Below are 110486 nucleotides of genomic sequence, written 5' to 3' on the forward strand. Positions count from 1 at the left end.
GCGTTGATCTCGATGACGCCCTCAGGGATCTCGCCGTTGTTGAGCGCGTTGAAGACCAGCCACTCGCGACGCTTGCGCCGGTTGCGGACGCTGGTCGCGAAGGACTCCGGGTTGGTCCAGTGGGCGAACTCGTCGCCGTCGAGGTACTTCAGCTCCACGACCGGGCCCTGCGGCAGCGCGAACTGCCGGATCTGGTCCGGCGTTGTGCGGATCTCCCACTCGGGCGCCTTGGAGTAGACGAAGTCGGGCGTCATCGGGAAGCCCCACTCCTCGATGTTGCGCAGCCCGAGGTCGAGGAAGGCTCTCCGATCGGACTGGATGTAGAGGCCGTGGCGCGGGAAGCGGATGACGGCGTCGGCCGTGCCGACCTGCCGGGAGAGGTCGGCCATCGACACCTCGCCCTCGGTGGTGAGGACCATGTCCCCGTCCCACTTCCACGAGTAGCGGGTGCGGACGTGCGAGAAGCACCAGTTGTAGAAGTAGGCCAGCGAGTGGACGCTGCGCTCGGCAACGGCCGGGTGCTCGGCACCGGCGCGGGCGACGTCGAAGGGGTACTCCTTCAGCGTGAACTTCTCGCTCATCCCGTGCTCGGCCGCGACGGCGAGCGCCGCCTCGCCCGTGCCGTCGGTGGACTTGTTGTCCACCAGCAGCACGTGGTCGCACGCCCGCAGCAGCGGCGGCAGCACGAACCTCATCGAGTCCGCTTCGTTCTTCACACGGAGTACGGCGGTCGCCCCGCGTTTCAGCGGAGCGACGTTCCACGGCCACACGATGTCGAAGTCGGTGTGCCCCTCGATGTTCGTCAGCCCGTGGCCGGCGCCGACCGGGACGCTCACTTGTCCTCCGCCGGCTCCGTCGCGCGCTCGCGCCCCAGTGCCTTGCGCACCCCTCGGCGTACGGACGGCGGGATCTTGGCGCGGACGTCGTGCGGGATCTTGTCGGCCAGACCGGTCGGCGCGGGCGCCTCGGTGTCCGCGACGCTGCGGGCGCCGCTGATGCGGGCGGCCACGACGGACGACTTGCTGATCGCCTCGGCCTCCTCGTAGAGGTCGGTGTAGGCGTCGCGGAGCTCGTCGAGCGTCGCGTGGACGGCCGCCACGTCGCCGTCGGGGTCGGCGAGCTTGTTGAGCTCCTCCCACGTCTGCGCGGTCAGCTCGTGCAGCCGCGGCGGGAGCGCGAGGTCGTCGAGCGACGACGTGACGCGGCGCAGCGTCGGGTCGATGAAGCGGTGCACCTCGCGGATCAGGTCGCTGCGCGTGTGCACGATCGACTGCAGGTCCAAGGTGTTGCCGACGTGCATCGTGGTCTTCACCCAGTCGGTCAGCAGGTCCTCGTAGCGCACGAACACCCGCGCCGTACCAGCCTCGTCGCGGGTCGCGCGCTCCGTGTGGAGCAGCATGTTCACCCAGCTCGCGGCGAGGTGGGCGGAGCCGAGCTTGTTGGCGTAGTACTTCTGCTTGCTGCCCACGACCTCGGCCGGCGGGCGCAGCATCGTCACGAAGACGGGCTTGGCGCCGGTGCGGATCGCGGCGACGCGCCACAGGCCGAGGAACCAGCTCAGGCGCGGGTCCTTCACCACCAGCTCGGGGTGTACGGCGAAGTGCGGCTCGAGCCACTCCGCGACCCTGATCCGGGCGGGCTCGCGGGTGGAGATCCGGCCCGTCTCGAACCACGCGCTGGGGCGCGAGTCACTCAGCTGGACCGCGGCCTCCTTGAGCAGGCGGTCGTGGAAGTCGACGACCCACTGCGGCTCGGAGAAGCCGCGCGGGTTGGACGCGTCCGCGGGCACCTCGGGCAGCGGCACGTGCATCCCGAGCTTGCTGGCGATGCCGGCCATCGTGGAGGTGCCACTGCGGCCGGCGCCCGCGACGAAGAGCACCTTCCGGGGGACGCCGTCAGGGTTCATCTCGTCGATCGCACGGGCCTGAGCAGTCACGGCGGGGAGCCTACTAGGGTGCGCTGGCATGGGGTTCCTGCGGCGTTCACGTGATCCGTTGATCTCGGTCGTGGTCCCCGCCTTCGGCGTCGAGACCTACCTGCCCGCCTGTCTCGACTCGCTGCTCGCGCAGACCCGGACGACGTGGGAGGCCATCGTCGTCGACGACGGCTCGCCGGACCGGTCCGGTGAGATCGCCGACGCCTATGCGCTTCGCGATCCGCGGATCAAGGTCGTGCACGTCGAGAACGGCGGCCTCGGATCGGCCCGCAACGTCGGCGCCGCCCACGCCGATTCCGACTTCCTCACCTTCCTCGACTCCGACGACGTGCTGCCGCCGACCGCGCTGACCACCCTCATGGGCACGCTGATCGAGTCGGGGTCGGACTTCGTCACCGGGTCGATCGTCCGGTGGGAGAGCGACGGACTCCACGAGCCGCCGTGGATGAGGCGGCTGCACCCCCGCGCCACCGGCCTGCGGATTGCGGACCGGCCTGAGATCCTCGGCGACGTCTTCGCCCGGAACAAGATCTTCACCCGGTCCTTCTGGGACGCCACCGGCCTCTCGGCCGGAGGGCATCCGCTACGAGGACCAGCCGACGACCACCCGCGCCTTCATGGCCGGCACCTTCGACGTCCTCCCCGACATCGTCTACCACTGGCGGATCCACGACGACGGCTCCTCGATCACCCAGCAACGCTCATCGGTCCGAGACCTCACCGACCGGTGGAAGACCAAGCGGATGTCGTACACCGCAGTGCGCGCCGGCGACGACGCGACTGTCGAGTCCGTGTTCGTCGACCGGGTGCTCGCCGGCGACCTGTGGCGCTACTTCCCGGAGGTCCCCGGCTGCTCGGACGAGTGGTGGGCGCTGCTCCGCGACGGCGTGCGGGAGTTCTGGGGACAGCGCTCGCTGGCGCACTCCGGCCTGCCGCCGGTGCACCGACTGGCCGGCTGGCTGGTCGAGCAGGACCGGCGCGAGGACGCGGCCGCGCTGATGACCCGGGCCGCCGCTCTCACCGGGCCCGCGCCACAGACGACGGACGCGGCGGGCCGACACATCGACATACCCAGCGAGGTGCTGGACCTGTCGACCGTCGACGCCGCCGCGCTCGCGCTGCGACCGCACGAGCTGCGCTGACCCGTCAGAGCAGGCCCTGCTCCTCCGGGGAACGACTTCGCGACGTCCTCGGGCTTCTCGCGGTCGACGGCGATCCGGCCGTTGAGCTCAGTGAGCCCCTCGGTCGTCAGCGCCGCCATCAGCGGGTTGAGGATGTCGGCGACGTCGGGGTGCTCGGCCGGAAGTCGGCGCCGATGGCCGGCACGAGGTTCTGCGCGGGCTGGATCTGCTTGTCGTCCTCGAGGACCACCGGGCCCCGGGACTCGAGCGTGCCGTCGGTGGTGCTGGTCTCGCCGAGCTCGGACTCGCCGTCGAGGACCGACTGGTAGGTCTGGTCGCTGGCGTAGCCGAGGGGCAGGACCTCGGTGACGTCGATGCCGTACTCGTCGGAGAGGCCACCCTCGCAGTCGAGGCGGCCCTCGCAGTCGGGAGCCGCGGCGAGCGTGACCGACACGCCCTCGAGGTCGGAGAGCGTCGTGACGCCCTCGGCCTCGCTGTATTCCCGGGTCACGAAGAAGGCGTTGGTGTCGGTCGCCGGTGAGATGTCGAGCAGCGTGATGCCCGCGGCCTCGAGCAGGTCGGCGCCGTCGGCGGCGAGCTCGTCTCCGTCACCGGCCTCGAACGGCTTGGCGTCGCCGCCGTTGGCCCGGGTGTTGAGGAAGTTGACGATGCCGCCGACGTACTCGGGCACGATGTCGACGCTGTCGGGGAAGGTCGGCATGTAGGCGTCGCGCGAGTCGACCAGCTTTGTCTCGACGGTGTAGCCGGCGTCCTCGAGCAGCTGCTCGTACATCGAGGCGACCGGGGGTGGCCTCCGGGAAGTTCTGACCGGCGATCGTGACGGGACCCCGGTCGGCGGCAGACGATCCGGCGGGGTCGGATGCGTCGTCGGAGGCAAGGTCGTCCCCGGCACAGCCGGCGGCGAGGAAGAGGGTGCCGGCGGTGAGGACCGCGGCGAGAGTGCGTCGTACGAGCATGGGATTCCTTCTGTGTCCCGCGGCGGGATGCCACGCGTGTCCGGATGCTGCAGTCAGCCGACGGCGTCGACTGGTTCGTCAACGGTAGAGGCTGCCACCGACATTCCCACCTCACGATTCGATGACGGTCCACCCCTGCGCATGGGATCCGCGAGCCGCTGCACCGGGGCGGCCGGGGAGCTCCAGCGCGAGCGCGACCACGGCGACCACGATCGCGCCGGCGATGCCCTTGCCGTAGTTGGAGCGGAAGAAGCCGTCGGTGATCACTCGCCCCAAGCCGGGGCCGGCCACCAGCGCCGCGATGGTCGCGGTGGCCCACACCTGCACGAGCGCCAGCCGGACGCCCGACATCACCAGCGGCATCGCCAGCGGCAGCTCGACCCGGAAGAACTGCTGCGGCCCGGTCATGCCCATGCCGCGCGCCGACTCGCGCACGTCGGGCGGCACCTCTCGCACCGCGACGTAGGCGTTGGTGATGATCGGCGGCAGCGCGAAGAGGGTGAGGGCGATCAGCGTCGCCGGGCCGGCGCGGCCGTAGGGCCCGAACGACGGCGTGCCGGGCCAGTCCGCGACCACGAGCAGCGCAAGCAGCGCAAACGTCGGCACCGCCCGACCCACGTTGGACACGTTGATCGCGAGGAAGCCGCCCCGCCCGATGTGCCCGAGCCACAGCGCGATCGGCAGGCCGATGACCACGGCCATCGCCAGCGCCGTGACGGTCAGCAGCAGCTGCTGGCTCAGCAGGTTGGCCATGCCGCCGTCGCCGGTCCAGTTGTCGCCGTCGCGCAGGTAGCGCCGGGCCTCCGCCGGGACGTTCATGCCCGCACCCCCCTCGTCCACGGCGTCATCACGCGTTGTACGGCGACGAGCGCGACGTCGAGGAGGACCGCGAGCAGCACACAGATGACCGACGCGGTGAGCAGCTCGGCCCGGAAGTTGGTGCTGACGCCGTCCTTGATCAGGTTGCCGAGACCGCCGTACGCTGACGAGGGAGCCGACCGTCGTGAGCGCCACCGTCGACACGGTCGCGACGCGGAGGCCGGCCATGACGACGGGCAGGGCGAGCGGCAGCTCGATGCCGAAGAGCAGCTTGCGCCGGCTGTAGCCCGGGCCGGTGGCCGACTCGACCACGTCGTCGGGCACCGAGCGGAAGCCCTCGAGCAGGGCGCGCACCCGGATCGTCAGGGCGTACAGCGCGAGCCCCAGCACGACCGTGGTCGCGGTCAGGCCGGTGAACGGCACCATCAGCGGGAAGAGGGCCAGCGAGGGGATCGTGTAGATGCCGGTGGTGACGCCGAGGATCATCGACTCGAGCCTCGGCAGGCGGCGCGCGAGCAACGCCAGCGGGAAGGCGATGACGAGTCCCACGACCACGGAGACAACGGTGATCCAGATGTGCTGGACGGTGGCCTCGACGATCTCGGACTGCCGGTCGACGAGGTAGTCGGAGCAGATCCACTCGTTGACTCGGCGCGTGTAGCAACTCGGACCTTCGGCGCTCGCCACCCCGGCGGCGGCCGTCTCCACGAGTAGGGTCACCGCATGGACGCTACCGCCTCGAGCGACGGTTCCGATTCACCCGACGTGATGATCCGACTCCGGGGGCGTGGGCAAGACCTACCCCCGACGGCACCGTCGCCGTGCACGAGCTGGACTCGGACGTCCGCCGGGGCGAGATGGTCTGCCCGGTCGGTCCGTCGGGCTGTGGCAAGTCGACCACGCTGAAGATGATCAACCGGCTGATCGAGCCGACGACCGGGCGGATCATCCTCGACGGCACCGACGTCACCGAGACCGATCCGGTGCAGCTGCGACGCGGCATCGGCTACGTCATCCAGCAGATCGGGCTCTTCCCGCACCAGAAGATCATCAACAACGTGATGACCGTCCCGCTCCTGTACGGCGAGTCGAAGGCCACCGCCCGCGAGCGGGCGCGCGAGCTGATGACGACGGTCGGGCTCGACCCCGACCACTACGCCGATCGCTACCCGCACCAGCTCTCGGGTGGCCAGCGCCAGCGCGTCGGCGTGGCCCGCGCGCTGGCCGCCAACCCGCCGGTGCTGCTGATGGACGAGCCCTTCGGCGCCGTCGACCCGGTCGTGCGTACCAAGCTCCGGGACGAGTTCCTGAGGCTCCAGCGCGACCTCGGCAAGACCGTCGTGCTGGTCACCCACGACATCGACGAGGCCGTGCGCATGGGCGATCGCGTCGCGGTCTTCGCCGTCGGCGGCCGGCTCGCGCAGTACGCCACCCCGATGGAGCTGCTGGCCCGCCCGGCCGACGACTTCGTGGCCGACTTCGTGGGCTCGACGCGCGGCCTGCGCCGGCTCACGGTCACCCCACTGCGCGAGGAGCACCTCGAGTCGCTCGACGGCGTCAACGGCGGTCAGCTCGGAGCGGCCATCGACATCGACTCCTCCCTCGAGGAGGCCCTCGCCGCGCTGCTGCGCGACGACAAGCCGATGATCGGGGTCAAGCGCGGCTCCCAGTTCGTCGGGGTGCTGACGCCCAACGGGGGTGCACCGGGCGTTGCGGGAGTCGTTGCGCTGACTTTCCCGAGTCGAGTGCTGAAGTGGCTGTATCCACGGTGCAGCCAATCACTCGACTTCAGCTGACGGGCACGTCCTTGTGCCACGACTCGGTGGTGTACTTCGTGCCCCAGCCCATGGCGACGTACAGGCCGTCGGCGCCGGTCGGTGAGTCTGCGTCGACCTCGAGCCCGACGCGATCGCGTCCACGGGCGGCCGCGTCGGCGATGATCGTGTGCAGCAGGCCCTTGGCGACACCACGGCCGCGCGCCGTCTCGAGCACGCCGAGGTAGGAGACGTAGGAGCCGTCCGGCCCCTTGCTCGACTCGCTCACGGTGCCGACCAGTGCGCCGGCCGGCTGACCGTCCACGAGGGCCAGCCACCAGTGGTCCCAGCGGTGGCCCGGGTCCTCGCGCAGCCGGTGGATGAACTCGTGGAAGGTCTCCTCGGCCGAGTTGAAGTGGTCGGTGAACGCGCCCTCGAGCACGTCGTGGACCGCCCGGAGGTCGGCCTCGTCGGGCATCCCGCCGGCCTCTCGGCGTACGAGCCGGAAGTCGACGCCGTCGGCGCTCCACGCGTCGGGATCGGGCACGAGCTGGACCTCCTCGGCGATCACCGAGCGGCTCATCTGCCACCACGTGCGGACCCGCTCGAAGCCGGCGTCGGCCAGCCGGGCGTGCTGACGCTCGTCGTCCCGGAAGGCGCCGGTGTCGATCTGCTGCACGGTGAGTCCGCGCTCGGCGCCGACCCGGCGGGCCTGCGCGACCGCCCACTCGAAGAGGACGTCGGAGCAGGCGCGGGCGATCGTGTCGGTCAGCGTCCGGTCGACGATGTGGACGTAGAGCATCCGGCCCTCGGCGCGGTCGTGCACGCTTCCCCGGGCCCGGATGTCGCCGGTGTGGTCGCGGACGACGAGGTTCTCTCGCATCTCCGGGCCGTGCACCTCGACCGGGACGTCGTCCTCGGAGCCGCTGGCCCACCCCCGGCCGGCGCGCTCGTGGGCGCGGAGCAGCTCGGTCAACCTCTCCACATCGGCCCGGTCGGCCCCGTCGACGGTGCCCGCGTTCCACCCGCGTGGCAGGCCGGGATCCTCGGGGAGAACTTCAGCGGGGTCACTCTCGAACCGATTGTCCTCTGGGATCACATCGATCGATTGTGCCCTAGCGGGATGTCACCATCCCGGCGCCGGGGTAGTTAAGTGCGATTCGGTGGTGATCCCGGGGCGGAACACAAACTCGCACTTGACTACGCCGCAACACGAGTGCGGCGGCCGTTCGCCTCAGGCGGAGTTGGCGCGCTTGCTGTTGGCGGCGACCTGCCGGGAGTGCAGCTCGGCCTTGAGCACGTCGAGCTCGGCCTCCAGCTCGGAGACCAGCACGATCGCCTCGGCGGCGCGCTCCTCGGAGGAGCTCAGCGAGCGGGAGAGGCTGGCGATCGAGCCCTCGTTCTCGCGCTGCGTGCGCTCGGCCGGGTCGGCGCGTCGCGCCTCGGCGTTGAGCTTGCGGGTCTGGTCGGCCACGTGGCGCTGGGCGGTGCTGAGCGCGACCTCGAGGCCGGCGATGACCTCTTCACGCGCGGTGATCTTGCGGCGCATGTCGAGGGCGAAGTTCATGTTCTCGGCCGTACGGCGTTCAGTCAGCGCGGCATAGGCCTTGGCCTGCGCAGCGGATCACGAGCCGCCTCGACGCGCGGCGGCGAGCTCGGAGTGCGTGATCTTCGTGGCGGCAGCGCCCGGGAGGACGCCGGTCACGGCAGCGACGGTGATCAGCAGGGCAGAGCCGGACACGACGGCGCCCACCACCAGCACGGCGGAGAGCACCAGCAGTGCGACCGCCACGGTCAGGCGGGTGCTGCGCTGGCGACGGCGCGCAGACGTGCGTGACGGGTGTGACTGCTGGGGCTGAGGGGAAGACATGGGGTCAGGCTAGGCCCCGTTGTCCTCCCCGGGGACGCGACACGCTCGTTCGAGCGCGAGAGAGGCGAGCATCATGAGCAGGCCACCGATGGCAGCGACCGCGCATCTGAGCAGCCGTTGGTCGGCCAGCTCGGATGCGTCACCCAGCCGGGTGACGGCATATCCGGCGTAGCCACCGGCCGCCAGCGCCCCCACCGGGGCACAGGCCCGGGCCAGCACCGGGGCGGTTGACGGCGCGGTTGTCGGGCAGCCGCTCGTGCCGCACCCGGATCGTCTGCCACGTGTGCCCGGGCGACATAGGCCGGGACCGCGGCCACGAAGACCCGGGGCCAGCGCCTGCACCCGGGTGACGAACGGCGCGGTCCCGGTCAGCCGCACCATGGCCGGTCGCAGCAACCAGCCGGCGAACAGGCCGATCACAGCCGCGACGGCCAACGACGCACCCGTGGTGGGGCGAAGGTGACCCTCCGGCGGGACCGGGGGCTGCGTCACTGGACCTCGAGCACCAGATCGTCGACCTTGGTGATGCCCGAGGCGTCGAGCGCGGAGAGCAGCTCGGCGATCGGACCGCGGTCGGGGAACACCGCGTCGGGCTCGAGGTCGTGCCGGGGCTGCAGCACGAAGGCACGCTCGTGGGCGCGCGGGTGCGGCAGGCGAAGGAAGTCGTCGTCGGCCCGGCGATCGCCCACGACGATCAGGTCGACGTCGAGCGTGCGCGGGGCGTTGCGGACCTCGCTGCGCTCGCGATCGAAGGCGTCCTCGACGGCCAGCGCGCGCTCCATGAGGCGAGCGGCCGGCAGGGTGGTGTCGGCCGGGACGATGGCGTTGAGGAACTTGGGCGAGTCCTCGTCGGGCGAGTCGACCGCGTCCGTCTCATAGACCGGCGAGACGCCGGTGACGAAGAAGTCAGGGGTGTCCGCAAGGGCGTCGACCGCACCTTGCAGGGCGGCGAAGCGCTCTCCGAGATTGGACCCGAGAGCGACGACCACCCGGCGGATCGGGTGCATCTCCCCGGTGAGGGAGTCGGCATCCACGATGTTGGGGTTGGGGGTCTCGGTCATTTTGGCCCTCGTTGTCTAGGGGTTGTGTCTGGTGATCGTGAGCGTGACATCTGCGAACGTCGCCTCGATCGGCGCGTCCGGCTTGTGGATCGTCACGCGGGCCCATTCAACACGACGGTCCGTGAGGCACACGTCCGAGATGCGCTGGGCCACCGTCTCGATGAGATCCACGGGATCGGACTCGACGGCGGCTTTGACCCGCGCCACGAGGCTTCCGTAGTCGACCGTGTCCTGCAAGTCGTCGGACGCCGCCGCGGACACGGTGTCGAGGCCCGTGGTCAGATCGATCACGAAGGTCTGGCCCTCGCGCCGCTCGAATTCGAAGACTCCGTGGTGGGCGAAGCACTCGACTCCGGTGATGGTCAGCTCGTCGGTCACGAGACCTCACCCTGCCCGACGCCACCGACAGCCCGGTCACCGGCCACCATCGCGTCCACGACGGCCAGCGCATCGCAGGTCGCGCGGACGTCGTGCACGCGCAGGCAGTCGACACCGTGCTGCGCAAGCAGGGCGACGAGGGCGACGTGCGCGAACTCCCGCTCCCCCACGTCGCGCGGGTGCCCGTCGACGGCGAGCAGGCCGCCCAGGGAACGACTTGCGGCTCGCCCCGACCAGCAGCGGACGGCCCAGCGACTCGATCGCGGTCAGCCCGCGCAGCAGCTCCCAGTTCTGTTCTGCGGTCTTGGCGAAGCCGAGCCCCGGGTCGAGGAGCACCCGCTCCGGCTCGATCCCCGCGGCCATGACCGCGTCGAGGCGCGCGCCCGAGCTCGCGGCGTACGGACTGGACGACGCCGTCGGGGCCGTAGTCAGTGAAGTCCGCCATGGTGGTCGAGTGCGCCCGCCAGTGCATCGCGACGTACGTCGCACTGCTGCCGGCCACGACGGAGAGGATGTCCGGGTCGGCCAGCCCGCCGGAGACGTCGTTGACGATCTGCGCGCCGGCCGCCAGCGCCGCGGCGGCCACCTCCGCGCGCATGGTGTCGACGGAGACGACCGCGCCGAGCGCCACCAGCGCGGTGATCACCGGGATGACGCGATCGAGCTCCTCGCTGACCACCGGCCGGGTCGCACCCGGCCGGGTGGACTCGCCGCCGATGTCGAGCAGGTCGGCGCCGTCGGCCGAGAGCTGGCGGCCGTGCTCGATGGCACGGTCGGCGTCGGCGTACAGGCCCCCGTCGGAGAAGGAGTCGGGCGTGACGTTGACGATCCCCATCACGCGGGGACGGGTCATCGGCGTGAGTTGATCAGCGCCATTGCTTCGGCGCGGGTGGCCCGGTCGCTGAGCATCGTGCCGCGCACCGCGCTCGTGATCGTGCGGGCGCCGGCCTTACGGACCCCGCGCATGGTCATGCAGAGGTGCTCGGCCTCGATCACCACGATCACGCCGCGGGCGTCGAGGATATCCATCAGCGCATCGGCGACCTGCGTCGTGAGGCGCTCCCGGACCTGCGGGCGCTTGGCATAGACGTCGACCAGCCGGGCGAGCTTGGACAGACCGGTGATCTTGCCGGTGTCGGCCGGGATGTAGCCGACATGGGCGACGCCGGTGAACGGCACCGTGGTGGTGCTCGCACATCGACCACAGCTCGATGTCGCGCACCAGCACCATCTCGTCGTGCCCGATGTCGAAGGTCGTGGTGAGCACGTCCTCGGGCCGCTGGCGCAGCCCCCGGGTCAGCTCGGCATAGGCCCGGGCGACCCGCGCCGGAGTCTCCAGCAGCCCCTCACGCTCCGGATCCTCCCCGATCGCGGCGAGCAGCTCACGGACGGCCGCCTCCGCCCGGGCGTGGTCGTAGTCGGGGATGTCGCGTTCGGCGAGGCTGATCGGGTCGGTCATCGTGGTCCGTTCAGGCCGGGGGTTCGGGTGACGAGCCGTCGGCCGGGACATCTCCGTGCGTGTCGCCGCCGGGGCCGGGCGGGGTGAGGATCACGCCGCCCTCCTTCTGGGCGAGCGCGCCGGCAGCGGCCCGGTCACGGATCTCCTGCGGGATCTCGACCGGAGGGATCGCGCTGGGCGTGCGCGCGTCGGAGCCGGTCCACGCCGGACGATCGGGGTGCAGTCGCAGCGGGATGAAGATCTCCGCGATCTGGGCCTTGTCGAGCGTCTCCTTGTCGAGCAGCTCGAGCACCAGCGAGTCGAGCACGTCACGGTTGAGCTCGAGCAGGTCGTAGGCCTCCCCGGTGCGCGGTGGACAGAAGCTTCTTGACCTCCTCGTCGATGATCGCGGCGACCTCTTCGGAGTAGTTGCGCTGGTGGCCCATGTCGCGTCCCAGGGAACGGCTCGGAGTTGCTGTCACCGAGCTTGATCGCACCGAGCCGGTCGCTCATGCCGTACTGCGTGACCATCGCGCGGGCGAGGTTGGTCGCCTTCTCGATGTCGTTGCCGGCACCGCTGGTGACGTCGTGGAAGATCAGCGCCTCCGCCGCCATGCCGCCGAGCATGTAGGCCGGGCTGTCGAGCATCGCGCTGCGCGTCTGGCTGTACTTGTCCTCGTCGGGCAGCACCATCGTGTAGCCCAGCGCGCGACCCCGCGGCAGGATCGTCACCTTGTGCACCGGGTCGGTGCCGGGCAGCGCCGCGGCGACGAGGGCGTGGCCGCCCTCGTGGTAGGCCGTGATCAGCTTTTCCTTCTCGTTCATCAGGCGCGCACGGCGCTGCAGGGCCCACGATCACCCGGTCGATGGCCTCGTCGAGGCTCTTGTCGGTGATCAGCTTCTCGTTCTGGCGCGCGGTGAGCAGCGCGGCCTCGTTGAGGACGTTGGCCGGGTCGGCACCGGTGAAGCCGGGGGTACGGCGAGCGACGCTGAGCAGGTCGATGTCGGCCGCCATCGGCTTGCCACGCGAGTGCACCTTCAGGACCCGGTGGCGACCGTTGAGGTCGGGGGCGTCGACGCCGATCTGGCGGTCGAAGCGGCCCGGGCGCAGCAGCGCCGGGTCGAGCACGTCGGGACGGTTGGTCGCGGCGATCAGGATCACGCCGCCGCGGACGTCGAAGCCGTCCATCTCGACCAGCAGCTGGTTGAGGGTCTGCTCGCGCTCGTCGTGACCGCCGCCCATGCCGGCACCGCGGTGGCGACCGACGGCATCGATCTCGTCGATGAAGACGATGGCGGGGGCATTCTCCTTCGCCTGCTCGAACAGGTCGCGGACGCGGCTGGCGCCGACGCCGACGAACATCTCGACGAAGTCGGAGCCGGAGATGGAGTAGAACGGCACGGCCGCCTCGCCCGCGACGGCGCGGGCCAGCAGCGTCTTGCCGGTGCCGGGCGGGCCGTACAGCAGGACGCCCTTGGGGATCTTGGCGCCGACGGCCCGGAACTTGGCTGGCTCCCGGAGGAACTCCTTGATCTCGCCGAGCTCCTCGATCGCCTCTTCACAGCCGGCGACGTCGGCGAACGTCGTCTTCGGCATGTCCTTGGTGATCAGCTTGGCCTTGGACTTGGCGAACTGCATGACGCCCCGGCCGCCACCCCGGGCCCGGTTCATCAAGAAGATGAAGAGCAGCACGATCAGCGCGAACGGGAGCAAGGTCACCAGCAGCGAGCTGAGGATGCTGGGCTGGGGGTACTCGGAGTTGGAGTCCTCGATCGTGCCCGCGTCGATCTGCTCGTCGACCGCCGCGAGCAGGCTCTCCTGCTGGCCGTCGATGTAGTGGGTGACGACCTTGTCGTTGTCCTTGCGGGTGCCGTCGTCGAGGGTGGCCCGGATCTCTCGGTCCATCCCGTCGAACTCGATCTCCTTGACGGAGCCGTCCCGGATCCGGGAGCTGAGCTCGGAGGTCTTGACCTCGTCGTACCCGCCGTTGGGTGCGAGGTACTGGATGGCCAGCAGGACGCCGAACATGGCCAGCACCATCCACAGCCGGGGGCCCTTGAATATGCGCTTCACTTGCATCTTTCGCCGGAGGATCAGTTCTGTGTCGGTCGTGCGAGTCGTGCTTGTGCAGGCATTGTTTCAGGCGGGGTGAAAGGGGGTGTCGTTCAGGACGTCTCAGGAGTAGACGTGCGGTGCCAGCGTGCCGATGTCGCGCAGGTTGCGATAGGCCTCGCGGTAGTCCGGGCCGTAGCCCACGACGAACACGTTGGGGATGTCCCAACCGACGTACTTCGGCTCCACCGGCATGCTCAACGCCTCCGGCTTGCGGAGCAGGGTCGCGATCTCGACGCTCGCGGGTCCGCGGCTGCCGAGGCTGTTCACCAGCCAGCTGAGCGTCAGTCCGGTGTCGATGATCTCGTCGACGATCAGCACGTGGCGACCGGTGATGTCGGTGTCGAGGTCCTTGAGGATCCGCACCACACCACTGGACTTGGTGCCCGAGCCGTAGGAGCTGATCGCCATCCAGTCCATCTCGACGTGGCGCGGCAGCGCCCGCGACAGGTCGGCCATCACCATCACCGCACCACGCAGGACACCGACCATGAGCAGGTCATGGCCCTCGTAGTCCGCCGCGATCTGGACGGCCATCTCGCCCAGCCGCTCCCGGATCTGCGCTTCGGTGAACAACACGTTGACGAGGTCGCTCTGCACGTGGGCTGACTCCATGGCGCCAGCGTAGATGCAGACCGGCCCGGTGTGGCCACGGGTCCGCTCCGCCGTACGGCGCTCAGGCTCGCTCTCGAGCCTCCCGATGGATTTCCACTCCTACGAGTGGAAGTTCATCCGGGGTCGAGCGTGGGGGTGCCGATCCCGGCCTGCATTTTCACTCGAGCGAGTGGAATTCCATCGGTGGGTACGCCGACGCGCGAGCGCCGCAGCCGTCAGGCCGCGGCAGCCTGACCCGGGAAGTGCGGGCGCCAGTCGTCGCTCGGCCGTTCGGGCAGGCCGGGCAGGCCGCGCGCGGCCAGCAGACGGAACACCCGGTTGACGGTCTCCTCCGGCCGCTTGTAGACACCGGCGGCCACCACCACGAGGATGCGCCAGTCGTCGTCATCGATGGCCTCGCGACGCTCGAGGTCGCTCTCCCACTGCTCGATGCGTTCGACGTGGTGTCGTCCGTCGTACTCCACGACGACGCGCACCTCCGGCCAGCTCAGGTCGTAGCGCCGGATCTCCATCCCGTCCTCGTCGCGGATGCTGACGTTGACCACGGGCTCGGGCAGGCCGGCCAGCACGACCAGCATCCGCAGCCGCGACTCCATGGGCGAGTCGACGCGGGCGCGGACGAAGCGAGCCGCCTGTCGCGCCAGCAGTCCGGCCCGGCCCGGCGCCTTCTTCGCGGCTCGCTTGAGCTGGCTGATGCGGACGCCCTGACGCCGCACCATCCAGTCCCCCGCGACGACGAGCTCGACCGGGGGCAGTTCCTCGGCGAGCTCGACGAACAGGTCCGTCAGCACCGACACCCGAACACCCCGGACCACGGCGACATCCGCCCCCGCGCGGTGATGAGTCGTGACGCCGCGTCGTCTCAGGCGGTGGGTGTCGAGGGGCACTGTCACGTGCTCGCCCGGCCGCGTCGCGACAGGGACTCGCCACACCCGGGCAGCCGAAGCATGCGAGGCGAAGGCATCGTCGAAGTAGCAGGCCAGCGCCGCCTTGACCCGCAGCAGCGCGGAGTCCGGCACCTCCGCCGACACGATGATCCCGTGGAGCAGCCTTCGAAAGGCCGGCGAGTCGACGTACGCCCCGGAATGTCCGGCAAGGAGGGCACGGAACCGGGGGAACGGTTCGCGGGGGTCGAAGGGACGGCTGCGGTGCATGCCACCAGCGTGCCGCTGATCGACCGGTCGCTGCAGAAGTTATCCACAGGCGCGGCCCTCCGCGGCTCTTGACCTCCAACGGTCCCCGGATGGATTTCCACTCGTGCGAGTGGAAGTCCATCGGGGGCTGAGCGTGACAGCGCCGATCGGGTCCTGAACTTCCACTCGTGCGAGTGGAAGTTCAGGAGGGGTGGGTCGAGGGGTCGCCCGACGGGTCGCCCGACGAGGGCGCTCGCTCGAGGACGAGCAGCGCTTCGCGGCGTACGGCGCGGAGGTGGCCGGGCAGGTCGATCCACTTCTGGCCCCGCCAGTCCGTGAGGAGGGCGTCGACGGCGAGGACGTGCTCGTGGAACAGCTCCCCGGGAGGAGCACCGGCCGCGACCGCGGCGAGCCGGATGACCCGGCGCCGCAGGGCCGGCGGCTCGGCGCCGAGCAGCGGGACCGAGAGGCCGTGCGGACCAGCCACGCGGGCCAGCGCCGAGTCGGCGAGCGAGTCGAGCAGCGCCATGTCGTCGCGGAGCTGGTCGGCGGTGCGGGCGAGCGTGCGGGCAACGCCGGGGCCGAGCTCGTCCTCGAGGAGCGGCAGGATCGTTCGCCGTACGCGCACTCGGGTGAAAGTGGGATCGACGTTGTGCGGGTCGTCCCACACAGTCAGGCCCTCGACCTGACAGGCGGTCACGGTGTCGTCGCGGCGTACGTCGAGGAGCGGGCGCGCGAAGCCTTCGAACCCGCGCCGCATGCCAGCGAGGGAGCGACCGCCCGAACCACGGGTGAGACCGAGCAGGACCGTCTCGGCCCGGTCATCGAGGGTGTGGCCGAGCAGGACGACCGACGCGGAGAGCCGCGAAGCAACCTCCGAGAGCACCGCATAGCGCGCCTGCCGGGCGGCGGCCTCGGGCCCGACCCCCGTCGCGTCGACGGTGACCGTCGCGGTCATCGTCTCGTCGGCGCCCATGGCCGCCATCTGCTCGACGACCCGCTGGGCCTGAAGAGCGGAGCCGGGTTGCAGCCCGTGGTCGACGGTCACACCGACGACCCGCAAGGACCTCTTGTGCCCCTCGAAGAGAGAAGCGGAGAGCAGCGCGATCGAGTCGGCGCCTCCGCTGCACGCCACCACCACGGTCGCGCCGGGGTCGAGCGGATCCAGCACGGCGCGCACGCCTCGGCGTACGACCGCGAGGGACGGATGCAGGGTCACAGCACTCGGGTGATCCGGGCGTCGGGGTCGCCGATCTCGGACTTCGAGGGGAGGTTCTCGGGGCCGGCCCAGACGGCGTTGAACTGCTCCATGCCGACCTTGTCGACGACGTGGTTCACGAACTTCGCGCCGTCGCGGTACTGCGCCATCTTGGCGTCGAGGCCGAGCAGCCGGCGCAGGATGCGGTCGAGGGTGCCGATGCCCTTGCGACGCTCGTTGAAGGACTTGCGGATCTTGTCGACGGACGGGATCACGGTGGGACCGACGCCGTCCATCACGACGTCGGCGTGACCCTCGAGCAGCGACATCACGCCGGTGATCCGGTCGAGGATCTCGCGCTGCTCGGGCGTGCTCATCATGTCCATCAGGCTGCCGCCACCACTGCGGACGGCCTCGGAGACGCGGCGGACGGCGTCCTCGGCGAGGCGGGTCGGCTCGACGCTGTCGGTCAGCGCCATCATCTCTGAGAACAGGTGGTCGCGCATCCACGGCACGGCGGTGAACTGCACGCGGTGCGTCTCCTCGTGCAAGCAGACCCACAGCCGGAAGTCGCTCGGGTCGGCGCCGAGCTCGCGCTCGACGTGGACGATGTTGGGCGCGACGAGCAGGAGCCGACCGGAGGGATCGTGGAACGGGTCGAACTGCCCCAGGACCTTGGTGCCGAGGAAGCCGAGCAGCAGCCCGACCTCGGCGCCCGTGACGCGCGAGCCGATCGCCAGCGACAGGCCGGACGGCGTGCCCTTCTTGGCGGACAGCTTGGCCACCATCGGCTCGATGATCTTGGCGAACCCGTCGGCGTTGGCCTGCACCCAGCCGCGGCGGTCGACGACCGGGACGGGGGCGGTGTGCTCGGCCGCGACGAGGCCGGTGAACTCGCGCACGAGACCCGTCGAGCGGTCGGCGCCGGCGCGCAGCTCCGCGACCGCGGCGGCCGCATCGGCGCTCGTCACCTCGGGGCCGTCCCCGGCCACCTTGGAGCCGAGGTTCACGGCGAAGTCCCAGTCGACGAGTCCAGTCATGGCGGCAAACCTAGCCGGAGCCGCAACGGCAGGCGGCGAGGTCCGCGGCGAGATTGTCGAGCGCGACCTCGACGTCGACCTCGCTGCGCCTTGCCGGTCTTGTCCACGGCGAGCACGAACACCATCTGCGTGCCGTCCCGCCCCGTCACGAGTCCCGCGAGCGAGCTGACGCCGGAAAGCGTGCCCGTCTTGGCGCGTACGTCGCCGAGCGCGACCTCGTCCGCTTCGGCGAACCGGTTGGCCAGTGAACCCGTGAAGCCGGCCACCGGCAGACCGGTGATCAAGGTGCGCAGCGCGGGCTGGTCGGCGCGCCGCGACCCGGAGGACCTGCAGCATGGTCGCCGGGGAGAGCCGGTTGAAGCGCGAGAGCCCGGAGCCGTCGTGGACGGCGTCCGACCCGGTCTCGACACCCAGCGACTGGAGCGTGCTCAGCACACCCGCGGCACCGCCGGCGAAGGAACCGTCGCCGCTGACCGCCGGGCCGACGTGGTGGGCCGGGACCTCGGCCGTCTCGTTGTCACTGACGTCGAGGAGACGCTCGACGACCCGGGAGACCGGCGCGCCCCGGACGCTCGCGAGCTCGGCGGCTGCGGGCGTCGCGACCCCGCGGGTCGGCTCGCCGACGACCTTCACGCCCTGCTTCCTCAACGCACTGGCGAAGGCCTCCGCGGCGGTCAGGGACGGGTCGTCGGACTTGCCGTAGCCGGTCGGCGAGGCACCGCGGTCGACCCAGAGCGCGGTGATCGGGGTGACGATGTCGTCGGGGACGTAGTCGGCGCGCCACTTGGGGTTGTTCGTGGGACCGGAGAAGAGCGAGTCGTCGTAGACCACCCGGATCCGCTTGCGGACGGTGAGTGCGTCCGCTGTCGCCCGGGCGAGGGTGACGATGTCGGCCCGCTCGGGATACGTGGTCGTGGCTTCCTCGGGCGTCAGCGGCTTGCTGGACAGGTAGGGGTCGCCGCCCCCGACGAGCACCACCTCGCGCGGGCTGGCGCCCGCGACGACCCGGGTCGTGAACCCGGCTTCGGGGCCGAGCGCGGCCAGCGCCGCGGTGCTGGTCAGCAGCTTGGTGATGGAGGCCGGCAGGAACTGGTCGTCGTCGTGGGTCCACACCGGCCCGTCGCCGCCGAGGTCGCCGACCGCGGCGACCACGTGCTTGCCCAGCGTCTTGTCGCGCAGGCCCGTGGCCGGGGGCCGCCTCGACGGCGGCCGGGTCCACACGCCCCAGCGGCGTGACGGGGTCGGCGACCGGGGCCGGCTCCTGCCGGGCGGGGAACTCCGGGCCGGCCGGAGGAGCGACCGCGGCCGGGTCGCTGGTCGGGTCGTCGCCGTACCAACCGAGGTAGCGGGGACCCCAGTCGAAGCGGTAGGCGGCGACGGCGCAGCCCGGGATGGCCGGGACGAGCAGGGTGGAGAGCCAGTGGCGTCCGTCACGTCCCACTCGATTTACCCCTGTTCCTTTGGCCCTTTTGTGCCATTGTGCGCGACACTGACCCCCGAGCCGGGCCCGGGTCCACCCCAGAGTGCCCGATCCGACCAGCTCCGGAGTCGCCGGGGCGCCGATTGACCCGGAGGCACTGGTGTTCGAGTTTGACGTGGTGATCGAGATCCCCAAGGGCTCTCGCAACAAGTACGAGATCGACCACGAGAGCGGCAAGATCTACCTCGACCGGATGCTCTTCACCTCGACGGCCTACCCCGAGGACTACGGCTTCATCGAGAACACGCTCGGTCTCGACGGCGACCCTCTCGACGCGCTCGTCATCCTCCGTGGTCCCGACCTTCCCGGGCTGCCACATCAAGGTCCGCGCGATCGGCATGTTCCGCATGACCGACGAGGCCGGCGGCGACGACAAGGTGCTCTGCGTCCCGACGCACGACCCCCGCATGTCGCACCTCAAGGACATCAACGACGTCTCGGAGTTCGACCGCCTCGAGATCCAGCACTTCTTCGAGGTCTACAAGGACCTTGAGCCCGGCAAGTCCGTCGAGGGCGCCAACTGGGTCGGCCGCGAAGAGGCCGAGGCCGAGGTGCACGCCTCCTTCGAGCGGCTGAAGGCTGCCGGCGGCCACTGAGCTTGACGCCCGCTTGCAACGCCGGGTCAGTGCTTGTCACCACCCTGATATTTCAGGGGTGGAACAGCTACTGACCCGGCGTTACATATTTGCTCAGCGGGTCAGCACGTGCCGGGTCGCGTCGAGATTCACCAGCTTGTGCGGGTTGCGCACGATGTAGGCGCCGGTCACCGGGTCGCCCTCGAACGTGAACGTCGCGACCGCCTCCAGCTCGCCGTCGAGCTCGAGCCGCAGCGCCGGGGCGCCGTTGACCGAGACGATCTCGGCATGGGTCGAGGCCCGGTAGACGCCGACCGGGAAGCGCAGCACCTTGTCGACGCCGAGGATCGGTCGCAGGGCCGCCTGCTTGAACCCGCCGCCGTCGGTGATCAGCACGATGTCGGGCGCCATCGCGTCCATCAGGGCTCGGAGGTCGCCGCCGTTGACGGCATCGATGAAGCGGTCCAGCACGGCCCGGTGCGCCTGCACCGCGACCTGCTCGCGTGGCCTCCTTGCCTCGACGTGCGACCTCGCGCGGTGGGCGATCTGGCGCACCGCCGGCTCCGACTTGTCGACCGCCGCCGCGATCTCGGGGTAGGGGACGTCGAAGACCTCCCGCAGCACGAAGACCGCCCGCTCCACCGGCGGTAGCGTCTCGAGCACGAGCAGCATCGCGGTCGAGACGCTGTCGGCGAGCTCGACGTCGTCGGCCACGTCGGGGGCGGTCAGCAGCGGCTCGGGCAGCCACGGACCGACGTACTCCTCCCGACGCCGCGCGTTGCCACGCAGCTTGTTCAGCGAGAGTCGCGTCGTGATCCGCACGAGGTAGGCGCGGTCGTCGAGCACGTCGTCGGTCACCTCGGCCCACCGCAGCCAGACCTCCTGCAGCACGTCCTCGGAGTCGGCCGCCGAGCCGAGCATCTCGTAGGCGACGGTGAAGAGGAGGTTGCGGTGGGCGGCGAAGGCGTCAGTCCGGCTCACGCGTTCGAGGGTACGGCGAGGGGCAGCTCGCACACGTCGCTGTAGCCCCGGCTCGCGAGACCCATGGCCGAGTTGAAGCGCGAGCGTTCGTTCTCGATGGCGACCATCATCGCCAGCTCGACGACCGCGGCGTGGCCGAGCTGCTCGTCGAGGCTGGCGACCATCTCGTCGGTGACGGTCGGCGGGGTCGCGGTCATCGCCTCCGAGTAGGCCATCACCTCCCGCTCGAGATCGGAGAAGGCCTCCGACTCGCGCCAGCGCGGCACCTCGCGGACCTTGGCGAGGTCGAGGCCGTCCTCACGCGCCATGAAGTAGCCGAAGTCCATGCACCACGAGCAGCCGATCACGCCGGCGCTCGCCATCACGGCGTAGGTCTTCAGGTGGGGATCGAGGGCGTCCCACTTGGCGACCTTGCGCTCGAAGCCGAAGACGCCGTTCATGACCTTCCTGTTGTGCCACAGGACGTAGGCGTTGTCGGGCATCTGGCCCCACATCCCGGCGGCGACGCGACGCATCACGGCGCCGTACGCACCATCGATGGTGGCCTTGGGGATCCGGAAGCTGCTGGGCATGGTGATCACTCCTTGATCGGTGACTGGCTCGTTCGACATGGAGACACCACCCGCGTCAGATCTGTGACACCTGTTCCTTGATCGCCCGGAAATAGCCCATGCCGCCGCTCATCTCGAGTCGTACGGCGCCCGCGCCGGCCTCCGCCAGCCAGCGGCGTGCGTCGTCGGAGCTGCACATCGGACCGAGGATGTGCGCGGCCCGACCGGCGGCGTGGATGAGCTCAGTAGCGTCGCGCCGGGCCGTGGAAGTCGTCGGTGAACAGCGAGCTCCCGGTGATCACGGCGCCGGGCCTGAGCACGCGCACCATCTCGCGGATCGCCGGGCGTGGGTCGGGGAAGACGTGCAGGCCGGTGAGGGAGACGACGAGGTCGAACGACTCGTCCTCGAACGGCAGCGCACCCACGTCCGCGATGGCGGTCGTGACTCGGCCCTCGACCCCGCGCCGTCGCGCGACGTCCAGCGCGCGGTCGAGCATCGCCTGCGAGATGTCGGCCGCGACGTAGTCGACGTTTCCGCCCGGTCGCAGACCACGCAGCGCCACCCCGCCGCCGACCGGCACGTCGAGCACGCGGGCGCCGTCCGGCAGCTCGGCGATCTCCCGCGCGGCGGCGTACAGGCGGGTGATGTCGCTACCGAGGCCGAGCCGCCACAGGGGCTTGCCGATTGCCGGGTGCTCGACCATCAGCGGGTAGAACTTGGCCCAGAGCGGGTCCTCGTCCCACGCGCCGATGAGGGGGAGCTTCATCCGTCGTAGCCCACGTGAGCGGTCCACTCGTTGTCGGAGCGGACGGTCGCCGCGTGCAGCGCTGCAGAGACCGCGGGCGGCGCGAACCGACCCTCCTTCGCCAGCGATCCATTGATCTGTACGGCGACGGCGCGGATGCCGCGCTCGGACAGCGTGGCGTCGAGGCTGGTGACGAGATTGCGGACCGCGGCCTTCTGGACGCCGAGGCTGGGCGCGGCCGGCGACGGCTTGTCGGCGGCCATGCTGCCCGTGACGAGCACCCGCGAACCGGGCGCCATCGCGCCGACGGCGGCCCGGACGGCAGGTAGCAGCGGCGCGACGCCGAGGGCGAGGTCCTCGAAGAGCTGGTCGGGCGTGAGGTGCAGGACGTCGGCCTCGCGCCGGGCGCTGGGGTTGAAGTGGAGGACGTCGATGCGGCCGTGGCGCTCGATGACGCCCTCGATGAGAGCCGTGACCTCGGAAGGATTGGTCAGGTCGGCACCGATCCCCTCGGCGGTCGCTCCCGCCGATCGGAGGTCGGCAACCAGCGGTTCCATCTGCTCGGCCGTCTGGCCCACGAGCACAACCGCGTGGCCGGTGTCGGCGAAACGGCGCGCCGTGGCGAGCCCGAGCCCGGGGCCGGCTCCCGGGACGACGTACACGCTCACGACAGGATCTCCCGGGAGCGCAGCATCTCCTCCGGCACGCCGAACGCGTCGACCGGGTCGACGGCGAGGGGGCGGAGCTTGCGGCACAGGTCGTTGATCTCGCGGCTGATCGCCTTCGAGCGGGCGGTGGAGAGGCGGCCGTGCTCGATGAACCACGCGCGGTCAGACTCGATCGTGGTCAGCGCGTGCAGGTCGCAGAGCAGGTTGAGCGCGACCTTCTGGTCGCCGTCGGGCAGTGCGCGGATCTTGAGGATGAAGGCGTCGAGCACCATCCGCTCGACGTGTGCGCGGGCCGCACCGATCACGTGGTCCCGGACGCGCGAGAAGACCTCGCCCGGGTTCATCCCGTTGTCGATGCCGCGCTTGAGGCGCCGGGCCACGCCGCCGAGCATGTGCTCCTCGCGGAAGCGCAGCATCGCGCGCTGGTAGTTGGGGTCGAGGAGACCGGCCTCCCTGGTCCCACTGGTCGCCGCCGGGCAGCGCGTCCTTGATCCGCTGGAAGAGCTTGTGCGCGCTGGTCTTCTCGATCACCGTCTCCACCGCGAGGCCGGCGACGAACCTGACCATCCCGAACTGGTCCATGTCGGAGAACTCGCTGGAGTAGTCGGTCAGCAGGCCCTTCGCGACCAGCTGGAGCAGCACGTGGTTGTCGCCCTCGAACGTCGTGAAGACGTCGGTGTCGGCCTTCAACGCGGTGAAGCGGTTCTGGCTGAGGTAGCCCGCGCCCCCGCACGCCTCCCGGCACTCCCGGATCGTCGAGGTCGCGTGCCGGGTGCCCAGCGCCTTGAGCCCCGCCGCCCGCGACTCGAGCTTGCGCCGCGACTGCTCGTCGTCCGCGACGCCCATGAAGACGTCGTGCAGCTGGCCGGCGACGTACTCCTGCGTGAAGTGCAGCGCGTAGGTGCGCGCGATCAGGGGGAACAGCCGCCGCTGGTGCATGCCGTAGTCGAGGAGCAGCTGCTCCCGGTCGGGGTCGGCGGCCTCGAGACTGGCGACGCCGGGCGCCGTAGCGGGTCGCGATCGTGAGGGCGACCTTCGCCGCGTTGATGCCGGCGCCGCCGACGCACACCCGCCCCTGTACGAGGGTGCCGAGCATCGTGAAGAAGCGCTTGTTGGGGTTCTCGATCGGGCTGACGTAGTCGCCCGCCTCGGTCACGTCGGCGAACTGGTTGAGGAGGCTGGTGCGCGGGATGCGCACCCCGTCGAACCAGATGCGGCCGTTGTCGACGCCGTTGAGGCCCATCTTGTGGCCGCAGTCCTCGATCCGCACGCCGGGCAGGACTTCGCCGTCTGCCCGGACGGGTACGACGAAGGCGTGCACACCGCGGCCCTCGCCGCCGACCTCGAGCTGGGCGAAGACGACCGCCAGCTCGGCGTGCGCGGCGGCGTTGCCGATGTAGTCCTTGCGGCTCGCGTCGTCGGGCGTCGTGATGACGAACTCCCGGGTCTCGACGTCGTACGTCGCCGTGGTCCCGAGCGCCCGGACGTTGGACCCGTGCCCCGTCTCGGTCATCGCGAAGCAGCCCATCAACCTGCCGGTGATCAGGTCTGCCGGGTAGGCGTCGTGGTGCGCCTTCGTGCCGAGCTGGAGGATCGCGCCGCCGAAGAGGCCGAACTGCACGCCCACCTTGACCAGCACGCTGAGGTCACCCAGCGCGAGGGTCTCGAAGGCGGCCACCGAGGCTCCGACGTCGCCGCCACCGCCGTACGACTCGGGGAAGCCCATGCCGGTCTGGCCGGTGCCCGCCATCTCGACCACGATGTCGCGGACGCGGTCGCGGAACTCGGCGGTGCCCATCTCCTCGGCGTCGAGGAGGACCTGCTGGTGCTCGGCGAGGTTGCTGCGGACGAGCGCTCGCACGTCGGCGTACTTCCCGTCGAGCAGCGTGGTCAGCGCCGCCACGTCGACGACGGGCTGCACATAACCTTCCGTCTTCGGCTCCTCGGTCACGTTCTCGACAGCGTCGCTCGTGGTCATGTCCCACAAGGTAGCGTCGCGCGCGTGAACCGTCCCGAGCCCGAGGCCGACTTCGGACGCATGGCCTACAACTTCTCGATCGTCGGTGTCCAGAAGAGCGGCACCTCGACGCTGTCCGGGACGATCAGCCAGCACCGCCTCGTGTGCCGGCCGCCGCGCAAGGAAGCGCACTTCTTCAACAACGAGGACTACGACTGGGCACACCCCGACTACGAGCGCGACTACACCGCGCCGCGTCGGGCGAAGATCCACACGATGGTCGGCGACTCGACCCCGGTCTACCTGTTCTGGCCCAATGCGCTGGAGCGGATGCGTGCCTACAACCCCGACCTGCCGCTGATCGCCGTCTTCCGCGATCCCATCGAGCGGCTGTTCTCGCACTGGACGATGCTGCGCACCCGACACCCGGACTGGCCGGACTGGCCGGTGTTCCTGACCGAGTTCCGCCCGACGTCACTGCCCACATCGGTGCCATCCGACGTGAAGCCGATGCGCTACAAGCACATGTCCGGCATCGCGCGGGGCTACTACGGCGCCCAGCTTGCTCACGGCTTCTCCGTCTTCCCACGCGAGCAGTGGCTGCTGCTGGAGTTCCGGGCGATGCTCGCCTCGTTCAACCCGTCCGTGGACCGCGCGACCGACCACCTCGGGCTGCCACGCTTCGGGGAGCACCCGCCGTTGCGCAACCGCTATGCCGGGGCTTCGGTCGTGACCGGCACCGCGCCGACGGCATCCGACCTCGCGTCGCTCGCTGAGCTGTACGCCGACGACCCGGCTGTCTTCGACCAGCTCTCCGGCCTCGACACCTCTGCTTGGCCGACCACCCGGATCCCGGCCGGGACGCTCGATCCGGGCGAGCTCGCGGCCGAGCTGGCCACGAAGGTCGCTCCGCTCACTGCGTGATCGCGCTTCGCCGTACACACTCGTCGGACGAAGGGTGAGTCAGCCACATTCCACGTGCTCGGAATGTGGCTGACTCACTGCCCTGTGAGCGCCATCGGGGGCTGGCGTCAGGGGCGGGCGAAGAAGTTCGGAGTGGTCCAGGGAGTACATCGACTCCTGCACGACCGGGCGACCGGTGCGCGGAGCGTGGATCATCTGGCCGTCGCCGATGTAGAGCGCGACGTGGTAGATCGAGGACGACTTCGAGCTCGACCCCCAGAAGAGCAGGTCGCCGGGGACCAGCTGGGCGGACGTGATCGGCGTGGAGCCGGTGTACTGCGCGACTGAGTAGTGCGGCAGCGACTTGCCACCCGCCGCCCACGCGCCGGCGGTCAGGCCCGAGCAGTCCCACGAGTCGGGGCCGGCAGCGCCCCACTTGTAGGGGTCGCCGATCTGGGCGGTGGCGAAGGCGATCGCGGCCGCGGGGTCGCCGGTGGTCGCGGGCGGCGCGGTGGTCGGGGTGGCCGTGGGTGTGGCGGTCGGAGTCGCCGTCGCTGTCGGGGTTGTGGTCGGCGCCGTCGTGGGGGCCGTCGTCGGCGTGGCGGACGGGGTGGCGGTCGCCGTCGGGGTCGGAGTCGGGGCCTTCGTGGGCGTCGGAGTGGGAGTCGGCGTCGGGGTCGCCTTCTCAGCGTCCTTCTTCGCCTTCTCCGCGGCCTCCCGGGCTGCCTTCTCCGCGGCTGCCTGCTCAGCCGCCTGCTGCGCGGCTTCGACGGCCGCCCGGGCGACTGCTTCCTCGGCGGCCTTCTGGGCGGCCGCAGCGGCGGCCTCGGCGGCCTTCTGCTCGAGCGCCGACTGACGCTTCTCGGCCGGGGGCGTAGCTGATGCCCCGGAGGTCGGCGAGCTCCTCGATCAGGTCTGTCTTCGTACGCGCGATGGACTCCGCCTCGGCACCGGCCTGTTCCTCGGCCGCAGCGGCCGTGTTGCGAGCGGCAGCCGCGTCGGCCTCAAGCTCCTCCGCCTTGGCGAGAGCCGACTCGGCCTGCTGGTCAGCGACGCCCGCCAGTGTGGAGGCCGACTCGAAGGAGTCGTGCTTGCTGTCGAGCGCGCGCTCGGTGGTCTGCATGGTGGCGGTGGTGTCGAGGACGGACTGGATCCCGTCGGCCTCGACGAGGGCGGCGAAGCCCTGCAGCTCGGGGTTGTACTGGTAGCTGTCGACCAGCGCATCGGCGTAGACCCGGCGGCTCTGCTCGAGGTCGGCGCGAGCGGCGGCGGCCGCCTCGTTGGCGCTCGCGGCGGCGGCGCGCGCCTCGTCGGCGGCCCAGCGGGCACCGTTGTAGGCCTCGGCGGCCTGCGACGCGGAGACTGCGGAGGACCGCAGCCGATCGTTGGCGACGGCCGGGTCGGCGCGTACAGGCGGACACGTCGCGCGCGGCATCGGCGGCGTTCGCCTCGGCTGAGGCGACGTCCTCCGCCGAGGGCAGGTCGTCGTCGGCGGCCGCCGCGGCGCCGACACCGACGCCGGCGACGAGCAGGGTCAGGCTCAGCGTCGAGGCGACGATCCAGCGGATCGGCGTTCGACGCGATGTGGGCGCAGACAGGGCTCGCACGGTGTATTCCCCTTGGCGGTAGATGGCCATGGGTGACTTCCCTTTCACCCATGACACTTGCGGCACGTTAGTGCTCACCAGTCACAAAGGGAACAACTTTCCCAAAAATCACTCAAGTCGTCGGCGTGTCGACTTGCGAACTACAACAATGTAGTTCTCGACGCATCGCTGATGTAACCGGCGTTTACAACAACTGGACGGCCGACGCGCGGGCCGTTCAGATCGTGTAAACGCCGGTTACATGCGTGGAGGCCGACCCCCACGCTCAGTCCGCGTCGACCGGGACCTTCGAGGTCGTGGACGTCGGGTGCGAGGCGAGTCCCCCGCGGTCGAACTTCTGGCCACTGGCCGAGCCGCCGAGCCAGAAGGAGACCAGCGCGATCGCGACGCCGGCGATGTCGTCGGCGATGTAGTGCCAGCCGAAGTAGAGCGTGGCGACGACGGTGATGGCGAAGTTGACCCAGAAGACGATGTGAACGAGCCGGCTGCGCAGGGTGTACTGCACCATCAGCGCCACCAGCAGGGTGATCGCGACGTGCAGGCTGGCGAAGCCCGCGACCGACTGGACGGCGCCCTCGATGCCGTCGCGGATCACGCCCTTGCGCGCGTAGTAGAGCGAGTCCATCAGGGCCCCGGAGCCGGTGCCGGGCAGGTCCTTGTAGAGGTAGGAGTACTGGAAGCCCGGGCCCAGTGTCGGTAGCGCGTAGTACGAAGCAGTTCCGAGCGTCCACGCGAGACATTGGGAGGTGGCGAACCAGTAGCCGAAGGTGATGTTGCGCGACCACACGAGCCGGGCGGCGAGCGCGAGTGGGACCAGCGGCAGGAACCAGAGGTAGATCGACGACAGCACGTGCGCGCTGGGACCGGTGCCGAAGATGGCGTGCAGCACCGTGGCCGGCTCGTGCCCGAGGAAGAGTGCGCGGTCCATCAGGTGGAGCTCGCGGTCGTACTTCTCCTCGCCCATGATGAAGGGCAGGAAGGACTTGAGGTTTCGATAGCTGACATAGGTGATGTAGAAGCACACCGGGCCCATGACGACCAGCGTCATCCGCTCGCGCGTCCAGTGGTCGCGCACGCGGTCCTTGACGATGCCCGGCATCAGTGCGGGGTTCAGTCGTGACACCCACAGGGTCCGCGGCAGCATGTCGAGCAGGAAGGCACCCGGGACGAGCAGGGGCAGACGTGCCCATGACGGTCCGAGGAAGCCTTCGGGGTCGACGAGCCTGCGGTCGAGGGTGATCGCGGCAACGACCGCGAGCACACCCATGACGGTCGCGGTCCCCACGAGGAGGGCATAGGCCGGGCGATACACGAGGGGCAGTCTAGGCAGGGGGCTGCACGAGGTCAGATTCGTGGGATGGCCGCAACACGCGTCGGATCGACCCGCAAACGCACCTTCTCGCCCGGTCCCCAGTGGCTGTCGCGGGGAGCGACCGCATCGACGAGACCAACGTCACCGACGTCGACGACCAGCCGGACCAGCTCGGGAGTCGCGCGCGCCGACTCCACGGATCCGAGGAGGGGGCCGTGCTCGTCGGCGACGAGCGCCGATCGGCGTACGGCGATGCCGGCAACCGCCTCGTCACGGCTCGCGGCGAGGGCGCCAGCCTGCCCGGATCCGCGCACGGCGGCGAGCACGGTCACCGCGGCCGTCCCCGTCAGCACCCGCGCGTAGCCCGGGAAGAGCGCCGTCTCGGTGTCGACCGGCGCTGCCCACACGTCCGCGATCGGTCCGGCTCGGACGACCCGCCCGGCGCGCATGACCGCGAGCCGGTCGGCGACCCGGAAGGCCTCCTCGTGGTCGTGGGTGACCATCAGCGCGGTGGTGCCCGCGGCGTGCAGGATCTCGCGCAGGTCGACGGCGAGGCGCTCGCGCAGGCCGGCGTCGAGGGCGGACAGGGGTTCATCGAGGAGCAGCAGGCGCGGCTCCACGGCCAGCGCGCGGGCCAGCGCGACCCGCTGGCGCTCGCCGCCCGACAAGGTGGCGGGCAGGCGGTCGCCGTACCCCTCGAGCCCGACCGGGGCCGGGGAGCTCGGCCACGCGTTGGTCCGACGGGTGACGTCGCAGCCGCAGCGCGTAGCCGACGTTGCGGGCGACCGTCATGTGCCCGAAGAGCTGGCCGTCTCGGGAACATCAGCGCGAAGCCGCGCTTGTGCGTCGGGAGCCGGTCCACGCTGACACCGTCGTAGGCGATGCTGCCGGCGGTGAGGGGTTCGAGCCCGGCGACCGCGCGCAGGAGGGTGGACTTGCCGCAGCCGGAGGGGCCGAGCACGGCCGGGATCGAGCCCTCGGGGACTTCGAGGGAGACGTCGTCGACGGCGACGACGCCGTCGTAGGCGACCGAGAGGTCCTTGATCGTGAGCATCGTCAGAAGGCTCCCACGCTCGGGACTCGAAGTCGTTCGACGGCGAGCATGACCACGGCGGTGGCGGTCGCGAGCACGACGGAGGCGGCCAGCGCCATCCCGTAGTTGAGCTCGCCGGGGTGGCCGATCAACCGGAAGATCACCACCGGCACCGTCGGGTGCTCGTCACGCGCCGGGAACGACGTGGCGCCGAACTCGCCCAGCGACGCGGCGAACGCGAAGCCGCTCGCGGCGAGCAGCGGCTTCCACACCACCGGCAGGTCGACGGTCAACAGCGCTCGCCACGGCGAGGCACCCAGCGAGGCGGCGGCCTGACGCTGGCGGTCGTCGATCCCGGCGAGCACGGGGACGAGGGTGCGGACGACGAGGGGCAGCGCCACCGGGGCCTGTGCGATCGGCACCAGCAGCGGGGAGTCGCGCAGGTCGAGCGGCGGCTGGTCGAGGGTGATCAGGAAGCCGAACCCGAGCGTGACCGCGCTGACCCCGAGCGGCAGCATGAAGAAGCCGTCGAGGACACCGCGGACTCGTCGCTCACCGCGGGTCTGCGAACGACGGGTCACGAGCACCGCGACGGCCGGGCCCATGCCGAGCGCCATCCGGGTGGCGTCGACGGCGGTGCGGATCGAGGTGACGAGCGCGTCGGTCACCGGCACCAGCAGCGCGTCGTTGGACCCGACGCCGCCCAGCGCGCGGTAGTTGACCAGCGACCAGCCGGCGTCGCTCCGGAAGGAGCCCAGCACGAGCGTGGCGATCGGGGCGGCGACCATCGCGAGGACGAGCACGGTCACCGGGGAGGGCGGGCGCGTCGCCGGATCGGATCCGCCGGGGCCGCGCCGTCGTGCGGAGAGACGTCGCATCCTGCGTCGCCCGGAGCCGGGCCGCCAACCCCAGCAGCGCGACCACGACCACGAGCTGCAGCACCGAGAGCGCGGCTGCCGCCTGCAGGTCGAAGAGCGTCGTCGTCAGGAGGTAGATCTCCGTTTCCACGGTCGCGTAGCGCACGCCACCCGGGGTCAGCACGATGCCGAAGGCGGTGGCGCAGAAGAGGAAGACGACGCTCGCCGCACTCACGATCGCCGGACGCAGGGCCGGCAACGTGACCGTCCACCACACTGGACCGGGGGTCGCGCCGAGGGCGGCTGCCGCCTCTGCCGGGCGGGTGTCGAGCGACTCCCACGCCGCCCCGACCGCGCGGACCACGACCGCCACGTTGAAGAACACGAGCCCGGCGATGATCGCGACCGGCGTGCCGTCGAGGCCGAGGAACCCGAGCGGTCCGGCCTCGCCGAGCAGCAGCCGGAACGCGACGCCGACCACGACGGTCGGCAGCACGAACGGCACCAGCAGCGCGGCCCGGATGAGTCTGCGTCCGGGCAGCGCGAGCCGGTGCAGCACGAAGGCAACCGGCAGCCCGAGGACCACGGCCAGCGCGGTCGCCGTACCGGCGGACCAGACCGTGAACCACGCGACCCGCACCACGCGAGGTCGCGTCAGCACCTCGACGACGCCGCCCGGGTCGAAGACGCCGTCCGAGAAGAACCCGCGCGCCACCATGCCGCTCACGGGCAGCACGAAGAAGACGCCCACGACCAGGGACCGGCCCGGTCGCGAGCAGCGCGAGGGTCAGCCAGCGACGCACACGTTCACCTGCCTTGGTTTCGACACGCTCGCTGCGCTCGCTGCTCAACCAGCGGCGGCGTGCTCATCGCGTGATGACGTCGGTCCACTCCGAGAGCCACTGCTCACGGTTGGCGGCGATGTCGGCCGGCGGGACCGACAGCGGCGCGGTCGGCTGCACGGCGTACGTCGCCCAGTCGGCCGGCACCTCGACGTCGTCGCTCACGGGGAAGACGTACATCGCGGTCGGCAACGCGGCACTGGACCTCGTCGGAGAGCAGCCAGTCGATGACGGCCTGCGCACCCGCGGGGTTGGCAGCGCCCTCGAGGACGCCGGCGTATTCTGACTGGCGGAAGCAGGTGTCGAGCAGCGCCGCGGTGGAGGACTTGCCGTCGGCGACGGTGAAGGCCGGCGAGGAGTCGTAGGACACGACGATCGGGCGCACGCCCTTGCCGCCGCCCCCGGTGAAGTCGCCGTAGTAGGCGTCCTCCCAGCCGTCGACGACCTTCGTGTCGTTGGCGAGCAGGTCCTCCCAGTAGGAGGGCCACTCGTCGCCGTACTCCGCGATCGTGGCCGGGAAGAACGCCATGCCCGGGCTGCTGGTGGACGCACCGGGCGTGACGAAGAGGCCGGAGTAGGTCGGGTCGGCGAGGTCGGCGAGCGTGGCCGGCGGCGTGACGCCCAACTTCCCGAACCAGGTCGTGTCGATGTTGACGCACACGTGGCCGACGTCGATCGGGGGTGAGCTTGTCGGCACCTTCGTCCAGCGCAAAGTCCGAGGCGCCGGGCGGAAGCGTCGGCTCGTAGGTCGCGAACACGCCCTCGCCGAGCGGACGGGACGCGAAGGTGTTGTCGACGCCGAAAGCGAGGTCGCCGGTCGGGTTGTCCTTGGTCAGCGAGAGCTTGGCGGTCAGCGTGCCGGCGTCGCCCGCGGCCCGGGTCACGAGGTCGATGCCGGACTCGGCCTCGAAGGACTTGATCAGCTTCTTGGGCAGGCTGAACGACTCGTGCGTGACGAGCACGACCTCGCCGCCGACCTCACCCGCGGCCGTCGGGCTCGACTCCGAGGCGGTGGGCTCGGGATCGTCCCCGCCCATCGTGCTGCACCCCGCGAGGGCCGGGAGGAGGGCGGACGACAACGTGATGGAACGCAACATTCGGTTGACTCCCTATCGCCGGTGCTAACCGGATCAGGTTCAGAGGGTCTGCAGGTGTCCCTGCACTCTCAGCACTGGTGTGCTCCCCTGTCTTCGCCGCCATCGTACGCCGCGGAGCCAGTGAGCCGAGGTCGGGTCCACCGCTAGATTGCGGGTCATGCCGAGCCGCCGCCACGAGTTCCCGGCCACCGTCATCCCCAAGCTGCGCAAGGCGCGCGAGCTCGACACCGAGCCCCACGAGCGTGCCCGGGTCGAGCGCTGGCACGCGGGCCCGGACCGTTCGCTGCCGTCGAGGTCGGTGCGTCGCTTCGAGCACCGCTTCAGCGTGGTCACCGAGGATCTCGGCTTCCCGTCCTACACGATCACGCCGCGTCACCGGGACGTGACCCGGACGATCTACTACGTCCACGGCGGCGCCTTCATGGCGCCGATCGGCGTGTCCACGTGCGCTACGCGACGCGGCTGGCAACGACGCTCGGCGCCCGCGTCGTGATGCCTGACTACCCGCTCGCGCCGGAGCACAGCTGGCGCGACTCGCACGAGGCGCTCGTCGAGCACGCCGCGCGATGGGCGAAGGAGCCCGGCGGCATCGTCGTGGCCGGCGACTCCGCCGGCGGCGGCATCGCGCTGGCGCTCGCGGTCGCGCTGCGCGATCGCGGACTGCCGCAACCCACCCACCTCGTGCTGCACGCACCCCGGGTCGACCTCACCGAGAGCACGCCCGACACCGCGGTCGTGGCGTTGCAGGATCCGTGGCTCAAGATCACCAAGCTCAGGGCGTACGCCGAGTGGTGGGCCGGCTCCCCTGACGACTGGCCCGTCCCGAGGTGTCCCCCGCGCTGACCGACCTCTCCGGGCTGCCGCCGGCGATCATGCTCTACGGCACCCGCGACCTCCTCGCGCCCGGCTGCCGGTTGCTGGCCGCCCGCGCCGCCGAGGCCGACTGGGACCTGACCACCGTCGAGGAGCCCGGGCTCATCCACGTCTACGGCCTGTTGCCCGCCATCCCCGAGTCCCGCCGAGCCTTCCGCCGGGTCGTGGGGTTCCCGGCCCGTCAGGCCTTGTAGATCACGACCCCGTCGGTCTCGCCGCGGGACAGGTCACCGCGGGCGACGAGCAGCTCCGGTGGGCGCGCGTCTCGAGGGTGGCCAGCGCAGTGTTGAAGACGTCGAGATCCTTGAGCTTGTGCTCGTGCCGCGTCCACGGCAACACGCTCGCCACGTCGTACGCCGTCTGCGACCCGCCCTCGATCGCCGCGACCGACAGCGCGAGCCGCACCTCGTGATGTGCCAGCAGCTCGTCGACGCGGGCGTGGGAGCTCGGAGCGACCGGACCGTGCGCAGGCAGCAGGGTCAGGTCGGGCAGCCCGCGGACCTTGGTCAGCGAGGCCATGAAGTCGCCGAGCGGCTGCTCGGCGAGCGCGGGCTCGAAACCGATCGACGGGGTGATGGTGGGCAGCACGTGGTCGCCGGCGAAGAGGAGCCCGGCGGGCTTGTCGGCGAAGACGTAGTGGCCCCGGGTGTGGCCGGGCGTGTGCACGGCGTCGATGGTGCGGTCGCCGACGGTGAGCTCCATGTCGGCATCCAGCCACGTGTCGGGGGTACTCCCACATCGTCAGGTCGGGGGTGGAGTTCTTCGTGAACTCGCCCCACTCGTGGGCGATCTGCGGCGCCCCGGCGGCCCGGAACATCGCGATGTGCGGGTCCTCGCCGAACCGGTCCACGTCGTGGATGAGGTCGAGGGTCGGCTTGTCGCCGAGGCCCAGCGAGACGTGCGAGCCGAGACTCGCGGCGCACGGTCACCGCCTGCGTGTAGTGGTCGCGGTGCACGTGGGTGACCGGGAAGCGGGTGATCTCGCGGACGTCGCGGCCGATGTCACGCAGCGACTTCTCGAGCAGGGTGCGCGACACCTCGATCGCCCAGCCGCCGTCGACCGGGGTCAGCCCGTCGTCGGTCTCGATCGCATAGACGTTGATCGCGCGCAGCCCGTCCATCGGCAGCGGCAGCGGGATCCGGTGCACGCCCGGTGCGACCGGCCGGGCGCCGGGCTCGGTCCAGTGGGTCCCGGAGTCGGGCGAGATCGCGTTGGCGGTGCTGGTCGAGGTCACCGCGTCACTCTAGGTCGGGCAGTCCGAGGTCGAGGTTGGGTGCCCGGATCCCGCCGTCGACCTCGAGCATCTTGCCGGTGACGTAGGCACTCGCTGGTGACGCGAGGTAGAGCACCGCGGCGGCGATGTCGGCCGGTTCGCCGATCCGGCCCAACGGCGTACGCGTCTCCATCTGCTCCCTGAGCTCGGGCAGCTCCACGACCGGGTCCAGCGCGCTGGTCATGATCGAGCCGACGAAGACCCCGTTGACGCGGATCCGCGGCGCGAGGTCGGCCGCGGTCAGTCGCGTCCAGTGGGCCAGCGCCGCCTTCGCGGTGCCGTAGGCGACGTACCCCCGACCCGCCGTGCGACCGAGCATCGAGGAGACGGTGACGACCGACTTCTCGCCGTCGCCCTGCAGGAGATGGGGCAAGGCGGCCCCCGGTCAGTGCGTGCGCGGTGGAGACGTTGAAGTGGAACGCGTCCTCCATCGCCTGCACGTTGGTCTTCAGGAATTCGCGAGGCATCGCGCCGCCGACGTTGTTGACGACCGTGTCGAGCCGGCCGAGCTCGTCGACGGCGGCCTGCACCCGGGCGCGCGGCTGCGGCGGTGTCCGACAGATCGGCGGGTACGGCGATGGCCCGGCGCCCGCACGCGCGGACCTGCTCCGCGACGGTCTCGAGCTGGTCGGCGCTCCTCGCCGAGATCACCACGTCCGCGCCGGCCTGCGCCAGCGACCGCCGTTGCGGCGCCGAGCCCGCGGCCCGCGCCGGTGACGATCGCGACGTGGTCGGTGAGGGTGAAGCGGTCGAGGATGGAGCGGGTCACGAGACCACCAGCCCGCGGCCCGTCACCAGCGGCAGGTCGAGCGCCGTGACGAGTCCGTTCTTCGCGGCGACGACGGCCGGGACGGAGTTCACCGGGCGCTGCGCGGTGACGATCATCCCGCTGACGTTGTGGTCGCCGTGCTCGCCGTGGTGGCTGAACTCGATCTTCAGGTGCGGCTCGCCGGACACCACCACGCGGTAGCAACCACCGCCCTCCGCCGGGGTCTCCCACTCAGGCACTGGTCCTCCGCGGTGCGGGTGATGTGCTCGAGCACCACCCGCGGCACGCCGTCGACGGTGCCGATGAGCTCGAACCGGACGGCGCCCATCGTGCCCTTCTTGACGTCGACGCTGACGGTGCTGACGTCGCGCTCGGCCGGACGACGGTCGACCTTCTCGACCAGCGGCTCGTCGAGCAGCAGGTCGAGGCCGGCCGCGATCTGCCGTACGACCCCTCCCCACGCCATGCTCAGCACGCCCGGCTGCCACAGCATCTTCTCGGCGTCGACCGCGTCACCGAAGCCGAAGATGTCGCGCATGACGACAGGCTGGTAGTAGGTGGAGTAGTCGGCGATCTCGAGCACGCGCACCTCGTCGATGCGCTGGCTCAGGCTGGTGAGCTGCAGGGGCAGGACGTCGTTGGCCCAGCCCGGATCGATGCCGTTGACGTGCAGGCTGGCGGGAGCGCGGTCGATCCGCTCGATCATCTCGGGCGGCAGGATGCCGTGCGGGAACTGCAGCAGCACCGGCCCGGAGCTGACCACGTTGATGCCGGCCTCGACGAAGGCGCTGAGGTCCTCGATCGCGTCGAACGTCCGGTCGTCAGTCATCGCGCAGTGCACGATGCAGTCGGGCCGCTTGGCCAGCTCGGCATCACGGTCGTTGCTTGCGATGACGCCCAGATCACGATCCAGTCCGGCCAGTCGACCGGCATCCCGGCCGGCCTTGTCGGGGTTGCTCACCCACACGCCGACGAGCTCCGGGGCAGGGTGCCGGTCGATGCCGGCGATCGCGTGCCGCCCGACGGTGCCGGTGGACCAGACGACGACGCGCAGCTTCTCAGTCATGCCCACAAACTAGAACACGTTTCACCGCGTGGGTAGGTCGCAGCCACCGGGAGGTTGCCGGTGGTTACCAAAAGACCCGATTTCGCGGACATCAGGGGCGAGGTAGGTAACTGGTTACCTACCCCGCTGGCGAGGCCCTCGGATCGAGCGAATTTGGTATCCACCTGGATACCAAGATCAACGAGCGAGGCCCGCCCACTGCGAGTAGGAACGCACGGACGGCGTCACCACCCCGTCGACCCCGAGCGACGCCAGCGCCTCCCACTGGGCCGGCGAGTCGGCGTAGCCACCGACGACCGGGATGCCCTTGCGATCCAGCCGTTTGACCCGCGACCTCGTGAGCGCCGAGGCGGGGGCGTTGTAGCCCTCGACGCGGCCCGGGGACGCGCGCACCTTGCGCCAGCCGCTGACGATCAGCTGGGTGTCGAGCTTCGGCTTGAGCCGGTGGACGCGCTCGAGCACGGTCAGGCGCAGCGACGAAATGGCGACCTGCTCGAAGACGGCCGAGTCCTTGAGCAGGTTGACGACCTCGCGGATCTGGGCGATCGACCAGTTGCTGCCCTTGAGCTCGATCATCAGCGAGGCACCGGTGGACTCGGCCCACTTCAGCAGCTCGCCGGCCGTGAGGATCGGCTGGCGCGACGTGTCCTCGCGACACTGACGCAGCAGGTCGCGCAGCGTCCACGACCCGATCGGGCCGGTGCAGTTGGTGGTGCGGCCGACGCCGCTGTCGTGGAGGACGACGAGCTTGTCGTCCTTGGTACGGCGAAGGTCGGTCTCGATCGCGGTCGCGCCGTCCGACAAGGCGCGCCCGAAGGCCGGCAGCGTGTTCTCGCCGAGGGTCCGGTCGGCGCCCCCCGGTGGGCGGTGATCGTGAAGTCGGGGTCGGCGAAGGCCGGCACCGAGAGGGGGTCAGCAGGAGGGCAAGGGCAAGCGCGCGGCGTACGAACACGGCAGAATCATGCCTGCCGCGCGGCCTCCGCCGCACGAGCCACCCACTTCGGCTCATCGCCGTAGCGCTGCGGCTTGATCAGCAGCCCCACCGCCGAGTCCTCGATCAGCTGCACCAGCCGGCTCTCGCGGGTCTCCTCGCGCTTCGCGCTGGCGACCCAGTTCTCGGCGATCTTGCGGTAGGAGGGCGTGGCGATCTCCCAGAACGCCGCGGCCGCGGGGTTCGCCATCAGCCGCTCGCGTTGCGAGAGTCCGACAGCAGGCCGCCGGCCTCGTAGGCATAGATCCCGCTGCGCTCGGGCGTCCTCTTCTCGTACGCCGCCGGGCCGGCGGGTCGCATGCGCCCCTCGGCGACGAGGCGCTCGACGTGCGCGATGTTGACGGCGCTCCAGATGCTGCTCGCCTTGCGCGGCGTCCAGCGCTGGCGCACCGCGTCCTCGTCGATCCGCTGGGCGACGCTGTCGATCCAGCCGAAGCACAGTGCCTCCGGGACCGCGTCGTGCCACGTCAGACCGCGGTCAGGGACGTGCTTCTTCTTGAGCCCCATCCAGAGCTCGGTGGCCGTCTCGTGGTTGTCCTCGAGCCACTCGCGGAACTCGGCGGCCGACGCGAAGAACGTCGCCGGCCGGTCCGGAGTGCCACCGGGAGTCCCGACCATGGCGGACGACTCAGGCGCGCCGTGACGCCGTGACGCGCGGCGCGTGTGCGAGGTCCGCGTTGGCGAGCAGGCCCCTGGACGGCACCGACGGTGCGGACCACCTCGCTCGCCTCGACCTTGTCCGCGTGGGTGTAGAGCGCGTGGTCGCCGATGGTCATGATGAGCACAGATCCGCGACGGTAGTCGAGTCGCACGGCCGTCTCTCGCAGCGACTCCACGAGCGCGCCGAGCACGGCCAGCACGCGGACGCCGACCTCCTGCAGGACCTCGGGATCGCTGGGCCCCATCGTCTCGTCGTGCACGAGTCCGACCGGGTGACCCTCGGCGGTGATGACCGCCGCCCAGTCGCTGGCGAGACCGACGGTGACGCGATCCGGGGCGCGGTCGATCGCGTCCTTGGCGTTGGTGATGGAGACCGCGACCAGCTCCGGTCGCTTCGTTCCCTGCATCTCGACCTCGGCCGTGATGCTCAGCTCAGGCGATTCACCCGAGACCCGGGCCGCAATGGCGAGATTGCTCAAGGTGCTGAGCCGCTCCAGACCGCCGAGCTCGAGCAGGTCGCCGATCTGGGCGCCCATCCGACAGGCATAGCGAAGCGTCGACGCGAGGTTGCCCCCGTCGCCGTCATCGCCCTCGACCGTGCCATCGGGCAACACGGCGAACCGCAACCGGTCCCGCTCGAACGACTCCATCAACATGCTCTCCCGAATCGCAAGTCCATCGCTGCATTGCCTCCCAGCAGCCCGAATCTATCCTCTGACGAGGCTCAGTGGGCATTTGGCAACGTCAACGGACGAAGCGACGAGGGCTCAGGAGGCAGCGCGCGGCGACGAGGTTGAGCGCGATGTCGACGATCATGTCCTCCCCGGCCGCCGACGAGCCCGCGGCGACCGACCTCGAGCAGCAGCTCGCGCGAGTCGACGCCGTAGCGCTCGGCCGCGGTCTCGGTGTGCCGCAGGAACGAGCCGTAGACGCCGGCGTACCCGAGGGTCAGCGTCTCCCGGTCGACCCGGACGGGCCGGTCCTGCAGCGGGCGGACCGGGTCCTCGGCGGCGTCCTGCAGCGCGAAGAGGTCGCAGCCGTGGTCCCAGCCGTTGAGGTCTGCGACCGCGATGAAGGGCTCGATCGGGCAGTTGCCGGCGCCGGCGCCGAGTCCGGTGAGGGACGCGTCGACGCGGGTGACGCCCTCCTCGACGGCGACCATCGAGTTGGCCACGGACAGCGAAAGGTTCTCGTGCGCGTGGATGCCGATCTCGGTCGCCGGGTCGAGCACGTCGCGGTAGGCGCGCATCCGCTCGCGTACCCCGTCCATCATCAGGCGACCGCCCGAGTCCGTGACGTAGACGCAGTGTGCGCCGTACGACTCCATCAGCTTGGCCTGACCTGCCAGCGTCGCGGCGTCGGCCATGTGGCTCATCATCAGGAAGCCGGAGACGTCCATGCCGAGCTCGCGGGCCGTCGCGATGTGCTGGGCCGAGACGTCGGCCTCCGTGCAGTGGGTGGCGACCCGGACCGAGCGGACTCCCATGCTGGAGGCGCGCTTCAGGTCCTCGATGGTGCCGATGCCGGGCAGCAGGAGCGTGGTGAGGCGCGCGTTGGTGATGTTCTCGGCGGCCGTCTCGATCCGTGGCCCAGTCGGTGTGCGAACCGGGACCGTAGTTGAGCGAGCCGCCGGAGAGGCCGTCGCCGTGCGAGACCTCGATGCCTCCGACGCCGGCCGCGTCCGAGGGCGGCGACGATCTCGCCGACCCGTCCCGGCTCGATGCGGTGGCGGATGGCGTGCATCCCGTCACGCAGGGTCACGTCCCGGATGAAGAGCTTCTTCATGCCGACACCTTCTTCTTGGTTGCGGCCATCGCTTCGGCCATGCGCAGGGCCGCGCTGGTCATGATGTCCGGGTTGCCGGCGTACGCCGGGAGGTAGTGGGCGGCGCCCTCGACCTCGAGGAACACCGACACCCGGTGGGTGACGGGCTGGTCGGTGAGCGTGTGCACGGGCTGGTCGACCGGCACCGGCACGACCTGCACCAACTGCTTGAGGCGGTAGCCCGGGACGTATGCCGACACCTGCTCGACCATCCGCTCCACCGACGCGCGGATCTCGTCGTGCGTCGCCTCGTCGGGGAGCGTTCACCAGCGCCAGCACGGTGTCGCGCATGATCAGCGGCGGCTCGGCCGGGTTGAGGATGATGATCGCCTTGCCGCGACCGGCGCCACCGACGGACTGGATGGCGTGGCTGGTGGTCTCGGTGAACTCGTCGATGTTGGCGCGGGTGCCGGGGCCGGCACTCTTCGAGGAGATCGACGCGACGATCTCGGCGTAGGGCACCGGCACGACCTGCGCGATCGCCGCGACGACCGGAATCGTGGCCCGGCCGCCGCAGGTGACCATGTTGACGTTGTCGGCGTCGACGTGGGCATCGAGGTTGACCGCGGGGATGACCATCGGGCCGATGGCGGCCGGTGTCAGGTCCACCATCTTCTTCCCGTACGCCGACAGCTTGGCCGCATTCGCGACGTGCGCCTTCGCCGAGGTCGCGTCGAAGACGATCTCGATCTCGTCGAAGCCGTCCATCGCGATCAGCCCGTCAACGCCGTCGGAGGTGATGGGTACGCCGAAGCGGGCCGCGCGCGCGAGGCCGTCGGAGTCGGGGTCGATGCCGACCATGGCGCCCATCTCGAGCGTCTCGGACAGGCGGAGCACCTTGATCATCAGGTCGGTGCCGATGTTGCCGGAGCCGATCACGGCCACCTTGGTCATACTCATGCGTGTACTCGCTTCGCTCCGTGCACGCATGAGGCACACGCGCTGTGTTGGATGATCTGCTCGCTTCGCTCGTTCATGCTTCATTCCCATCGTGGAAGGAGACGGACACGGAGCCGAGTCCGGAGATCTGGGCCTCGAACGTGTCACCGGCGGTGACGGGCACCATCGGACCGAGGGCGCCGGAGAGGATGACCTGCCCGGCCCGGAGCGGCTCGCCGAAGTCGCGAGCGGTGCGCGCCAGCCGGGCCAGCGCGTTGAGCGGGTCGCCGAGGCAGGCGGCCCCGTTGCCGGTGGAGACGAGCTCGCCGTTGCAGGGTCATGCTCATCTCGACGTCGACGGGCTCGACCTCGTCGAGGGTCTTCGAGTCGGCGCCGAGGACGTAGCGGGCACTCGACCCGTTGTCGGCGACGGTGTCGGCGAAGGTGATGTCCCAGCCGGCGATGCGGCTGTCGACGATCTCCAACGCGGGGACGACCTGCGCGACCGCTGCCCGGACCCGGGCGTCGTCGAGGTCGCCGTCGGCGAGGTCGGCACCGAGCACGAAGGCGACCTCGGCCTCGATCTTCGGCTGGAGCAGACCGTGGGTGGAGACGCTCGCGGCGTCGGGGTCGGTCATGTCGTCGAGCAGGACGCCGAAGTCCGGCTGGTCGACGCCGATCTGGGCCTGAACGGCCGGCGAGGTCAGGCCGACCTTGCGCCCGACGACGGTCGCCCCGGCGGCGACCCGCTTCGCGATGCCGGCGCGCTGGACGGCGTACGCCGCCTCGACATCGGCGCCGATCAGGTCGCGGACGGGTGGACAGGGGGTCAGCGTCTGCTGGGCGAGGTCGAGCCGCTCGGTCGCGGGCTGCACGTTGGTCGTGGTCACGTGCACACTGTGCCGCCGCAGGCCCGTGGAACCTCGCGTCAGGTTCCGGGTCACCGGAACACGAGTTTCAGCGGCGGGCAAGGGTCGCGGAGATGCCGCGCGCCGTGGCTCGCACCCGGTCGGCGTTGGCCTGCGGGTTGAAGCGGGTCACCGGCCCCGCGACGCTGACGGCCGCCACCGCTTCGCCGTCGAGGTCGAACACCGGGGCGCCGACGCAGACGAGCCCGAGGCGCGACTCCTCGAACTCGAAGGAGACGCCGGTCGTCCGCACTGGGCCAGCTGGCGGGCCAGGGATCCCGGGCGCGGTGACCGTGCGCGCCGTGTGCCGCTCCGGGCCCGCGGCCACCACCGACTCGAGCACGTCCCGGGGAGCGTGCGCCAGCAGGGCCTTGCCGACGGCGGTGCAGTAGAGCCCGAGCCGCCCGCCGGTCCGCGAGGGCGCGGTGACCCGGCGGCGGCCGCCGAGCTTGGCGATGTAGACGACGTCGGTCCCGTCGCGTACGCCGAGGTGGACCGTCTCGTTGATCTCTGCGCGCAGCTCCTCGAGGAACGGGGTGGCCACCTCGAGCAGGTCGCGCTCGACCGAGGCGCGCATGCCGAGCTCGAACATCAGCCGACCGAGCCGGTAGAGGTCGTCGCGCCGGTCCAGGAGGCCGGCCGCGACGAGGTCGCCGCAGACGCGGTGCAGCGTGCCCTTGGCCGAGCCGGTCCGGCGGCCGAGCTCGGCCAGCGTCACGCCCCGGTCGTCGGCGGTGAAGGCACGAAGCACCAGCACCGCCTTGCCCAGGACCGTGGACGTGCCGGGCCCCCGGGTGGGCGGGCACGGTCGTCATGCCTGCGGATCCGCCGCGACCCGACCTTCGGGATCGAGCTTGCCCGGGACTGCGGCCGTGATCTCCGCGAGCTGGTCGAGCTGCTCCTCGGTGAGCGCGTCGATCACGTGCTCGCGCACGGTCGCGACGTGACCCGGCGCGGTGGCGCGCACCTTGTCCCAACCGGCGTCTGTGAGTCGGGCGTTGGTGGCGCGAGCGTCGTCCGGACACGGGAACCGCTCGATCAGCCCGCGCTCCTCGAGCCGCCGCACGACGTGCGAGAGGCGGGGCAGTGTGGCGTTGGTCTGCGCGGCCGGGTGCGTCATCCGCCGCGTGCGCTCGGGCGCCTCCGAGAGCATTGCCAGCACGAAGTAGTCGAAGTGCGTCAGCTCCGCGTCGCGCCGCAGCTGCGAGTCGAGCACGCCCGGCAGCAGCTCCATCACGGCGGCGAACCGCACCCGGGCGGTCCGTTCCCGGTCGTCGAGCCAGCGCACGTCCATGAGTCGCTCCAGAGTTGTTCGGGTCCAGAAATTGCTGTCCACGTCAATGATTGCAGCAACAATCAATCGCGCGCCGACACCACGCAGCCGGGTTGAGCCCTACAGTCGCTCCATGGTGGGGGCTGCAAGGCGAAACCGACTGGGCGACGCCGCCGCAGCCTTCACGAGCAACGCCCGCAACCCTGACCTGCGCCGCGCCCAGCTCAGCTTCCTCGGCGCGTGGACCGCCGAGTGGGCCTTCACCGTCGGCCTCGGCATCGTCGCCTACCGCGACGGCGGCGCGGCCGCGCTCGGGCTGATCGGGCTGCTGAGGATGGTGCCGTCGGCCATCGCCGCCCCCTTGCTCTCACCCCTCGCCGACCGCGGTCGCCGCGAACGGGTGCTGATCGCGGTCTCGACCGTGCGCGGTGTCGCGACCGCCGCCGCGGCCGCGGTCGCCGCCTTCGCCGGTCCACCTGCGGTCGTCTACGCGCTGGCCGTGCTCTCGACCATCGCCGCCACCCTGTTCCGCCCGGCGCACTCCGCGCTGCTCCCCTCCCTGTGCCACACCGGGCACGAGCTCGCCAGCGCCAACGTCGTCCGCGGGTTCCTCGGCTCCGCCGCCACGCTCGTCGGGCCACTGCTCGCCGCCGTGCTGTTGTCGGTCACCGACGTCTGGGTCGTCTTCGCGGTGGCCGCCGCCTCGTCCCTGTGGGCCGCCGCCCTGCTGCTGCGGTTGTCGTACGACGCACCGCCCCGTCCGTCGTCAGCGGCCCGGCCCCGGCTGGTCCGGGAAGCCCTCGAGGGCATCACGGCGGTGGCAAAGGACCGGGACCCGGCCCTGATCCTCGGGCTCGCGGCGGCCCAGTCCTTCACCCGGGGCGCCCTGACCGTGCTGTCGGTGGTGGTCGCGATCGAGCTGCTCGGGACCGGCGAATCGGGCGTCGGCACGCTGATGACGGCCGTCGGGGTGGGCGCGGTGCTCGGCTCGCTCGCGGCCTCGTTGCTCGTCGGCACCGGGCGCCCGGGCGCGTGGTTCGCCGTCGGGGTCGCACTGTGGGGACTGCCGATCGCTCTCATCGGGGTCGTGCCGGGGCAGGCAGCGGCGCTCGGGCTGCTGGCGTTCGTCGGCGTCGGCAACGCGCTGATCGACGTCGCCGGCTTCACCCTGCTCGGACGGCTGGCACCCGACGAGGTGCTGGCCCGGATCTTCGGCGTGCTCGAGAGCCCGGTCGCGGTGTCCATCGGGATCGGCGCGATCGCCGCGTCCTCGGTGGTCGAGGCGGCCGGGCCCCGGGCGGCCCTCATCGGCATCGGGCTCGTTTGCCCGGTGCTGGCGATCGCGTCCCGGGTGGAGGCTGCGGAAGCTCGACGGCTCGGTGGGCGAGCACGACGTCGAGGTCGACCTGCTCCGCCGGGTGGCGATGCTGCGGACGCTGCCGCTGCCCTCGATCGAGCAGCTGGCTCGCGGCCTCGAGCCGGTGGACCTGCCGGCCGGGCACGTGGTGTTCGCGCAGGGCGACGTGGGCGAGTGCTACTACGTGATCGAGTCCGGCGAGGTCGACGTCATCGGCGACGGCCGGGTCGTCGCGACCCTCGGGGAGGGCGAGGGCTTCGGGGAGATCGCCCTGCTTCGCCGTACACGCAGGACCGCCGGCGTCGTGGCACGCAGCGACGTCCGGCTCCGTGCCCTGCTCTCGGACCGCTTCCTACCGGTCGTCCTCGGCTTCACGCCGAGCGCCCGCGAAGCGGCCGCCGAGGTGGACGCCTCGCTGGACCGATTCGCACCTGAGGACCCCGACCTCAGAGGTTGATCGTGATGTCGGCCTCCTCGCGGAGGTCGTCGACCGGGGCCTGCGCGACCTTGCCCTGCTGCTCGGACTTCGCCTGCTCGACGAGCTGCGGCTTGACCTTGGCATAGGGCGGAAGCTTCTGGCCCTGCTCGCCCATCTGGGCCTGCTGCTGCTTGGCCCGGTCGTAGATCTTGCGCAACTCCTGCTCGGTGGGCTCCGCATCGCCGGCCTCGTCGGCGATCAACAGGTCGATCACCATCTGCTGCTCGAGCTGGAGGCGGGCCTCTTCCTCGGTCGCGCCCTGCTTCTCCGGGGCGGCGATGAGCTCGTCGACCGAGCCGAGCTGGTTCTCCTCCGCGAGGGTGGCGAGCTCGTTGTCGACGTCCTCCTCGGTGACCGAGAGACCGCGCTCCTCCGCCTCCTGCGAGAGCAGCTCGGTGCTGACGAGGTTGTCGGCCGTCTGCTCCTTCAGGGCGTCCTCGTCGGGTGCCTGCCCGGTCGTCTGGGCCTGCGTGGCGGCCTGCTGGAACTGCGCCTCGTAGACCGGGACGAACTCGTCCTTGGTCACCTCTTCGCCGTTCACCTCCGCCACCACGTCGGGGATCCCCGCGAGGTCGGGGCCGCCTTCGGAGCTGGCCTTCTCGCTGGACTCGGACGTCGACTCCTCGGAGGCTCCGGCACTGCCGGAATCCTCGCCGCCGGCACCACAGGCACCCAGCGCGATCAGGGAGGCGGCCGGGGAGAGGCCGAGGACAGTTCGGTTTCGCTTGTTGTGAGTCATCCGCACCGACCGTACGGGCCGACCCTGAGCGACTCCTGAACGTAGGCTGTCATCCGTGCCCGAGAACGGATGACGATCCAGACGTGCACGAGGCTGCGCGCCAGCAGGGCATCCGCTGCCTGAGCGACATCGAGCTGTGCGTGCTCGAGACCGACGGTTCCTTCTCGTTCTTCACCCGCAACGACGGCGACGACAAGGACGGCGCCCCCGACCGCACGGACAAGCTGACCTAACCCCCACGGGGGTGGCATCGGGCTCCGGCCGATGGTTTCGTCGGCGCAACCCGCTGCCGGGGATGTGGTCCTTCCAGATGGTCGACACCTACGACGACGGCTACTACGCCGACCACAAGGCGCTGCACCAGCGCGCTCTCGACGAGCTCGGGCACACAGAAGGCCCCCGACCACCGGTCGAGGGCCTTCCCGGTGGAGCCGCCTGTCAGAATCGAACTGACGACCTAGTCATTACAGAGTGACTCGCTCTACCGACTGAGCTAAGGCGGCGTGCTGCCCGGCACAGTCGAGACCTGCCGGGCAACTGGAGAAGGATAACGCCAGAGCCGTCAGCGGGGAAAATCAGGTCAGCAGCCGTCGCGGTAGAGACCGGGACGGCGTCCCTTCGTGATCTCGATGAAGGTGACCGCCGCGTCGCTCGTGGGCTGGCCGTCGCGGGCGCTGGCGTCCGTCAGGAAGCCGAGCCAGCGGCGTTTGGCCCGGACGAAGTAGCCCCACTGCGAGAGGTCGTTCTGGCGCGGCCCGATGAGCCGATCGCCGTACGCCGCTGCCCGGGTCGGCGACACTGGCGCCGATCCCGATGCCCTGCTTGGTGCTGATGCCGTCGCCGAAGACGCCGATCGTGCCGACCGTGCCTTCGGTGTCGGCCTCGAAGCCCTGATAGACGTCGATCGACCTGCGCCACGGCTTGGTCGGCCAGATCGCCCGCGTGCCGCAGGAGGCGGTCTTCAGGTCGAGCACGAAGTAGCCGGACTCGGCGGCCGACTCCGTGGCTGTCACCGATGCGGACGGTGTCGAAGCGCCCGGGTGCGATGCGCACGTCGCCCCGCGCGGCAACGGTCTCGGCCGATGTCGGCGCCGGTGCGACCGGGGCCGCGGCGGCCACAGCACCGACGAGTGGCATGACGAACTTCTTGAGCATTGGAATCCCCCTCCATTGCGAATGAGCCCTCAGCCAAGCACAGAGGTGGTCAGCAGTCGGTGGGGTTGCCCGGCACGTCGCCGTCGAGGAGGTAGGACTCGATGGCGGTGTCGATGCACTCGTTGCCCGAGTTGTAGGCCGTGTGGCCATCGCCGTCACGACGCAGGAGTACGGCGGAGTCGAGCTGCGCGGCCAGCGCCTCGGCCCACTTCATCGGGGTCGCGGGGTCGCGGGTCGTGCCGACGACGAGGATCGGAGCGGCGCCCTCGCCACGGATCTCGATCGGCTCCTCGGTGGTCTCGCCCTGCGACCCACGGCAGGTCGTCAGCGACCGGGCGAAGATCGAGCCGAAGGTCGGTGAGGCCTCCTCGAAGGCGGGGACCTGCGAGGCCACCTTGCCGAAGCCGATGGACGAGGGGTCGTCGAGGCAGTTGATCGCGAAGATCGCCTCCGAGCTGTTGTCGGTGTAGCCCTCGGGGCCGCGCGAGGCGTAGAGGTCGGCGAGCTGCATCAACGCGGTGCCGCTGCCGTCGAGTGCGCCGCGGAGCGCGGTGCTGAGCAGGAACCAGTAGTCGCGGTTGTAGAGCGGCGTGACGATGCCGTAGAAGGCGTTGCCGATCTGCAGCTCGCGCTCACCGGCGGGCAGCGGGGCCTCCTCGATGTCGGCGAGCAGGCCGGAGATCGTGGCCGGGCCCCCGTCCACGGTGTCGCCGAGGAAGCAGGTGTCCGTGGTGTCGATGCAGTTCTGGATGTAGGCACGCAGGGCGGTCTCGAAGCCGGCCGCCTGCTCGAGACCGAGCTGGCGGTTGTCGAGCGACACGTCGACGGCACCGTCGAGGACGAGTCGCCCGACCCGGTCGGGGAACAGCTCGGCGTACGTTGCTCCCAGCTTGGTGCCGTAGGACGCGCCGAGGTAGGTCAGCGTCTCCTCGCGCAGCGCCGAGCGGAGGACGTCCAAGTCGCGGGCGGCCTCGATCGTGGAGACGTGGTTGACCTCATCGCCGCTGAGCTCGGCGCAGCCTCGGCCGAACTCGCGGGTGAGGGTGGCATAGGCCTTCGCCTCCTCGGCGGTGTCCGGGTTGGGGTCGGAGGAGAGGTAGACGTCGAGCTGGTCGTCGCTCACGCAGTCGATCGGGGCAGAGTCACCCGTGCCACGCGGGTCGAAGCCGATGATGTCGAAGGCCCGCAGCAGGGGCTCGCGGAACACCCGGCTGGCCGCGGCGGCGTAGTCGGTGCCGGGGGCACCCGGCCCGCCGGGGTTGACCACGAGGGCGCCCCCGGCTCTTGTCGCGCGCCGCCACCTTGAGCAGCGCCAGCTCGATCGTCACGCCGTCGGGCTCGGAGTAGCTGAGCGGCACCTCGAGGGTGGCGCACTCCGAAGTCACCCTCGCAGGACTCCCAGTCGAGCTGCTGGCCGTAGAACGGCTCGAGCTCGGGGGACGGCGCCGTGACCTCGACCGACTCGGACTCGGTGGGAGACGAGGTCGGGGACGGCGTCGACGTGGGCGGGCCCGAGGACGGCGGGTCGTCCCGGAAGCTGGCATAGGCCGCGGCCGGGGCAGCGATCGTGCCCGCCACCAACGCGATGACCACCACCCACACCAGGGATCTTCTTCACCGACCGGCTCCTCCCCGGCAGCCGCAGGGCCACCATCATCGACTCGAGCGCCGGGAGTGGCGGCACGTTGAACTCCAGCATCTGCTCCCGCGCGGTGAAGATCGCATCGATCATCCGCAACAGCTCCTCCGGCGTCGTCTGCCGGGTCAGCTGGTCGATCTCGGCGCGCATCTCCTCGTTGACCAGGGCGCCCGGCGCCCCGACGGACAGCGCGATCGCATCGCGGTAGACCGAGGTGAGGTCCATCAGGCACCGGTCGGCGACATCGAGGATCCGCCGCTTGGCCCGCGTCTTCTGGTCCTTCTCCAGCGCACTCAGCGCCGGGGAGTACTCCCGCGGACGCCTGCCGCGCTCGAACACGCCGTACGCCGAATCGAGGTCCTGCTTCTCGCGCAGGTCGAGCTCCTTGGTGATCGCCTCGGCCTCGTCCTTCGCGATCTCGCTGACGTTGGTGGCGGCCTGCATGCAGGCGCCGACCGTGGTCAGCCGGGCCGGGATCTGCACGACCCGGCGTCGTCGGAGGCGGGTCTCCCTCGTCACGGGCCAGCGCCCGCGCGCGACCGATGTGGCCCCCGGCTGGCACGGGCCCGCGCTGGCGGCGAGCTCGGGACCGACACCGAGGGTGCGGACCGGGGAACGCCGCGACGTCGGCGGCGGGCGGCGTGGTCAGGGTGACGAGACGACAGCGAGAGCGGATCGTCGGCAGCACGTCTTCCACGGTCGGCGCGCAGAGCAGCCACACGGTGCGGGCGGTCGGCTCCTCGATCGCCTTGAGCAGGGCGTTGCACGCCTGCTCGGTCAGCCGGTCGGAGTCCTCGACGATCATGATCGACCAGCGATCGCCGGCGGGTGCGAGACCGGCGCTCCGCACCGGGTCGCGGACCTCGGCAACGCCGATCGTGAGCTTCTCGGTGCGCACGACCCGGACGTCGGCGTGCGAGCCTGCCATCACCGTGTGGCACGACTTGCAGTGCCCGCAGCCGGTGCCGGTCTCGCACTGCAGCGCGGCAGCGAACGCGATCGCGGCGTTGGAGCGACCGGACCCGGGCGGGCCGGTGAACAGCCGGGCGTGCGTCATCCCGTCACCGCCGGCGGCACGCTGGAGGCTCTCGATCACCGGGCGCTGGCCGACGAGGTCGTCCCACACCGGCCGCGCCTGCTGGGTGTCAGCCATCGAGCATCCCCAGCACTCGCGCCCGGATGGCGGCGGCGATCTCGTCGACCGGCGCGCGGTCGAGCACGAGGTAGTGGTCGGGGTCGGCGGCGGCCGTGTCGAGGAAGCCCTGTTGCACGCGCTGGTGGAACTCCAGCGACTCGCCCTCGATCCGGTCGCGCTCCTCGAAGCGGCCCAGCCCGGTCTGCGGCGCCGGGTCCAGCACCACCGTCAGGTGGGGGCGCAGGTCCGCGGTCGCCCAGCGGTTGACGTGCTCCACCTCGGCCACGACGAGGTCGCGGCCGGCGCCCCGGTAGGCCAGCGCGGAGTCGACGTAGCGGTCGGTGATCACGACCTCGCCCCGCGCCAGCGCCGGAAGGACGACGGTGTCGACGTGCTCGGCCTTGTCCGCGGCGTACAGCAGGACCTCGGTGCGGTGCGAGAGCTCACCCGTGGAGGGGCTGAGGACGATCTGGCGCAGGGCCTTGCCGACCTCGGTGTCGCCGGGCTCGAAGGTGAGCAGGACCGTGTGACCGGCGACCTCGAGGGTGTCCTTGAGCAGGCGCGACTGGGTGGACTTGCCAGCCCCCTCGCCGCCCTCGAAGCAGACGAACAGCCCGCTGTCGGCGTACACCCTCATGCTCATGCACGTACTCGCTTCGCTCCGTGCGCGCATGAGGCACGTGTCGCACTGTGTCTGACTGTTCGCTCGCTTCGCTCGCTCACGCGCACACCCTACGGGCGAGCACCGACGGCCGACGTGGCGATCTCGTCGGGGGCCACGACGCGAGGTTGCCACCCGGATGTATTTCCACTCGAGCGAGTGGAAATGCAGGCGGCGAGCGACGCTCTCACGCTCACGCCCCGATGGACTTCCACTCGCTGGAGTGGAAGTTCAGGCGGCTTGTCGGCGCTGCCTCGAGCTGAGGCTCCGCCTCAGGAGTTGTGTCCGGGCCTGATCGTCGCGGTCACCGCACCGGCGTAGGCCTCGTAGCCCAGCAGGTTCGGGTGGAAGGCACCCGGGTCGAACGCCCCCAGCAGCCACGGGTCGGGGAGCGTTGACGCCGTGGCCGACGAACCTGTCGGTGACGTCCACGAAGTCGAATCCGTGTCCAGCCGCGGCCGCAGCCACGACGTTGTTGAGCTGGTCAGCACCCTCGTTGAGGACTTGCTGCTCCGCGGGTGACGCACCGAGGTAGGCGCCGCACTCGGGAGAGAAGAGCCGCGCGTAGCCCGTGACCACGACCCGGGCGCCGGGTGCCGCGGCCGCGATCTGGTCGTGCAGGGCGTCGAGGAGGCCGGGCAGGACGGTGCCGATCCGGCCCCGCACCAGTGCCGCTGCACCGGCGCACTGCGCATCGGTCCCGCCGAGGCAGGCCGTGACCGCCTGCGACCAGCCGATGTCGTTGCCGCCGATGCTGAGCAGCACCAGATCCGTGTCGGCGTCGAGGGCACTGAGCTGACCGCCCGCGACCAGTGAGGTCGTGGTCGCGCCCGCACACGCAACGAAGTCGTCGAGCTCGAGCCGGGCACGACCGTCCACGAGCACGCCGTACGCCGACTGCGACCGGGCACAGGCGCCGGAGCTCGGGTCGTACGGCGGTGCGCCGACGCCCGAGCCGTAGGAATCTCCGAGCACGTCGTACTGCGTGCGGGGCGGCCCCCGCCGCCGTGGCGGAGGTGGCGCCGATGAACGGGACAAGGAGGAGCAGGGCGACGACCGTGGAGCGCAGACGGATGCTCATCCGTCGGACGCTACGACCGTCGGCCCGGCGCCGCCACCCCCACGAGGGGGATCCCCGCTCAGGCCTTCTTGGTCGCCGTCTTCTTCGCGGCCGGCGCCTTCTTCGTCGTGGCCTTCTTGACCGTCGTCTTCTTGGCGGTGGTCTTCTTGGCCGCCTTCTTGGCCGGCGCCTTCTTCGCGCCCTTCTTGGCGGCCTTCTTCGCGGGGCCCTTGTCCCGACGCTCCTGCAGCAGCTCGGCGGCGCGCTCGATCGTGATCGACTCGACGGTGTCGTCCTTGCGCAGGGTGGCGTTGTACTCGCCGTCCGTGACGTACTCCCCGAAGCGACCGGCCTTGACGACCACCGGCTGACCCGAGACCGGGTCGGGCCCGAGCTCCTTGAGCGGCGCCACGGCCGCACCGCGACCACGCTGCTTGGGCTGGGCGTAGATCGCCAGCGCCCGGTCGAGCGTGATGTCGAAGATCTGGTCCTCGTGGGTCAGCGACCGGGAGTCGGTGCCGCGCTTGAGGTAGGGGCCGTAGCGGCCGTTCTGCGCGGTGATCTGCTCGCCGTCCTCGCCGGCACCGACGACGCGGGGCAGCTCGAGCAGCTTGACCGCCTCCTCGAGCGAGACCGTGTCGAGCGACATCGACTTGAACAGCGAGCCCGTGCGCGGCTTGGCCGACTTGGGTGCGTCCTCGGGCAGCACCTCGGTGACATAGGGGCCGAAGCGGCCGTTCTTGGCCACGATCTCCAGCCCCGTCTCCGGGTGGGTGCCGAGCACGGCCTCCTCGCCCGCCGGGTTGGCGAGCAGCTCGCGGGCCTTGGCCAGCGTCAGCTCGTCGGGCGGCAGGTCGTCGGGGACGTTGGCACGCACGAGCGCGCCCCTCGTCGCCTTCGGGGCCGGGGCCCTCGACGTACGGGCCATAACGACCGACGCGCAGGTCGATGCCCTCGCCGATCGGGAAGGTCGCGAGCTCCTTGGCGTCGATGTCGCCGAGCTCGTTGACCAGCGTGTGCAGGCCCTCGATCTCGCCGCCACCGAAGTAGAACTCGGCCAGCTCGGTCTTGCGGTCGCGGCGACCGCCGGCGATGTCGTCGAGGACGTCTTCCATGCGGGCGGTGAACTCGTAGGAGATCTGCCGCGGGAAGTGGTTCTCGAGCAGTCGCACGACGGAGAACGCCAGCCGAGCCGGCACCAGCGCCGAGCCCTTCTTGTAGACGTAGCCGCGGTTGACGATGGTGCCCATGATCGATGCGTACGTCGACGGGCGGCCGATCTCGCGCTCTTCGAGCTCCTTGATCAGCGTCGGCTCGGTGTAGCGGGCCGGCGGCTTCGTCTCGTGGCCCGCGGCTCGGACGGAGGCGGCCGAGACGGCCTCACCCTCGGTCAGGTTGGGCAGACGGGTCTCCCGGTCGTCTCGTTGCGAGGAGTCGTCGGTGCCCTCGACGTAGGCCTTGAGGAACCCGTGGAAGGTGATGACGCGACCGCTCGCGGAGAAGACGGCGTCCTCGCCGGTCGAGGCGGCGCCGCCGATGCGGATCGACACGGACTGGCCGGTGGCGTCCTTCATCTGCGAGGCGACGGTGCGCATCCAGACGAGCTCGTAGAGGCGGAACTGGTCGCCGGTCAGGCCGGTCTGCGCGGGCGTGCGGAAGAAGTCGCCGGCCGGGCGGATCGCCTCGTGTGCCTCCTGCGCGTTCTTGACCTTGGAGGCGTAGGTGCGCGGGGCGTCGGGGACGTACTCGGCGCCGTACAGCTCGAGAACCCGGGCCCGGGCGGCGTTGATGGCCGTGCCCGACAGCGTGGTCGAGTCGGTACGCATGTAGGTGATGTAGCCGCCCTCGTAGAGGCGCTGCGCGACCGACATCGTGACGCTGGAGCTCATGCCGAGCTTGCGTCCGGCCTCCTGCTGGAGGGTGGTGGTGCGGAAGGGCGCGTAGGGCGAGCGGCGGTAGGGCTTGGACTCGACCGAGCGGACGTCGTACGTCGAGTCCGCGAGCGCCGCCACGAGGGCCTCGGCGCGGGCGCGGTCGAGGTGGACGATGCCGTCCTTCTTGAGCACGCCGTCCCGGCCGAAGTCGGCACCGCGAGCGACTCGGGCGCCGTCGAGGGAGTGCAGCTTGGCCGGGAACATCCGCTGCTCGTGCGAGCTGCCGGCGTCGAAGGTGCCTTCGAGGTCCCAGTAGGAGGCGACCTTGAACTTCATCCGCTCGCGCTCGCGGTCGACCACGAGTCTCGTTGCGACGGACTGCACGCGGCCGGCGGACAGGCCGGACATGACCTTGCGCCAGAGGACGGGCGAGACCTCGTAGCCGTAGAGGCGGTCGAGGATGCGGCGCGTCTCCCGGGCCTCGACGAGGTCCATGTCCAGCTCACGGGGGGCATCGGCTGCGGCGAGGATCGCGGACTTGGTGATCTCGTGGAAGACCATCCGCTTGACCGGGATGCCCTTGGGCGCGAGCTCGTCGAGGAGGTGCCGGGCAATGGCCTCACCCTCGCGGTCCTCATCGGTGGCGAGGTAGAGCTCGTCGGCGTCCTTGAGCAGCTTCTTCAGCTTCGCGATGTGACTCTTCTTGTCACGCGGCACGACGTAGTAGGGCTCGAAGCCGTTGTCGACGTCGACGGCCAGCCGGCCCCGGGGCTTGTCCTTGATCTTGGCCGGCGTGTCAGCAGCGTTGTTCGGCAGGTCGCGGATATGACCGATGGACGACTCGACGACATACCCGTTGCCGAGGTAGCCGCCGATCATCTGCGCCTTCTTGGGCGACTCGACGATGACGAGCTTGTGTGCCACGTGCGTTTCTCCTGCTCCCCGGTGCCTTGGATCCACGGTGCCCGGACCCCAGTGCGCGGCCACCGTAGCGCGTGAAAACCAGTCCGCCACTCCCGATGGCCCCTGTGGATGGACGGCATGGAGGGCGGGCTGTGGATAACCGAACCCGAATGTCGGTCTGCGCTGCCAGCGTGACAGACCACCTCAACCACACGAAGGAGCACCCATGTACGACCACTATGACGACCACTATCCGTTCCCGGGGTACGCCCCGGACGAGGCGTACACCCAGCCCGGGATCGACATCGCCGACCGTCTCAGCCATCTCGTCTTCGTCGACGGCCGGCTCGTCGACGCGTGGAGCGAGGACGTGCGCCGCACCCGTTGGGAGCGGCATGCCGAGCGGTTCGACGAGGAGCGCCGCCCTCGCGTGGTGCAGTCGCCTCCGCCGCCGCCCCGTCACGAGCAGGTCCTCGAGTGGCTCGACTCCGTCGTCGGCGGCCGGGAAGCTGTGCTTGCCCTCGGCACCGCGGTGTCCCACGTCCCGATGCTGCGTGGCGTGGTCGATCCGGTCGCGGACGAGCCGTGGCTGATCGTCGACGAGCTGCTCGGCGACCTCTGCTCTTCCCTGCTCTCTCCCGACCTCGAAGCGCCGATGCGGCGCTGCCTCCTGCTGCTGCGCGAGCGCTGTCGGTCGTTGCCCGAGCGGTCGACGCCCGACCGGATCGCCGCGGGCGTCGCCCGGGTGGTGGGCAAGGCCAACGCGGCCATCGGCCCCGACGGACCGGTCACGCAGCTCAGCATCGCCGCCCAGCTCGGCGTGGCCAGCCTGAACGCCTGCGGCAACAACGTCGTGGGCCATGTCCGCCGCGTCGGCTGGCCGAGCCCGCGTCCGTGGGGCAGCGACTGCCCGCCGTTGCTGGCCACCGGCCGGGCCGAGCTGCTGTCGGCACGCACCGTCGCCGATCTCGTGGAGCTGCGCGACCGGGCCCTCGACGATCAGGCGGGCTCGGCTGCTGCCGTCGGCCCATGACCTCACGCGTCATGGTGTGACGGCGGATCCCGCCTCGACAGTGGAGACATCCACATCGAGCAGAGGAGCACACCATGACGGCCTACGCGATTGCCTACCTGCGTGACGTCGACTTCGGCGACGAGATCATCGAGTACCTCTCCCGCATCGACGCCACGTTGGCCCTCTTCGGCGGGCGCTTCCCCGGTCCACGGCGGCGAGGTCGACGGCGTGGAAGGCGTGTGGGACGGCGACGTGATCGTCATCGAGTTCCCCGATCGCGAGACCGCTCGCGCGTGGTACGACTCGGCGATCTACCGGGCCATCCTGCCGCTGCGCACCGAGCACTCCAACGGCATCGCGGCCATCGTCGGTGGCGTGCCCCGGGGCTACCGGGCCACCGACGGGCTCGCCGCGATGCTGGCGTCTTCGACCTGAGTCTTCAGAAGACTCAGGTCGAAAGGAAGCCCTCGTCGACCAGCTCGCGCACGACCGGAAGGTAGGTCTCGCGCAGCTGCTCGGCGTCGCCCTCGGTGAGGTCGGCGACCGCGTCGAGGATCTGGCCGGCCGTCAGGTCGCCGTCGCTGGCCCCGATCAGGGCGGCCTCCACGGTGTCGACCTGACGGGCACGACGGAACCCGCGCTGCTGACGGACCACGATCGTGGCCGGGTCCTCGGCGCCGGGTGCGCCTTGGGTCTCCTGCATCACGTCCTCCCCGGCGACGAGGTGCGAGTCCGTGTCGACGAGGGTGTCGATCGCGGTGAAGTGGTCCGTGATCGCCGGCCCGATCGGCTGCTCGACGTCGTAGCGCCACTCCTCGAGCCGATGCCGGCCGGTGCCACCCGCCCGGACGTTGATCCAGCCGAACCCGACACCCTCGATCCCCTGCTCGTCGAACCACGACAGCCGGGTGTCGTAGCGGTGCGGGTAGTGCGGGGTGCCGTGCACGCCCTCGTCCTTGAGCCACATCTCGACGTACTCGCTCGGGTCGATGACCTCGCGCTGGATGACCAGCGCATCGCAGTCGTCGGTCAGCCAGGACCCCAGCCGCTCGTCCCAGTCGGTGCCGCGCACGATCGACCAGTTGGCCGGGACTGGGCACAGCCCGTGCTCGGTCAGGTGGTCGGGCGCAGCGCGGACGATGTCCTCCACCACCCGGTCGCCCGGCAGACCGGAGTCGCGGTAGACCAGTCGCTCGCCGGTCGCGGGGCTGATCACGAAGGGCGGGTTCGTCGCGATCAGGTCGAACCTCTCACCCTCCACCGGCTCGAAGAAGGAGCCCTCGCGCACGTCCACCTCGACACCGTTGAGCACCGCGTTGAAGCGCGTCATCCAGAGCGCCCGCCGGTTCACATCGGTCGCGACGACGTCACGCACATGCGTCGCGAGGTGCAGCGCTTGTACGCCGCAACCCGTCCCGAGGTCCGGGGGCGCGACCGACTCCGTCGCGGACGGTCAGCTGAGCCAGCGAGGTCGACGCGCTGGAGATGCCGAGCACGTGGTCGGAGCCGACCCGCATGGGCGCCCCGTCGAGGCCGGGCGTCAGGTCGGAGACGACCCACAGGTCGACGTCGTCGCTGGAGTAGGGCCGGCAGTCCATCCGGGCCGCGACCTCGCCGACGCTCTGCTCCAGCAGGCCGGCGTTGCACAGTCGATCGACCCGGGCCCGGCAGGGCCCGCTCGGCCTCGGCGTGCGAGGTCGGCGTCTGGAGCAGGAAGAGCCGTGTCAGCGTGCTCAGTGCGGAACCGTCCGCGGTTCGCCGTACGCCCGGAGTGGTCTCGTTGCGGCTCAGCGCCCGGTGCCCCCGGTCACCCAGCACCTCGGCCACCGCGTCGTAGGTGAACTCCGCGGCCACGAGGGCAGCGCGCAGGTCGATCGCCGGGGAGAGCTCAGGTGCAACGTCGCCGGTCATGGCCACAGTCTTCCAGCGCGCAACTGGGCACCGTCGTTGAGTACGGCGACGCACGCGCCCACACGGCAGGCGCCCGCACCATGAGGCCATGCCCGTGACCCAGAACCGCCGCTCCCTCCTGCTGACGTGCCCGGCGCTGATGACGATCAGCGCATCGGCGGTGCTGGGCGTGACCCTCGTGGCCATGCTGTTCGTGGGCTGGTTCGCCCCGGCCATCCCCATCATCACGGTGGCCGTGGTCCACCTCTACCGACTGACGATCCGCTCGTCGTCGTCGTACGAAGGCCGAGTGGTGGCGCGGGAGGTCGGGGCTGGCGCCCCGGCGATCGCCGCAGGCCCGGGCACCCGGATCTCCGTGTTCGTCGTGGGCCTGTGGGCCGAGATCCTGCCCCCCGGACTTGGGACACGAGGAGCATCCGATGTTCGGGACCTACCCGTACGCCGACGCGTGGACGGCCGGCGGAGCCGGCGTGGCGCTCCCGGTCGTGCCGGCGACCCGGGTGGCTCTTGCGTCGCACCGTGACCTGATCTGCTCCCCTTCGTGCGTTGTTCGGTCCTCGCGTTCACTCCCGCTCGTGGTAGCCGGTCACGGGTTCAGACAGGCGGACCCGTAGGCCGCTGAGCCAGAAGTCGTGGTTGAAGGCGAGCAGCCCATCGGCCCGGCCCGGCCCGAGCTGGGCGAGCCACCACTCGAGCGCCTCGCTGTCGAACTCGCGATCGGGGTCGGGCAGGAAATCGCCCCAGTTGCCCAGCAAGTTGACCTCGTACCGCTCGCGACACAGCACGACGAAGGCCCGCCGGACCGATCCGGCGGGCCTTCGACGTACTGGTGTTGATCAGGTGGTGGCGTGCGGGGCCATCGCCGAGGAGCCGGTGTTGTCACCGTCGTCGCTGATCGAGACCTCGCGCTGCTTGGAGACGTAGATCGCGGCGGCGATGATGGCGACCGCGACGACGGCGATGATGATCCGCAGCGCGTCGTTCTGGTCATCGCCCACGCTCATGGAGACAACCGCGCTCGCGATGAGCAGCGAGACGAGGTTCATCACCTTGATCAGCGGGTTGATGGCCGGGCCGGCGGTGTCCTTGAACGGGTCGCCGACGGTGTCACCGATGATGGTGGCCTCGTGGGCGAGCGAGCCCTTGCCGCCGTGGTGACCGTCCTCGACGAGCTTCTTGGCGTTGTCCCGGGCGCCACCCGCGTTGGCCGGGAAGACGGCCATCAGGGTGCCGGTGCCGATCGCGCCGGCGAGGAAGCCCGCCAGTGCGGTGGCGCCGAGGCCGAAGCCGACCGCGATGGGAGCCAGCACTGCCGGGATGCCGGGCGTCACGAGCTCGCGCAGCGAGTCCTTGGTGACGATGTCGACGACCTTGCCGTACTCCGGACGACCGGTGCCCTCCATGATCCCGGGGATCTCCCGGAACTGGCGGCGGACCTCGTAGACGACCGCTCCCGCGGCTCGGGCGACGGCGTTGATCGCCGGGCCGGAGAAGAGGAAGACGACGCACGCGCCGAGCAGGACGCCGACCCGGGACGGCCGGGTTGAAGACGTCGAACTGCAAGAACTCGTCCTGCGCCGGGTTGGCCTCGACCAAGGCATCGAACACCGAGGTCGCGTAGGAGCCGAACAAGGCGGTCGCGGCGAGCACGGCCGTCGCGATCGCGATGCCCTTGGTGATCGCCTTGGTGGTGTTGCCGACCGCGTCGAGCTCGGTCAGGATCTGCGCGCCCTCCGGACTGACGTCACCCGACATCTCGGCGATGCCCTGTGCGTTGTCGGAGACCGGACCGAAGGTGTCCATCGCCACGATCACGCCGACCGTGGTCAGCAGGCCACAACCGGCGAGCGCCACCGCGAACAGCGACACGGTGAGCGCGGCGCCGCCGAGCAGGTAGGCGCCGAACACGGCCGCTCCGATGACCAGCGTGGTGTAGACCGCGGACTCGAAGCCGACCGAGAGACCCGCGAGGATCACCGTGGCCGCACCGGTGAGCGAGGTCTTGCCGACGTCCTTGACGGGGCGGTGCTCCGTGCCGGTGTAGTAGCCGGTGAGCGCCAGGATGCCTGCCGACATCACGATGCCGATGACGACGGCGGACGCAGCGATGAACCGCGGATCGCCCTCGGCGTCGATGAGCGCGTCGGAGATGTTGGTGAACTCGGCGAAGCTGCTGGGCAGGTAGACGTAGGCCAGCACGACGCTGGCCACCGCCGCGATGCCCGAGGAGAGGTAGAACGATCGGTTGATCGTCTTCAGCCCGTTCTCGCCCGCCTTGGGCTTGGTGAGGTAGACACCCGCGACCGCGGTGAGGGCGCCGATGGCCGGGATCAGCAGCGGGAACACGAGACCCTTGTCGCCGAAGGCCTGCGAACCGAGGATCAGGGCGGCGACCAGCGTCACGGCGTACGACTCGAAGAGGTCTGCAGCCATGCCGGCACAGTCGCCGACGTTGTCGCCGACGTTGTCGGCGATGGTGGCGGCGTTGCGCGGGTCGTCCTCGGGGATGCCCTGCTCGACCTTGCCGACCGTGTCCGCACCGACGTCGGCAGCCTTGGTGAAGATGCCACCGCCGACTCGCATGAACATGGCGAGCAGCGCGGCACCGAAGCCGAAGCCCTCGAGCACGTCGGGGGCCGTGTCCCGGAAGACAAGCACGACGAGGCTGGCACCGAGCAGGCCCCGGGCCGACGGTGAGCATGCCGACCATGGCGCCGGTGCGCAGACCGATCGTCATGGCGGGCTCGCGACCGATGCTGTCGGCAGCGGCCGCCACCCGGAGGTTGGCGCGCACGGCGAGGTTCATGCCGAGATAGCCGACCGCGGACGAGAAGCCGGCACCGACGAGGAAGAACACGGAACGGAAGATGCGCACGGTCGTGTCGTCTGCCGGCAGCACGAGCAACGCGAAGAACGCGATCACCGCGAAGATGCCTAGGGTGCGGAACTGCCGGGTCAGATAGGCGTTGGCGCCTTCTCCGGACGGCTAGGGCGATGGTCTTCATGTTGTCGGTGCCTTCACCGGCGGCCAACACCTGCTTCCGGAACACCACGGCCATCGCGAGCGCGCCGAGCGCGATCGCGAGGACGACGATGACCAGAAGCTGGTTGGTGCCAGTGAGCGTCACGACAGCGGGAACGATCCCGGTCATGTGCGTCCTCCCGGGAGTGGTACGTCTAAGTACGAACGCGCGGGAGTCTACGCACCTGTGACCCGGATCACGCGGCGGCCGTGCCGCACATCACACCTGGTCCGGGCGCGTCGCAACAACCGCGTCCCGCCGTACGGCGAAGCGCGCTCGAGAGGGGTCGTCAGCTGGCGACGAACGGGTCGACGGAGTCGTGGATCACGAACACCTTCGCCAACCCGGTGATGCGGAAGATCTTGAGCAACCGCTCCCGGGAGCAGATGAGCTCGAGCGAGCCGTCGTGGGCGCGGACCTTCTTGAGCCCGCCGACGAGGACGCCCAGACCGGTGGAGTCGAGGAACTCGACTGCCTCGAGGTCGATCACGATGTTGTAGGAGCCGCCGCTGACGAGCTCGGTGATCTGGTCGCGCAGCCGGGGCGCGGTGTAGACGTCGATCTCGCCGCCGACCGCAACGATGGCGCGACCATCTTCCTCGCGGGTCGCAAGGGTCAGATCCACGACTGCTCCAGTTCGGAAGAAATCCACTCGAAGCAGGACGCCCCGAATGCTGCCGGGAGTTATCAAACCATGAGACCTGTGATCCATGCAGGTGCACCCTTGCCCCGGGGATGACTCGATGTCGGTCCCGTTTGCCACACTGCGCACCGTGAGCACCCGTGGCGGACCCCTGCATCGCCGGGTGGACGACGTCGTGTCGCGCCTGACCTCCGTCCCCGGTCGTGAGGATCGGCTGCGCCATCTCGAGATCGTCCCGCCGCGCCCGGCGGTCTCCGCGCCGTGGCCCTCATGGGTCGCCGACGACGTCCGGGCGGCCTTCGAGCGGGCCGGGGTCGCCGCGCCGTGGCAGCACCGGGCGGCGGCAGCGGACGCGGCACAGGCAGGGCAGCACGTCGTGCTCGCCACGGGGACGGCGTCGGGCAAGTCGATGGCCTACCAGCTGCCCGCACTCACTGCGATCCGCGCCGGTCGGGGTCGGCGCGGCGAGCGTGGCGCGGGTGTCCTCTACCTCGCCCCGACGAAGGCGCTGGCCAACGACCAGCTCACCTTCATCTCCGCGCTGGGCCTCGATGTCCGCGTGTCCACGCACGACGGCGACAGCACTCGCGAGCAGCGCGACTGGACCCGCGACTTCGGCGAATACGTCCTGACCAATCCCGACATGCTTCACCACTCACTGCTCCCCCGGCACGCGCAGTGGGCGTCCTTCTTCGGGTCGCTGCGCTACGTCGTGGTCGACGAGTGCCACCACTACCGCGGCGTCTTCGGTGCGCACGTCGCACACATCTTGCGGCGGCTGCGACGGATCTGCGCGATGTACGGCGCACACCCGACCTTCGTCCTGGGCCTCGGCCACCGTCGCCGAGCCAGAGGTCGCCGCCGGCCGGCTGACCGGCCTCGACGTGCTCGCGATCACCGCCGACCACTCGCCCCGGGGGCAGGTCTCCCTGCTGCTGTGGGAGCCGCCGTTCACCTCCTACGCTGGCGAGAACGGAGCGCCGGTGCGGCGGGCCGCGTCGTCGGAGGTCGCCGACCTGCTCGCCGATCTCGTGGCCGAGGACATCCGGACCCCGGCGTTCGTCCGGTCGCGGCGCGGAGCCGAGCAGGTGGCCGCCACCGCCGCCGAGCTGCTGGCCGAGGTCGATCCGTCACTCCCGCGCCGCGTGGCGTCCTACCGCGGTGGCTACCTGCCCGAGGAGCGCCGCGAGCTCGAGGCCGCGCTGCGCCGCGGCGACCTGACGGGGCTGGCCGCGACCAACGCGCTGGAGCTCGGGATCGACATCAGCGGGCTCGACGCGGTGCTGATCGCGGGCTTCCCCGGCACCGGGGCCGCCCTGTGGCAGCAGATCGGGCGCGCCGGGCGCGGCGCCCGCAGGACGCCCTCGGGGTGCTGGTGGCGGGCGCCGACCCGCTGGACACCTACCTCGTCAACCATCCACAGTCGCTGCTGGGCCAGCCGGTCGAGGCGACCGTCTTCGACCCGAACAACCCCTATGTCCCGGGCCCCCACCTGTGCGCGGCCGCGCAGGAGCACCCGCTGGCGGAGGAAGACCTGCCGCTGTTCGGCGACAACGCGCGTCTGGTCGTGGACCAGCTCACCGACGCCGGCTTGTTGAGGAAACGACCGCGCGGCTGGTTCTGGACCGACCGTCGTCGCGCCAGCGACCCGGCCGACATCCGCTCGAGCGGTGGCGCCCAGTGCAGCTGATCGAGGCGGAGACCGGGCGGGTGATCGGCACCGTCGGCGGGTCGAGCTCGCACGGCACCGCCCACGCGGGCGCGGTCTACGTGCATCGCGGCGAGACGTGGCTGGTCGAGTCGCTCGACCTCGAGGAGCACGTCGCGGTGATGCACCGTGCCGAGCTGCCCTACTCGACGTCCGCGCGCGAGATCACCGACATCTCGATCGTCGCCGAGCGCGAGCACCGGATGTGGCAGGACTGCCGCCTCTCGCTGGGCGAGGTGGACGTCTCGCACCGGGTCGTCTCCTTCCTCAAGCGCCGACAGCCGAGCGGCGAGGTGATCGGCGAGGAGCTGCTCGACCTGCCCGAGCGGTCGCTGCGCACGACCGCGGTGTGGTGGACGGTGCCCGGCGACGTACTCACCGAGAGCGGTCTGGCCGCTGCCGACGTCCCCGGCGCGGCGCACGCCGCCGAGCACTGCTCGATCGGGCTCCTCCCTCTCTTCGCCACCTGCGACCGCTGGGACATCGGCGGTGTCTCCACGGCGCTGCACGCCGACACCGGTCGGCTCACGGTGTTCGTCTACGACGGCCACCCGGGAGGTGCCGGCTTCGCCGAGCGTGGGTTCCACGCCGCGTTGGAATGGCTCACCGCCACCCGTGAGGCCATCGCGAGCTGCGAGTGCCTCGAGGGCTGCCCGTCGTGCGTCCAGTCCCCCAAGTGCGGCAACCAGAACAGTCCGCTCGACAAGCGCGGGGCCGTCGCGCTGCTCGACCTGCTGCTGGTCGGAGCCCTCGCCGAGTAGCCTGCGAGCATGGTCATCCTCGGATTCCTTCTCGTCCTTGCCGGCGCTGGCGCCATCGCCGCGGCGCTCTTCGCCAGCGACCCCGGCACCGGTGCCGAGCTGCTCGGCTTCGACATCAGCACCATCGAGACCTTCTTGCTGGGCGTGGCCGCAGGCGCCGCAATCCTGTTGGGCCTCTCGATCATCAAGTGGGCCACCAAGCGCAGCATCGCCCAGCGCAAGGAGCGCAAGGAGCTGAACAAGCTCAGCGAGCGTCTCGACCGCGCGGACTCGGAACGCCGCGCCGACGACGTGCCGGACGAGAAAATCTGACGCTTCACCCGGCCGGGCCCGCCCGCGCCTCGGCGGTGACGTCGTAGCGGCGGTCAATGAGCCGCGGACCGGTGACCGTCACCGCGACCGTGACGACTTGACCGGCCGGGTGGCACTCGTCGAGAGTCGCTCCGTTGGCGTGCGAGATCGTCGCTGCAGCGGCGCAGGCGTCCGTGCCCGCCACAGCAGCAGCGGCGCCAGCGAGTGCGGCGAGGTCTGCCGCTGCCCGGGCCGTTCGCTGGGTGAGCACGATGGCCGCGACCCCGCCCAGTGCGAGGCCGACGAACATCAGCAGTCCGGTCACGGCCGGGACGAACAGGGTCGCCGACCCGCGCTCGCCGCCTCCGCTCACGCCTCCTCCAGCACCGCGACCGCCCGGGACCGGACCGTCACGCCCGGGAGGAAGTCGAACAGCCCACCGGGGCCGTCGACCCGTGCGCTGGCGGTCGCCGCGACCCGGCCGCCCGCCAGCTCCAGCTCGATGTCCGCCCCGGTCGGCGCGATGGTGGCCCCCAGAGCCCCGGCGGCCGACTCCGAGTCGCCCCGCGCCATGGAGCGCGCGGACTCGCGGGCGGCGTCGACCACCCTGATCTGTGCGGAGGCCGCCGCAAGCAGCCAGACCGGGCCGACGGTCACCGCCAGCACCAGTGGCAGCCCGAGTGCGAGCTCGGCCGTCGCGGCTCCCCGCTCGCACCCGGACCGCCGCCGGCGCACGCTCACTTGATCCCCAGCAGGCCCGGGACGTGGTCGAACAGGGTCTTGAGCAGCTGGTCGCCGAAACCGCCGCTGAGCAGCTTGTAGAGCAGGCCGGCAAACCCGGCCCCAGCCGCCGTGCCGACGGCGTATTCGGCTGTCGTGATGCCGGCCTCATCGCGTCGTGTCCTCGTCACCATGGAAGTCACCTCTCGTCGAGGCATCCCCCATGGATGCCCTCGAGGTCCGACTCTCGAGGAGACCACCGACCTCGTGCACCCGAGCGCCGCGCGGCCTGTGGAGAGCCCCGCGCCGACCCCTCCTGTGGATGGATAGCGGTCGGTGGTCAGCTGCGTGATCGTGATCGTCGCGGGGCCGATCAGTGGCTGTTCGTGAGGCGGGTCATCTGCTTGTGCGGACTTCTCCCGATGCCCCGGGGGCGGGCACGAGTGTCCGTCGTGGGTCGATCAAGGACAGCAGGGCACTGCGCATCGTGACGGCGAGGGTCGCCACCCGGGCGGTGCACTGGGGGGTGGCGGGGTGGAGTGCCTCCAGGAACGTCCCGCTCGGCAACACGTTGACCCACGCGTGCATCTGGTCGCTGAGCGGCACGTGGCCGAGGAACCCCCGGGCCTCCGTCTCGCGCCACTCCCGCCAGCCGGGTGTGCGCGTGGACTCCATGAAGGAGACGACGAGGCCGGGTTCGACGGAGACTCCGAGCAGGTCGCCGACGACGGGCAGCGGGATGCGACCGGCGGGGGCCGAGAGGGACCGGGCAGCCGAGACGTCCGTGGCCGTCTCACGCAGGTCGGCCGCGGGATCGACGTCGACCACCGGGGAGCAACGCCGGCGAACCACCCGATCGAGCCCGGGTGGGCGGCGGAGCGCCCGTGGGTCGACATCATCGCCCGCACGGTCGACGGTCCGGGGCCTTCCTGTACGGCGATGGCCCGGAGCAGCATCGCGATGTAGGTCAGCGCGGTGGACGTGCCCGAGGCGCGACACAGCCGGGCGAAATCGTCGGCCTCGCCGCTCCCGGCGACGGGCAGCGACACCATGGCGTGGCTGCACCGATCCCCGCGGCGAACCCCCGACGCGGCAGGGAGTCCGGGGACGCCCCCGGACTCGTCGAGCAGTGCTCGCCGGGGGACGGAGGTGCGGATCCGTCGCTGTGAGGGACCCGGTGAAGTCGCGTTCGGCCGCTGCGTGGTCGAGATGACTGGCCGTGAGGGCGAGCGCCGGGTCGGGCGCGTCCTCGGCCGCGAACGTGCGGTGCAACCGCGGGAGCTCGTCAGCCACGGAGTACATCGAGTAGCCGTCGAAGGTGACGCGGTCGAAGGCCGCGAACAGCGTGACCCGCTCCTCGGACTCGACCGTCACGAACCCGGAGAACGGCCGGGCCGACGGGTTGGCGGTGGCAGCGAGGTGGCGCACCAACACCCGGTGCACGGCCGCCGAGGTGTCGTGGAACCCCGGGGACACCGCCTCGAACTCGACCAAGCCGGGAGGGAGCAGTCGGCGCGCGAAGACTCCTCCGGACGAGCCCGGGACGTAGTCGCAGCGCAGGCTCTCGTGCCGGTCGAAGAGGCTGGCCGGGGCGGCGGCGACGGATGCGGGCTGTGCGTCGGCCGGGTGGCAGGCTACGCCGATCCACGGCGCCTCGTCCGGGTCGTCGTGGATGCGACCGATTGCCGACAGCAGATGTCGCCCCCGGTCGTGCGTCAGTGGCCGAACATCATGCGGGCAGGACTCGAACGCTGCGTTGCTGGCGGACGTCGGCAGCCATGCCGTGAGTTCGCCAGGGACGCACGTCTCCCACCCCGAGATGAGATAGACGCAAACCCCTGCCTCCCTGCTGGGTTTCGCTTCCTCCCACGGCGATCGAACCTGCACCGCTCGTGTAAACGGGTGTTACCTTCGAGGAGGGCATGCCTCACTGTCAAGGCGGCATCGCGCTACGGCGTGATGGACGACAGCAACCCGGCCACGGTGGGCACGATGCCGATCAGCAGGAAGGCCGGTAGCAGGCACAACCCCGGGGGCACCGCTGCCTTCACACCCACCGCGCGGGCGCGGTCCTCGACCGATGCCAAGGAGGAGCGCTCGAGCTCGTCGGCGAGCCTCTCGACCGCGTCGGCGACTGAGCTGCCGCTGGTCTCGGCCCGGGCGAGGGTGCGACCCGGGGCAGCCAGGACGTCGTCGTCGACCAGCCCACCCCACACGTGCACCGGATCGACCCCCATCCGCAGTCGGGCAAGCGCGCCGTCCAACCGCGCGGAGGTCGGTCCCGGGCAGGCCCTGACGACCGACGCCAGCGCGGCCTGCGGGGAGGCACCTGCGCGGGAGCGCGCACGAGAACAGGTCGACGAAGTGCGGGAGCTCGCGGTCGGCGGCCTCGCGCTCTCGGCGTACGGCGCTGGGCTCCGACCTCGCGAGCGCGACCCACGCAGCGGCGGCCGCGGCTGGTGCGGCCACCACGCCGATCGGCCCACCCGGGAAGAGCCCGGCGCCGAGGCCGGCCAACAGGCAGAGCGCCGGTCGCCAGCGGCCCGGCCGGGCCGGGACGGGCACGTCGGCCACAGGCGGGCGCGTCCGCAGGGTCGCGCGCGGGGGCACCGGGAGAACGGTGGCCGGGCCGGACAACAGGGCCGCGAGCACGGTCATCGAGGATCCGCCCGGTCGGCGATGGCTTCGATCCACCACAGCCCGGCGATCCCGAACCCGAGACCGGCCGCCAGACATCCCCATCCGATGGGGGTGTCGAGCAGGAAACGCCACGGGGTGCCCCCGGCGCCGGACCCCATCCCGAGGGCGACCACCGGCAACGCCGCCACGAGCCGGGCCGTGGCGCGCGCGGAAGCCAGCTCCGAGGCGACGACGCGTTGAGTCTGGCGTTGAGCGCGGATGCGCGCGGCGACCCGGGAGACGGCGTGCGCGAGCCCGGTGCCAGAGTGGTGGGCAACCTGCCGGGCCGCCGCGACGACCCGGAGGTCACCGGCACCCGGAGTGGCGGCCACCCGGCGCAGGGCAACCGGGACGTCCGAGCCCGGGGACCACGCATCCAGCACGGGCGAGAGGCCGGGCCATCGACGGGCCGCCTCACCCAGCGCCGGGCCGGGCGGTCGACCAGCGGCCAGCTCCGCGGCCGGGACCTCGCACGCGTCGAGCACCCCCACCGCCGTCAGCGCTCGCTCCCGACGGTCACGACGGCGCTGCCAGATGAGCCGGCCACCGGCCGCCGCGAGCACGGAGGCCATGCCGGCCGCGCTGGCGCGGGGCGGCAGCCAGCCGCTGACGAGTCCCCAGCCTGCGATCCCGGCCACCCCGATGAGCACCGGTCGCCAGCTCCGGGTCGCGCCGGTCAGGCGCCCTGACGGAACCAGCAGCCGGGTCGCGAGTGCCGCCAGGCCGACGGCCAGCAGGACCATCAGCCGACCCGATCGGTCAGCTGGGCCGATCCGGGACCCCCGGTCATCCGACCGTCAGCGTCGAACTCGACGGCGGTCGCTATCGAGACGGTCCCCGACGCAGACCGCACGGGAACACCGACCTGAGTGACGCGGCGGCAGCCGTCGGGAGCACGAGCCACGTGGATCACGGCGTCGAGGGCGGAGGCGAGCTGGCTGTGGGTCGCGTCGCGGGGCAGCCCGGCGGCCGCGGCCAGCGCCTCGATCCTCGCCGGCACGTCGCCGGCCGAGTTGGCGTGCAGCGTGCCGCAGCCGCCCGCATGCCCGGTGTTGAGGGCGGCCATCAGGTCGACCACCTCCGCACCTCGCACCTCACCGACCACGAGCCGGTCGGGTCTCATGCGCAGGGCTTGGCGCACCAGCGTGTTCAGGGTGATCTCACCGGCGCCCTCGATGTTCGCCGGTCGCGCCTCCGAGGCCGAGCACGTGCGGATGTGTCGGTCGCAGCTCGCTCGCGTCCTCGACGAGCACCAGTCGCTCGCTCGGATCGACCAGCCCCAGCAACGCGGCCAGCAGCGTCGTCTTGCCCGAGCCGGTGCCGCCACTGACCAGGAACGCCAACCGGGACTCGACGATCGCGCCCAGCACCTCCGCGCCCGCCGGGCTCACCGAGCCGGCCGCGACCAGGTCTGCCAACGAGAAGGTCCGTGCCGAGGGGACCCGCAACGAGATGGTCGTGCCGGGGCGAGACGTCGGGGCCAGCACGGCATGGAAGCGGGGTGCCGTCGGGCAGTCGGACATCGGCGTAGGGCGTGGCGTCGTCGAGCCGCCTGCCACCGGTCGAGGCAAGCCGCTGGGCGAGCCGGCGAACCGCGGCGTCGTCTCGGAAGCGCACCGATGTCAGTCGCAACCCGTTGCCGTCGTCGACCCAGACCCGGTCGGCACCGTTGACGAGCACGTCGGTGACGCCGGGTTGTCGCAGCAACGGCTCGAGCGGCCCGGAGCCCGGGACGTCTCGGCGCAGCGCGTCGTGGACAGCCAGCACAGTGGCGTCACCGACCGGCCTCCCGGCAGCGCGCATCGCCTCCGCCACGCGGTGCGGCGACAGGTCGCCGGGCGTCGCGGCCAACCGCTCGCGGACGTCGTCGATGACCCCGGCCTCCAGCTCGCTCATCACGCGACCTCGGCCGGGAACGCGGCGACCGCCCTGCCCGGGGGCGTACGGCGATGACGGACCGGCCCGAGGCCGAGGTCGACGGCCTCGGCGAGCCCGCGCTGCTCGGGGACCTCGAAGGCCACGGCCACGCCGGTCGCCGCGGTGAGATCGCGGGCCGAAACGGCGCCGCGCCGCGTCGCGAGCCGGATGCGCGACGTGTCGGACATCGGGTCGACCAACCTCAGCGTCGATGCGATGCCACTGACGGTCGCGGGCGTCACCGCGAGCACGAGGTCGCACCGTGCCATCAGCTCCGCCGACACCACGCTCGCCCGGCGGGCCGGGTCGAGGACGACCAGCGCGTGCCCGCGCTGCCCGGCCGCGAGCACGTCTCGCAACGTCGACAGGGGCGGCGGCGTCGCCGGACCCGCCGCCCGAGGTCAGCACGCCGGTGCCGTCGCGTCGCGGCACCGCCTCTCGCAACGACCGCGAGCCGAGTCGCCCTGCGGAGGAGGCCGGGTCGTCCCATCGCACCCCCGGGGTCTCGTCCAGTCCGAGCAGCCGGTCGAGGCCGGGCCCGACGGGGTCGGTGTCGATCACCGGGGGCAGGCCCGTCACGCCCGGCCACCCGGCCGAGCGCGCACGCCAGCGTCGACGCGCCCGCGCCGCCGGCCCCGCCGACGACTCCGATGACGAGACCGCGTCCGGGCGACTCCTCGACGTCGGCCAGCAGCGCACCCACGTGCGTCTCCCCGCCGGCAGCTCCACCACGGAGCTGGCCCCCACGCCCGGGGCGAGCCGGAACACCTCCGTGGCCGGCGCATGGGAGATCACCACGACACCCGCCCGAGGCGGTGGCGCAACGGCCACGACGTCGGCCAGCACGTCGTCCCCGATCACGACCAGCGGAGCGATCGACCGAGAAGCTAGGGCGACCACGGCGTCACCGCACACCTCGAGCTGGACGCCCGCCCCGGCGGCGAGGCGGGAGAGGTCGTCGAGGAGCGAGGGATCACGGGTCAGGACCAGCGGCTGCATGTCCCGACCTTCGCCGACACCGGGGACATCGCGCCGACACGCGAGCCGCCACCTGTGGACAGGGCGCGACACACACCACCTGTGCGTGGTTTCCGGTCCGTGGTTTCGGTGGGCGTCCACGAGGGCAGGAAGGGACCACTGACGAGAACCACGAAGGAGCAGGTCATGGGGGACAAGCAGGATCCGGAATCACCGAACTACTTCCCGAGCTCGGACGGCGGCAGGGACGTCGGTGACGTCGGATCGGGCGACGACTTCGGCGCCGACACCTACAAGCTCTACCTTGCCGGCCGAGTCCTGATCCCGACGACTGCCAACCTCTACTCGGAGAACACCAACGGCATCTACGACCTCGGGACCACAGCCGCAGGACTCGCTTCGAAGCACCCCGCCCTGATGTCCCTCAGCGCGATCCCGGAGCGCATGCATCACGCGCTGTACAGGACGAGTCAGAGCCTTCACCAGACAGCGGAGGCCTTGGTCGAGATCGCGGACGACTACGTCCGCACCGACGAGGCCGCACGCGACGAGTTCCTCGTCTACCTGAAGGACGACCGAGTGCTCGACAAGGACGAGAACTCGCTTCCACCCCTGCGTACAGACCAACTGCCCGAGGACTACGTCAAGCCCATCGACCCGGGCACCTACGGCACACCCCCCGAAGTTCCCGGACCCGGAAGGCGCAACCTCTGATGGCGATCGACGAGACCTACTCGGTCAGCGGTTTCTACGAGACCCTCCATGAGGCCTGCGACCTCCTCGCCGAGCTCTACTACATCGACAAGGCTCTGGACTACTTCGAGGAGAGCCAGCACGGTGGGATCCCCAACAACAACGCCTTCTCCAACACCTCGGACTACGCGATCGTCGAGTTCAACCACATGGGCTGGACCCACCCGTTCGACAAGAACGTCACTCGCGGCAACACCCAGCCGAGCTTCGACGATTTCAGGGAAGAGGCCGAGGGGAAGCTGAAGGAGTGGGCCGACGAGGGGAGCACCTGGGCCCGGGGCATTCGGGAGTGGGTTGTCGAGTACGCCACTGACCTGTTGTCCGAGCGCCAATCGGAGTTCGACTTCATCATCGAGAGGACAGCGGACACGGCGAACTCCCCGGCCCACGACGGCGCGGAGGATTTTGGTGGTCTGTCGGAGAATCTCGGGGCGTGGAAGGGTCGGACCCGAGATGCCTTCGTCAATGACTGGTACAAGCCCTTCAAGGACATCCGGAGCAACCACTGCTTCGTCCCCGGGCGAGTCTCGGCCTGCTACGCGGTGGCGAATGGAGTCACGTCCTCGGCGCAGCATGCCCTCATGAACGCGGTCGAGGCGACCAAGCAGGCCGCCGACGACCAGCTCCGCAAGCGCCGGGACGACAATCGTGGACAGAGCACCAAGGACGCTCTGGGCTTGCTTTCCTCCCTCACGGGATTTCTCGGGGCAGTGACCTTCGCGATCCCGCCGGCCTCCGCGACCTTCGGCATCGTCAGCGCGACGTCCGGCCTCGCGTCGGCCACGATCCCCGCTGGCGCCCGTGAGACGGTCACCGTCGAGGGAGCGAGCGCCAAGGAGCTGGAGTCGAGCCTCGACGAGCTGATCCGGGGGCGGTCAGGTCCCGGACCGAAGGACTCGACGAACTGGCGTCCGGTGCCAAGCACGACATCGCGGAGATCACGACCTTCATGGACGAGCGTGAGGCCGAGTTCCGCCTCTACCCGCGTGCTCCCGGCATCGGCAAGCACCCCGACCCGAACGGGTTCCATCACGAGAGCAGCAAGCAGTACTGACGTACGCCGCTGAGGCGGCAGTGCGGCCGCCTACGATGGCGCCATGCCCCGCCCCACAGCGGCCTTCTTCGATCTCGACAAGACGATCATCGCGAAGTCGAGCACCCTTGCCTTCAGCAAGCCCTTCCGAGCCGGGGGCCTGATCAGCCGGCGCGCGATGCTGCGCAGCACCTACGCCCAGTTCGTCTTCCTCGTCGGCGGCGCGGACCACGACCAGATGGAGAAGCTGCGCCGCTTCATGTCGGCGATGTGCGCGGGCTGGGACGTCGCGACGGTCCGCGAGATCGTCGCCGACACGCTGCACAACATCGTCGACCCGCTCGTCTACGACGAGGCAGTCAGCCTGATCGAGGAGCACCACCTCGCCGGGCGTGACGTCGTGATCGTCTCGACGAGCGGTGCCGAGGTCGTCGGCCCCATCGGCGAGATGCTCGGCGCCGACCGGGTCGTCGCGACCCGGATGGAGATCGTGGACGGCAAGTACTCAGGCGAGATCGAGTACTACGCCTACGCCGAGGAGAAGGCGCGCGGATCCGGGAGCTCGCGCTGCACATCGGCTACGACCTCGAGAACAGCTACGCCTACAGCGACTCGATCACCGACGTCTCCATGCTGGAGACCGTGGGCCACGCGCATGCCGTCAACCCCGACAAGGAGCTGCGCAAGGTCGCGGTCGAGCGCGGCTGGCCGGTCCCGGTCTTCAACAAGCCCGTCGAGCTGCGCAGCCGCGTGCACTTCCCGCCGGCCGGGCAGACCCTCGCTGCACTCGCGGTCGGTGGCGCAGTCGCCGCCGGCGGCGGCGTCCTGTGGGCGAACGCCCGCAAGCGCCGGTTCGAGGGATAACGAGCACCCATCAACAGGCCGGGATGTCAACCCTTGTGAGTCGGCCGAAGTCGGCGTACACATGAGGACACAACTCAAGAGTTTGCACGTGAGCCGGGTACCCACGCGGCGATCTAGCCTCTCGAAGAGGTCGCGTGTCACCGGGAATCTCCCGGGACCGCAGTTAGAAGTTGCACGCCTGATAGCCGAGTCTTCACGTGTCAGCGACGGCATCCGATCCTTGTGGTCGGATGCCGTTCGCATTCGCGGCTATTCCGCCGTACGCCGCAGCGGTGACGCTTCAGCGCCCCACGACGAACGCCTCGGCGGCGTAGATCACCCACGCGTGCACGCCACGCGGCCCGCCCTCGGCGTAGCCGCGCAGGTTGGACTCGTACTGCGCCCGCAGGGCCAGTGCCCGGCCTCGGGCACGACCAGCGACTTCCGAGTCGACACCGCGCGCGACGAGCACCAGCCGCTCGAGCGCCCGCGCGACGATCCCGTTGTGCGACGCGAACGGCGCCGCCGTCGCGACGTCGGCGTGCACGACGGCCGCGACGAGCAGGGCCGGCGCGGACGTGTCCGAGAGCAGCAGCTCGGAGACCCCGCGCAATCGGTCGGCAGAGGCCGCGTCGCGAGGACGACCGAGCGAATCGTCAGGCACCGATCCGGACGCAACCACCGCATGCAGCTCGGCGATCGCCTGCAGCGGGGCGGTCCGGATCAGCGGCGCGAGCGCCAGCATCGAGGTCGAGAGCCGCAGCGCGTCCTGCGCGATCGCGTCGCCGTCTCCGGCGCGGATCTCGGCCAGCGTCGAGGCCGACCCCTCCAGCACGGCACTGGCGTGCGCACCCCTCAGGAGCGACTCGGCCGTCATCTCGGGCGACGTCCGTCGCAGTCCGCGGTCGCGCAGCATCACGTCGATGCCGTCGCGCGCTGCGGCGTACGCCGAAGGCACGCCCTCGAGGCCCACGAGCCGTGCAACGGGATCAGTCACAGTGGAGGACGCTAGTAGCCTCGATCGGGTGACTGACGAGCAGCCCGACATGAAGCGCCTCTCCGAATCCTTCGGGGCCGTGGCCGAGGCCTATGACCGCGGCCGTCCGTCCTATCCAGCCGATGCTGTCGCGTGGTTGCTGGACGGCGACGCCAAGATCGTGCTGGAGCTCGGGGCCGGCACCGGCAAGCTGACGCGCGAGATGGTCGACCAAGGTCACGCGGTCTTCGCGACCGAGAAGGACCCGGCGATGCTCGAGGTGCTGCAGCAGCGGGTGCCCGAGGTCAGCGCCAAGGTCGCCGGCGCCGAGGAGATCCCCGCCAACGACCGCAGCGTCGACGTCGTCGTCGCCGCGCAGGCCTTCCACTGGTTCGACCACGAGCTGGCGATCCCGGAGATGGCGCGGGTGCTGAAGCCCGGCGGTCACGTCGCGCTCGTGTGGAACTTCTTCGACAAGAAGATCCCGTGGGTGCGCAAGCTGGTCGACGTCGTCGGCGGCGGTGCCGGCATCGGAATCGCCGGCGAGCAGGACGCCGGTCCATTTCCCACGAGTTCTCGGCCGAGTCCGACCTCTTCGGTGAGATCGAGCACAAGACCTTCTCCTTCTGGCAGGACGTCGATCGCGACACCCTCGTCGACATCGTCGCGTCGCGCTCCTACATCGCATCCCTGCCCGACGACGAGCGCGAGGCCGGGCTCGACGCCGTGCGCGCGCTCTACGACGACTACGGCCGCGGCCACGACGGCATGCAGCTGCCCTACGTCGTCGAGTGCTTCCGCGCGAAGGTCATCGACCAGCGCGACGCGGCAACCGAAGTGCCTTCCGACGCATCACAGGAGGGTCCGATCGTTTCGGACGGCACCGACACAGACATGCTGCTGATCGACTTCCGCTAGGCAGCGCTCCAAGGAGACCTGCCATGCGTCGTACGGCGACACTCACCGCGCTTCTGTTCGGCGCCACGCTCCTTGCGCCGACCGGCGTTGCCACCGCCGTCGGAGAGACCTGCCGGGGTGAGGCCGCCACGATCGTCGGCACCGACCCCCGGTCGTGGGGACCGACACCACGCTCCATGGCACCGAGGGTCGTGACGTGATCGTCACCGGCGCGGCGCACGACGTGCGCGCCCTCGGCGGCGACGACCTCGTCTGCGTCGCCGGGCTGCCCAACCGTGTGAGCGTCAGGGTCGACGCTGGGCCCGGCAACGACGTCGTCGACACCGTGGCCGCCACGACGCCGGTCCGGACCGAGCTCGGATCCGGGGCTGACACCCTGCACGGGGGCCCGACCAGCGACGACGTCAACACGAGTGGATACATCTCGGAGACCGGCCAGCAGATCCCCGACACCGAGCGCGACGTCGTTGACACTGGTGCCGGACTCGATCGAGTCGCCAGCAACTCCGACGGCGCTGTCAACCCGGACGTGATCACCACCGGGCCGGACTCCGACTACCTCTACGTGGAGGGTCCACTGGCAGCCGACGGTCGACTCGACGGGGGGCACGGGTGGCGCTCGCCTCGAGACCAGGGATCGACGCCGGGGCACTGGTCGTGGACGCCGCGACCGGCACGTCCACCCTCGACGGCCGGGACTGGATGCGGTGGACCAACATCGGCGCACTGGGCTTCATCGTGGATCGGGTCGACCTGACCTACACCGGGTCGCCGGCCAACGACGGTCTCGATGTCTGGACGACTTGGGGGGCCAGCGGAGATCCCTCTGTCACGGCCGATCTGGGAGCCGGGGACGACCGCGTGACCCTGTCAGGCAACCCGTCGTTCGGGCACGACGTCGATCGACGCCGGGAACGGACGTGACACCGTCGAGATCAACGGCACGAGGGAAGTGAAGGCCGACCTGCGGGCGGAGACCGTCCGATGGGGTGACGTCACCAGCAATCTCGTCGGCGTCGAGAATGTCTCGGCCTACGGCACTGACGTGCGTGTCATCGGTGACGACGCCGGCAACGTCCTGTCGGTCGGTGGCTGCACCACGCGCGCGGTCGGCGGCAAGGGCGCCGACACGTTGGAACGTCGAGGAGGACAGATCGACGGTCCTCGCGTCGACTGCGCCGAGACCGGGATGACCTTCAACGGCGGCCCCGGCAACGACCGGCTCGATGGATCCCGGCAGTCCGACGTCCTACGCGGGGGCGCGGGGTAGCGACCGGCTCATCGGCATGCAGGGCCGCGACACTCTGGCGGGCGGCTCGGGTCGAGATACTGCACTGGGCGGTCCCGACCGCGACAGGTGCATTGCCGAGGTCAAGAAGTCTTGCGAGCGATGAAGGTTGTGCGCCGTACGGCGACACTGACCGCCCTGCTTTTCGGAGCCACGCTCCTTCTGCCAACCGGAACGGCTTCCGCGACAGGCGAGACCTGCCGAAGCAAGCCGGCCACGATCGTGGGAACCGGCCCCACGGTGACAGGCACCCCCGGCGACGACGTGATCGTCACCGGCACGTCCCTCACGGTGTTCGCCGACGCGGGCAACGACCTCGTGTGCGTGACGTTCGTGCCTGCCTCCGTCAAGATCGACGCGGGAGACGGCGACGACATGATCGATGCCACCGCGGCCGGGTTCGGAACGAACTCATCACTCCAGTCGGGCCACGACCTGTACCTCGGGGGCCAAGGAGTCGACCTCGTCACGGCCAACGGTGCGGACGACGTGGTCCCGGGCGGGGCTGGTAGCGACAACGTCACGTTGTTGACCTCCCAGACCGACACCACGGTCATCGGCAGCTACGACGGCGGCACCGGCGATGACGTGATCTTCGTGGAGGATCGGCTGGCGGACGTCGGCATGCAGCTCGACAAGCAAGTCGTCGTCGACGGCATCGTGATTGCTGACATCACCGGCTTCAACACTGGCGGCGTCAGCGCACACCGAGTCACGCTCAAAGGCAGCGATGGGGACGACACCCTGTACGCGTCGGGGATGCGACATCCTCATCAACGGGGCTGGCGGCGACGACAGGGTCACTGCCCAAACCGACGAGCAGGGCCTCCCGCAACCATGCGACCAAGACACTCTGTTGGCCGGTGGGTCTGGGGACGACAACCTCGTCGGCCGGACTGGGAACGACCGGCTCTCCGGCAATGCGGGTGACGACAAGCTCCACGGCCTCGCCAACGACGATCTGCTGCGCGGCGGCACCGGCGACGACAAGCTCTTCGGCGGAGGCGGTGACGACCTGCTGCGGGGCGAGCGTGGCGGCGACAGGTTGATCGGCAACCGTGGCCGCGACACCTTGTACGGCGACCGGGGGTCGAGACATAGCCGGGGGTGGCGCAGGCCGCGACAGATGCGACGCCGAAGTCGAACGCCGCTGCGAGAGTCAATGATCAACCACGAGGACAGCGGTAGTTTGCGGCCACCGGTGGCTGCGGAATACCGCTGTCCTCGCGACCGAATCGGCAACTCCTGCGAGCGAACTGACTAGTCTCACCCCATGTGGCGCTGGCGGCGGACCCACCTCGGCACGGAGGCCGACCGGGCGACCTTCCGCACGCTGCACACCGCGTCGCTGGCCGCGCCTGCGCTGCGTGAGGGACTCACGCAGACTAGCGCCGAGCGCAGTGTCCGGCACCTGCGCGCGCTCCTCGGCACGCCCGCGGCGGCCCTGACCGACACCAGCGGTGTGCTCGCGTGGGACGGCGCCGGGCACCACCACGCGGCGGAGGTCCCCGACCTCCCCGACGGCGCGCCGACGCGGATCTCCGCGACCACCTGCGCGACGCCGGGCTGTCCCGTGCGCCAGCTCGTCATCAGCCCGCTGGTCGTCGAGGAGCTGCTCGTCGGCACCCTCGTCGTCGGCGCACCCAACGCCACCGGCAGCCTCGTCCGGGCCGCCAACGAGGTCGCGGCCCGGGTCTCCGGGCAGCTCGAGCTGGCCAGCCTCGACGACTCGCGCACCGCGCTGATGGAGGCGGAGGTGCGAGCCCTGCGCGCCCAGATCAGCCCGCACTTCATCTACAACTCGCTGGGCGCCATCGCCAGCTTCGTCCGCACCGACCCCGACCGGGCCCGCGAGCTGCTGCTCGAGTTCGCCGACTTCACCCGCTACTCCTTCCGCAGCCACGGCGACTACACGACGCTGGCGGAGGAGCTCCGTTCCGTCGAGCGCTACCTCCTCCCGGAGCAGGCCCGCTTCGGCGACCGGCTCAAGGTGACGCTGCGGATCGCTCCTGAGGTGCTGCCCGTCGCCGTACCCTTCCTGTGCATCCAGCCCCTCGTCGAGAACGCCGTCCGCCACGGACTCGAGGCCAGTGCCGACAAGGCCGACGGGGTCGGCCACCTCTCCATCACGGCCCGCGACCTCGACCGGGAATGCGTCATCGAGGTCGAGGACGACGGCAGCGGCGAGGATCCTGAGCGCGTACGCCGCGCGCTGGCCGGGGACACGTCCATGGACTCCGTCGGCCCGGGCAATGTCGACGCACGGCTGCGCAACGCGTTCGGAGACGACTACGGTCTGGTGGTCGAGACCGCCCCCCGGCGCCGGCACCAAGGTCATCGTCCGGGTGCCCAAGTTCGCCCCGGGAGTGCAGCTATGACGCCGCTGAACGTCCTCGTCATCGACGACGAGCGACCCGCGCTCGACGAGTTGGTCTTCCTGCTCGAGCGCGACCCGCGCGTGGGCACGATCCGGGGCTGCGACTCCGCGACCGAGGCCCTGCGGGTGCTGCAGGACCGGGCCGTCGACGCGGTCTTCCTCGACATCCAGATGCCCGGCCTGACCGGACTCGACCTCGCCCGTGTGCTGGCCCGCTTCAAGGCACCGCCGCCGATCGTGTTCGTCACCGCGCACGAGGAGCACGCGGTCGACGCGTTCGAGGCTGCACGCCGTCGACTACGTCCTCAAACCGGTGCGCGAGGAGCGCCTCGCCGAGGCCGTTCGTCGCATCGTCGCCGCCACCTCGCCCATGCCGAGCGGCGACACCCAGATCCCCGTCGAGCGCGGCGGCGTCACCCCGCTTCATCTCCCGCAGCGACGTCACCCACGTCGAGGCGCAGGGCGACTACGCGCGCCTGCACACCGCCCACGACTCCCACCTCGTCCGTACGCCGCTGTCGACCCCGGCAGACGACTGGGCCGACGCAGGGTTCATCCGGATCCACCGCTCGTTGCTCGTCGCGCTGGCCCACGTCTCCGAGCTGCGCGTCGACTCCGGTCGCGCCAGCGTCGTGGTCGGCGGCCACGAGCTGCCGGTCAGCCGGCGCCATACCCGCGAGCTCCGCGAGCTCCTGACGCAGCGCAGGACATGACCGAGCGCGTCCGGGTCACCGGGCCGCCGCGCCGCCGCGCCGCCTCGGTGCGGTCCGGGACCCGGGAGATCGACGCGGGCACGGAGCTGGGCCGCGTCTACATGGAGTCCCTGCTCCGCGAGCAGCTGCGACTGGCGCTGGGCATCCTCGCGCTGCTCGCCGTGACGGTCGGCAGCCTGCCGCTCGCCTTCCATCTCGTGCCCGGGCTCGCGGACGTGCAGGTCGGACCGCTGCCGCTGTCGTGGCTGCTGCTCGGCGTCCTCGTCTACCCCCGGTTGCTGACGCTCGGCTGGGTCTACATCCGCCGCTCGGAGGCCAACGAACGAGACTTCGCCTCCCTCGTGGAAGAGGTCGAGCGATGAGCACCGACGTCGTCCCCGGCTTCGTCGCGGTCGTCCCGGTCACCGTCGCGACGCTCGCGATCGGCACGTGGGGACTGCGGTTCTCGCGCACCACCAGCGACTTCTTCGTCGCCTCGCGCACCGTCCGGCCAGGACTCAACGCCAGCGCGATCGGCGGTGAATACCTCTCCGCCGCCTCCTTCCTCGGGGTCGCCGGGCTCGTGCTCACCTTCGGCGCCGACATGCTCTGGTATCCGGTCGGCTGGACCGCCGGCTACCTCGTCCTGCTCGTCCCGGTCGCCGCTCCCCTGCGCCGCAGCGGCGCCTACACGCTGCCCGACTTCGCCGAGGCCCGGCTCGGCTCGCGCGGCGTGCGCGCCCCTCTGCTCGGTGCTGGTCGTGGGCATCGGTTGGCTCTACCTGCTGCCACAGTTCCGGGGCGCCGGGCTCACGCTCCGAGCCGCCATCGGCGCCCCCACGTGGGTCGGCCCGCTGGTGGTCGCGCTGGTGGTGCTGATCAACGTCGGGTCTGGCGGGATGCGCAGCATCACCTTCGTGCAGGCGTTCCAGTACTGGCTCAAGCTCACCGCACTGCTGCTGCCCGCCTGCGTGCTGCTCGCGGTGTGGGTCGGCGACGGTGCGCCCGACCCGACGATGGGGGTGGTGCGGGTGCCGACTACTGGTCGCTGCCGCTCGGCTCCGGAGGCGGCCGGGGCCTCTACGTCACCTACTCGCTGATCGTCGCGACCTTCCTCGGCACCATGGGTCTCCCCCACGTGGTCGTGCGGTTCTACACCAACCCCGACGGCCGCGCCGCCCGCCGCACCACCCTCGTCGTGCTCGCGCTGCTCGGCGCGTTCTACCTGCTGCCTCCGGTGTACGGCGCACTCGGCCGCATCTACGCCGCCGACCTCGCGACGGCCGGCTCGGACGCGCTCGTGCTCGAGCTGCCACGGCTGATGGTGGACGGCCTGCTGGGCGAGGTGCTCACCGGCTCGGTCACCGCCGGCGCGTTCGCCGCCTTCCTGTCGACGAGCTCCGGACTGTCCATCGCCGTGGCCGGGGTGCTCTCGCAGGACGTCACCGGCCGCCGCTTCGGCACGCACCGGCTCTCCGGGATCGCCGCCTTCCGGGCCGGTGCGGTGGTCGCAGTGGTCGTGCCGGCGATGGTCTCGATCGCCGCACCCGACGTCGGCGTGGCTCGCACGGTGGGGCTCGCCTTCGCGGTCGCCGCCTCCACGTTCTGCCCGCTGCTGCTGCTCGGCATCTGGTGGCGCGGGCTCACGGCTGCGGGCGCGATCGCCGGGTTGACGGTCGGCGGGCTCGGGTCCGGCCTCGCGGTCGGCTGGACGCTGGTCACGTCCGAGACCACGGGGTGGGTCGCCATACTCCTCGGACAGCCGGCGGCCCGGAGCGTGCCCGCGGCCATCGCCACGATGGTCGTCGTCAGCCGCGCGACGCACAGCCGGGTCCCGGCGCACGCGGGCCGGTTCATGGTCCGGCTGCACACGCCGGAGTCCGTGGACCTGCAGCGCGGCTGACCGTTCGTCGCGCCAGACCGACCGTTCGCCGATGGGGTCGAGCCACCCGGCGACGTACACCCCGTCGGACCTGCCGTGGCGCGGGCGCCCGGTGCCACCGTGACGGTGATCACATCCCGAGGAGGTCCCCATGTCCGACGACACCAACAACGGAGTCCATCAGCGCTCCGAGCATCCGATCTATGCGGAGCTGCACGACTCAGACGACTTCGCCGAGCTGCGCAAGCGCTACCGCTCCTTCGCCATCCCGTTCACCGTGGCGTTCCCCGGCCCGGTACCTGCTCTACGTGGTGATGTCGAACTGGGCCGGTGACTTCATGAGCACCAAGGTCATCGGCAACATCAACATCGCGCTGGTCTTCGGCCTGCTGCAGTTCGCGTCCACCTTCATCATCGCGTGGCTCTACGCCCGTCACATGAACACCCACGTCGACCCGCTCGCACGCTCGCTCACGGCGCGCTACGACGCGGAGCTGCGCGGCGACAGAGGAGATTCCTGATGTCCAACACCGAGACCCTCACCGCGGTCCTCTTCCTCGCGGTCGTCGCCGTCACCGTCGCCATCACGTTCTGGGCCAGCCGCCAGTCGTCGGGCGCCGCGGACTTCTACGCCGGTGGGCGCCAGTTCAGCGGCTTCCAGAACGGCATGGCCGTGTCCGGCGACTACATGTCGGCGGCGTCCTTCCTCGGCATCTCCGGGCTGATCGCGCTCAACGGCTACGACGGCTTCCTCTACTCGATCGGCTTCCTCGTCGCCCGGCTCGTCGCGCTCCTGCTCGTCGCCGAGCTGCTCCGCAACTCGGGTCGCTACACGATGGCCGACCAGCTGGCCTACCGGATGAAGCAACGACCGGTGCGTACGGCGGCCGCCACCTCGACCGTCGTCGTGTCGATCTTCTACCTGCTGGCCCAGATGGTCGGCGCGGGCGCACTCGTCACGCTCCTGCTCGGCATCGAGGGCGAGACGGCCAAGGCCCTCGTCATCGTCATGGTCGGTCTGCTGATGGTCTTCTACGTCACCGTCGGCGGCATGAAGGGCACCACGTACGTACAGATCGTCAAGGCCGTCCTGCTGATGGTCGGCACCGTGCTGATCACCTTCCCCGGTGCTCGCGAAGTTCGACTTCAACCTGTCCGAGCTGCTCGGCGCCGCCGCCTCCAACACGGGCAAGGGCGACGCGTTCCTCCAGCCCGGGCTGAAGTACGGCATCGACCTGACCAGCAAGGTGGACTTCATCTCGCTCGGCATCGCGCTGGTCCTCGGAACGGCGGGCCTCCCCCACATCCTGATCCGCTTCTACACCGTGCCGACCGCCAAGGCGGCGCGCACCTCGGTGATGTGGGCGATCGGCCTGATCGGGTCGTTCTACCTGATGACGCTGGCCCTCGGCTTCGGTGCCGCTGCGCTCCTCGACACGGGTGCGGGCAGCAAGGTCGCCGAGAGCGGGGGCAACCTCGGCCTCGCCGCTCCTCGCGGAGGCAGTCGGTGGCGGAGCGGGCACGACCGGCGGCGCGGTGCTGCTGGCCCTGATCTCGGCCGTGGCCTTCGCGACCATCCTCGCGGTGGTCGCCGGGCTGACGCTGACCTCGGCCTCGTCGGTGGCGCACGACCTGTACGCCAATGTGATCAAGAAAGGTGCGGCCAGCGAGAAGGAGGAGGTCCGGGTCGCCCGGATCTCGGCCTTCGTCATCGGCGGCATCGCGATCGCGCTGGCGATCCCGGCGCAGAAGCTCAACATCGCCTTCCCCGGTGGCGCTGGCCTTCGCCGTCGCGGCCTCGGCCAACCTGCCGTCGATCCTGTTCAACCTGTTCTGGCGGCGGTTCAACACCCGCGGCGCCACGTGGGCGATCTACGGCGGACTCATCACGTGCCCGGTCCTCGTGGCCTCGTCGCCGGTGGTCTCGGGATCCCCGACGGCGCTGTTCACCGGGCAGGACTGGTCGTGGTTCCCGCTCGCCAACCCGGGCATCATCTCGATCCCGGCCGGATTCTTCTTCGGCTGGCTCGGGACCGTGACCTCCAAGGAGGTCGAGTCGGAGCTGGCCTTCGACGAGCTCGAGGTGCGTGCGCTCACCGGTGCCGGCGCGGAAGCCGCCGTACACCACTGAGCCACCCGCACAGGGCGGCGGCCCGTTGGCCACCGGGGCCGACGGGCCGCCGTCTTGAGCAGGGCTCCCTATCCGAACGACGGGTGGTCGCCACCGCGGCGCCCGAGTAGTTTCAAGCCGACAGCCGACGAAACGATTTCCCGGGAGATGTCATGTCCGACCAGACCCTCGCGAACCTGAGCCACGAGGAGCGTCGCTTCGAGCCGCCCGCCGAGCTCGCAGCCGGCGCCAACGTCACGGAGGAGGCCTATGACCGGGCCGACTCCGACCGGTTGGCGTTCTGGGAGCAGGCCGCCGAGCGGCTCCAGTGGGGGCAGAAGTGGGACCGGGTCCTCGACTGGACGAACCCGCCGTTCGCGAAGTGGTTCGTCGGCGGCACCATCAACGCCTCGGTCAACTGCGTCGACCGGCACGTCGACGCCGGCAACGGTGACAAGGTCGCGATCCACTGGGTCGGCGAACCGGCCGACGACATCCGCGACATCACCTACGCCGACCTGCTCGACCGGGTCTCCCGGGCCGCCAACGCGCTCACCGAGCTCGGTGTGCGCAAGGGTGACCGGGTCGCGATCTACATGCCGATGATCCCCGAGGTCGTCGTCGCGATGCTGGCCTGCGCCCGCCTCGGCGCACCGCACACCGTCGTCTTCGGCGGCTTCTCCGCCGACGCCCTCGCGTCCCGCGTCACCGACTGCGGCGCCAAGGTCATCCTCACCGCCGACGGCGGTTACCGCCGCGGGGCACCGTCCGCGCTGAAGCCTGCCGTGGACGAGGCCGTGGCCAAGGTGGGAGGCGACCTCGTCGAGCACGTCGTCGTCGTACGCCGAACGGGCCAGGGACATCGCGTGGGACGACAGCCGGGACGTGTGGTGGCACGACGTCGTGGACGCCGCGTCGCCCGATCACGAGGCCGAGATGCACGACTCCGAGCACCCGCTCTACGTCATGTACACCTCCGGCACGACCGGGACGCCGAAGGGCATCCTGCACACGACCGGCGGCTACCTGACGGGCACGTCCTACACCCACTGGTCGGTCTTCGACCTCAAGGACGACGACGTCTACTGGTGCACCGCCGACGTCGGCTGGGTGACCGGGCACAGCTACATGGTCTACGGGCCGCTCGCCAACGGCGCGACGCAGGTGATGTACGAAGGCACGCCCGATGCCCCGCACAAGGGCCGCTGGTGGGAGATCATCGCGAAGTACGGCGTCACGATCTTCTACACCGCGCCGACCGCGATCCGGACCTTCATGAAGTGGGGCGACGACATCCCCGCCGAGCACGACCTGTCCTCGATCCGGCTGCTCGGCTCGGTCGGTGAGTCGATCAACCCCGAGGCCTACATCTGGTACCGCAAGAACATCGGCGCGGACAAGACGCCCATCGTCGACACTGGTGGCAGACCGAGACCGGTCAGATCATGATCAGCCCGCTGCCGGGCGTCACCGCCGGCAAGCCGGGCTCGGCGATGAAGGCACTGCCCGGCATCTCCGTCGACGTGGTCAACGACGAGGCCGAGTCGGTCGGCAACGGCAACGGCGGCTACCTCGTGATCCGCGAGCCGTGGCCGGCCATGCTGCGCACCCTGTGGGGTGATGACCAGCGGTTCATCGACACCTACTGGTCCCGCTGGGAGGGCCTCTACTTCGCCGGCGACGGTGCGAAGCTCGACGAGGACGGCGACGTCTGGCTGCTCGGTCGCGTCGACGACGTCATGAACGTGTCGGGCCACCGCCTGTCGACCACCGAGATCGAGTCGGCGCTGGTGTCGCACCCCAAGGTCGCGGAGGCGGCCGTGGTCGGCGCGGCCGACGACATGACCGGCCGGCCGTCTGCGCGTTCGTGATCCTGCGCGAGGCCGCCGGCGACGGCGGCGCCGACATCGTCGAGGACCTGCGCAAGCACGTCGCCAAGGAGATCGGCGCGATCGCCAAGCCCCGCCAGATCATGATCGTCCCCGAGCTGCCCAAGACCCGCTCCGGCAAGATCATGCGCCGCCTGCTCAAGGACGTCGCCGAGCACCGCGAGGTGGGCGACGTCACCACCCTCGCCGACTCCACCGTGATGGACCTGATCAAGGGCAAGGAGGGCGCGTCCGCCTCGGAGGAGTGACGCTCGCCATTTTCGATACTCCGTGACGAACGGACCCCCGATGCGCTGATCTGGGGGTCCGTTTGTCACGGAGTATGCAGATGCTTCAGGCGGAGCGCGCCTCGGCCTCACGCAACCGCGCACACAGGGTCTTGAGGAGCTGGCGGGCGAAGGCGGGATCCTCGTCCAGCACCTTCTCGAAGCCCGTGTGCGGGATCGCGAGCGCCGTGAGGGGCTCGATGGCGGTCACGGTCGCTGACCGCGCCCGGCCGTCGATCATGCTGATCTCGCCGAAGGAGTCACCCGGCCCGAGGGTCCGCAGCACGCGGCCGTCCTTGCTGACGCTCGCCTTGCCCTCGAGGATGAGGTGGAACGCCATCGCGCCCAGCCCCTCGGTGGCGAGCTCCTTGCCCTCGGGGTGGGTCGTCTCCCCGGAGGCCCGGACCAGCCGCTTCAGCTGACCCTTGGACAGGTCGCGGAAGAGCTCCACCTCGGCGACCGGGTGCATCAGTTCTCGTTCGCTCGCCATGGGTGGCCTCCTCGGCGACGGTCTGTCCACACTAGGACGCCGGGCCGCAACGGCGCCTACCCAATCGTGGCTACTTCCTCCGGCTCGCTGTCGTGGCGCGACGTCGCCAGCAGGAGTACGGCGACGCCGACCGCCGCAGCGACCGGGGGACGCCAGCAGGATCCCCACCTTGGCGTCGTCACCCGGGTCGGCCGACCCCGGGAACGACAATCCGGCGATGAACAACGACACCGTGAACCCCACCCCGGCCACGGCTCCGACACCGGCGAGCATCGGCCGGGTGGTGCGGTCGGGCAGCCGGCCGAGGCCGAGCTTCACCGCGATGAACGACGCGAGCACGATCCCGACGGGCTTGCCCAGCACCAGCCCGGCCACGATCCCGAGGGCAACGGACGAGGTGACCGCGTCGCCGATCCCGCCCAGCGCGACGCCGGCGTTGGCGAGTGCGAAGACCGGCAGCACGACGTACGACGAGATGGGGTGCAGGGCGGACTGCAGCCGTTCGACCATCGGCACGGACTCGCCGAGCAGGAACCTCAACCGTCCCAGCTCGTCGGGGTCGAGGCGGTTGTCGACGAGCGCCCGGCGGGGCGAGCGGCGTGCGACGTCCTCGTTGAGCAGTGCCTTGGCGGGTGTGATCAGGCCGATCGCGACGCCGGCGAGGGTGGCGTGCACGCCCGACTGGAGCAGCGCGAACCACGCAACGACCCCGAGGCACGACGTAGACCGAGACCGCCCACACGCGCCTTCTGCAGCCCGAACATCAGCGCGAGGAGCCCGAGCGCCAGCGCGAGCCACCACATCGACAGCGACGAGGTGTAGAAGACCGCGATGACGATGATGGCGCCGATGTCGTCGACGATCGCGAGCGTCAGCAGGAAGAGCCTGTAGCGCCGACGGGATCCGCCGGCCCAGCAGGCCGAGCACGCCGACGGCGAAGGCGATGTCGGTCGCCATCGGAATGCCCCAACCGGAGCTGGCGGGACCGCCGCCCGCGATCAGCGCGTAGACACCGGCCGGCACCAGCATGCCGCCGATGGCCGCAATGATCGGCAGCGCCGCGGTCTTCGGGTCGCGCAGGTCGCCGTTGACGAGCTCGTACTTGATCTCGAGCCCGACGACGAAGAAGAAGATCACCATCAGGGCGTCGTTCACCCAGTGCTGCAGCGACTCCTCGATCCGGAGGCTGCCGAGATCGATCCCGATCGGGGTGTGCCAGAAGCTGTCATAGGACGACGCGCCCGGGCCGTTCGCCCAGACCAGCGCGACGACGGCGGCCGCGAGCAGCAGCACCGAACCGGCCGCCTCGACGCGCAGGAACTCGCGGATCGGGCGGGCCACGAGGCGCGCGAGCGGCTTGTTGCTGGCGAGGTAGGACGGCCCGGCGTTCCAGACGTCGTCGTCGGCAAGGTCGGAGGAGCCGTGCGGAAGGATCGGCATGTGGCGGCGGCTTTCGGGTCGCGGAAGTGAACTCCGCGGCATCAACACCGCGGGCCGACCAGACTTCCCGGCTCACCTGCGGTCCAGCCTAGCGGTGATCCGTGGGCACGCCGATCCGGTCGCGGAGTTTGTGTAGGGTCGGACGGGTCAGCCCGCGCCGTACGAAGGACCACAGATGGCACCCGAACCGATGAAGAACTCCGATCCGACGATCGGCGCTCTCGTCATCGACGCCAGCCGCGACATCTCGACCCTGATCTCCAAGGAGATCGAGCTCGCCAAGTCGGAGCTCAAGGTCAGCTTCAAGCACGGCGGCACCGGCATCGGCCTCTTCGCGGCGGCCGGCTTCCCGGCGCTGCTCGCGATCATCATGTTGTCGGTCGCGTTCGCCTACTTCATCCACATGACCGGGCTCGACCTCGGCGTGGTGCTTCCTGATCGTGTTCGCGGTCTATCTCCTGATCGCCGGCATCCTCGCCTTCATCGGCGTCAAGCAGGTCAAGCAGGTCAAGGGGCCCGAGCGCGATGGCGCAGGGCCGGGAGATTCCCGCAGCCCTGAAGGGCCGCAGCTGACGTGCACGGCGATCAGCCGACGCAGCTCCCGGTGTCGACCTCGGCCTCGGAGGTGACGCCCGGGGCGGCGCTCTCGGCGACCTGCTCGGCGGTGAGCGCGTAGCCCGTGTCGGGATCGGTCACCGACGCGGCGAAGATCAGCCCCACCACCTCGCCGCCCGAGTTGACGATCGGGCCACCCGAGTTGCCCCGGCGGATCAGCGCGCGCAGCGAGAAGACGTCACGCAGGACGGTGCCCGCGCCGTAGATGTTCGGCGAGCGGAGGCGCTGCTCGGCCCGGATCCGGCCGGTCTGCACGTCGTAGGGACCGTCCTGCGGGTAGCCGAGGACGGCGACCCCGTCCCGGGGCTCGGCCGACTGGTCGAAGACGAGGTGCGGCAGCTCGCCCTCGTTGAGCGCGAGCACCGCGACGTCGATCTCGGGGTTGTAGACGACCACGCTCGCCGGCACGGAGACCCCGCCGATCTCGACCTCCGGGTTGTCGACACCCGCGACGACGTGGGCGTTGGTCATCAGGCGACCCGGCGAGTAGAGGAAGCCGGAGCCCTCGACGCCGCTGCCGCAGTTGTTGCTGCCGCGCACCTTGAGCACGCTCGGCGCGGCATCCAGCACGTCGGGGTCGGTCAGCAGCCGCTCCGGCCCGGGGCCGACCCGGACGATCCGCTCGGGCGCGAAGGGCTCGAGGTAACGCGGGAAGAAGGTGGTGCCGACGACGTTGTTGAAGGCGCCCAGCACCTCGGAGGCCCGGGCGGGCAGCATGCCGTCGACCTCGGCCAGCACCGCGGACTCGCGCACGATGGGGGTGATGCCGCCGATCCGCGAACCCGAGATCGCGACACCGAGGGCCCAGGAGACCAGCAGCACCGCGGCGGCACTGAGTGCGGCGCCGCCGATGGCGTCGACGGCGCGGATGGGCTGCCACTTGATCCGGGCCCGGATGCGCGCACCGACGAACTGGAGCAGCGCCTGCCCGAGCGACGCGGACAGGATCACGATGAAGAGGGCCCCCAGCGAGACCCAGATCGACGGCTCTGCATCACCGAGCGCGATCGGCGCGACCCACACGCCGAAGAGCCCTCCGCACAACAGGCCCGCGGTGGCGAAGGCGCCGGTGACGAAGCCCTGCCAGTACCCCCGACAGGGCATAGATGCCCACGAGTGCCACCGGGCACCAGTCGAGGATGTTCACGCGGCTACTCCTCGAAGCGAGTGTTCGGCCGCATCGGAACGGTCGGTGTGGGATCACCATGCAGCATGTAGTCCGGCAGGTCACGCACCTGATCGGTGTCCCACTCGTTCGACCACCCGACGAAGTCGAAGAGCCGGGCGATGATCCCGGCCGTGAAGCCCCACAGGATGACGTCGCGCTCGGGCCCGATCAGGAACCCCGGGCCGAGCCAGCCGGACGGGTGACGCACGTTGATCCGGGTGGGCGGGATCGAGCAGGTCGTCGATCACGACGTGGTGGATCGCGTGCACCTCGTCAGGGCTGACGACGCTGACCTCGCCGCGGTGGCGCCAGTAGCCGAGGATCGGCGTGACCGCGAAGTTGGACGGCGGCAGCCACAGCTCGGGCAGCTCGCCGAACACCTCGATCTCGGCCGGGTCGAGGCCGATCTCCTCCTCCGCCTCGCGCACCGCAGCCTCGACCGGTGTCTCGCCGGGGTCGATCGTGCCGCCGGGGAAGGACACCTGCCCCGGGTGCGAGCGCATGTGGTGCGCACGCTCGGTGAGCAGCAGCTCCCCTCGCCCGTCGCCATCGACATCTGCAAACAGGATGAGTACGGCGCCGCGCCGCGCATCAGAGTCCTCGGGCGGCATGAAGCGGGTCAGCTCGTGGACCGTGATCGCGGCCGCGCCCTCGGCGACGGGCGCCAGCCAGTCCGGGACGCTCACAGCTGCACCCCGAGGTGCTCGTCGACCATCTCCACCAGCTCGTCGCTCGTCTCGATCACGACCGCCTCGACATGCGTGACCGTGCCGTCCTCGGCCACGAACGCGAGATAGGGCAGGCCACGCATCAGCGGGAACGCGCCCTGTCCGTTGATGTCGCCGGCCTCGTCCTGCACGAGCGGATAGGTCACGCCCGACTTCTTCACCAGCGCGCGGGCGTCCTCGAGCTGGTGGTCCCGGGAAGTCGATGCCGAGCATGGCCACGCGATCGCCGTACGCCGCATGGAACTCCTCGAGGACCGGCATCTCCTTGCGACACGGCGGGCACCGGGGAGGCCCACAGCGAGATGACGGCCGGGCCGCGGAGCTCTCCCGTCGACGGGCTCACCGCCGTCGAAGCCGGCGAGCGTGATGTCGGGCAACCGATCGTCCGCAACCTCCGCAGGCTGGCTGCAGCCGGTCACGACCAGCGCGGCACACAGGGCAAGGGCGAGAGACCGGATCACGCCGGTCCCTGCGTCTTGACCAGCTTCTCCGCCTCGATCGGGTCCGTCGGGCCCTCGCCGAAGGAGGGGCAGAGCTTGGCGAGGGGGCAGGCGCCGCACGCGGGCTTCTTCGCGTGGCAGCGACGGCGCCCGTGCCAGATGACGTGGTGGGACAGCATCGTCCAGTCTCGCTTGGGGAAGAGCGCGCCGATCGCGTGCTCGACCTTGACCGGGTCGGTCTCCTCGGTCCAGCCGAAGCGACGCACGAGCCGCCCGAAGTGGGTGTCGACGGTGATGCCGGGAACGTCGAAGGCGTTGCCGAGCACGACGTTGGCGGTCTTGCGGCCGACGCCGGGCAGCGTCACCCGGGTCGTCGAGGCGACCGGGCACTGGCCGTCGTAGCGCTCGACGAGCGCCCGGCTGAGCTTGAGCAGCGCGTCGGTCTTCGCCCGGAAGAAGCCGAGCGGCCCGATGATCTGCTCGAGCACCTCGCGGGGGGCGCCGGCCATCGCGACCGGGTCGGGATAGGCCGCGAAGAGCGTCGGCCGCACCGCGTTGACCCGGCGGTCGGTGGTCTGGGCGCTGAGCACCGTGACCACGAGCAGCTGGAAGGGATCATCGAAGTCGAGCTCGCAGCGGGCGTCGGGATAGGTCTCCGCGAGGACGCGGTTGACCTTGCGCGCGCGACGCACCAGCGACGTGTCGGGGGCAGGAGGGCAGGGCGGACGGGCACATCGGCAGCCTACGACCCGGCGCCGACAGCCCCCGGAGAGGTCGTTCCTGTGGTCTGATGGGCCCCGACTGGCTGATGTGACTCAGACCACGGCTAGGATTCCCACGTTCAGGCAGGCCCGAAGCTCTTGGAGGACACCGGTGGACAACGACGTGTTGCGTCAGGCTCCTCTGTTCAGCGCGCTCGACGACGAGGCAGCCACCGCGCTGCGCAACTCGATGTCGGAGACCGGGCTGCGCCGCGGCGACGTCCTGTTCCACGAGGGCGACTCGGGCGACAAGCTCTACATCGTGGCCGAGGGCAAGGTGAAGCTCGGCCGCTCCGCCGCCGACGGCCGCGAAAACCTGCTCGCCATCATGGGCCCCGGGCAGATGTTCGGTGAGCTGTCGCTCTTCGACCCGGGCCCGCGCTCGGCGACGGTCACCGCGGTCACCGACGCGACCTTCGCCTCGCTGTCCCACGAAGACCTGTTGCGATGGCTCGACGGTCGTCCGATCGTCGCCCGTGGTCTGCTCACCCAGCTCGCGAGCCGCCTGCGCAAGTCCAACGACGTCGTGGCCGACCTCGTCTTCTCCGACGTTCCCGGCCGTGTCGCCAAGGCGCTGCTCGACCTCGCCGACCGCTTCGGCCGCACCGCAGACGACGGCGTGCACGTGCACCACGACCTCACGCAGGAGGAGCTCGCCCAGCTGGTCGGCGCCTCCCGCGAGACGGTCAACAAGGCGCTCGCCGACTTCGCGTCGCGCGGCTGGCTGCGGCTCGAGCCGCGCTCCGTCGTGATCATGGACGTCGAGCGGTTGTCTCGCCGAGCCCGGTGAGCCTCGCCCCAGAGGAGTTCGCTCCCACCGGGGTCTTCCTCAACTCCGCCACGCTCGGCCTCGCGCCGCTGCGCAGCGTCACCGCGATGCGCCACTACGAGGACTCGCGGTTCGCGGGCACCGTCGACGCCGTCGCGGTCGATGCGTACGTCGAAAGCGGCCGTGCGTCCTTCGCGACCCTCCTCGGTCGCGAGCCGCGAGACGTGGCCATCGGCTCGCAGGCCAGCCAGTTCGTGGGACTCGTGGCAGCGTCGCTGCCGCCGCGCAGCGTCGTGCTCGCCGCCGAGGAGGACTTCACCTCGGTCCTCTTCCCGTTCCTGCGCGCCGACCTCGACGTCCGCCTCGTGCCGCTCGACCGGCTGCTCGACTCGATCTCCGCTGAGGTCGACCTCGTCGCCGTGTCCGCAGTGCAGTCGGCGGACGGTCGGTTGCTCGATCTCGAGGCCCCGGCGTCGCTGGCTGGGGAAGCCGGCGCCCTCACGCTCGTCGACGTCACCCGGGCAGCAGGTTGGCTGCCGCTGACCGAGCTGAGGGCCGACTACGTCGTGGGGGGCGGCTACAAGTGGCTGCTGGGCCCGCGCGGCACCTGCTTCTTCGCGGTCAGCCCGAGCGCTCCGGCGCTGCCCGAGCTGGCTGCGGGGTGGTATGCCGGCGAGTCCCGCTGGGACTCCATCTACGGCCCGCCGCTGCGCCTCGCCTCGGATGCCCGGCGCTACGATGTCTCGCCCGCGTGGGGCTGCTGGGTCGGACACGCCCCCGCTCTCGAGCTGCTCCTCGAGATCGGCGTCGACCGCATCCACGCGCACGACCTTGGCCTCGCCAACGCCTTCCGCGACGGCCTCGGCCTGCCCGCTGGCGACTCCGCGATCGTGTCCGTCAACGCTCCGTCTGACGTCGCGTCCCGACTGGCGGAGGCAGGCATCGCGGCCGCGACTCGCGCGGGACGGCTCCGCCTCTCCTTCCACCTCTACAACTCGGATGCCGACGTCGAGGCCGCGCTCCGCGCTCTCAAATAGTCCTCGCCGACTGCCACCCGTGGCCGCGGTCGCCCGCGTCGTACAAGGTGTGAGGGGGTGTCCATGACCGACCGGTCTGCGTTCGACGAGTTCGTGCACGCACGCAGCGCCGCGCTGGCGCGCACGGCGTTCCTGCTCACCGGCAACCACCACACCGCCGAGGACCTCGTCCAGCACGCGCTGCTCCAGACCGCACGGCACTGGGAGCGCATCTCGACGTCGCCCGAGGCCTACGCCCGCCGCGTGATGTACCACCAGAACATCTCCCGGTGGCGCAAGCGCCGCCTCGCCGAGAGCCCGCTGGGAACGTATGACGCACCGCACGCGCCGCAGGACAGCGACCTGCGCCTCACGCTGGACGCGGCGCTCGCGCAGCTCACGCCCAAGCAGCGCACGATCCCGGTGCTGCGCTTCTTCGAGGACCTCACCGAGGTGCAGACCGCCGACGCCGTCGGCGTCTCCGTGAGCACCGTGAAGTCCACGACCCGGCACGCCCCCGGCCCGACTGCGCGTCCTCGCGCCCGACCTCGTAGAGGCCGACTCATGACCCTGCACGACAAGCTCGGCCTGCTGGCCGACACCGCGCCCCGGCCCACTCCCGATCCGTCGGTATGGGGCCGTGGCCGGGCTCTCCGACGCCGCGACCGGATCGTCACGTCGGCCCTCGTGCTGGCCCTCGTGGTGATCCCGGGCGGACTGACGTCGCTCGTCCTCGGCCCGCCGCGGGCCTTCTCGCCGGCGGACGAGACCGTGCCGGGGGTGCGATCCCGATGAACATCGTCGACCTGCCCGATCACGTCACGGGCCCACTGGAAGGTGATCTGGCCATCGGGCAGGCCTCCGTCGCCTTCGTCGCCGAGAACGGCTCGCCCGTCGTCATCGGCGCCACGGACGGGCGCTATCACCTGCCTGACCTGCCGGGCTGGACCAACATGAGCAACATGGCCCTCGCCCTTTCTCCGGACGGTGAGCACCTTGCGTGGCAGGTCCAGAGGGGCGTGGAGGACACACAATCCAAGGTCATCGCTCTGCTCACCCTGAAGTCCGGTGACCTGACGAGGGTCGAGGTTCCGGGCAGCTCCGCGTTCCACGTGAGCACCCTCGCCCGGTCTCCCAACTCACAGCGGTTGGGTTTCATCGCCGACGTCCCACTACCCGACGCTTCAACGCTCGTCGGCCGGGTGAACCGCACCACCGGGGTCAGCTCACTGGTGCCCGGGTCCCTCGAAGAACCGGTCGGCTACAACCCGGCCATCGGCAATGACGGCCAGCTGGCCGTGGGGACGGAGGACGGTAGGGGCTTCACACTCCTGAAGCGCGGACGCTGGGAGCCCCACCTGTCGGCTGGAACGCTTTGGCCGGCCCAGTTCTCACCGTCGGGATCGTGGCTGGCCATGCTCTCGGGTCGAGGCGATTCGTCGGCAACGCTGGCTGTCGAGACCGGCAAGATGGCGGAGCACCCGTTCCCGGATGACACCTTCGACGATCGTGTGGTGCGACCCCTCGGCTGGCTGGATGACAGGTTGCAGCTGTTGGCCGTCTACGAGGTGGGTGGGCAGGACGCGGAGCTGGTGATCACGACTCCGAAGGTCGACGACACGAGCACTGGCGCCGTTCAGTCGGATCGCTGGACCCCGCGGTGGTGGCCTACGGCACGTTCGCGGTCGACCTCATCCCCGACCTCGACGGCACGACCAACCAGCAGCTCACCCACGACTTCGGCGAGCCGGAGTGGCCCGGCCAGCGCGACATCTCCCGGCTCATCGGGCTCGGCGTCGCGACCGCCATCGCCGTACTCATGGCCCTGCGGTGGCTCTGGCGTCGCCGTACCCACCTGCTCTGACGGGCGAACGGACCAAACGGACGCGCTGACCCCTCGCGCCCGCCTAACGGAGCGGGCGGTGAGCTCGTTCGGTCCGTTGGTCCGTTCAGTTAAGCCGGATCGCGACCGGCAAACGCCGCGAGCCGGTCGTACAGGCGCAGCGTCATCGGCCACGGGCACGGGCGGCGCAAAGACCGGGGCCCGGTTGGAGTCGGTCAGGGACGCCTGCAGGAAGGCAAGCCCGGCCTCGGCCACGTCGTCGTCGAGGGGCTCAGAGCGGCCCAGCGCACGTGAGAGGTCCCGGGTGTGCACCGCCATCTCCGCGGTCTGCCAGCCGGCACCGGCGGCCTCCCCGGGGGCAACGCCGTGCCAGTGGTGGATCAGGTCGTCGGCGCCGGCACGGAAGCTCGTCGCCCGGGTCCCGTCCGGGATCTGCGGGGCCGTCGACCAGTCGACCTCCTCGCCCCGCGCCATCTGCAGGAACCGCGCGGGCCCGGAGGCCGGGTGACAAGCCGGGTCGCGGACCGACCAGTCGCCACACGGCGTGGGCTTGTCGAGGTCGTCGGCGTGCACGGCGGCGAGGACGTCGCCGGCCCGGTCGAGCGCGCGGGACAAGGTCACGATGGGCTCAGTCATGACTTCCACGCTAGGCCCGGTCCCGCCCGACCACAACGGGTCAGGACGAGGCGAGATAGGCCAGCTGCGCGCGTACGGAGAGCTCGGCCGCACCCCACAGGACCGGGTCGACATCGGAGTAGACCATCTCCACGACGCGTCGCGGCAGGTCGTCACCGGGGGTCAGCGTCGCGACGGCGTCGCGCACCCGGTCGAGGCGGGTACGGCGATGGGCGATGTAGTAGTCCAACGCGCCCAGCGCGTCGGAGATGACCGGTCCGTGGCCCGGCCAGATGGACGTGATGCCCCGGGTCGGCGCACAGGGCATGCAGCCGGTCCAGCGAGGAGAGATAGGCCCCCAGCGAGCCGTCGGGGTGCGCGACGACCGTCGTCCCGCGACCGAGCACGGTGTCGCCGGTGAGCACGGCGGACTCGGACGGCACGACGAAGGACAGCGAGTCGGCGGTGTGGCCGGGGGTCGCCACCACGTGCACCTCCAACGAACCGACCGTGACGACGTCGCCGGCACCGAGGCCCTCAGAACCCAGTCTGTAGGCGGGATCCAGCGCTCGCACCCCGCAGCCGTGCGCGGAGGCGAACTCCCGCGCGGCCTCGGAATGGTCGAGGTGGTGGTGCGTCAGCAGCACCCCGACGACCTCCTGACCGACGGCAGAGACCGCGGCCGGGTGGGACTCGATCGAGGGACCGGGGTCGATGACGAGCGACTTCCGAACCGGACGTCAGCACCCGTGTGTTGGTGCCATCGAGCGTCATGATGTCCGGGTTGGGCGCGAGCACGCAGGTCGCGGAGGACCCGAAGGTGCCGCCGGTCCAGCTCATCTGGACTCCAGCAACGCCTCGTAGCCCGGCGGGGTGGAGAGGATGAAGTCCTCGCCGTCCGAGATCACCTCGGGCGTGAACATGTCGACGGTCCGGGTCGAGGCGGCAGCCAACGCGGCCGAGGCCGAGCCGAGCGTCCCGATCTCCGGGCACGTCAGGTAGGTCGGCGGCAGCATCAGCATCTCGCCCGACTCCACCGCGGCGACGGCATCGAGCGCCGGCAGCCACGTCACCGAGGACGACTCGGACGACACGTCGCGCGTCACCCGGGCGCCGGGGAGGCGCGGCCACGAAGAACCACGTGCGGTAGCGCTTGGGCTCGAAGACCGGCGTCAGCCAGCCCGACCGGGCGCCGAGCAGGTCGGTGCGCAGGACCAGCCCGCGGCGTACGAGGAAATCGGTCATCGACAGCTCGCGCGACTCGAGGGCGACCCGGTCGGCCTCCCAGTCGTCGCCGGTCGTGTCCTCGACCACCGTGTCGGCCGAGGGACCGGCCAGCAGCACGCCCGACTCCTCGAAGGTCTCGCGGACCGCCGCGCACACGAGCGCCCGTGCGAGCTCCGGGGTGCACCCCAGCGTCGTCGCCCATGAAGACACCGATGGCCCGGCCCAGGCGACATCCTCGGAGAAGTCGCGCGGGTCGACACCGCCGCCGGGGAAGACGCACATCCCACCGGCGAAGGCCATCGAGGTCTGCCGGCGCATGAGGTAGACCTCCGGACCCGACGCGCCGTCGCGCAGGATCACCACGGTCGCGGCGTTGCGCGGTTCGGCGGGCGTCGCCTCACCGGTGGCGTAGGCGCGCCCCCGGTCGACGAAGGCCTGCGGCAGCGGCGGGCGCTTCAAGGCGTCAGCCCGCGACTTCGACGATGAGCTCGACCTCGACGGGTACGTCGAGGGGCAGCACGGACACGCCGACGGCCGAGCGCGCGTGCCGGCCGAGATCGCCGAACACCTCGGCCGGGAACTCCGAGGCACCGTTGGCGACCTTCGGCTGGCCGGTGAAGTCGGGCGTCGAGGCGACGAACACGACGGCCTTCACGACGCGGGTGATGTTGTCGAGCGAGCCGATCTCGGCCCGGATCGCGGCGAGCGCGTTGAGCGCACACTGCCGCGCGCACTCGTAGCCCTCCTCCTCGGTGACCGCGCCGCCGACCTTGCCGACGGCGATCATCTCGCCGTCACGCGCGGGCAGCTGGCCGGCGGTGTAGACGAGGTTGCCGGTCCGCAGTGCGGGGACATAGGCCGCCAGCGGAGGCACGACCTCGGGAACCGCGATCCCCATCGACTCGAGCTTCGCCTCGGCACCCATGTCAGGAGGCCTTCGGGCGCTTGAGGAAGGCGACCAGCCCACCCTGCGCGTTGGTGTGGATGGCCACCAGCTCCCAGCCGTCCCGGCCGAAGTTGTTGAGCATCAGTGCTTCGTTGTGGAGCGGGATCGGCGCCACTTGGTATTCCCAGACAGTCATGCGCCGACCCTACTCAGGCACGACCCGGAGTCCACCTCAGGTCGGACGATCACGCCCGCGGCGGGGCTGGCGCTGGACTAGCCTCCGTCCATGGAGCGCAACGACGCCGCCAAGGACCGCGGCCGGGACAACGGTCCCAACCCCTTCGAGCGGTTCGTCGACGCGGCCAACCAGCGCGTCAGCCGGGCACCCTTCTTCGGCGTCATCCTCGTGGCGCTGGCCCTGTGGGCGGTGAGCAAACCGCTCTGGGCCAGCACCACGAAGTGGGAGCTGGCGCTTCACACCGGCTCGGCGATCCTGTCGCTGCTGCTGCTCGTGCTGCTCGAGAACGCCGGTCGTCGTGCCGAGGAGGCGTCACAGGAGAAGCTCAACGTCCTCGCCGAGGCGCTGGCCGACCTGATGGACCACCACGCCCGCGACTCCGAGGAGCTGCGGGAGTCCGTCACGAAGCTCCGAGACGCGGTTGGTCTCGAGGAACGTCACTGAAGGGGACCTCGACCTCCGCCGCGGGCGCGAGCGGGTTGCGGCTGGCCCAGACGTAGTACATGACGGCGGGCACGACGAGGCCGACGATCCGGGAGATGTCGGCGCCGCCCAACGCCTTGGTGACGGGCCCCGTGTACAGCTTCTGAGCCGGGAACGGCACTGGATCAGCACGCCGACGAAGTACGTCGTCAGCGCCACGACGTTCCACCGGCCGTAGCGGCCGTTGGGGTCGTAGAGCGCCGGCAGGTCGACCCGCTCCTTGGACACCGGGTAGTAGTCGGTGAGGTTGATCGCCGACCGGGGAGTGAAGACCATCAGCAGCAGGAGCACGAAGTTCTTGAAGTTGCTCAGGAAGTCGGCGCTGGCCCACAGGGCGATGCCCATCGAGGCCGCGAGCATGAGCAGCACGAAGGCGGCGCGCGTTGCTGCCCATGGTCCGGCGGCCGGTCAGCGCGGTGGTGATGGTGGCCGCGCACATGAAGCTGCCGTAGGCGTTGAGGCAGGTGACGGTGAGCTTGCCGATGACGATCAGTGCGTAGATCAGGCCGGCCACGATCGCACCGGAGGCGAGGCCGCCGAGCCAGCCGACCCGGTTGGTCAGGAACGCGTCGCCGGCCACGGCCGCGACGATCGCACCGAAGGTCATCGACAGCTGCGAGCCGAGCACGCTACCGCCGTACGTCCACCAGAAGACCGAGCGCTGTGAGGTCTCCGCGGGCAGGTAGCGCGAGTAGTCGGCGACGTACGGGCCGTAGGTCAGCTGCCAGCCGGCGGCCAGCGAGACGGCGAGCAGGAAGGTGACGACGTCGAACTGGTTGCCGGCGAAGGCCGCACTCACGTCGTGCTGGCGGACCAGCTGGACCGCGAGGTAGGCCAGCCCGAGCACGCCGAGGACGCTCGCGAAGCGACCGACCGCGTGGATCCAGCGGTAGCCGACGATGGCGATCACGGCGACGATCGCCACGAAGAGCACGATCCCGATGGTGGCGTTGTCGACGCGCAGCAGCTCGTTGATCGCCCGGCCGGCGAGGACGGTGCCGGTCGCGGTGAAGCCGAGGTACATCACGATGACCAGCACCAGCGGGACGATCGCGCCGAAGATGCCGAACTGTGCGCGGCTCGAGATCATCTGCGGCAGGCCGAGGCGCGGGCCCTGCGCCGAGTGCAGCGCCATCACGATGCCGCCGAGCAGGTTGCCGAGGAAGAGGCCGATGATCGCCCAGAGGGCGTCGGCGCCGAAGACCACCGCCAGCGCGCCGTCGACGATCGCGGTGATCTGGAGGTTGGCGCCCATCCACAGCGTGAACTGGCTGAACGGCGTGCCGTGCCGCTCCTCAGGCGGGATGACGTCGATCGTACGGCGCTCGACACCGCGGACAGCCACGGTGCTCTCGGAGGTCGTGGTCATAGGAGTGCTCCTTCGGGGGGGTGTGCCCCCATCACACTCCCGACGCCCCGGTCAGCGACACCCCCGGTCGCCGGGCTTTGTCTCAGATCCGAGATGCGAGGTCAGCCGGCCAGCAGCTTCAGCGTCGCCTCGCGCGCCGGGTTCGACCCGACCGGCGTGCCGGTGAGGGCGCCCGCGACCGGGTGCACCATCACCTCGTCGACGGAATATTCGCGCGCCAGCATCTCGATCCCGGCCTTGGCGGCGCCCGGCTCGTCGACGACCCAGCGCTGCAGCATCGTGTCGGCCATGGCCCGGTGCTGCGGCGGGAGCTCGACCTCCTCGGCCTCCTCGACCAGCCGCTGCGGTCCGAGCCGACCACCCGTGCGCAGCGCCACCATCGCGAGCGCCTGCGGCAGGTGCGAGGCGCCGCGCCTCCTCGGCCGTCTCGGCCACCGCCGCGTTCACGGTGAGGAAGGTGCGCGGCTCCGGGTTCGCCTCGGAGGGCTGGTACGTCGATCGGTAGAGATCGAGTGCCTCGGCCGTGCCCCGGCCGGCGAAGTGGTGCGCGAACACGTAGGGCAGACCCCGAGCCGCGGCCAGCCGGGCGGAGTAGTCGGAGGAGCCGAGCAACCAGATCGTCGGCACGCTCGCCGCCTTCGGCGTGGCCCGCAGCGGCTCGCGCCGACCCGCGACGGCCATCTCGACGCCGTCCGGGTGCATGAGGGTGGCCACGTCCTCGACGTACTGCAGGAACTTCGCGACCGCGTCGTCCGCCGCCGCCGTCGCACCGCCGCGCAGCACGTAGCGGGTGAGCATGTCGGTGCCGGGCGCCCGCCCGATCCCGAGGTCGATGCGTCCCGGGAAGGCGGCCTCGAGCAGGGCGAACTGCTCGGCGATCACCAGCGGCTCGTGGTTGGGCAGCATCACACCGCCCGAGCCGACCCGGATCCGCTTCGTCGCGGCCGCCGGGGTCGTCGCGATCAGCACCGGCGGGTTCGTCGCCGCCACTGCCGGCATGTTGTGGTGCTCGGCGACCCAGTAACGCGTATAGCCCAGCTCGTCGGCCACCTGCGCCAGCGATCGGGACGCCGCGACCGCATCGGCGGTCGTCTGGTCGGTGCGCACGGGCACGAGGTCGAGGACGGAGAGGGCGGGAGTCACACTCGGCCCAACGACAGGGCTCCCGGACTATTCCGCTTGACCTCAAGTCCACGTGAGCTCCTACGTTCTGCGATCGTGAGCCTGATGTCCGAGACCGCCCCCACCCCGGGCCTGCTGAGCCCGACGTACGCCGCCATCACGATCGGCATGTGCTCGCTGATCGGCTTCGTGGCGTTCGAGGCGATGGCGGTCACCACGGTGATGCCGACGGTGGCGCGCGAGCTCGACGGCACCGACCTCTATGCGCTGAGCTTCGCCGCCCCCTTGGCGAGCGGTGTGATCGGCATGGTCGCCGCCGGGCTGTGGAGCGACCGGCGCGGGCCGGTCGCGCCGCTGCTCTGGTCGATGGTGCTGTTCTCCCTCGGGCTGCTGATCTGCGGCACCGCCCCGACGATGGAGATCCTCGTGGGTGGCCGCCCGGTCCGGGGTCTGGGCGGCGGCGCCCTCACCGTCGGGCTCTACGTCCTCGTCGGCCCGGTGTTCCCACCGCGGCTGCAGCCCGGGATCTTCGCCAGCTTCGCCGCAGCCCGGGTGCTGCCCGCCCTCTTCGGGCCTGCCCCGGCCGCGTTCGTGGCCGACGCCGTCGGCTGGCGATGGGTGTTCCTCGGCGCGGTCGCCTTCGTCGCGGCCGCGGCCCTGCTGATCGCGCCGTCGCTGCGTGACAGGAAGACGGACACGGGGGTGTCGGAGGCAAGCACCGGCCGACTCGTGTGGGCCACCGTCGGGGCGGTGGCTGTGCTCGCGCTCGAGCTGCTCAGGGTCGGCCCGCGGCGTCGCCGGGCTGGGTGCCCTCGGAGCGCTCGTCCTCGTCGTACTCGCCCTCAGGCACCTGTTGCCGCCCGGATCCCTCACCGGCCGTCCGGGGTTGCCGTCCGTCATCGCGACCCGCGGGCTGATGAGCGCCGGCTTCTTCTGCGCGGAGGCCTACATCGTCTACGTGCTGCAGGAGCAGTGGGGACTCACGCCCGGCCGCGCCGGCCTCGCGCTCAGCGTGGTCGGCGTGACCCGGGCGCTGTCCAGCCAGCTCCGGGCGCGCCTCGGCGCGCGGGTCTCGCACGTGCGCGCGATGGAGGTCGGCTCGCTGCTGGTGCTGGCGGGCGTGCTCTCGCTCTCCCTCACCGTCTGGCTCGACGGGCCACCGCTCCTCGCCGGCGCGACCTACGTGCTCGCCGGCGCCGGCATGGGCTTCGGCTATCCGCGCACCAGCGTCGCAATGCTCGACGTCTCCACCGACGCCGACCGCGGCTTCAACTCCGCCGCCCTGTCCATCGCCGACTCTCTCGGGGCCGCGCTCGCACTGTCCATCTCCGGCGTCGTCTTCGCCGCGGCCGAGCGCCGGGACTCGAACCCGTTCCTCGCGGTCTTCGCCTTCGCCGTCGCCCTCGGCGTGCTCGGCGTCTTCACCTCTCGCCGCACAGCCCCCAGCCTCTCCCAGCGGTGAGTGACCCACATTCCAGACGCTGAAAATGTAGGTGTTGCACCTCCGGTCAGGGTGTCGCGAGGGGACACGCCACCCGGCGGTGGCTGAGCCACATTCGTGAGCTCGAATATGTGGCTCACTCAGCGCCGCGCCGAGCGCTTTGCGCGTACGGCGAAGGGCAGGCCAGCCCTCACACCAGCTCCGGCTCCGTCTTCGCCCTGACCTCGTCCTCGGTGACACCGGGGGCCAGCTCGACCAATCAGAAGCGCCCGGTCCCCGAGCGTGCCGGAGGCCGCGACCTCGCCGGTGACCGGGTCGATCACGTCGATCACGCACAGGTCCGTGATGATCCGCTGCACGACGCGCTTGCCCGTGTACGGCAACGAGCACTCGTTCACGATCTTGAGCCCGCCGTCCTTGGCGGTGTGCTCCATCAGCACGATGACCCGCTTGGCGCCGTGCACGAGGTCCATCGCGCCACCCATGCCCTTGACCATCTTGCCGGGGATCATCCAGTTCGCGATGTCGCCCACGGCGGAGACCTGCATGGCGCCGAGGATCGCGGCGTCGATCTTGCCGCCGCGGATCATCCCGAAGGACGTGGCGGAGTCGAAGAAGGACGCCCCGCGACGCACGGTCACGGTCTCCTTGCCGGCGTTTATCAGGTCGGCGTCGACCGCGTCCTCGGTCGGGTAGGCCCCCACGCCGAGGATGCCGTTCTCCGACTGCAGCACCAGCTCGACGTCGTCGGCGACGTAGTTGGGCACCAGCGTCGGCAGCCCGATGCCGAGGTTGACGTAGGAACCGTCCACCAGCTCCGAGGCCGCCCCGCGGCCATCTCCTCACGCGTCCAACTCATCGAACCGTCCTCTTCTCGATCCGCTTGTCCGCGGCCTGCTCGGGCGTCAGCGCGACCACGCGCTGGACGTACACCCCGGGGGTGTGGACGTCGTTGGGGTTGAGCTCGCCCGGTTCGACCAGCTCCTCGACCTCGGCGATCGTGATCCGCCCGCACATCGCGGCGAGCGGGTTGAAGTTGCGGGCGGAGTCGCGATAGATCAGGTTGCCGTGCCGGTCGCCCTTCCGAGGCCCGGACGAGGCCGAAGTCGGCGACGATCGCGTGCTCCAGGGACGTACTCCCGCTCGTCGAAGACCTGCGTCTGCTTCGGCGGGGAGGCGACGGCGACGTTGCCGGAGTCGTCGTACTTCCACGGCAGCCCGCCCTCGGCGACCCGGGTGCCGACGCCGGTCGCGGTGAAGAAGGCCGGGATCCCGGACCCGCCCGCCCGCATCCGCTCGGCCAGCGTGCCCTGCGGCGTCAGCTCGACCTCGAGCTCCCCGGAGAGATATTGCCGGGCGAACTCCTTGTTCTCCCCGACGTACGACGAGATCATCCGCCGCAGGCGCTTCTCCATCAGGAGGCGACCCGGGCCCCAGTCGTCGACGCCGCAGTTGTTGGAGACGGCCTCGAGGTCCGTGGTCCCCGCCGCCAGCACTGCGTCGATCAGCACCGACGGGATGCCGCACAACCCGAAGCCACCCACCGACAGCGTGGCGCCATCAGGGATGTCCGCCACGGCGGCACCCGCACTCTCGACGACCTTGTCCATCCTTGGTTCCTCCGAAGCCTCGTTGGTGCCCCGATTCAAGGCGCACCACGGTCTGGGCGTCAACGCCTGACCATCCAGTGGCCGAGGATCTTTCGCTCATCGATCCTCGAGTCGTAGTAGCGTTCACTGGATGGACGCTCCGATCGACGTCGTGGGACGTGTCGCCGCGCTGCTCAAGGCCGTCTCCGCCCGTGAGCCAGCGGGCGTGACGACGTCCGAGGCGGCGCGCGCCGCCGGGCTCGCGCGACCCACGGCCCACCGGCTGCTGGCGTCGCTCGCCGACGCGGGCCTCGCCGAGCGCGATCGGGACGGCCACTGGCTGCTCGGCCCCGAGCTCTACTTCTCGGGCACGGCCGCCGCTTCGCGCTATGACGTGACGGCGCTGGCGCAGCCGGTCGTGCAGGCGCCTGTCCATCGCCACCGGCGAGAGCGCGTTCTTCTCGGCGCCGCGGGGACGAGACCATCTGCCCGGTGCGTGAGGACGGCAGCTTCCCGATCAGGTCGCACGTCCTGCACGAGGGGATCCGCTTCCCGCTCGGAGTCGCCTCCGCCGGGCTCGCGATCTCGGCCTTCCTCGACGACGTCGAGGTGGAGTCCTACCTCGCCCACGTCGACCTCGCGGACGAGTACGGCGACCACCACACCACCGACGCCGTCCGCCACCGCGTCAGGCGCACCCGAGAGGCGGGCTTCGCGGTCAACCCCGGGCTGATCGTCGAGGGCAGCTGGGGCATGGCCGCCGCGGTCTTCGACGCCGACGAGCGCCCGCAGTGGGCGCTCAGCCTGACCGGCATCCAGCAGCGTTTCAGCGCTCCGCGGCGCCGCGAGCTGGGCGAGCTGCTCCTGCGCGAGGCCCATGTGCTTTCTCGCACACTGCGTCCGCGCGCCTGACCACGGTTGGGCGTGAGCCCTATCCTGCAGCGGTGACCACACACGCCGAACAGCCCTTCGACTGGTCGGGCGTCCAGCTCCACGTCGTCACGGGCAAGGGCGGCACCGGCAAGTCCACGATCGCCGCCGCGCTCGCCCTGTCCCTCGCCTCCACCGGCAAGGACGTGCTGCTGTGCGAGGTAGAGGGACGCCGGGGCATCGCCCGGATGTTCGACGTGGACCCGCTGCCCTACGAGGAGCGCCGCATCGCACGCGGGCTGCCGGACGGCGACGTGTCACCCGGCGCCGTACACGCCCTGCACATCGACGCCGAGTCGGCGCTGCTCGAATACCTCGCGATGTACTACAAGCTCGGCCGCGCCGGGCGAGCGCTCGACCGCTTCGGTGTCATCGACTTCGCGACCACCATCGCCCCCGGCGTTCGCGACGTCCTGCTGACCGGCAAGGTCTACGAGGCCGCGCGGCGCAACGCGCGCAACAAGAAGGCCCGCGCCTACGACGCGATCGTGCTCGACGCTCCGCCGACCGGGCGGATCACCCAGTTCCTCAACGTCAACGGCGAGCTCGCCGGGCTGGCCAAGGTCGGCCCGATCAAGACCCAGGGCCGACACCGTGATGACGCTCTTCCGCTCGCCCGGGACGCTGGTGCACCTCGTGACCGTGCTCGAGGAGATGCCGGTCCAGGGAGACCGCCGACGGCATCAAGGAGCTCCGCGCGGCCCGGCTGCCGGTCGGCGCCGTGATCGTCAACCTCGTGCGTCCCCGCGACCTCGGCAAGGCCGACCTCAAGGCCGCTCGCAAGGGCACCCTCGATCGCGAGAAGATCACCGCCGACCTCCGGGCGGCCAAGGTCGATGTCACGCACGAGCTGGTCGACGCCCCGGTCCTCGAGGCCCGCGACCACGCCGAGCGGCGTGCCCTCGAGGACGACCAGCGCGCGATCGTGAACGCCCCGGACGTCCCCCACTACGAGCTTCCCCGCCCGGCCGACGGCGTCGACCTCGGTGGGCTCTACGAGCTGGCCGCCCAGCTGAAGGCGCAGGGACTTTCATGAGTACGTCGCAACGCAACCGTCCGCGCGTCGGCCCCCTCGCCGCCACGACCGACCGCGCCCCCGCCTCGACATCGACGCCCTGATCGACGACCCGGCGACCGGCATCATCGTGTGCTGCGGCTCCGGCGGCGTCGGCAAGACCACCACGTCCGCCGCCACGGCGTTGCGCGCCGCCGAGCGCGGGCGCAAGGTCGTCGTGCTGACCATCGACCCCGCCCGCCGGCTGGCCCAGTCGATGGGGATCGAGGCGCTGGACAACACCCCGCGCCCGGTGCCTCACTCCGGCTCCAACGGCGGCTCCCTCGACGCGATGATGCTCGACATGAAGCGCACCTTCGACGAGGTCGTGCTCAGCCAGACGACGCCCGAGAAGGCGAAGTCGATCCCGGAGAACCCCTTCTACATCGCCCTGTCCAGCTCGTTCTCGGGCACACAGGAATACATGGCGATGGAGAAGCTCGGCCAGATCCACGCCCGGGCGCAGCAGGACGGGACCTACGACCTGATCGTCGTGGACACACCGCCCTCACGCTCGGCGCTGGACTTCCTCGACGCCCCGGAGCGGCTCAGCAGCTTCCTCGACGGTCGCTTCATCCGGCTGCTGCTCGCCCCGGCGCGCGGTCCGGCGAAGCTGATGACGGCCGGCGTCGGCATCATCACCAACGCCCTGACCAAGATCCCGGGCGCCCGGGTGCTGCGCGACATGCAGACCTTCGTGGCCGCGTTCGACACGCTCTTCGGCGGCTTCCGGCAGCGGGCGCAGAAGACGTTCTCGTTGCTGCAGGCCGACGGCACCGCGTTCCTCGTCGTGGCGGCACCCGAGCCCGACGCGTTGCGGGAGGCGGCCTACTTCGTGGAGCGGCTGACCGAGGACGAGATGCCGCTGGCCGGGCTGATCGTCAACCGGGCCAGCCCGCCACTCGCGGTCGACCTGTCCGTCGAGGAGGCGACCGCCGCGGCGGACCGTCTCAACACGATCGAGGCCGACTCCACGACGGCGGGCCTGTTGCGCCTGCATGCCGACCGGGCGCGCATCGTGACCCGCGAGGCGCACCTGCGCGAGCGCTGGGCCACGGAACACCCGGGGGTCGCCAGCGCGGTCGTACCCGCCCTGTCGACAGACGTGCACGATCTCGAGGGACTCCGGCGCGTCGGAAACCTGCTCGCCGGGGAGTGACCCGACGCTGGCTGACCGGGGTCAGACGGTGACGGTGTTGACGTGCTCGTTGCGGGCAGACTCGAGGACGTTGCGCCACGAGGCCTGCAGGGCGACGGCGGAGCAGCGCACGGCGCTCACGCTCGGTCATGCCGCCCCAGACACCCCACTCGATCTGGTTGTCCAGAGCCTCGGCGAGGCACTCGGTGCGCACCGGACACGAGGCGCAGACCTGCTTGGCCTTGTTCTGCTCGGCTCCACGCACGAACAGTGCGTCCGGAGTGTCCTGCCGGCACGCGGCCCGCGGTGCCCAGTCTTCAACCCACATGATTTTCCGCCATCTCGTCGGGCTCCCGATGGTCGCCCCCATAGCGACCACTCCTCGACCCGCAATGACCGTACGTAAGGATCAGTGATTGATGAATGCACCATGTGGCTAAAACTGATGGTCCGATATGACTAGACCAGATGGTCAGACGCCGGTCCGATCGACCACGAGGAGCACCCTTCGTGTGGTACGGCGAATGGGTGGCTCTGGCCTGCTCCCGTAGTCTGGGGGCCATGTCGAAGCCGGTCGCAGGCCTTCCGTCCTGTCCCATCTCGCCGTCATGGCCGCGGTGGCAGCGATCCTGGGCGTGCTCACCGCAGGCCTCGCGATCCCCTTCGCGGGGGTCATCGGCGTCGCCGCCAAGGACGTCAGCAAGGGCATGGTCAACCTGCCCGACGAGCTCGAGGCCAAGGAGCTGGCGCAGAAGACGCGCATCTACGACGTCAACGGCAACCTCATCGCCTCGCTCTACGACCAGAACCGCATCAACGTCGGACTGCAGCAGATCTCGCGCAAGATGGTCGAGGCGATCGTCTCCATCGAGGACGACCGCTACTACCAGCACGGTGCCCTGGACATCCGCGGCACGATCCGCGCCTTCGTCACCAACCGGGCCAGCGGCTCGGTGCAGGGTGGCTCCTCGATCACCCAGCAGATGGTCAAGCAGACCCTGCTCAACCGGGCGGAGACCAAGGAAGAGGCGGCCGCGGCCACCGACGACACCTACGCCCGCAAGCTGCGCGAGCTGCGCTATGCCATCGCCTTCGAGAAGAACTACTCCAAGGACTGGATCCTCGAGCGCTACCTCAACATCGCCTACTTCGGCGACGGCGCCTACGGCATCCAGTCGGCCGCGCAGCACTACTTCCACAAGAACGCCAAGAACCTCAACTACCTCCAGTCGGCGACGCTGGCCGGCCTCGTGAAGAACCCGACCGGCTACGACCCGACCAACTCCCCGGAGCGCTCGCTCAACCGCCGCAACGTGGTGCTCGACCGGATGGCCCAGCTCAACGTCATCCCGCAGGAGCAGGCCGACAAGCTCAAGGAGCGTCCGCTCGGCCTCGACATCGAGCCGTCGCCCAACGGCTGCCAGCAGTCGCAGGCGCCGTTCTTCTGCGACTACGCCGTCAACTACCTCCTCAAGGACAAGTCGCTCGGCGAGACCGTCAAGGACCGCAAGCGGCTGCTGCAGTCCGGCGGCCTGACGATCCACACCACGCTCGACATGGACTACCAGAAGGGTGCCGACACCGCCGTCCAGGCACGTCAACCCGACCGACCGGGCCATCGGCGGCCCGGCGATGGTCGAGCCCGGCACGGGCTACGTCCGGGCCCTCGCCCAGTCGCGCCCGATGGGCAAGAACAAGGCGCTCGGCGAGACCTACCTCAACTACGTCGTCCCCCCGAAGTACGGCGACGCCAACGGCTTCCGGGCCGGCTCGACGTTCAAGGCGTTCGTCCCGGCCGCCGCGATCAACCAGAACATCCCGCTGAGCGAGTCCATCTACGCTCCGCAGGAGATGAACATCCCCGACGCGGAGTTCGAGACCTGCGACGGCCCCTACGCCGGCGACGGCGAGGGCTGGACCGTCGGGAACTCGACCGGTGGCGACCGGGACTACAACCTCTACACCGGCACGCAGCAGTCGGTGAACACCTTCTTCGCCCAGCTCGAGGTGCAGACGGGCATGTGCGAGCCGATCGAGCTCGCCGAGAAGATGGGCATCGTCCTCCCGATCACCCAGCAGGTGCCGTCGTGGATCCTCGGTGTCTCCGACACCAACCCGCTGACGATGGCCGAGGCCTACGCCACGTTCGCCGCTCGCGGCAAGCACTGCGACGCCCTTCCGGTCACCCAGATCCCGGCGGCCGACGGCACCACCGTGAAGGACTACCCGACCTCCTGCGAGACCGTCATGCCCGGCGTCACCGCCGATGCGGTCAGCGACGTCCTCCGCGGCGTGATGGAGCCCGGGGGCTTCGGGGACGACATCGCTCCCGCCGTGCCGTCCGCCGGCAAGACGGGCACCAACAACTCCAACATGGCGGTGTGGTTCGTCGGCTACACCCCGCAGATCGCCACCGCTGCCATGGTGGCCGGCGCCAACTCGCTCGGCCACTGGGTCAGCCTCAACGGCCAGACCGTCGGCGGTTCCTACATCAGTGAGGCCTTCGGCTCGACCGTCGCCGGCCCGATCTGGGGCGACGCGATGGCCGCGATCTCCGCGCGGCTCGACTACGAGGACTTCCGGGCCCCCGCCGGTGACGAGATCGCCGGCGTGCTGACGACCGTGCCGGACGTGTCGGGGATGTCGGTCAAGGACGCCCGGGCCAAGCTCGAGTCCTACGGCTTCGTGACCGAGCTCGCCGGCTTCATCAACTCCTCGATCACCGCCGATGCCGTCGCCGGCACCACACCGGCAGCCGGCACCTCGCTCGGTTCCGGCGACACGGTCGGGATCTACCAGTCCACCGGCTACGTCCCGCCGCCCCCGCCCACCAACAAGGGTGGCAAGAAGGGCGGCGACGACGACGACGGCAAGGGCAACAACGGCAACGGCAAGGGCCGCGGCAACCGTTAGCCCAGCTGGCGCCTGACCTCCGCGGCGACCGCGCCACCGTCGGCGCGGCCCTTCACCTGCGGCGTGACGACACCCATCACCTTGCCCATCGCACGCATGCCCTCGTCGGCGGCCCCGGTCTGCTCGATCGCGGCGGTGACGAGCTCGGCGATCTCGGCCTCGCTCAGTGCCTCGGGGAGGTAGTCGGCGATCACCTCGCCCTCGGCCACCTCCTTGGCGGCCATCTCCGGACGGTCGCCGTCGGCGAAGGCGACGGCGGCCTCGCGGCGACGCTTCGCCTCCGTGGACAGCACGCCGATGATGTCGTCGTCGGAGAGCTCGCGCTGCTCCTTGCCGGCGACCTCGGCGTTGGTGATGGCGGTGAGCACCATCCGCAGCGTCGAGGAACGGACCTCGTCACGCGCCTTGATCGCGGTGGTCAGGTCGGCACGGAGACGGTCCTTCAGAGCACTCATGGGCCCATTGTGGCAGCCTTGCCGCGTGTCCTCCCCCAGTTCCTGCGCAGCCCACTCGGCCTGACCCCGGGCGCGGGGATGGGCGCGGGCCCGGCCCTCGCGTCGTACGCCGCCCGGGAGGCGCGGCAGTACACCCTGCGTGAGGTCACCGTGCCGGTCTTGCCTGCGGGCAGGCAGGCGCTGCGGGTGCTCCACCTCAGCGACATCCACATGGCTCCCGACCAGCGCGCCAAGCAGCAGTGGCTGCGTTCGCTGGCCGACCCGGCCCCTGACACGGTGATCGACACGGGCGACAACCTCGCCCACATGCGCTCGGTGCCCGTGGTCGTCGACTCGCTCGGTCCGTTGCTCGACGTCCCCGGTGTCTCGGTGTTCGGGTCCAACGACTACTACTCGCCCGGCTTCCGCAACCCGCTGCGCTACCTCCTCCCCCGACTCCGGCCAGCGCAACACCCACACCCCTGCAGCTGCCGTGGCGCGAGCTCAAGCAGCGCTTCGCCGACCGTGGCTGGCTGCACCTGTGCAACGAGGTCGGCCGGATCACCGTCAACGGCACGACCATCGCGCTGGCCGGCGTCGACGACCCCCACCTGCGCTACGACGACCTCGCGGCCGTCGCCGGGCCCGCCGACCCGGACGCCGACGTGCGGTTGGGGATCACCCATGCGCCGTACCTGCGGGTGCTCGACCAGTACGCCGCGGACGGCTACGACGCCGTCATCGCCGGCCACACCCACGGCGGCCGGGTCTGCCTGCCGGGCGTCGGTGCGCTGACCACCAACTGCGACCTCGAACCCGCCCGCGCCAAGGGGCTGCACCGGCACCCGGCCGACTCCGCCCCCGGCGATCCGGGCTCGGCTCCGGTTGCACGTCTCCGCCGGTGTGGGGACCAATCCCTATGTCCGGCTGCGAGTCGCCTGTCGACCCGAGGCCACGCTGATGACGCTGACCCCCAAGGCCTGACGGACCCGATTTCGGAGGGCCCCAAACGCTCGGGTATGCTCGCCGTGCTTCGCAGCCGTTCTCGATTGCGACGGCAAGCTCGGGGTGTGGCGCAGCTTGGTAGCGCGCGTCGTTCGGGACGACGAGGCCGCAGGTTCAAATCCTGTCACCCCGACCATGTGAGCTCCCGGATCCACCGCGGTGGGTCCGGGAGTTCTGCATTCTGCCGCAAGCACGTGGAGCGGCATCGGCCGCGAGGTCTGGCACACTTCGCCGCATGGCTGACAAGAACCTCGAGGGCGACGGCCCTTCGCTCGAGCTCCCGTCGTTCGGTTTCGGTCGCAAGAAGAAGGCCAAGCAGTCCGAGCCGGTCGCACCCGCCGACGACACCATGCCGGCGGTGGAGCCCGAGCCGACCCCGGAACCAGAGCCCACCCCGGAACCAGAGCCCACCCCCGAGCCCGAGCCCACCCCCGAGCCGGAACCGACGCCCGAACCGGCGCCCCCGGCGCCCGAGCTCGACCCGGTCACCCCGGCCCCCACCCCGGCCCCCGTCGTGCC

Annotated in this window: 115 protein-coding genes, 2 tRNA genes, 34 pseudogenes and 1 riboswitch (1 of these 152 only partly in view); of the genes and pseudogenes, 59 read left to right on the top strand and 92 right to left on the bottom strand. The window is 70.6% G+C overall.

Annotated features, from left to right (window positions below; genetic code table 11):
- Window positions 1-836, bottom strand: partial view of a hypothetical protein gene (locus tag LP418_RS09080; RefSeq protein WP_257956038.1) — the 5' portion only. It extends 109 nt beyond the left edge of the window; 836 of the gene's 945 nt are visible here — the first part of the coding sequence; the start codon lies at window positions 834-836; its stop codon lies beyond the left edge, outside the window.
- On the bottom strand, window positions 833-1936 hold the full coding sequence (locus LP418_RS09085; RefSeq protein ID WP_257956039.1) for a sulfotransferase family protein: 1104 nt from the start codon (window positions 1934-1936) through the stop codon (window positions 833-835). Before LP418_RS09085 ends, LP418_RS09080 begins: the two co-directional genes overlap by 4 nt.
- A gap of 28 nt (window positions 1937-1964) precedes the next feature.
- Between LP418_RS09085 and LP418_RS09090 the strand changes: the two are divergent.
- Both LP418_RS09090 and LP418_RS09095 read left to right on the top strand, forming a co-directional pair.
- A pseudogene (locus LP418_RS09090) lies at window positions 1965-2393 on the top strand (glycosyltransferase family 2 protein); the annotation flags it as partial.
- Window positions 2394-2553: 160 nt separating this feature from the next.
- Complete coding sequence (locus tag LP418_RS09095; RefSeq protein ID WP_257957317.1) at window positions 2554-3078, top strand: hypothetical protein; 525 nt, start codon at window positions 2554-2556, stop codon at window positions 3076-3078.
- Between the two features lie 89 nt (window positions 3079-3167).
- On the opposite strand, the pseudogene LP418_RS09100 reads toward LP418_RS09095, so the two are convergent.
- Both LP418_RS09100 and LP418_RS09105 read right to left on the bottom strand, forming a co-directional pair.
- Window positions 3168-3850: pseudogene (locus LP418_RS09100) on the bottom strand (glycine betaine ABC transporter substrate-binding protein); the annotation flags it as partial.
- A 295-nt stretch (window positions 3851-4145) separates the two neighbouring features.
- Complete coding sequence (locus tag LP418_RS09105; RefSeq protein ID WP_257956041.1) at window positions 4146-5573, bottom strand: ABC transporter permease; 1428 nt, start codon at window positions 5571-5573, stop codon at window positions 4146-4148.
- 101 nt (window positions 5574-5674) lie between these two features.
- Between LP418_RS09105 and LP418_RS09110 the strand changes: the two genes are divergently transcribed.
- Window positions 5675-6649 carry an ABC transporter ATP-binding protein gene (locus LP418_RS09110; RefSeq protein WP_257956042.1) on the top strand — a complete coding sequence of 325 codons (975 nt, stop codon included), beginning with the start codon at window positions 5675-5677 and terminating at the stop codon, window positions 6647-6649.
- Here LP418_RS09110 and LP418_RS09115 read toward each other — a convergent pair.
- The 13 genes and pseudogenes from LP418_RS09115 to LP418_RS09175 all read right to left on the bottom strand — a co-directional run bounded on the left by LP418_RS09115 (window position 6642) and on the right by LP418_RS09175 (window position 18674).
- A complete protein-coding gene (locus tag LP418_RS09115; protein ID WP_442940149.1) occupies window positions 6642-7592 on the bottom strand; it encodes a GNAT family N-acetyltransferase in 951 nt (316 codons plus the stop codon). The two genes, LP418_RS09110 and LP418_RS09115, sit on opposite strands and share 8 nt — an antisense overlap.
- A gap of 249 nt (window positions 7593-7841) precedes the next feature.
- A complete protein-coding gene (locus LP418_RS09120) occupies window positions 7842-8174 on the bottom strand; it encodes a hypothetical protein (protein ID WP_257956044.1) in 333 nt (110 codons plus the stop codon).
- Window positions 8175-8231: 57 nt separating this feature from the next.
- A complete protein-coding gene (locus tag LP418_RS09125) occupies window positions 8232-8477 on the bottom strand; it encodes a hypothetical protein (protein ID WP_257956045.1) in 246 nt (81 codons plus the stop codon).
- Between the two features lie 9 nt (window positions 8478-8486).
- Window positions 8487-8912, bottom strand: a complete 426-nt coding sequence (locus LP418_RS09130) for a DUF3180 family protein (RefSeq protein WP_257956046.1) — start codon at window positions 8910-8912, stop codon at window positions 8487-8489.
- A 53-nt stretch (window positions 8913-8965) separates the two neighbouring features.
- Entirely contained in the window at window positions 8966-9538 is a 573-nt protein-coding gene (gene folK, locus LP418_RS09135) for a 2-amino-4-hydroxy-6-hydroxymethyldihydropteridine diphosphokinase (RefSeq protein ID WP_257956047.1), read from the bottom strand.
- Window positions 9539-9553: 15 nt separating this feature from the next.
- Window positions 9554-9916 carry a dihydroneopterin aldolase gene (folB, locus tag LP418_RS09140; RefSeq protein ID WP_257956048.1) on the bottom strand — a complete coding sequence of 121 codons (363 nt, stop codon included), beginning with the start codon at window positions 9914-9916 and terminating at the stop codon, window positions 9554-9556.
- Window positions 9913-10769: pseudogene (folP, locus tag LP418_RS32905) on the bottom strand (dihydropteroate synthase). Before folP ends, folB begins: the two are co-directional and overlap by 4 nt.
- A pseudogene (gene folE, locus LP418_RS09150) lies at window positions 10766-11375 on the bottom strand (GTP cyclohydrolase I FolE). Before folE ends, folP begins: the two co-directional pseudogenes overlap by 4 nt.
- 10 nt (window positions 11376-11385) lie before the next feature.
- A pseudogene (ftsH, locus tag LP418_RS09155) lies at window positions 11386-13434 on the bottom strand (ATP-dependent zinc metalloprotease FtsH).
- 96 nt (window positions 13435-13530) lie between these two features.
- On the bottom strand, window positions 13531-14082 hold the full coding sequence (gene hpt, locus LP418_RS09160; protein WP_257956049.1) for a hypoxanthine phosphoribosyltransferase: 552 nt from the start codon (window positions 14080-14082) through the stop codon (window positions 13531-13533).
- A 215-nt stretch (window positions 14083-14297) separates the two neighbouring features.
- Window positions 14298-15113, bottom strand: coding sequence for a hypothetical protein (locus tag LP418_RS09165; RefSeq protein WP_257956050.1), 816 nt, complete (start codon window positions 15111-15113; stop codon window positions 14298-14300).
- 304 nt (window positions 15114-15417) lie between these two features.
- Complete coding sequence (tilS, locus tag LP418_RS09170; RefSeq protein ID WP_257956051.1) at window positions 15418-16434, bottom strand: tRNA lysidine(34) synthetase TilS; 1017 nt, start codon at window positions 16432-16434, stop codon at window positions 15418-15420.
- Entirely contained in the window at window positions 16431-18674 is a 2244-nt protein-coding gene (locus tag LP418_RS09175) for a zinc-dependent metalloprotease (protein ID WP_257956052.1), read from the bottom strand. Before LP418_RS09175 ends, tilS begins: the two co-directional genes overlap by 4 nt.
- A 341-nt stretch (window positions 18675-19015) precedes the next feature.
- Between LP418_RS09175 and LP418_RS09180 the strand changes: the two are divergent.
- Window positions 19016-19529: pseudogene (locus tag LP418_RS09180) on the top strand (inorganic diphosphatase).
- 93 nt (window positions 19530-19622) lie between these two features.
- On the opposite strand, the gene LP418_RS09185 reads toward LP418_RS09180, so the two are convergent.
- From LP418_RS09185 to LP418_RS09220, 8 genes and pseudogenes are all read right to left on the bottom strand, one after another.
- On the bottom strand, window positions 19623-20489 hold the full coding sequence (locus LP418_RS09185) for an RNA polymerase sigma-70 factor (RefSeq protein WP_257956053.1): 867 nt from the start codon (window positions 20487-20489) through the stop codon (window positions 19623-19625).
- Window positions 20486-21061 (bottom strand): carboxymuconolactone decarboxylase family protein, encoded by a 576-nt coding sequence (locus tag LP418_RS09190; protein WP_257956054.1) that lies wholly within the window; start codon window positions 21059-21061, stop codon window positions 20486-20488. Before LP418_RS09190 ends, LP418_RS09185 begins: the two co-directional genes overlap by 4 nt.
- A gap of 55 nt (window positions 21062-21116) precedes the next feature.
- Entirely contained in the window at window positions 21117-21239 is a 123-nt protein-coding gene (locus tag LP418_RS09195; RefSeq protein WP_257956055.1) for a hypothetical protein, read from the bottom strand.
- Window positions 21240-21282: 43 nt separating this feature from the next.
- Complete coding sequence (locus LP418_RS09200) at window positions 21283-21807, bottom strand: class I SAM-dependent methyltransferase (RefSeq protein WP_257956056.1); 525 nt, start codon at window positions 21805-21807, stop codon at window positions 21283-21285.
- Window positions 21804-22454 (bottom strand): SDR family oxidoreductase, encoded by a 651-nt coding sequence (locus LP418_RS09205; protein ID WP_257956057.1) that lies wholly within the window; start codon window positions 22452-22454, stop codon window positions 21804-21806. Before LP418_RS09205 ends, LP418_RS09200 begins: the two co-directional genes overlap by 4 nt.
- Window positions 22451-22870 (bottom strand): acyl-CoA dehydrogenase, encoded by a 420-nt coding sequence (locus LP418_RS09210; RefSeq protein WP_257956058.1) that lies wholly within the window; start codon window positions 22868-22870, stop codon window positions 22451-22453. Before LP418_RS09210 ends, LP418_RS09205 begins: the two co-directional genes overlap by 4 nt.
- A gap of 253 nt (window positions 22871-23123) precedes the next feature.
- A pseudogene (locus LP418_RS09215) lies at window positions 23124-23393 on the bottom strand (acyl-CoA dehydrogenase family protein); the annotation flags it as partial.
- Between the two features lie 316 nt (window positions 23394-23709).
- A pseudogene (locus LP418_RS09220) lies at window positions 23710-24432 on the bottom strand (acyl-CoA dehydrogenase family protein); the annotation flags it as partial.
- Window positions 24433-24456: 24 nt separating this feature from the next.
- Between LP418_RS09220 and LP418_RS09225 the strand changes: the two are divergent.
- Window positions 24457-25335: a sulfotransferase domain-containing protein gene (locus LP418_RS09225; RefSeq protein WP_257956059.1), complete on the top strand. Its 879-nt coding sequence runs from the start codon at window positions 24457-24459 to the stop codon at window positions 25333-25335.
- A 39-nt stretch (window positions 25336-25374) separates the two neighbouring features.
- Here the strand turns inward: LP418_RS09225 and LP418_RS32910 are convergent, their stop codons facing one another.
- Entirely contained in the window at window positions 25375-25788 is a 414-nt protein-coding gene (locus LP418_RS32910) for a C40 family peptidase (protein ID WP_442940246.1), read from the bottom strand.
- Between LP418_RS32910 and LP418_RS09235 the strand changes: the two genes are divergently transcribed.
- Window positions 25775-26170, top strand: coding sequence for a hypothetical protein (locus tag LP418_RS09235; RefSeq protein WP_257956061.1), 396 nt, complete (start codon window positions 25775-25777; stop codon window positions 26168-26170). The genes LP418_RS32910 and LP418_RS09235 overlap by 14 nt on opposite strands.
- On the opposite strand, the gene LP418_RS09240 is transcribed toward LP418_RS09235, so the two are convergent.
- From LP418_RS09240 to LP418_RS09270, 7 genes and pseudogenes are all read right to left on the bottom strand, one after another.
- Window positions 26060-26749 carry a hypothetical protein gene (locus LP418_RS09240; RefSeq protein ID WP_257956062.1) on the bottom strand — a complete coding sequence of 230 codons (690 nt, stop codon included), beginning with the start codon at window positions 26747-26749 and terminating at the stop codon, window positions 26060-26062. The genes LP418_RS09235 and LP418_RS09240 overlap by 111 nt on opposite strands.
- A gap of 437 nt (window positions 26750-27186) precedes the next feature.
- A complete protein-coding gene (locus tag LP418_RS09245) occupies window positions 27187-28233 on the bottom strand; it encodes a phosphatase PAP2 family protein (protein ID WP_257956063.1) in 1047 nt (348 codons plus the stop codon).
- Window positions 28234-28265: 32 nt separating this feature from the next.
- Entirely contained in the window at window positions 28266-28853 is a 588-nt protein-coding gene (locus LP418_RS09250; RefSeq protein ID WP_257957318.1) for a hypothetical protein, read from the bottom strand.
- A gap of 275 nt (window positions 28854-29128) precedes the next feature.
- Window positions 29129-29287: pseudogene (locus LP418_RS09255) on the bottom strand (ATP-binding cassette domain-containing protein); the annotation flags it as partial.
- Between the two features lie 2 nt (window positions 29288-29289).
- Window positions 29290-29883, bottom strand: coding sequence for an ABC transporter permease (locus tag LP418_RS09260; protein WP_257956064.1), 594 nt, complete (start codon window positions 29881-29883; stop codon window positions 29290-29292).
- Entirely contained in the window at window positions 29819-30874 is a 1056-nt protein-coding gene (locus tag LP418_RS09265; RefSeq protein WP_257956065.1) for an ABC transporter permease, read from the bottom strand. Before LP418_RS09265 ends, LP418_RS09260 begins: the two co-directional genes overlap by 65 nt.
- A gap of 155 nt (window positions 30875-31029) precedes the next feature.
- Window positions 31030-31626, bottom strand: coding sequence for a thiamine ABC transporter substrate-binding protein (locus LP418_RS09270; protein WP_257956066.1), 597 nt, complete (start codon window positions 31624-31626; stop codon window positions 31030-31032).
- A gap of 428 nt (window positions 31627-32054) precedes the next feature.
- A riboswitch (TPP riboswitch) is annotated at window positions 32055-32161 on the bottom strand.
- Between the two features lie 58 nt (window positions 32162-32219).
- On the opposite strand from LP418_RS09270, the gene LP418_RS09275 reads away from it, so the two are divergent.
- The gene (locus LP418_RS09275) at window positions 32220-32555 is read left to right on the top strand and encodes a hypothetical protein (RefSeq protein ID WP_257956067.1); all 336 of its coding nucleotides are present in this window, start codon (window positions 32220-32222) and stop codon (window positions 32553-32555) included.
- Window positions 32555-33129 (top strand): annotated as a pseudogene (locus LP418_RS09280) (alpha/beta hydrolase fold domain-containing protein). Before LP418_RS09275 ends, LP418_RS09280 begins: the two are co-directional and overlap by 1 nt.
- A gap of 1 nt (window position 33130) precedes the next feature.
- On the opposite strand, the gene LP418_RS09285 reads toward LP418_RS09280, so the two are convergent.
- From LP418_RS09285 to LP418_RS09300, 4 genes and pseudogenes are all read right to left on the bottom strand, one after another.
- Entirely contained in the window at window positions 33131-33454 is a 324-nt protein-coding gene (locus LP418_RS09285) for a hypothetical protein (protein WP_257957319.1), read from the bottom strand.
- Window positions 33455-33457: 3 nt separating this feature from the next.
- Window positions 33458-33637 (bottom strand): annotated as a pseudogene (locus LP418_RS09290) (MBL fold metallo-hydrolase); the annotation flags it as partial.
- 122 nt (window positions 33638-33759) lie between these two features.
- A pseudogene (locus tag LP418_RS09295) lies at window positions 33760-34056 on the bottom strand (MBL fold metallo-hydrolase); the annotation flags it as partial.
- A gap of 118 nt (window positions 34057-34174) precedes the next feature.
- The gene (locus LP418_RS09300) at window positions 34175-34582 is read right to left on the bottom strand and encodes an SDR family oxidoreductase (RefSeq protein ID WP_257956068.1); all 408 of its coding nucleotides are present in this window, start codon (window positions 34580-34582) and stop codon (window positions 34175-34177) included.
- Between the two features lie 119 nt (window positions 34583-34701).
- Between LP418_RS09300 and LP418_RS09305 the strand changes: the two genes are divergently transcribed.
- The gene (locus LP418_RS09305; protein WP_257956069.1) at window positions 34702-34926 is read left to right on the top strand and encodes a hypothetical protein; all 225 of its coding nucleotides are present in this window, start codon (window positions 34702-34704) and stop codon (window positions 34924-34926) included.
- A gap of 48 nt (window positions 34927-34974) precedes the next feature.
- Here LP418_RS09305 and LP418_RS09310 read toward each other — a convergent pair whose 3' ends face one another.
- The 11 genes and pseudogenes from LP418_RS09310 to LP418_RS09365 form a co-directional block, all read right to left on the bottom strand.
- Window positions 34975-35166: a hypothetical protein gene (locus tag LP418_RS09310; RefSeq protein WP_257956070.1), complete on the bottom strand. Its 192-nt coding sequence runs from the start codon at window positions 35164-35166 to the stop codon at window positions 34975-34977.
- Complete coding sequence (locus tag LP418_RS09315) at window positions 35145-36044, bottom strand: NAD(P)H-dependent amine dehydrogenase family protein (RefSeq protein WP_257956071.1); 900 nt, start codon at window positions 36042-36044, stop codon at window positions 35145-35147. The genes LP418_RS09310 and LP418_RS09315 overlap by 22 nt, the downstream gene beginning before the upstream one ends.
- 177 nt (window positions 36045-36221) lie before the next feature.
- Window positions 36222-36887: pseudogene (locus LP418_RS09320) on the bottom strand (glycerophosphodiester phosphodiesterase); the annotation flags it as partial.
- A 116-nt stretch (window positions 36888-37003) separates the two neighbouring features.
- A complete protein-coding gene (locus LP418_RS09325; RefSeq protein WP_257956072.1) occupies window positions 37004-37225 on the bottom strand; it encodes a YdeI/OmpD-associated family protein in 222 nt (73 codons plus the stop codon).
- A complete protein-coding gene (locus tag LP418_RS09330) occupies window positions 37225-37542 on the bottom strand; it encodes a YdeI/OmpD-associated family protein (RefSeq protein WP_257956073.1) in 318 nt (105 codons plus the stop codon). Before LP418_RS09330 ends, LP418_RS09325 begins: the two co-directional genes overlap by 1 nt.
- Window positions 37503-38345 carry a hypothetical protein gene (locus LP418_RS09335; protein ID WP_257956074.1) on the bottom strand — a complete coding sequence of 281 codons (843 nt, stop codon included), beginning with the start codon at window positions 38343-38345 and terminating at the stop codon, window positions 37503-37505. The genes LP418_RS09330 and LP418_RS09335 overlap by 40 nt, the downstream gene beginning before the upstream one ends.
- A gap of 74 nt (window positions 38346-38419) precedes the next feature.
- On the bottom strand, window positions 38420-39277 hold the full coding sequence (dmpG, locus tag LP418_RS09340; RefSeq protein ID WP_336276047.1) for a 4-hydroxy-2-oxovalerate aldolase: 858 nt from the start codon (window positions 39275-39277) through the stop codon (window positions 38420-38422).
- On the bottom strand, window positions 39196-40419 hold the full coding sequence (locus LP418_RS32915; protein WP_442940150.1) for an acetaldehyde dehydrogenase (acetylating): 1224 nt from the start codon (window positions 40417-40419) through the stop codon (window positions 39196-39198). Before LP418_RS32915 ends, dmpG begins: the two co-directional genes overlap by 82 nt.
- A 73-nt stretch (window positions 40420-40492) precedes the next feature.
- Window positions 40493-40669 (bottom strand): fumarylacetoacetate hydrolase family protein, encoded by a 177-nt coding sequence (locus tag LP418_RS09355; protein WP_257956967.1) that lies wholly within the window; start codon window positions 40667-40669, stop codon window positions 40493-40495.
- Between the two features lie 686 nt (window positions 40670-41355).
- On the bottom strand, window positions 41356-42063 hold the full coding sequence (locus LP418_RS09360; RefSeq protein ID WP_257956076.1) for an IclR family transcriptional regulator: 708 nt from the start codon (window positions 42061-42063) through the stop codon (window positions 41356-41358).
- A gap of 54 nt (window positions 42064-42117) precedes the next feature.
- A complete protein-coding gene (locus tag LP418_RS09365; RefSeq protein WP_257956077.1) occupies window positions 42118-42600 on the bottom strand; it encodes a MarR family winged helix-turn-helix transcriptional regulator in 483 nt (160 codons plus the stop codon).
- A 112-nt stretch (window positions 42601-42712) separates the two neighbouring features.
- On the opposite strand from LP418_RS09365, the pseudogene LP418_RS09370 reads away from it, so the two are divergent.
- Both LP418_RS09370 and LP418_RS32920 read left to right on the top strand, forming a co-directional pair.
- Window positions 42713-43912: pseudogene (locus LP418_RS09370) on the top strand (MFS transporter); the annotation flags it as partial.
- A 91-nt stretch (window positions 43913-44003) separates the two neighbouring features.
- Window positions 44004-44393: a cyclic nucleotide-binding domain-containing protein gene (locus LP418_RS32920; protein WP_442940247.1), complete on the top strand. Its 390-nt coding sequence runs from the start codon at window positions 44004-44006 to the stop codon at window positions 44391-44393.
- On the opposite strand, the gene LP418_RS09375 is transcribed toward LP418_RS32920, so the two are convergent.
- A complete protein-coding gene (locus LP418_RS09375) occupies window positions 44383-45153 on the bottom strand; it encodes a SurA N-terminal domain-containing protein (protein ID WP_257956079.1) in 771 nt (256 codons plus the stop codon). The two genes, LP418_RS32920 and LP418_RS09375, sit on opposite strands and share 11 nt — an antisense overlap.
- Window positions 45154-45236: 83 nt before the next feature.
- Between LP418_RS09375 and LP418_RS09380 the strand changes: the two genes are divergently transcribed.
- Window positions 45237-45386, top strand: a complete 150-nt coding sequence (locus tag LP418_RS09380; protein WP_257956080.1) for a DUF421 domain-containing protein — start codon at window positions 45237-45239, stop codon at window positions 45384-45386.
- A 193-nt stretch (window positions 45387-45579) separates the two neighbouring features.
- Here the strand turns inward: LP418_RS09380 and LP418_RS09385 are convergent.
- The 8 genes and pseudogenes from LP418_RS09385 to topA form a co-directional block, all read right to left on the bottom strand.
- Window positions 45580-45656, bottom strand: a tRNA-Gln gene (locus LP418_RS09385).
- A gap of 72 nt (window positions 45657-45728) precedes the next feature.
- Window positions 45729-46166 carry a hypothetical protein gene (locus LP418_RS09390; protein ID WP_257956081.1) on the bottom strand — a complete coding sequence of 146 codons (438 nt, stop codon included), beginning with the start codon at window positions 46164-46166 and terminating at the stop codon, window positions 45729-45731.
- A gap of 191 nt (window positions 46167-46357) precedes the next feature.
- Window positions 46358-47575: an alpha/beta hydrolase gene (locus LP418_RS09395; RefSeq protein WP_257956082.1), complete on the bottom strand. Its 1218-nt coding sequence runs from the start codon at window positions 47573-47575 to the stop codon at window positions 46358-46360.
- Window positions 47576-47689: 114 nt separating this feature from the next.
- The gene (locus LP418_RS30600) at window positions 47690-48466 is read right to left on the bottom strand and encodes a DNA polymerase III subunit delta' C-terminal domain-containing protein (RefSeq protein WP_336276170.1); all 777 of its coding nucleotides are present in this window, start codon (window positions 48464-48466) and stop codon (window positions 47690-47692) included.
- A 181-nt stretch (window positions 48467-48647) separates the two neighbouring features.
- Window positions 48648-49100, bottom strand: a pseudogene (locus LP418_RS30605) (DNA polymerase III subunit delta'); the annotation flags it as partial.
- The gene (tmk, locus tag LP418_RS09405) at window positions 49093-49719 is read right to left on the bottom strand and encodes a dTMP kinase (RefSeq protein ID WP_257956083.1); all 627 of its coding nucleotides are present in this window, start codon (window positions 49717-49719) and stop codon (window positions 49093-49095) included. The pseudogene LP418_RS30605 and the gene tmk, both read right to left, overlap by 8 nt.
- Window positions 49720-49974: 255 nt before the next feature.
- Window positions 49975-50718 (bottom strand): SGNH/GDSL hydrolase family protein, encoded by a 744-nt coding sequence (locus LP418_RS09410; RefSeq protein ID WP_257956084.1) that lies wholly within the window; start codon window positions 50716-50718, stop codon window positions 49975-49977.
- A gap of 164 nt (window positions 50719-50882) precedes the next feature.
- Window positions 50883-53556 (bottom strand): annotated as a pseudogene (topA, locus tag LP418_RS09415) (type I DNA topoisomerase).
- 250 nt (window positions 53557-53806) lie between these two features.
- Here topA and LP418_RS09420 point away from each other — a divergent pair.
- Window positions 53807-54613 carry a hypothetical protein gene (locus tag LP418_RS09420; protein WP_257956085.1) on the top strand — a complete coding sequence of 269 codons (807 nt, stop codon included), beginning with the start codon at window positions 53807-53809 and terminating at the stop codon, window positions 54611-54613.
- Between the two features lie 102 nt (window positions 54614-54715).
- The gene (locus tag LP418_RS09425) at window positions 54716-55030 is read left to right on the top strand and encodes a DUF1330 domain-containing protein (protein WP_257956086.1); all 315 of its coding nucleotides are present in this window, start codon (window positions 54716-54718) and stop codon (window positions 55028-55030) included.
- 13 nt (window positions 55031-55043) lie between these two features.
- Here LP418_RS09425 and LP418_RS30610 read toward each other — a convergent pair whose 3' ends face one another.
- Both LP418_RS30610 and LP418_RS30615 read right to left on the bottom strand, forming a co-directional pair.
- Window positions 55044-55970 carry a methyltransferase gene (locus LP418_RS30610; protein ID WP_336275949.1) on the bottom strand — a complete coding sequence of 309 codons (927 nt, stop codon included), beginning with the start codon at window positions 55968-55970 and terminating at the stop codon, window positions 55044-55046.
- Window positions 55943-56506 carry a DUF7059 domain-containing protein gene (locus LP418_RS30615; protein ID WP_336275950.1) on the bottom strand — a complete coding sequence of 188 codons (564 nt, stop codon included), beginning with the start codon at window positions 56504-56506 and terminating at the stop codon, window positions 55943-55945. The genes LP418_RS30610 and LP418_RS30615 overlap by 28 nt, the downstream gene beginning before the upstream one ends.
- A 94-nt stretch (window positions 56507-56600) precedes the next feature.
- Here LP418_RS30615 and LP418_RS09435 point away from each other — a divergent pair, with 94 nt between their 5' ends.
- Window positions 56601-57029 (top strand): hypothetical protein, encoded by a 429-nt coding sequence (locus tag LP418_RS09435; RefSeq protein WP_257956087.1) that lies wholly within the window; start codon window positions 56601-56603, stop codon window positions 57027-57029.
- 40 nt (window positions 57030-57069) lie between these two features.
- On the opposite strand, the gene LP418_RS09440 is transcribed toward LP418_RS09435, so the two are convergent.
- The 5 genes and pseudogenes from LP418_RS09440 to LP418_RS09460 form a co-directional block, all read right to left on the bottom strand.
- Window positions 57070-57291 (bottom strand): hypothetical protein, encoded by a 222-nt coding sequence (locus LP418_RS09440; RefSeq protein WP_257956088.1) that lies wholly within the window; start codon window positions 57289-57291, stop codon window positions 57070-57072.
- A 51-nt stretch (window positions 57292-57342) separates the two neighbouring features.
- Entirely contained in the window at window positions 57343-58107 is a 765-nt protein-coding gene (locus LP418_RS09445) for a sodium/proton-translocating pyrophosphatase (RefSeq protein ID WP_257956089.1), read from the bottom strand.
- A pseudogene (locus tag LP418_RS09450) lies at window positions 58106-59164 on the bottom strand (sodium/proton-translocating pyrophosphatase); the annotation flags it as partial. The pseudogene LP418_RS09450 and the gene LP418_RS09445, both read right to left, overlap by 2 nt.
- 88 nt (window positions 59165-59252) lie before the next feature.
- Window positions 59253-59429, bottom strand: a pseudogene (locus tag LP418_RS09455) (sodium/proton-translocating pyrophosphatase); the annotation flags it as partial.
- A 389-nt stretch (window positions 59430-59818) separates the two neighbouring features.
- Window positions 59819-60154, bottom strand: a complete 336-nt coding sequence (locus LP418_RS09460) for an STAS domain-containing protein (protein WP_257956090.1) — start codon at window positions 60152-60154, stop codon at window positions 59819-59821.
- A 118-nt stretch (window positions 60155-60272) separates the two neighbouring features.
- Here LP418_RS09460 and LP418_RS09465 point away from each other — a divergent pair.
- The 5 genes and pseudogenes from LP418_RS09465 to LP418_RS09480 form a co-directional block, all read left to right on the top strand.
- Window positions 60273-60896: pseudogene (locus LP418_RS09465) on the top strand (DEAD/DEAH box helicase); the annotation flags it as partial.
- Window positions 60897-61203: 307 nt separating this feature from the next.
- Window positions 61204-61770: a helicase-related protein gene (locus tag LP418_RS09470; protein WP_336276048.1), complete on the top strand. Its 567-nt coding sequence runs from the start codon at window positions 61204-61206 to the stop codon at window positions 61768-61770.
- Window positions 61692-61862: a hypothetical protein gene (locus LP418_RS32925; protein ID WP_442940248.1), complete on the top strand. Its 171-nt coding sequence runs from the start codon at window positions 61692-61694 to the stop codon at window positions 61860-61862. Before LP418_RS09470 ends, LP418_RS32925 begins: the two co-directional genes overlap by 79 nt.
- Window positions 61853-62641, top strand: a complete 789-nt coding sequence (locus LP418_RS09475; RefSeq protein ID WP_257956091.1) for a Zn-binding domain-containing protein — start codon at window positions 61853-61855, stop codon at window positions 62639-62641. The genes LP418_RS32925 and LP418_RS09475 overlap by 10 nt, the downstream gene beginning before the upstream one ends.
- Before the next feature lie 9 nt (window positions 62642-62650).
- Window positions 62651-62953: a hypothetical protein gene (locus tag LP418_RS09480; protein ID WP_257956092.1), complete on the top strand. Its 303-nt coding sequence runs from the start codon at window positions 62651-62653 to the stop codon at window positions 62951-62953.
- Between the two features lie 4 nt (window positions 62954-62957).
- On the opposite strand, the gene LP418_RS09485 is transcribed toward LP418_RS09480, so the two are convergent.
- The 9 genes and pseudogenes from LP418_RS09485 to LP418_RS32930 all read right to left on the bottom strand — a co-directional run.
- Window positions 62958-63305: an Rv3654c family TadE-like protein gene (locus LP418_RS09485; protein WP_257956093.1), complete on the bottom strand. Its 348-nt coding sequence runs from the start codon at window positions 63303-63305 to the stop codon at window positions 62958-62960.
- Window positions 63302-63667 (bottom strand): TadE family protein, encoded by a 366-nt coding sequence (locus LP418_RS09490; protein WP_257956094.1) that lies wholly within the window; start codon window positions 63665-63667, stop codon window positions 63302-63304. Before LP418_RS09490 ends, LP418_RS09485 begins: the two co-directional genes overlap by 4 nt.
- Window positions 63668-63669: 2 nt before the next feature.
- Window positions 63670-63846 (bottom strand): DUF4244 domain-containing protein, encoded by a 177-nt coding sequence (locus LP418_RS09495; RefSeq protein ID WP_257956095.1) that lies wholly within the window; start codon window positions 63844-63846, stop codon window positions 63670-63672.
- 202 nt (window positions 63847-64048) lie between these two features.
- The gene (locus LP418_RS09500; RefSeq protein ID WP_257956096.1) at window positions 64049-65539 is read right to left on the bottom strand and encodes a hypothetical protein; all 1491 of its coding nucleotides are present in this window, start codon (window positions 65537-65539) and stop codon (window positions 64049-64051) included.
- A 62-nt stretch (window positions 65540-65601) separates the two neighbouring features.
- On the bottom strand, window positions 65602-66138 hold the full coding sequence (locus tag LP418_RS09505) for a type II secretion system F family protein (RefSeq protein ID WP_257956097.1): 537 nt from the start codon (window positions 66136-66138) through the stop codon (window positions 65602-65604).
- A gap of 168 nt (window positions 66139-66306) precedes the next feature.
- On the bottom strand, window positions 66307-67074 hold the full coding sequence (locus tag LP418_RS09510) for a type II secretion system F family protein (protein WP_257956098.1): 768 nt from the start codon (window positions 67072-67074) through the stop codon (window positions 66307-66309).
- Window positions 67074-67472 carry an ATPase, T2SS/T4P/T4SS family gene (locus LP418_RS30620; protein ID WP_336275951.1) on the bottom strand — a complete coding sequence of 133 codons (399 nt, stop codon included), beginning with the start codon at window positions 67470-67472 and terminating at the stop codon, window positions 67074-67076. The genes LP418_RS09510 and LP418_RS30620 overlap by 1 nt, the downstream gene beginning before the upstream one ends.
- 19 nt (window positions 67473-67491) lie before the next feature.
- Window positions 67492-67854, bottom strand: coding sequence for an ATPase, T2SS/T4P/T4SS family (locus tag LP418_RS30625; protein ID WP_336275952.1), 363 nt, complete (start codon window positions 67852-67854; stop codon window positions 67492-67494).
- A 28-nt stretch (window positions 67855-67882) separates the two neighbouring features.
- Window positions 67883-69247: pseudogene (locus LP418_RS32930) on the bottom strand (hypothetical protein); the annotation flags it as partial.
- A gap of 165 nt (window positions 69248-69412) precedes the next feature.
- Between LP418_RS32930 and LP418_RS09520 the strand changes: the two are divergent.
- From LP418_RS09520 to LP418_RS30640, 4 genes and pseudogenes are all read left to right on the top strand, one after another.
- Window positions 69413-69940 carry a hypothetical protein gene (locus LP418_RS09520; protein WP_257956099.1) on the top strand — a complete coding sequence of 176 codons (528 nt, stop codon included), beginning with the start codon at window positions 69413-69415 and terminating at the stop codon, window positions 69938-69940.
- Window positions 69940-71046, top strand: a complete 1107-nt coding sequence (locus tag LP418_RS09525; protein WP_257956100.1) for a hypothetical protein — start codon at window positions 69940-69942, stop codon at window positions 71044-71046. The genes LP418_RS09520 and LP418_RS09525 overlap by 1 nt, the downstream gene beginning before the upstream one ends.
- Before the next feature lie 30 nt (window positions 71047-71076).
- Window positions 71077-71502 (top strand): annotated as a pseudogene (locus LP418_RS30635) (HAD-IB family hydrolase); the annotation flags it as partial.
- Between the two features lie 140 nt (window positions 71503-71642).
- Entirely contained in the window at window positions 71643-71876 is a 234-nt protein-coding gene (locus LP418_RS30640; protein ID WP_336276171.1) for a hypothetical protein, read from the top strand.
- A 280-nt stretch (window positions 71877-72156) separates the two neighbouring features.
- Here the strand turns inward: LP418_RS30640 and LP418_RS09535 are convergent, their stop codons facing one another.
- Window positions 72157-72852 (bottom strand): oxidoreductase, encoded by a 696-nt coding sequence (locus LP418_RS09535; RefSeq protein WP_257956101.1) that lies wholly within the window; start codon window positions 72850-72852, stop codon window positions 72157-72159.
- 49 nt (window positions 72853-72901) lie between these two features.
- Between LP418_RS09535 and LP418_RS09540 the strand changes: the two genes are divergently transcribed.
- The 17 genes and pseudogenes from LP418_RS09540 (at window position 72902) to acs (ending at window position 84235) form a co-directional block, all read left to right on the top strand.
- Window positions 72902-73735: a class I SAM-dependent methyltransferase gene (locus LP418_RS09540; protein ID WP_442940249.1), complete on the top strand. Its 834-nt coding sequence runs from the start codon at window positions 72902-72904 to the stop codon at window positions 73733-73735.
- A gap of 210 nt (window positions 73736-73945) precedes the next feature.
- Window positions 73946-74506: a hypothetical protein gene (locus LP418_RS09545; RefSeq protein WP_257956103.1), complete on the top strand. Its 561-nt coding sequence runs from the start codon at window positions 73946-73948 to the stop codon at window positions 74504-74506.
- Between the two features lie 195 nt (window positions 74507-74701).
- Complete coding sequence (locus LP418_RS09550) at window positions 74702-75019, top strand: hypothetical protein (RefSeq protein WP_257956104.1); 318 nt, start codon at window positions 74702-74704, stop codon at window positions 75017-75019.
- A gap of 16 nt (window positions 75020-75035) precedes the next feature.
- The gene (locus LP418_RS32935; protein ID WP_442940151.1) at window positions 75036-75143 is read left to right on the top strand and encodes a hypothetical protein; all 108 of its coding nucleotides are present in this window, start codon (window positions 75036-75038) and stop codon (window positions 75141-75143) included.
- 116 nt (window positions 75144-75259) lie between these two features.
- Complete coding sequence (locus tag LP418_RS09555) at window positions 75260-75967, top strand: hypothetical protein (RefSeq protein WP_272496325.1); 708 nt, start codon at window positions 75260-75262, stop codon at window positions 75965-75967.
- Complete coding sequence (locus tag LP418_RS32940) at window positions 75894-76301, top strand: calcium-binding protein (RefSeq protein ID WP_442940152.1); 408 nt, start codon at window positions 75894-75896, stop codon at window positions 76299-76301. Before LP418_RS09555 ends, LP418_RS32940 begins: the two co-directional genes overlap by 74 nt.
- A gap of 480 nt (window positions 76302-76781) precedes the next feature.
- Window positions 76782-77633, top strand: a pseudogene (locus tag LP418_RS09565) (histidine kinase); the annotation flags it as partial.
- Between the two features lie 257 nt (window positions 77634-77890).
- The gene (locus LP418_RS09570) at window positions 77891-78127 is read left to right on the top strand and encodes a LytTR family DNA-binding domain-containing protein (RefSeq protein WP_257956970.1); all 237 of its coding nucleotides are present in this window, start codon (window positions 77891-77893) and stop codon (window positions 78125-78127) included.
- Window positions 78124-78489, top strand: coding sequence for a hypothetical protein (locus LP418_RS09575; protein ID WP_257956105.1), 366 nt, complete (start codon window positions 78124-78126; stop codon window positions 78487-78489). The genes LP418_RS09570 and LP418_RS09575 overlap by 4 nt, the downstream gene beginning before the upstream one ends.
- Window positions 78486-80009 (top strand): sodium/solute symporter, encoded by a 1524-nt coding sequence (locus LP418_RS09580; RefSeq protein ID WP_257956106.1) that lies wholly within the window; start codon window positions 78486-78488, stop codon window positions 80007-80009. Before LP418_RS09575 ends, LP418_RS09580 begins: the two co-directional genes overlap by 4 nt.
- Before the next feature lie 130 nt (window positions 80010-80139).
- Window positions 80140-80322 carry a DUF485 domain-containing protein gene (locus tag LP418_RS09585; RefSeq protein ID WP_257956107.1) on the top strand — a complete coding sequence of 61 codons (183 nt, stop codon included), beginning with the start codon at window positions 80140-80142 and terminating at the stop codon, window positions 80320-80322.
- Window positions 80303-80509, top strand: a complete 207-nt coding sequence (locus tag LP418_RS09590; protein ID WP_257956108.1) for a DUF485 domain-containing protein — start codon at window positions 80303-80305, stop codon at window positions 80507-80509. The genes LP418_RS09585 and LP418_RS09590 overlap by 20 nt, the downstream gene beginning before the upstream one ends.
- Window positions 80509-81099, top strand: a pseudogene (locus tag LP418_RS09595) (solute symporter family protein); the annotation flags it as partial. The gene LP418_RS09590 and the pseudogene LP418_RS09595, both read left to right, overlap by 1 nt.
- A gap of 136 nt (window positions 81100-81235) precedes the next feature.
- Window positions 81236-81361, top strand: a pseudogene (locus tag LP418_RS09600) (sodium:solute symporter family transporter); the annotation flags it as partial.
- Between the two features lie 211 nt (window positions 81362-81572).
- Window positions 81573-81692: pseudogene (locus LP418_RS09605) on the top strand (sodium:solute symporter family transporter); the annotation flags it as partial.
- A gap of 67 nt (window positions 81693-81759) precedes the next feature.
- The gene (locus LP418_RS09610) at window positions 81760-82119 is read left to right on the top strand and encodes a sodium:solute symporter family transporter (protein ID WP_257956109.1); all 360 of its coding nucleotides are present in this window, start codon (window positions 81760-81762) and stop codon (window positions 82117-82119) included.
- 152 nt (window positions 82120-82271) lie between these two features.
- Window positions 82272-84235 (top strand): annotated as a pseudogene (acs, locus tag LP418_RS09615) (acetate--CoA ligase).
- 85 nt (window positions 84236-84320) lie between these two features.
- Here acs and LP418_RS09620 read toward each other — a convergent pair.
- On the bottom strand, window positions 84321-86183 hold the full coding sequence (locus LP418_RS09620) for a Na+/H+ antiporter NhaA (RefSeq protein WP_257956110.1): 1863 nt from the start codon (window positions 86181-86183) through the stop codon (window positions 84321-84323).
- Window positions 86184-86373: 190 nt separating this feature from the next.
- On the opposite strand from LP418_RS09620, the pseudogene LP418_RS09625 reads away from it, so the two are divergent.
- Both LP418_RS09625 and LP418_RS09630 read left to right on the top strand, forming a co-directional pair.
- Window positions 86374-86529 (top strand): annotated as a pseudogene (locus tag LP418_RS09625) (phage holin family protein); the annotation flags it as partial.
- A gap of 94 nt (window positions 86530-86623) precedes the next feature.
- A complete protein-coding gene (locus tag LP418_RS09630) occupies window positions 86624-86812 on the top strand; it encodes a phage holin family protein (RefSeq protein ID WP_257956111.1) in 189 nt (62 codons plus the stop codon).
- Here LP418_RS09630 and LP418_RS09635 read toward each other — a convergent pair.
- The 4 genes from LP418_RS09635 to nth all read right to left on the bottom strand — a co-directional run bounded on the left by LP418_RS09635 (window position 86769) and on the right by nth (window position 89829).
- A complete protein-coding gene (locus tag LP418_RS09635) occupies window positions 86769-87902 on the bottom strand; it encodes a MarP family serine protease (protein WP_257956112.1) in 1134 nt (377 codons plus the stop codon). The genes LP418_RS09630 and LP418_RS09635 overlap by 44 nt on opposite strands.
- A 123-nt stretch (window positions 87903-88025) precedes the next feature.
- Window positions 88026-88652 carry an NUDIX hydrolase gene (locus LP418_RS09640; protein ID WP_257956113.1) on the bottom strand — a complete coding sequence of 209 codons (627 nt, stop codon included), beginning with the start codon at window positions 88650-88652 and terminating at the stop codon, window positions 88026-88028.
- Window positions 88649-89155 carry a hypothetical protein gene (locus LP418_RS09645; RefSeq protein ID WP_257956114.1) on the bottom strand — a complete coding sequence of 169 codons (507 nt, stop codon included), beginning with the start codon at window positions 89153-89155 and terminating at the stop codon, window positions 88649-88651. Before LP418_RS09645 ends, LP418_RS09640 begins: the two co-directional genes overlap by 4 nt.
- Entirely contained in the window at window positions 89152-89829 is a 678-nt protein-coding gene (gene nth, locus LP418_RS09650; RefSeq protein ID WP_257956971.1) for an endonuclease III, read from the bottom strand. Before nth ends, LP418_RS09645 begins: the two co-directional genes overlap by 4 nt.
- A gap of 178 nt (window positions 89830-90007) precedes the next feature.
- Here nth and LP418_RS09655 point away from each other — a divergent pair, with 178 nt between their 5' ends.
- From LP418_RS09655 to LP418_RS09665, 3 genes are all read left to right on the top strand, one after another.
- Complete coding sequence (locus LP418_RS09655; protein ID WP_257956115.1) at window positions 90008-90685, top strand: Crp/Fnr family transcriptional regulator; 678 nt, start codon at window positions 90008-90010, stop codon at window positions 90683-90685.
- Entirely contained in the window at window positions 90682-91701 is a 1020-nt protein-coding gene (locus LP418_RS09660) for an aminotransferase class V-fold PLP-dependent enzyme (RefSeq protein ID WP_257956116.1), read from the top strand. Before LP418_RS09655 ends, LP418_RS09660 begins: the two co-directional genes overlap by 4 nt.
- A 63-nt stretch (window positions 91702-91764) precedes the next feature.
- On the top strand, window positions 91765-92475 hold the full coding sequence (locus LP418_RS09665; RefSeq protein ID WP_257956117.1) for a SigE family RNA polymerase sigma factor: 711 nt from the start codon (window positions 91765-91767) through the stop codon (window positions 92473-92475).
- A gap of 841 nt (window positions 92476-93316) precedes the next feature.
- Here the strand turns inward: LP418_RS09665 and LP418_RS09670 are convergent.
- The 5 genes from LP418_RS09670 to LP418_RS09690 form a co-directional block, all read right to left on the bottom strand.
- Window positions 93317-94159, bottom strand: a complete 843-nt coding sequence (locus tag LP418_RS09670; RefSeq protein ID WP_257956118.1) for a maleylpyruvate isomerase family mycothiol-dependent enzyme — start codon at window positions 94157-94159, stop codon at window positions 93317-93319.
- 40 nt (window positions 94160-94199) lie between these two features.
- Window positions 94200-94346, bottom strand: coding sequence for a hypothetical protein (locus tag LP418_RS09675; protein WP_257956119.1), 147 nt, complete (start codon window positions 94344-94346; stop codon window positions 94200-94202).
- On the bottom strand, window positions 94312-94854 hold the full coding sequence (locus LP418_RS09680; RefSeq protein ID WP_336276049.1) for an MBL fold metallo-hydrolase: 543 nt from the start codon (window positions 94852-94854) through the stop codon (window positions 94312-94314). Before LP418_RS09680 ends, LP418_RS09675 begins: the two co-directional genes overlap by 35 nt.
- A gap of 974 nt (window positions 94855-95828) precedes the next feature.
- Entirely contained in the window at window positions 95829-96290 is a 462-nt protein-coding gene (locus tag LP418_RS09685) for a RidA family protein (protein ID WP_257956120.1), read from the bottom strand.
- Window position 96291: 1 nt separating this feature from the next.
- Window positions 96292-96447, bottom strand: coding sequence for a DUF4177 domain-containing protein (locus tag LP418_RS09690; protein ID WP_257956121.1), 156 nt, complete (start codon window positions 96445-96447; stop codon window positions 96292-96294).
- A gap of 90 nt (window positions 96448-96537) precedes the next feature.
- On the opposite strand from LP418_RS09690, the gene LP418_RS09695 reads away from it, so the two are divergent.
- Window positions 96538-96933 carry a low affinity iron permease family protein gene (locus LP418_RS09695; RefSeq protein WP_257956122.1) on the top strand — a complete coding sequence of 132 codons (396 nt, stop codon included), beginning with the start codon at window positions 96538-96540 and terminating at the stop codon, window positions 96931-96933.
- Between the two features lie 219 nt (window positions 96934-97152).
- Here the strand turns inward: LP418_RS09695 and LP418_RS32945 are convergent.
- From LP418_RS32945 to LP418_RS09705, 3 genes and pseudogenes are all read right to left on the bottom strand, one after another.
- Window positions 97153-97332: pseudogene (locus LP418_RS32945) on the bottom strand (cytosine permease); the annotation flags it as partial.
- Window positions 97333-97390: 58 nt separating this feature from the next.
- A pseudogene (locus LP418_RS09700) lies at window positions 97391-98341 on the bottom strand (purine-cytosine permease family protein); the annotation flags it as partial.
- A 51-nt stretch (window positions 98342-98392) separates the two neighbouring features.
- Entirely contained in the window at window positions 98393-99484 is a 1092-nt protein-coding gene (locus LP418_RS09705) for an MsnO8 family LLM class oxidoreductase (protein ID WP_257956124.1), read from the bottom strand.
- A 201-nt stretch (window positions 99485-99685) separates the two neighbouring features.
- Here LP418_RS09705 and LP418_RS32950 point away from each other — a divergent pair.
- A pseudogene (locus LP418_RS32950) lies at window positions 99686-100132 on the top strand (MFS transporter); the annotation flags it as partial.
- 247 nt (window positions 100133-100379) lie between these two features.
- The gene (locus LP418_RS09715; RefSeq protein ID WP_257956126.1) at window positions 100380-100925 is read left to right on the top strand and encodes an MFS transporter; all 546 of its coding nucleotides are present in this window, start codon (window positions 100380-100382) and stop codon (window positions 100923-100925) included.
- A 119-nt stretch (window positions 100926-101044) separates the two neighbouring features.
- Here LP418_RS09715 and LP418_RS09720 read toward each other — a convergent pair whose 3' ends face one another.
- Genes LP418_RS09720 through LP418_RS09730 form a run of 3 tightly spaced genes read right to left on the bottom strand, consistent with a single transcriptional unit; the run spans window position 101045 to window position 102514 of the window.
- Window positions 101045-101716: a 3-oxoacid CoA-transferase subunit B gene (locus LP418_RS09720; RefSeq protein ID WP_257956127.1), complete on the bottom strand. Its 672-nt coding sequence runs from the start codon at window positions 101714-101716 to the stop codon at window positions 101045-101047.
- Window positions 101717-101759: 43 nt separating this feature from the next.
- A complete protein-coding gene (locus LP418_RS32955) occupies window positions 101760-101966 on the bottom strand; it encodes a CoA-transferase (RefSeq protein ID WP_257956973.1) in 207 nt (68 codons plus the stop codon).
- The gene (locus LP418_RS09730; protein WP_257956128.1) at window positions 101963-102514 is read right to left on the bottom strand and encodes a CoA transferase subunit A; all 552 of its coding nucleotides are present in this window, start codon (window positions 102512-102514) and stop codon (window positions 101963-101965) included. Before LP418_RS09730 ends, LP418_RS32955 begins: the two co-directional genes overlap by 4 nt.
- Before the next feature lie 130 nt (window positions 102515-102644).
- On the opposite strand from LP418_RS09730, the pseudogene LP418_RS09735 reads away from it, so the two are divergent.
- From LP418_RS09735 to LP418_RS09750, 5 genes and pseudogenes are all read left to right on the top strand, one after another.
- A pseudogene (locus LP418_RS09735) lies at window positions 102645-102767 on the top strand (IclR family transcriptional regulator); the annotation flags it as partial.
- A 218-nt stretch (window positions 102768-102985) separates the two neighbouring features.
- Window positions 102986-103405: an IclR family transcriptional regulator domain-containing protein gene (locus LP418_RS09740; protein WP_257956129.1), complete on the top strand. Its 420-nt coding sequence runs from the start codon at window positions 102986-102988 to the stop codon at window positions 103403-103405.
- 32 nt (window positions 103406-103437) lie between these two features.
- Window positions 103438-104148, top strand: a complete 711-nt coding sequence (locus LP418_RS09745; protein ID WP_336275954.1) for an ArsA-related P-loop ATPase — start codon at window positions 103438-103440, stop codon at window positions 104146-104148.
- The gene (locus tag LP418_RS30645; protein ID WP_336275955.1) at window positions 104145-104459 is read left to right on the top strand and encodes a hypothetical protein; all 315 of its coding nucleotides are present in this window, start codon (window positions 104145-104147) and stop codon (window positions 104457-104459) included. Before LP418_RS09745 ends, LP418_RS30645 begins: the two co-directional genes overlap by 4 nt.
- Window positions 104460-104568: 109 nt before the next feature.
- Window positions 104569-105636, top strand: a complete 1068-nt coding sequence (locus LP418_RS09750; protein WP_257956130.1) for an ArsA family ATPase — start codon at window positions 104569-104571, stop codon at window positions 105634-105636.
- A 21-nt stretch (window positions 105637-105657) separates the two neighbouring features.
- On the opposite strand, the pseudogene LP418_RS09755 reads toward LP418_RS09750, so the two are convergent.
- Window positions 105658-105943 (bottom strand): annotated as a pseudogene (locus LP418_RS09755) (WhiB family transcriptional regulator).
- A 379-nt stretch (window positions 105944-106322) separates the two neighbouring features.
- Here LP418_RS09755 and LP418_RS09760 point away from each other — a divergent pair.
- From LP418_RS09760 to LP418_RS30655, 3 genes and pseudogenes are all read left to right on the top strand, one after another.
- Window positions 106323-106886, top strand: a pseudogene (locus LP418_RS09760) (transglycosylase domain-containing protein); the annotation flags it as partial.
- Between the two features lie 412 nt (window positions 106887-107298).
- Window positions 107299-107988: pseudogene (locus LP418_RS30650) on the top strand (penicillin-binding transpeptidase domain-containing protein); the annotation flags it as partial.
- Entirely contained in the window at window positions 107989-108528 is a 540-nt protein-coding gene (locus tag LP418_RS30655) for a PASTA domain-containing protein (protein ID WP_336276050.1), read from the top strand.
- Here LP418_RS30655 and LP418_RS09770 read toward each other — a convergent pair.
- Entirely contained in the window at window positions 108525-108983 is a 459-nt protein-coding gene (locus tag LP418_RS09770) for a GatB/YqeY domain-containing protein (RefSeq protein ID WP_257956131.1), read from the bottom strand. The two genes, LP418_RS30655 and LP418_RS09770, sit on opposite strands and share 4 nt — an antisense overlap.
- Window positions 108984-109001: 18 nt before the next feature.
- Between LP418_RS09770 and LP418_RS09775 the strand changes: the two genes are divergently transcribed.
- Together LP418_RS09775 and LP418_RS09780 are read left to right on the top strand one after the other, a co-directional pair.
- A complete protein-coding gene (locus LP418_RS09775; RefSeq protein WP_257956132.1) occupies window positions 109002-109757 on the top strand; it encodes a metallophosphoesterase in 756 nt (251 codons plus the stop codon).
- Window positions 109758-110026: 269 nt separating this feature from the next.
- Window positions 110027-110103, top strand: a tRNA-Pro gene (locus tag LP418_RS09780).
- Window positions 110104-110486: the final 383 nt, after the last annotated feature.

It is taken from the genome of Nocardioides sp. B-3, from assembly GCF_024703895.1.
Taxonomy (GTDB): Bacteria; Actinomycetota; Actinomycetes; order Propionibacteriales; family Nocardioidaceae; genus Nocardioides.

Bases quoted from the DNA above. Each gene is read 5' to 3' on its own strand.
- LP418_RS09095 (WP_257957317.1), top strand. From the start codon at position 2,554: ATGGCCGGCACCTTCGACGTCCTCCCCGACATCGTCTACCACTGGCGG.
- LP418_RS09120 (WP_257956044.1), bottom strand. From the start codon at position 8,174: ATGAACTTCGCCCTCGACATGCGCCGCAAGATCACCGCGCGTGAAGAG.
- LP418_RS09125 (WP_257956045.1), bottom strand. From the start codon at position 8,477: ATGTCTTCCCCTCAGCCCCAGCAGTCACACCCGTCACGCACGTCTGCG.
- folK (WP_257956047.1), bottom strand. From the start codon at position 9,538: ATGACCGAGACCCCCAACCCCAACATCGTGGATGCCGACTCCCTCACC.
- hpt (WP_257956049.1), bottom strand. From the start codon at position 14,082: ATGGAGTCAGCCCACGTGCAGAGCGACCTCGTCAACGTGTTGTTCACC.
- LP418_RS09190 (WP_257956054.1), bottom strand. From the start codon at position 21,061: ATGCCCAGCAGCTTCCGGATCCCCAAGGCCACCATCGATGGTGCGTAC.
- LP418_RS09195 (WP_257956055.1), bottom strand. From the start codon at position 21,239: ATGTGCAGCTCCGACGACGCACGCCGCTGGCTGGCGGAGGCCGGCGCG.
- LP418_RS09200 (WP_257956056.1), bottom strand. From the start codon at position 21,807: ATGAAGCTCCCCCTCATCGGCGCGTGGGACGAGGACCCGCTCTGGGCC.
- LP418_RS09210 (WP_257956058.1), bottom strand. From the start codon at position 22,870: ATGCTGCGCTTCCGCGAGGAGCACATGCTCGGCGGCGTGGCCCGGCGC.
- LP418_RS09240 (WP_257956062.1), bottom strand. From the start codon at position 26,749: ATGCCGCGCGCGACGTGTCCGCCTGTACGCGCCGACCCGGCCGTCGCC.
- LP418_RS09260 (WP_257956064.1), bottom strand. From the start codon at position 29,883: ATGGCGCTCGGCATGGGCCCGGCCGTCGCGGTGCTCGTGACCCGTCGT.
- LP418_RS09275 (WP_257956067.1), top strand. From the start codon at position 32,220: ATGCCGAGCCGCCGCCACGAGTTCCCGGCCACCGTCATCCCCAAGCTG.
- LP418_RS09285 (WP_257957319.1), bottom strand. From the start codon at position 33,454: ATGGCCTCGCTGACCAAGGTCCGCGGGCTGCCCGACCTGACCCTGCTG.
- LP418_RS09315 (WP_257956071.1), bottom strand. From the start codon at position 36,044: ATGACTGAGAAGCTGCGCGTCGTCGTCTGGTCCACCGGCACCGTCGGG.
- LP418_RS09325 (WP_257956072.1), bottom strand. From the start codon at position 37,225: ATGGCGAACCCCGCGGCCGCGGCGTTCTGGGAGATCGCCACGCCCTCC.
- LP418_RS09330 (WP_257956073.1), bottom strand. From the start codon at position 37,542: ATGGGGCTCAAGAAGAAGCACGTCCCTGACCGCGGTCTGACGTGGCAC.
- LP418_RS09335 (WP_257956074.1), bottom strand. From the start codon at position 38,345: ATGGAGTCGTTCGAGCGGGACCGGTTGCGGTTCGCCGTGTTGCCCGAT.
- LP418_RS32915 (WP_442940150.1), bottom strand. From the start codon at position 40,419: ATGAGTATGACCAAGGTGGCCGTGATCGGCTCCGGCAACATCGGCACC.
- LP418_RS09365 (WP_257956077.1), bottom strand. From the start codon at position 42,600: ATGGACGTGCGCTGGCTCGACGACCGGGAACGGACCGCCCGGGTGCGG.
- LP418_RS32920 (WP_442940247.1), top strand. From the start codon at position 44,004: ATGCTGCGGACGCTGCCGCTGCCCTCGATCGAGCAGCTGGCTCGCGGC.
- LP418_RS09375 (WP_257956079.1), bottom strand. From the start codon at position 45,153: ATGACTCACAACAAGCGAAACCGAACTGTCCTCGGCCTCTCCCCGGCC.
- tmk (WP_257956083.1), bottom strand. From the start codon at position 49,719: ATGAGGGTGTACGCCGACAGCGGGCTGTTCGTCTGCTTCGAGGGCGGC.
- LP418_RS09420 (WP_257956085.1), top strand. From the start codon at position 53,807: ATGTACGACCACTATGACGACCACTATCCGTTCCCGGGGTACGCCCCG.
- LP418_RS30615 (WP_336275950.1), bottom strand. From the start codon at position 56,506: ATGACCGGCGACGTTGCACCTGAGCTCTCCCCGGCGATCGACCTGCGC.
- LP418_RS09445 (WP_257956089.1), bottom strand. From the start codon at position 58,107: ATGCCTTGGTCGAGGCCAACCCGGCGCAGGACGAGTTCTTGCAGTTCG.
- LP418_RS09480 (WP_257956092.1), top strand. From the start codon at position 62,651: ATGGTCATCCTCGGATTCCTTCTCGTCCTTGCCGGCGCTGGCGCCATC.
- LP418_RS09495 (WP_257956095.1), bottom strand. From the start codon at position 63,846: ATGGTGACGAGGACACGACGCGATGAGGCCGGCATCACGACAGCCGAA.
- LP418_RS09510 (WP_257956098.1), bottom strand. From the start codon at position 67,074: ATGGTCCTGCTGGCCGTCGGCCTGGCGGCACTCGCGACCCGGCTGCTG.
- LP418_RS30625 (WP_336275952.1), bottom strand. From the start codon at position 67,854: ATGTCCGACTGCCCGACGGCACCCCGCTTCCATGCCGTGCTGGCCCCG.
- LP418_RS09520 (WP_257956099.1), top strand. From the start codon at position 69,413: ATGGGGGACAAGCAGGATCCGGAATCACCGAACTACTTCCCGAGCTCG.
- LP418_RS09525 (WP_257956100.1), top strand. From the start codon at position 69,940: ATGGCGATCGACGAGACCTACTCGGTCAGCGGTTTCTACGAGACCCTC.
- LP418_RS30640 (WP_336276171.1), top strand. From the start codon at position 71,643: ATGCTGGAGACCGTGGGCCACGCGCATGCCGTCAACCCCGACAAGGAG.
- LP418_RS09540 (WP_442940249.1), top strand. From the start codon at position 72,902: ATGAAGCGCCTCTCCGAATCCTTCGGGGCCGTGGCCGAGGCCTATGAC.
- LP418_RS32935 (WP_442940151.1), top strand. From the start codon at position 75,036: ATGCAGGGCCGCGACACTCTGGCGGGCGGCTCGGGTCGAGATACTGCA.
- LP418_RS09575 (WP_257956105.1), top strand. From the start codon at position 78,124: ATGACCGAGCGCGTCCGGGTCACCGGGCCGCCGCGCCGCCGCGCCGCC.
- LP418_RS09580 (WP_257956106.1), top strand. From the start codon at position 78,486: ATGAGCACCGACGTCGTCCCCGGCTTCGTCGCGGTCGTCCCGGTCACC.
- LP418_RS09585 (WP_257956107.1), top strand. From the start codon at position 80,140: ATGTCCGACGACACCAACAACGGAGTCCATCAGCGCTCCGAGCATCCG.
- LP418_RS09590 (WP_257956108.1), top strand. From the start codon at position 80,303: ATGTCGAACTGGGCCGGTGACTTCATGAGCACCAAGGTCATCGGCAAC.
- LP418_RS09620 (WP_257956110.1), bottom strand. From the start codon at position 86,183: ATGCCGATCCTTCCGCACGGCTCCTCCGACCTTGCCGACGACGACGTC.
- LP418_RS09635 (WP_257956112.1), bottom strand. From the start codon at position 87,902: ATGCCCTGTCGGGGGTACTGGCAGGGCTTCGTCACCGGCGCCTTCGCC.
- LP418_RS09665 (WP_257956117.1), top strand. From the start codon at position 91,765: ATGACCGACCGGTCTGCGTTCGACGAGTTCGTGCACGCACGCAGCGCC.
- LP418_RS09670 (WP_257956118.1), bottom strand. From the start codon at position 94,159: ATGACTGAGCCCATCGTGACCTTGTCCCGCGCGCTCGACCGGGCCGGC.
- LP418_RS09685 (WP_257956120.1), bottom strand. From the start codon at position 96,290: ATGGGTGCCGAGGCGAAGCTCGAGTCGATGGGGATCGCGGTTCCCGAG.
- LP418_RS09690 (WP_257956121.1), bottom strand. From the start codon at position 96,447: ATGACTGTCTGGGAATACCAAGTGGCGCCGATCCCGCTCCACAACGAA.
- LP418_RS09695 (WP_257956122.1), top strand. From the start codon at position 96,538: ATGGAGCGCAACGACGCCGCCAAGGACCGCGGCCGGGACAACGGTCCC.
- LP418_RS09715 (WP_257956126.1), top strand. From the start codon at position 100,380: ATGAGCGCCGGCTTCTTCTGCGCGGAGGCCTACATCGTCTACGTGCTG.
- LP418_RS09730 (WP_257956128.1), bottom strand. From the start codon at position 102,514: ATGGACAAGGTCGTCGAGAGTGCGGGTGCCGCCGTGGCGGACATCCCT.
- LP418_RS30655 (WP_336276050.1), top strand. From the start codon at position 107,989: ATGGCGGTGTGGTTCGTCGGCTACACCCCGCAGATCGCCACCGCTGCC.
- LP418_RS09770 (WP_257956131.1), bottom strand. From the start codon at position 108,983: ATGAGTGCTCTGAAGGACCGTCTCCGTGCCGACCTGACCACCGCGATC.